We start from the raw sequence: 108,174 nt of genomic DNA, 5'->3' as shown, positions 1-108,174 counted from the left end.
CAGGCCGTATCCAGTGATATCGTCCTGGAGAAGTTGATCGATATGATCATGCGCACAGCCATCGAACAGGCAGGGGCTGAACGGGGTCTTCTGATCCTGTTGGATCATGGCGAGGCTCGGGTGGTTGCAGAGGCCGCAACCGAAACGGGATCTACGCAACTGCGTCTGACCAGTACGGAGTTGAACGCGACCCTTGCACCGGAGTCGGTCCTCAACCATGTTCTGCGCTCTGGCGAGAGTGTTGTGCTCGACAATGCGGCGATACATATGGCTTTCGCTGCAGACCCTTATGTCCAGCATCACCGCGTCCGGTCAGTGCTTTGCCTGCCATTGATGAATCAAGCCAGACTCACTGGCGCGCTTTATCTTGAAAACAATCTCGCGGTTAAGGTCTTCAATTCCGCTCGCATCACCGTTCTCAAACTACTTGCTTCGCAGGCCTCTATTTCTCTCGAAAATGCTCGGCTGTATCGCGAGATAGCCGATCGTGAAGCGAGAATTCGTCGCTTGGTGGACGCAAACATAATTGGCATTGTCGTTTGGACCACGGGTGGCGACTTCATAGATGCCAACGACGCGTTTCTTCATATGGTGGGTTATCAGAGAGAGGACATTGTGTCGCGTCGTCTGCGATGGAGAGATTTGACTCCGCCGGAGTTTCGGGAAATCAGCGAGCGATCCATGTTGGAGGCAGTCAATCATGGTCGGGCAGTCCCCTTCGAAAAGGAATACTTCAGAAAGGATGGTAGCCGTCTGCCCGTCATTGTGGGGCTGGCAATGTTTGAATCAAATCTTCAACAAGGCGTCGCCTTCGTGCTCGACCTGACCGAGCGCAAACAGGCGGAGAAAAAAGTCAGTGAAGGAGAGCGGCGCTACCGCCAGGTGCTTACGGAGTTGGCCCATGCCAATCGCGTGGCGACGATGGGCCAACTAGCGGCTTCCGTTGCCCATGAAGTGAGCCAGCCAGTCGCTGCCACGTTGAATAATGCGCATGCGGCATTACGTTGGTTGGAAGCCCAGCCTGCCGATCTCGAAGAGGTCAGGCAGGCACTTCACGGTATTACCAGGGACGGGAAACGTGCGGCGGATGTCCTGGGCCGTATTCGTGGGCTTATTCGCAAGGCACCGCCGCAGAGGGAATCTGTGAGCATAAACCTGGCTATCCAGGAAATGGTCGAATTGACCGGCAATCAGGCCGCTGCATGTGGGGTCGTTACCCAAACGCTATTAATGGACGACTTGCCATCGGTCCACGGAGATCGGATCGAACTGCAACAGGTATTTCTCAACCTCATCATTAACGCCTTCGAGGCGATGAGCGATGTGAGTGATGGGGGGCGAGAGTTGAGAATCAGCACATCGCTCAACGATTCCGGCGATGTAGTGGTCGCCGTTGCCGACTCTGGCCCGGGATTTGACTCGAAATCATCCGGGCAGGTTTTTAGCCCTTTTTACAGCACTAAAGCCAACGGCCTAGGGATGGGGCTTTCGATATGCCGCACGATTATCGAGGCGCATGGAGGACAGATGCTAGCCTGTTCTAACAGTCCGCGCGGCGCTATCGTTCAGTTTACTGTTCCCTTGAAGTATCAGGTTGATGCGGACCACTGCGCGACGCCAAGCCCCCGTGGCGCCTTGCCTGAAGCCCCTTTTTCTGGAGGGCGCTGACCCATGGCGAGCGTGGATCGCCTGATCGCGCCTACATCGTCAGCTCAATGCCGGGTCTGCCCGTTTTAACGTTCAGCAGTGCATCAAATAAACAAATGGGTCTGGGACGTGATGAACAAGCTGCAAATATTGTGGAACGACGGTGAGCGCGTCTTGTGTCGGACTCTAGAGGCTACCGGTGGTCCAGCTAACCATTTGGTTGTGAGGGCTGCCGCGGAACAGCCACTTCCCGTCAGTCTGGAGCGATTCAGTCACGAGTTCGCCTTACAGGGGGAGCTGAACAGTTCCTGGGCAGCAAGACCGCTGGAGTTCGTACGGGACGGCAGCCGCACTCACTTGGTGTTGGAGGACGCTGGCGGCGAACCGCTCGCTCGATTGCTGGCCGGACCCATGGAGACCGGTCAATTTTTACGTCTATCCGTGACGATATCGGCAGCGCTGGGCATGCTGCACCGACGGGGCCTTGTGCACAAAGATCTCAAGCCGTCTCACATTCTCGTCAACTGCTCGGATGGGGGAGCACGACTCACGGGGTTTGGCCTGACATCACAGTTGCCACGCGAGCGGCAAGCACCTGAGCCGCCTGAGACGATCGCGGGCACCTTCGCGTATATGTCGCCGGAGCAAACGGGCAGGATGAACCGTTCGATCGACTCGCGTAGTGACCTGTATGCTTTTGGCGTGATCCTGTACGAAATGCTGACTGGCTCGTTGCCTTTCAAAGCAACTGATCCGATGGAGTGGGTTCATTGTCATATCGCCAAAAACCCGGTAGCACCCAGCACGTATCTGAGCACCATTCCCGAGGCTATTTCGCAGATCGTCATGAAGCTGCTCGCGAAGACCGCCGAGGATCGTTATCAAAGCGCCGTCGGTGTCGAATCTGACCTGCGCCGCTGCCTTTCAGAATGGCAGCAGGGGCAGCGCATCGGGCATTTTACGCTTGACGAGCACGGCTCCTTCGATCACCTGCTGATTCCCGAAAAGCTCTATGGTCGTGAATCCGAAGTGCAAACGCTGGTGGCGGCTTTCGGTCGAATCGTCAACGGCGGTGCACCCGAGCTCGTGTTGGTAACCGGGTACTCGGGTATTGGCAAATCCTCAGTCGTCTACGAGCTACAAAAGGTGCTGGTGCCATCCAAGGGACTGTTTGCTTCCGGCAAATTCGACCAGTACAAGCGCAATATCCCCTATTCGACCCTGGTACAGGCTTTTCAGGGAGTTGTGCGTACGCTCCTGGGCAAAAGTGACGCTGAGTTAGCAGACTGGCGCGATTTGATCTCCGCGGCACTGGGTGCTAATGCGGCGCTCATTGCGGACTTGATCCCGGAACTGAAACTGATTATTGGCGAGCCAATCCCTGTTCCAGAGCTGGATGCTCAGCAGTCGAAGCGCCGTTTCATGACGGTTTTTCAGCGTTTTATCGGGGTGTTTGCACAAGCGCAGCACCCGCTGGCGTTGTTTCTCGACGATCTACAGTGGCTCGACGCAGCTACCCTCGATTTGCTTGAACATCTGCTGGCAAGCGCGGAATTGCGGCATTTGTTGATCATCGGAGCCTATCGCAACAATGAGGTAGGTTCGGACCATCCATTGAGCAGCAAGCTCCATTCCATCCGCAATGCTGGCGTCAGAGTCGACGAAATCGTTATTTCGGCTCTTGGCCGAACCGAGATTGTCCCGTTGATCAGCGAAGCGCTGCATTGCGCATCAGAACGTATCGAACCTTTGGCTCAACTGGTGCAAGAAAGGACTGCCGGCAATCCATTCTTCGTGATTCAGTTTCTCCAGACGCTTGTGGATGAAGAGCTACTGACCTTCGATCATGGTGCACGGCAATGGCAATGGGACGCCCACCGAATCAATGCCAAAGGCTACACCGATAATGTTGTGGACCTGATGGTGGGCAAAATTTCACGACTGCCTATGGGAACTCAACAGGCGTTGCAGCAGATGGCTTGTCTTGGAAGTGTTGCCGACATCGCCACACTTTCCACAGTCCTCGACATTTCGCCGACGCAGGTTCACGCGGTGTTATGGGAGTCGATTCGTCAGGAGTTAGTCACCTGCGTTGAAGGTACTTACACCTTTAGCCACGATCGCATTCATGAAGCCGCTTATTTGCTTACACCCGAAGTTGGACGGGCTGAGGCGCATCTGCGGATTGGACGGCTGCTCGTTGCGCAGACCGAGTCGAAGCCCCGCGAGGCGACGATCTTCGAGATTGTCGGGCAGCTCAATCGCGGTATTGAGTTGATTGCTGATCAGGATGAGCGTGAGCAGTTGGCCCAATTGAACTTGATGGCCGGCCAACGCGCGAAGGCATCGACTGCCTTTGACTCGGCGCTTTCGTATTTCACCATCGGTGCTCAGCTTCTCGACGAAGAGGCATGGGCAGGCCAGGAGGAGCTAAAGTTTGCATTGGAGTTATCTCGAGCCGAATGCGAACTTTTGACCGGAAAATCGATAGCGGCTGAAGAGCGGCTGGCGATGTTATCCACCCGAGCGTTGACGGTCGCCAAGCGCGCTTCGGTTACCTGCGTGCAGGTAGCGGTTTATCTGATCCTCAACAAGAACGAAAAGGCGGTCACTGTTTGCCTGGACTTCCTCCGTCATGTGGGCATTGATTGGTGCTCCTCCCCGAGTGATGAACAGGTCCATGATGAGTACGAAAGAATCTGGTCACTGCTGGGAGACCGGACCATCAAGGAGCTCATCGACTTGCCCCCCATGGAGGGCACCGTTGCTCTATCGACCGTTCAGGCCTTGACCACACTGTTTCCGGCCGCTCTCAACTCTGACAGGAATCTCGCGTGTCTGACGGTCATCAAGGTAATAACTCTGAGCCTCGAGCACGGAAATGGTGACGCCTCTTGCTTGGGGTACGCTAACTTCCCCAGGGTTGCAGGACGCTTATTTGGAAATTACAGGGCCGGGTTGGAGTTCGCCCAGCTAGGGTGTGATCTGGTCCAGCGTCGCGGTTTGGAACGCTATCAAGCGAGCACGCTGCTATCTTTTTCCATCTTCGTATCACGTTGGGTTCAGCCGGTGCGGACCGGTGCTGAGCAATTACATGAGGCATTCGACGCTGCAAATCGAAGTGGTGATTTTGCCTATGGAGGTTTCGCGTGCAATAGCCTCATTTCCAACATGCTTTTCGTTGGCGAGCCGCTGACTGAAACCCAGCTTGCAGCAGAACGTGGTCTGGCATACGCGCAAAAGGTGCGCTTCGGCCTGGTTATCGGTTTCCTTGAAAACCAGATTGCGTTAATCCGCATGCTTCGTGGTTTGACGCCGGTGTTTGGCTGTCTTGATGGAGAGCTGTTTTCCGAACATCAGACTGAGCGACGTCTGGCCCAAAATTCCAGGCTGCTCGTATGTTGGTACTGGATACGGAAGCTGCAGGCACGCTATCTCGCCGGTGACTATGCAGCTGCCTTGGATGCTGCCTTGAAAGCTCAGCCATTCTTATGGGCCTCGCACTCTTTCCTTGAGGAGGTTGAATATTACTTCTATGCCGCCCTGACAATGACGGCGCTTTACGATTCTGCTTCCGACGTTGAAAAACGGCATTACTTGGACACGTTAGCTACGCATCACCGAGAGCTTCAGGTCTGGGCTGATCTATGCCCACAAAATTTCGCGAGCCACTGCGTCTTTGTGACTGCGGAAATCGCCCGATTGGAAGGACGAATACATGACGCGGAGCAGCTCTATGAACAGGCCATAGAGGCAGCCCAGCATTACGAGTTGATCCACCTGGAGGCCCTGGGGAACGAACTTGCTTCACGTTTTTACGCCGCACGTGGTCTTGACAAAGTGTCGCGTCTGTTTCTCGTGGAGGCGCGCTATCGGTATCAGGTCTGGGGAGCTGACGGCAAAGTTCGACAGCTTGAGGAGTGGTTCCCCTCTTTGAGAGCGGAAGCGGCTGCGTTTGCGCCTACCACGACGATCACCGCTCAGGTTGAGCACCTCGACCTTGCAACCGTACTCAAGGTGTCTCAGGCCGTATCGGGTGACCTTGTCCTGGAAAAGCTGATCGACATGGTCATGCGCACCGCCCTTGAACAGGCTGGTGCCGAGCGCGGCCTTCTGATTCTTTCGCGAGGTGGCGAACATCGGGTGGTCGCACAAACGATCGTCGGAGAGGCGTTCACGCACATGAGTGATGCCCCGGTGGGTGCGGATTTTTTACCTGAATCGGTGCTCAATCATGTTTTGCGGACCCGAGAGGCCGTCTCAATTGCCGATGCGGCCGCGGATCCGTCTTTTGCCCATGATCCCTATACGCGTAAAGTGCGGGCCCGATCGATTCTCTGTTTACCCTTGATGGTCCAGGCCAATCTCACAGGAGCGCTTTATCTGGAGAACAATCTGGCGGCGCGGGTGTTCAGCTCTGCACGAATAGCCGTGCTCAAACTGGTTGCGTCGCAAGCCGCTGTCTCGCTGGAAAACGCGCGTTTATACAGAGACGTCGCTGAACGCGAAGCGAAAATTCGACGCCTTGTTGATGCCAACATCATCGGAATAGTTTTCTGGAATATCAATGGCACCATCATCGATGCCAATGAGGCGTTCCTGCGGATGGTTGGATATGAGCGAGAGGAGCTCTCTTTGGGGGAAATTCGCTGGAGAGATCTTACCGCCCCTGATTTTCGTGATGCCGCTGAGCAAGCGCTGGTTGAAGCGTTAACACATGGGAGTGCGCCTCCCTATGAGAAAGAGTACGTCAGGAAAGATGGGACTCGCCTCCCTGTGATCGTAGGTTTGGCAATGTTCGGTGCGAAGAGCGAGGAAGGTGTCGCTTTTGTGCTGGATCTGACTGAGCGAAGAAAGGCGGACCTGAGAATTCGCGAAAGCGAGCGACGGTACCGTGAAGTTCAGACAGAACTTGCTCATGCCAATCGCGTCGCAACCATGGGTGAGCTTGCCGCCTCGATTGCTCACGAAGTCAGTCAACCCATTGCCGGAACGCTAAACAATGCGGCGGCCGCTCAGCGTTGGCTGAATATTCAACCACCGGACCTCCAAGAGGTCGGCTGGGCACTGGAACGTATACTCAAGGATGGTGAGCGTGCAGCCGCCGTACTCAATCGCATTCGCGGCCTGATACGCAAAGCTCCGCCTCAAACGAGCGCAGTGGACATCAATGCCTGCATACGTGAGATGGTGGATCTTACCCGCAGCCAGGCCAACAAGAACGGCACCTTGATGCACGTCCAGCTGGCCGATGACCTGCCGTGTATTCAGGGGGACCGGATCGAGCTTCAACAAGTCCTGCTCAACTTGATCGTCAACGCTCTTGAGGCAATGAATCAGGTGGGTGAAGATGACCGTCAATTACTCGTTGGTTCTGCCCTTGAGGCCAGTGGCTTGGTGGTTGTCAGTGTGACCGATTCGGGGCCGGGGTTTGCGGCTTCGAGCATCGAGCAAATATTCGCCCCTTTTTACACCACCAAACCGACAGGTCTGGGGATGGGCTTGTCGATCTGTCGCTCCATCGTTCAGGAGCATGGGGGGCAACTCTGGGCAAGCGCCAAACAACCCCATGGGGCGATTATTCAATTTTCTCTCCAGCCCTGCACCGACGATCAATGACGATATTCCTGGGCGTCGCGGTGCAGAACTCCAGTTGCATGTGTACCTACAGGCCAGGAGGCTCGCCAAGGCAACGGTGTCGGTGCTAACCACGGGTATCGGAAGTTCAAACCAAAGGATAGTAGAACGCGCTGCCTTGGGCGGCTCACAATTTGGCTTTTCAGGTAGCGTCCGCCATGACCCGTTCTGCTCTTGCTGCTCCGCTCAATCGTCCACGTACCGTATTGTTCATCGCGTACCCGGAAATGGGCCTGCTGGACCTGACCGGGGCGCAGACAGTCTTCTGGGCCGCTGACAAGGCCATGAACGAGCGTGGCCTGCCAGGATATCACCGCCCGACTGCCAGCATCGCTGGCCGCCTGACCAAAACAGCGGAGGGGGTCTCCGTCGCCACGGAGCGACTGTCTACGCTTGTGGGTGAACCTATCGACACGATCGTCGTCCCCGGTGCGCCAGAGATTCTTCGGGCATTGGACAAAAACGCTGAACTGATCGACTGGCTGTCATGCATGGCGCCCCAAGCGCGTCGTACCGCCTCAGTCTGCAGCGGGGCGTTTCTGTTGGCGCAAGCGGGGCTGCTCGACAGCAAAAGGGTGGCCACTCACTGGGCAATGTGCGACATGTTCACATCACGTTTCCCGACAGTGAATGTCGACAAGGATGCGATTTTCATTCAGCAGGACAGGGTCTGGACATCGGCGGGCGTTACTGCCGGTATCGATTTGGCGCTTGCCTTGGTCGAGGTCGATTGCGGGCGTGACGTCGCGATGCAGGTAGCCCGCGAGCTGGTGGTTTTCATGAAGCGTCCGGGAGGACAATCCCAGTTCAGCGAGATGCTCCAGTCGCAGATGCAAGACGGCGATACGTTCGCCGATTTTCATATTTGGTTAACCGAGAATTTAGTTCGTGAAGACCTGGATGTCGAAGCGATGGCACGCCACGCAAACATGAGCGCCCGTAATTTCAGTCGCGTCTACAAACAGAAAACCGGGCGCCCCCCGGCTAAGGCGCTTGAGTTTTTTCGCTTGGAAGCGGCTCGCCGCCTGCTAGAGGACTCTGACCGCAGTATCGGTCAAATAGCGTCTGCTTGCGGGTTCGGCGATGAAGAGCGCATGCGGGTCACCTTCCAGCGTCATCTGGCCATCTCCCCACGGGATTACCGCATCCGGTTTTCTCGCTGAAGAGTTTCTCTGACGGGCAAAAAAACGCCCGCCCAAAATATCAATGGCAGGCGTCTGGGAAGTGCCAGTACAGCAAGGAGGGCTCTGTACCGGTAAGGGATGGACAGATCAGGCATTAGCGGCGGAGCTGGATGCCAAGCGCAGACGATTGCAGCTCAACAAGCGCATGACGTAACCGAGTTTGATCGCCGTCGGCCCGAGGATCGTCAGTGCATGCGCGCCCACCAGTTGCGGAAGACGCAGATACGCATCGAGCCAGTAGGCGAGGATGATCCCGACGACGAGCATCACCAGCCCGCCGATCAGCAACACATGTGACAGCTTCAATACCCGCTGCGCATTGTCGAAAAAGCCATATAGGTCGATCATCGCCAACGGCTCATGCCATTCGAATCGATGGGGCGGCGGCCAGCGCTGTCGGCGCTCGGGGCGCTCCAGACTCCACCAAAGCCAGCGCCAATCACCAGGGCGTGCTGTTTCATCGGATCACTCCTGAAGAAAAAATGAATCGTTTAAGGGGGCTGTCGGTTCGAACACGGACCGTCGTGCGCACCCGTTAGATGCCCAGGCTGCAATCAACCATTGCTGTGCGCATGGCGGTTCGATTCGCTGAAGATGATGCTATCGGGGAAGGGGGCGCGTGACATTTCTACATAAGGTCAGCGGCGATATGCATAAGTGTGAGCCGGGTAGACCAAGGTATAGAAGCGGGTCGCGCGGGTCAGTCGAAGTGATGTTGGTTTGAGTACAAAAGGGCCTTCCGAGGGCCCTTTTTTCATCTCTCTCAAGAGTGGCGGTTAAAAATTTCGTCAGCTTGCCTACCCTGACAGGGTCCAGTCGTCACAACCATCCGCGAACCTCATTCCGAATAAAGTCTGTGAAGATTTTGACTCTGATTGGAGTGATGTTTCCGAACGCATGCACAGCATGCAAGGCAAGCTCAGGTAACGGGTGCTCGCGCAACAACTCCACCAACTTCCCAGTTTCCAGATCCTGTTGGACCATACACCTCATCACATAGGCCACGCCCATGCCTTCAAGGGCTGCCGCGCGAAGGCCGAAGCCTGAGTCCAGGCCGATCCGGCCACGAGGTAACAGCGTCTCGCCATTTTCAAAAAAAATGGGCAACGTGCGACCACTCAGTTGGTAGCGGGCGAACGGCGTGCGCCGCAGATCGTCAATCGAGGCTGGATGACCATGAGCACACAGGAAGCTGGGGGAAGCGACCAGAACCATGCTCATACGCGCCAAGGTGCGAGCCTTGAGCGTGCTGTCGACCAATGAACCCACTCTGAAGATCACGTCATAGCCTTCGCTGATGACCTCAACGTGATGATCAAGAAGCGTAAGGTCTAGATCCACATCGGGGTGTGCAGCGAGAAAAGTCGAGTGAATGGCTGGCATCAGCAGGCGCCCCAACTCGCTTGGCATGCTGACACGCAGGTGGCCTCGTGCGTCCCCGACAGGCCTCACTGCGTCCGCAGAATCGTCGATCGCACGCAGTAATGGCGCAACACGATCAAAAAACGCCTGCCCCTCAGGCGTCAGGCTCAGGCTCCTCGTAGAGCGACGAAATAGAGTGGCTTGAAGCTCTGTCTCCAAGCGGGCGATGCTCTTGGAAATGGCAGAGGGCGTGGTGCCACTGTTGCGCGCAGCGGCGCTAAACGAGCCAGTCTCCACGACCCGGACAAACGCAATCAGGCTGCTGGATTGGTTCAACAGGCTGGACATATTTTGACTCCGAAGCACAACAGTTGTGCTTTGCGCAGGACTGGTTGGGGAAATGCTGTGCTCGATAATACTTGGCCACGTCAATCAACGGAGTCAGGTTATGCAACGTCTTGCAGGAAAAGTCGCAGTCGTCACGGGGGGCAACAGCGGCATCGGATTGGCTGCCGCGTGCCTTTTTGCTCAGGAGGGGGCACACGTTATCGTCACCGCTCGGCGGAACGAAACCCTTGAAAAGGCCATCGCACAAATTGGTCATGGCGCCATCGGTATTCAGGGCGACGTATCCGATCTGGAACATCATGCCCACCTGGCTACTGAGGTCAGGCGACGGTTTGGCGGTTTGGATATCTACATGGCAAATGCTGGGGTAATTACGCTCACCTCATCCCATGAGGTGACACCCGAGGAATATGACCAGCAATTCAATATCAACACGCGAGGCATCTTCTTCGGCGTGCAGTCGATCACGCCACTTCTTCGAGATAAGGCGAGCATCATTCTGACCAGTTCGCTCGCGGCAACCAAGGTGCTGGACGGCCATGCTGTTTACGCTGGCTCCAAAGCGGCAATAGCCGCTTTTGCCCGTCATTGGGCCCTTGAGTTACGTGCACGGCGTATTCGGGTGAACATACTCAGCCCTGGACCGGTGGATACTCCAATCATCGGCAAACTGGGTATCACAGAGCAAATTCGACCGGAGTTTCTGGCGCAAATGTCTGCGCTGATCCCCGCAGGTCGGCTGGGCGACGTACAGGAGCTTGCGCTTGCCGCGCTTTATCTCGCCTCTGCCGACAGCAGTTTTGTCAATGGAATTGAACTGCACGTTGACGGGGGAATGTCATTGGTTTGAGTGCGTCGCTGCCCACAAAAAGACTCTTGCGAGTCTTTTTGTGGGCCAGGGCTGCACTGTCATTAAGCAATTAATGGGTCGATGAACACCAGGCCAAGAGGCCCGCTATCTTTGGCGGGCCCTTTCATTAGCAGAGGGCTCATCATTCCTCCTGCCAGTGCATAGAGAATCGAAACGTGTTGTTGGGAGCTTTCAGCCTAAAGCATTAAGCGCAGCTGACAGTTAGCAGTAAAGATTTATACGCAGGTATGGTTTCGAGGGGATAGAGCCCGGCGCAGACTCATTCCATGAGCGATTCAACGCTCTCGCGGCCACAGAGCCGCTTCGCCTGAGAGTCCGAGCCGAGTTATAGGAGAACGATCATGACAACGTTTTTGAATCATCCCACCCCGACTTCCAATAGCAGTGACACGTACCTCGATGAATTGGCCGGGGAGGAGTTGGTTCCTTCGCGCTATGCGCTGCGTATCGGCGAAATTGATGTGATGGTAGTTAGCGATGGTGTTCTGCCTCTGCCAACCCAGACGATGTCGACGAACGCCGACCCGGCCGCTCGCGCAGCCTGGTTCAAAGACATGTATTTGGGGCCGGACGCGTTCGACTGGGCACTGAACGTGTTGGTCGTACGCAGCGCCGACAAAGTCATCCTCGTCGATGCGGGATTGGGCGGCCAGTTCCCGGGTTTTCCGCGGGCAGGGCAATTTCCCAAGCGACTGAAGGCCGCTGGTATCGAACTGTCGTCTGTGACCGATGTGATCATTACCCATATGCACATGGATCACATTGGCGGGCTGCTCGTTGATGAGGTGAAGGCCCAGTTGCGTCCGGACCTGCGTATCCATGTCGCGGCCACTGAAGTGGAGTTCTGGAAAGCGCCCGATTTCTCTCTCACATCGATGCCAGAGCCGGTACCGGATGTGCTTCGGACCACCGCCCAACAGTTCGTGACCGAGTACGGCAGTAAATTGCACACGTTCGAGGACGAGTTTGAAGTGGCGCCAGGTGTGGTCGCTAAGCTCACGGGTGGCCACACCCCTGGGCACTGCGTGGTTTACGTAAACTCCGGGGGCCAGCGGCTGACGTTCGCAGGCGACGCTCTGTTCCCGGTCGCGTTCGAGCACCCTGACTGGCACAACGGCTTCGAACACGATCCTGATGAGGCGGTTCGCGTACGTGTTCGCCTGTTGCAAGAGGCAGCGGCAAGCGGCGAGTTGTTTGTCGCGACTCACCTGCCGTTCCCTTCCGTTGGGCGAGTGGCAATCGACGGTGACGCATTCCGCTGGGTAGCGAGCTTCTGGGACTACTGAACGCTCGTGGATGGGTGGAGGGGGTCAGGCCAAATGCCCATTGCGCGAAAGTCAAACGCAGTGGGCGTTCGCTAAACGTATCGCGGGGTGGCGCGACAACCAAAACATGCTTGGAAAAGTCTTACGCATAATTGGGTCGTCGCACATTTTTTCTTTGTTTCACTCTCATGACGCCAAGAGTAGGAGGTCCTGTGTCCGACATAAAAGATATGCCGTCCAGTTCGCGCCGGCAGGTGCTTAAAGTCGGTGCAACTGCGCTGGCAGCCGGTTCACTTTCGGCAATGGTAATGGGCGGCGACGGCGCTCAAGCGGCAACTGTTACGAAAACAAAAGTAGGGGGAGACGGAATGACAAGTTTCACAACCAGCGACGGTACTGAAATTTTCTACAAAGATTGGGGGAATGGGCAGCCCATTGTATTTCACCACGGCTGGCCGCTAAGTTCCGATGACTGGGATGCCCAGATGTTGTTCTTCGTCTCCAAGGGCTATCGGGTGATTGCCCATGACCGTCGCGGGCATGGCCGTTCCACTCAAACTTCCACCGGGAACGATATGGATACTTATGCAGCGGATGTCGCGGCATTGGTGGCTCACCTCAAGTTGAAGAATACGGTGCACATAGGACACTCGACAGGCGGCGGCGAAGTAGCACGTTATGTCGCTCAATATGGTGCGGGTAACGTTGCCAAAGCCGTGTTGATCGGCGCCGTTCCGCCCGTGATGGTGAAGTCGTCCAGCAATCCCGGCGGTCTGCCGCTGGCGGTGTTTGATGGTTTCCGCTCCGACCTGGCTGCCAATCGCGCACAATTTTATAAGGCGGTACCCATCCCGTTTTATGGCTATAACCGTGAGGGCGCGAAAGTCCTGGAGGGTGTGACAGACAATTGGTGGCGCCAAGGCATGATGGGTGGTGCTAAAGCACAATACGACTGCATCAAGGCATTCTCTGAAACGGATTTCACTGAGGACTTGAAAAAAATCAATGTGCCTGTTCTGGTCTTACATGGGGATGATGACCAGATTGTTCCGATTGCTGACTCAGCGCACCTTTCGATAAAGCTCCTAAAAAAGGGCACGCTCAAGGTATACAAAGGTTTCCCTCATGGCATGTGCACCACTCACTCTGAAGTTATAAACGAGGACCTGCTCGCGTTTATTGCACTCTGAATACCATAGCCCTTCTTTGTCAGCATTGAAGGGCGCTATCCCTAATAAAGTCGGAACGTTGCTGTTATCAACTTCTTCGGGAACAAGCTTGGTTATCAGCGCCAGAAAAACTTGTTTCTTGCTGAAAGTTGCGTCGGTAGCCAATGCTCAAACTCGTTCGCTCAGACGCGTTATTCGCGGATGTCCGTTTGAAAATTATATACAGCGCGTGGACGCACTGCCGGGTGTTGCTGTGTCGCTTACCACTACAAATCAGTGCAATGAGAAATGAGAGTTGCCTATAGGAGTTTTGATATGTACTCGAAGATGCTCGTTGCCATCGCGTTTGCTTTCCTGGCTACCGCAACCTTCGCTGCCGATGTGAAGTCCGTATCGCGGCTCGCATTTGGCCCCGACAACATTCTGTTCGTTGCCGACTGGAAAGGTGCCCAGGTGCATGCACTGGCGTTGTCTGCGCCTGTGCCCAGAAAGGGCGAAGGGACCTTCAACATCATGGACCTGGAGACATTGCTGTCCAATTCACTTGGTGCCGGCAAGGTTAAAGTCGAAGACATGGCCGCGCGCCCGGGCTCGGGGGAGGTGTACCTGGCCTTGAGCGTCGGAGCGAACAAGTCGCCGGCGATAGTTGCAGTCACTGCCGACCAGAAGGTTCGCAAGCTCAACCTTGCGAGCATGAAGTCGACGACGGTGACGCTGAAGAACTCAAACAAATCCAAGCTTGAGTTCTGGAATGAAACACCGGAACGCAGCTTCACTGTCACGGACATGAAATGGAATAACGGCGAGTTGTTCGTTGTAGGCCTGTCAAACCAGGACTTCGCGTCGACGCTGCGTCGAATTCTGTACCCGTTCACCGACAAGCAGACAATGACGTCGGTGGAGATCTACCACACCACGCACAATCAGATTGAAACGCGTGCCCCCATTCGCGCGCTGTCGTTCGCCACACTCGGCGGAAAGCCTTACGTCGTCGCCACCTATGTGTGCACGCCGCTCGTGACCATCCCGCTCGAGGACCTGAAGGACGGTGCGCACATCAAGGGCAAAACAATCGCAGAACTGGGTTACGGCAATACGCCCGCGGACATGATCTCGTACAGCGCCAAAGATGCGAGTGGCAAGCCGCAAGACATGCTGATGCTGCTGAACTACCACCGTTCGGGCAACATTATCCCGGTCAACGAAATCCAGGCTGCGAATGACAAGCCCGGAATCGACAAGCCCGTGCCTGCCGGTGAAATCCTTGGCATGCGGGAGACGCCGGCACCGTTGGTGGGGGCCACCCGTATCGACAATCTCGACGACCAGTTCTTCATCGTCGTGCGCCGAGCGTTGGAGACTGATGCCTTGCAGTTGGTTTCGTTCGACAAGGCCATGCTGTTCCGGCTGACCGATTTCGTCTCCGAGTACGACTTTGCGCAGTACCGCTACAACAACGACGAGTTCCAGCTCAAGTACTTCAAGCCGGCCCATGACGTCCTGATGAAGCAGGAAGGGTTCCCCGAGCTGATCGGCACGCATGAGTGAGGGCGGTATGACGAGCGCGTTGCGCGCAGTGTGCGCGTTGGCCCTGTGGATTGCGGTCGCAGCTCGGGCGGTCGCGGCTCAACCAGTACCTGTTGCCGTTCAACCGTCCGGACCGGAGGTGTCAGCGAACCTGCTGCGCATCTCACTGGTGTTCGCACAGCCGATTGGCGAGCAGATCCTGCCTCGGTTGGAACTTAGCCAGGTCAACGGCAATGTCATCAATATGCCTTTTTTTGAGCAGGAGCTCTGGTCCCCCAGTGGCAAGGTCCTGACGGTACTCCTGCATCCCGGGCGGGTGAAAACCGGGCTTATTGCTCATGACACCAACGGCCCTGTGCTCCACGTCGGCGATGTAGTTGTGCTGAGGTTGGACGGTCAGGAAATCAAGCGCTGGAAGGTGGGCGCCGACGACTACGATGGCCCGCGCCCTTCTGGCTGGAACATCGGTAGCGTACGAGCGGGTACGCGCGAACCGTTGGTGGTGGAGTTGGACGCTCCCATCGACGGTCGGGATGTCGACTATCTTGCGGTTGCAGGCTCGAGTAATCGCCGTATCCCGGGGCGAGCTCGGCTGGCGATTGGCGAAAAAAAATGGATCTTTACGCCCGATCGTTCCTGGGCTGATTCGCATTACACGCTGGCGGTTTTCGGCAACCTTGAGGATCCTTCCGGCAACCGGTTGAACGGACACTTCGAGTCGTCCGGCACTGCGTCTGAGCCGACGACGGCCGACGTCTACGTCCCTTTAGAGTTGCTGGGGCTTACGCGGAACAATCAGTCCGTTTTACACCGCTCCAAATAAGCTCCCCTCGCAGGGTGGGGCGCTAAAAAGACCTAGGATTTCCAAATAAGAACAGTTGGGCAACGAAAAAAGCGAAGCATTTATTTACCATTCTTCTCATTTTGTTGAATGCCTGCATCCGCCCCGAATTGGAATCCATTGCTTCCAGTTAATAGGAAGCATTACTATTCACGCCCCGTCTTCACAGCGCACCGCAATGACCCCCAAGCTGCCCCGCAGACACGGCTTTTTCGAGCATTACGAAGAGTTGGTTGGCACCTGGACCCGTCGCCTGAGAAATCGTCAGCAGGCCGAGGATCTGGCCCACGACACCTTCGTGCGGGTGCTTGAGTCCGATTCGGCGGCGGTGCAGCAACCCCGGGCGTATTTGCACCAGACCGCGCGCAACATCGCGGTGGATGGTTATCGGCGTGAGGATCGGCGGGGCGCCATGGAGTCAGAGGCGATTGATCACAGTGTGTCGTCGTCCGGCGACCCGGAGCATTTCATGCATGCGGTCCAGTTGGCTGATTCCATCGAACGGGCGCTCACCGAGCTGCCGGTCAATTGTCGCAAGGTGTTCGTCTGGCAGAAGATCGAAGGCCTGACCCAGGCGGAAATCGCCGAGCGCCTCGGGCTGTCCAAGAACATGGTGGAAAAGTATATGATCCGCACCCTGCGGCATCTGCGCGATCGCCTCGACGGACTGCAATCATGATCGGTCGCGCCTTCTCACCCCCAGCCAAACAGGAACTTCCATGATGGATACTCGTGATTGCGCGTGCGGGCAGACAACGGTTCGCGACGAGGCGGCGCGGTGGTTTGTGCGTCTGCAGGAACCGGCCATCGACGTTGCAGAACAGCAGCGCTTCGAGCATTGGCTGGCCGAGCACCCTCAGCATCGCGACGAATTTCAATGGCTTCAGGGCCTGTGGTCGGCCGCGGATCTGCTGCCCGCTGCGCGTCTGCGGGCCCTGTGTGAAATCCCGCCGGCCCTTAGCAAGCGGCGCCCATTTCTGCGTTATGCGGTGGCGGCCAGCGTCGTGGCGGTGGCACTCGGCCTGGGTCTGTTCAGCGGTTTGAATTCATCGTCGACTTACACTGCCGAGTTTTCCACGGCCTTGGGCGAACGCCGCCATGTGGCGCTGCCGGACGGTTCGGTGATCGACCTGAACAGCCGCAGCCACCTGCAGGTTCGCTACGAAAAAGGCCAGCGCGGCATCGAGTTGACCGAAGGTGAAGCGATGTTCAACGTCGCCCACGACAGCGATCGGCCCTTTGTGGTGGAGGCCGGCAGCGGCAAGGTCACGGTCACCGGCACCCGGTTCGATGTGCGTCGCGGCGCCCGTGACACCCGGGTCGCGGTGGAGCAGGGCACGGTCAAGGTTCAGGGGCGAGGTGCTGCCGACAACGCCTTCATCAGCCTCACCGCTGGCCTCGGTACGCGGGTCGATGCCCAGGGCAACGTCGCGGCGGCCTATGCCGTCAACCCGGCCGAGCTGACCGCCTGGCGCAGCGGCAAACTGGTGTTCAACAACGCCAGCCTCAGCGACGTCGCCGAGGAAGTGTCGCGCTATCGCGAGAAGCCTTTGACCGTCAGCAACGACAAAGTCGGGCAGTTGCGCCTGACCAGCGTGTTCAAGTCCGACAACACCGACGCGCTGCTCAAGGCCTTGCCGAACATCCTGCCGGTGGCCGTGCGCACCCTCGGGGACGGCAGTCAGGAAATAATTTCAAAATAAATTCAGGTTTTTTTCGAGTTCATCGTCTTCTTGTCCAACTGCAACTGGTTTGCATTAACAAACGCACACTCTTGCGATCCACAGGACTCTGTTCGACGTGAAAAAATCCGCCGCTAAAAACAACAAATCCCCATGGTTGCCGCTGGCCCTTGCGCTGGCGGTCAACGTTGCCGTGCCTCAGGCCTTCGCCGCCGATGCGATTCACATTGCGGCACAACCCTTGGGTCAGGCCCTGAGTGAACTGGGCCAGCAAACCTCGCTGCAGGTGTTTTTCAGCCCGGAGCTGGTGGCCGGCAAGCAAGCCCCGGCGGTGGATGGCAATCTCTCGCCGGAGCAGGCCTTGCGCCAGTTGCTGCAAGGCAGCGGCCTCGAATATCAAATCGATGAAGGGTCGGTGACCCTGACGCCGGCGCCAGCTTCCGCAGCCAATGGCCCGCTGGAACTGGGCGTGACCGACATCAAGGTGGTTGGCGACTGGCTCGGCGATGCCGATGCCGCCGTGGTGCAAAACCACCCGGGGGCGCGCACCGTTATTCGCCGTGAGGCCATGGTCGAACAAGGCGCGATGAACGTCGGTGACGTGCTCAAGCGAGTGCCCGGCGTGCAAGTGCAGGATGCCAACGGCACCGGCGGCAGTGACATTTCCCTGAACGTCGGCGTGCGCGGCCTGACGTCGCGCCTGTCGCCACGCTCCACCGTGCTGATCGACGGCGTGCCGGCGGCTTTCGCCCCGTACGGCCAGCCACAGCTGTCGATGGCGCCGATTTCCTCGGGCAACCTCGACAGCATTGACGTCGTGCGTGGCGCCGGTTCCGTGCGCTACGGGCCGCAGAACGTCGGTGGTGTGATCAACTTCGTGACCCGCGCCATCCCGGAAAAAGCCTCCGCGGAAATTGGTACCACCCTGGAAACGTCGAAGCACGGTGGCTGGAAACACATCGACACCGCGTTCGCCGGCGGCACCGCGGACAACGGCATCGGCGTCGCGCTGTTGTACTCGGGCGTGAACGGCAACGGCTATCGCGAGCGCAACAACGGCAACGACATCGACGACGTGCTGCTCAAGACCCACTGGGCACCGACCGATGTCGACGATTTCAGCCTCAACCTGCATTACTACGACGCCAGCGCCGACATGCCCGGCGGTTTGACCCAGGCGCAATACGACGCCAATCCGTTCCAGTCCGACCGCAACAACGACAATTTCAGCGGACGCCGCAAGGACATCTCGTTCAAGTGGGCGCGGCAGATCGATGACCGGACCCAGGCCGAAGTGCTGACGTACTACTCCGACAGCTTCCGTGGCAGCAACATTGCCGCCCGTGATCAGAAGACCCTCGGCTCGTTCCCGCGCACTTACTACACCTTCGGCATCGAGCCGCGGGTGTCCCACGTGTTCGATGTCGGCCCGACCACCCAGGAGGTCAGCGTCGGTTATCGCTACCTGAAGGAAGGCATGCACGAAGAAGCCAGCCGTCTGGCGCTGGTCAACAACGAGCCGGTGGTGCGTCCGGGGTCTGACGGGCATGTGTATCAGGATCGCACCGGGGGTACGGAAGCCAACTCGGTGTACGTCGACAACAAGATCGACGTTGGCAACTGGACCATCACGCCGGGTATCCGCTTTGAGCACATCAGCACTGACTGGCACGATCGCCCGGTGCTCGACACCGCGGGCAAGCGCGTACCGGAAAAGAATCGCAGCATCGAAAGCAACGAGCCGCTGCCGGCGCTGAGTGTGATGTATCACCTCTCCGATGCATGGAAACTGTTCGCCAACTACGAAACGTCGTTCGGCAGCCTGCAGTATTTCCAGCTCGGCCAGGGTGGCTCGGGTGACAGCACCGCCAACGGCCTGGAACCGGAAAAGGCCAAGACCTACGAGGTCGGTACGCGCTACAACGATGACGTGTGGGGCGGCGAAGTGACGCTGTTCTACATCGACTTCGATAAAGAGCTGCAGTACATCAGCAACGACGCCGGCTGGACCAACCTTGGCGCGACGACCCACCGGGGCATCGAGGCGTCGGTGCACTACGACCTGGCGGCACTCGACCCACGGCTCGACGGCCTGACCGCCAACGCCGGAATCACCTACACCCGCGCGGTGTATGAAGGCGAAATTCCGGGCTTCAAGGGCAAGGACCTGCCGTTCTACTCGCGCCAGGTCGCGACTGCCGGCCTGCGCTATGACATCGATCGCTGGACTTACAACGTCGACGCGTTTGCCCAGTCCAAACAGCGCTCGCCGGGTGTGGCGGTGAATGCCGATGGCAGTTTCACCAACAACTACATCACGGAAGGCACCGCTGACGGCCAGTACGGCGACATTCCGGGTTACGTCACCTGGAACGTGCGCGGTGGGTATGACTTCGGGGCGCAACTGTCGAACCTGAAGGTCGGCGCCGGGGTAAAAAACGTCTTCGACAAGCAGTACTTCACCCGCTCCAGCGACAACAACTCGGGCATGTACGTGGGTGCGCCACGTACGTTCTTCGTGCAGGCTAGTGTGGGGTTCTGACCGGTTGGCGGGCCTGATGCACCGCTATCGCTGGCAGGTCAGCTCCCACACTGGTTTTGTGTTCACAAACCCCTGTGGGAGCGGGCTTGCTCGCGAAGCTTTCAAACCTTCAACACTTTCCCGCCAATAGCGACGGCCACCAGCAACAACGCCATCAACCCAAACGCAAAATTCAGACTGCTGCCATGGGCGATAAATCCGATCAGCGCGGGCCCCGCGAGGATCCCTGCGTAACCCAGGGTGGTAATCGCCGGCACAGCGACACTTTCCGGCATGACAGTCTGTTTGCCCACGGCGGTGTACAGCACCGGCACGATGTTCGAGCAGCCCGCGCCCAGCAATGCATACCCGACCAGCGCCCATTCCCAGTTCGCGGCGAAGGTCGCGAGGAATAGACCCCCGGCCGCCGTCAGCCCACCGAACACGATCACCCGGGTCGCGCCGAGACGCCGGACAATCCCGTCGCCGGTCAAGCGCCCCACGGTCATGGTCAGCGCAAACGCGGCATAGCCCAGGCCGGCAAGCGCCGTGTCGATGCCGCGCTCCTGGATCAGGAACACCGCGCTCCAGTCCAGCGCCGCGCCCTCGGCGAGGAACACGATGCAACACATCCCGCCGATGAACAGGACGATGCCATGGGGCACGGCAAACGCCGGTCCGGAACGTTCACTGCCATAGGGCAACATGTGCGGTGCCGCTTTGCACAGGGCGACCAGCAGCAGCACGATCACCGCCAGCGTCGCCCCCAGCGGCGACACCCCGAAACCGAGCAAGGCGCTGACACCCGCCGCGCCGACAATCCCGCCCAGGCTGAACAGCCCGTGAAAACCCGACATCATGGTCTTGCCGCTCGCCCGCTCGACGATCACCGCCTGCAGGTTGACGGTCGAATCCACCGTGCCCAGCCCCGCGCCGAACATGAACAACGCCGCGATCAGCGCCGGAATCGACGACACCGTCGCCAGCAGCGGCAGGGCGGCACAGATCAGCAACGTCCCGCCGACCGCCACCCGCCGGCAACCGAAACGCGTGGCCAGCAGCCCGGCCAGCGGCATCGCCAGAATCGAACCAACCCCCAGGCACAACAACAGCAGGCCAAGGGTGCCTTCATCGAGCCCGGCCCGGGCCTTGGCGTAAGGCACCAGCGGCGCCCAGGCGGCAATCCCGAATCCGGCGATGAAAAAAGCCACGCGCGTGGACATCTGTTGCTGGCGTCCGGGCACGAAGGTGGCCCGGGTGTTGAGGTTGGTCATATCGATCCTTGGCAAAAAACGTCGCGTCCCCAAGGGACAGTGACTCACCGATGAGGTTCGATCAGCGTCCGGACGGTTTCGCGTTGAGGCACGGTGACATCCTTGCACAGCCCTTCGCTGTTTCGCGATATGTTGTTGCCTTCGATGTGTGGACAGGAGGCGCCATGACGCCGTTCTACGATGCCCGCGGCAATATCTACGCGGTGGTGGCGCCGGACGCGCTGCGCCACCAAGGAATCGATCTACCTGGACGGGCCAGCCTCGCGGCGCAAACCCGTGCGACCTGGACCTCGGCGGCCATCGAGGCCTTCTGTGCCTGGGCGCCGGGCACGCAACCGCCCGGCAGCAAGGCCCATCGCAGCGACGGGCTGCTGGTCGGTCCATTCCAATCCGCGCCACCGTTCGATCTGTTGATCGTCAACACCGACGGCAGCCTGGCCGAGCGCAGCGGCAACGGGCTGACGATTTTTTCCCAGGCGCTCAGCGATCAAGGACTGTTCCCGCGAAACCAGGCGTGTCTGCTCAGGGTTCATCATGACAAGGCCGATACGCGCTCACCGGGGGAAACGTCGGTGACCTCTGCGCGCGTCGAGGGCGTGCAGGGTTTCTGGCTGGACCTTGGCAAACCGGGGTTCGGCCCCGCGGCGGTCAGTGCTCAAGGGGTTGCCGGCGTGACGTTCAACGGTCGTGAACTCAGCCATGTGCAATCGTTGTCGGCATTGAATCCGGCCTGGTCTCGCAGCCAGTTCGTGCGGGTCGGCAATCCGCATTGCGTGACCCTGGTGGATGATGTCGCAGACTTGCCGGCCAATGAGCTGATGCGCGAAGCGGGATGGTTGGAAGGATTGACGCGGATTGCCTACGCGATGCCGACCGGCGCAGGCCGGCCGTGTCCGGCGGGGATCAATTTGCAGTGGGCGATGCGCGAGTCGCCGCAGCGAATTGCGGCGCGGGTGTTCGAGCGCGGGGAAGGGCCGACGGCGTCGTCCGGCACCAGCGCGACGGCGGTGGCGTGTGCGGCGTGGCGAGTGGGGTGGGTTAAGGCGGGGGAGGTGAAGGTGGTGATGCCCGGTGGTACGGCGCCGATTTTGTTGGAGGAAGTGGGTGGGGAGTTGAGCCGGGTCAGCCTGTTTGGTACGGCGCGGTTGATGGGGTGAACCCAGCATCGCCTTCGCGGGCAAGCCCGCTCCCACAGAGGATGTGCGTACACCTTGATCAGTGTGGGAGCGGGCTTGCTCGCGATGGCGTCAGTCCAGCAAACACAAAACTCAGCGTGGATCGCCGAAAAACTCCACCACCGGCATCTGCCGCTTCATCAACACCTTCCCACCGCGCACTGAATACAGCGGCAAACCCTGGCTGCGAATCACCTCGTAGTCACTGTCCGCCGACAGGATCAGCAAATTTGCCGGCCGTCCGCGTTCCAGTCCATAGCGATCCCCCAGGGCCAGCGCCTTGGCACTGTTGTCGGTAACCAGGTCCAGCGCACTTTGCAGGTTGCGATAGCCGAGCATGTGACAGATGTGCAGCCCTGCTTCAAGCACCCGCAGGATGTTGCCGTTGCCCAGTGGATACCACGGGTCGACGATCGAGTCCTGGCCGAAACACACGTTCATCCCCGCTTCGAGCAACTCGTTCACCCGGGTCACGCCACGGCGTTTCGGGAAGGTGTCGAAGCGCCCTTGCAGGTGAATGCTTTCGGTGGGGCAGGAGACAAAACTGATCCCCGAGTGCCCGAGCAGGCGGAACAGTTTGGCGCAGTAAGCGTTGTCGTAAGAGCCCATGGCGGTGGTGTGGCTGGCCGTGACCCGCGAGCCCATGTCGCGGCTGCGGGCTTCTTCGGCCAGCACCTCGAGAAAGCGCGAATGCGGGTCGTCGGTTTCATCGCAATGCACATCCACCAGGCAACCGGTGCGCTCGGCCAGGTCCATCAGGAACTTCACCGAACTCACGCCTTGATCGCGGGTGTACTCGAAATGCGGAATCCCGCCGACCACATCGGCGCCCATGCGGATCGCCTGTTCCATCAGCTCCCGGCCATTGCGGTACGACTCGATGCCTTCCTGGGGGAACGCGACGATCTGCATATCGACCAGATGCCGGGTTTCCTCGCGCACCTCGAGCATCGCCTTCAGCGCGGTGAGCTGCGGGTCGGTGACGTCGACGTGGGTGCGCACGTGCTGAATGCCGTGGGCGGCGAGGGTCTGGATGGTTTTCCTGGCGCGGGTCCTGGTGTCTTCCTCGGTGATCGTCACCTTGCGCTCGCCCCAGCATTCGATGCCTTCGAACAGCGTACCGCTCATGTTCCAGCGCGGTTCGCCGGCGGTCAGCGTGGCGTCGAGGTGAATGTGCGGCTCGACGAAAGGCGGCACCACCAGGTTGCCGCCGGCGTCCAGGTCATCGGGCCCGAGGCTCGGCGCTTCGGTCTGTCGGGCGATGCTGCTGATCAGGCCGTTTTCCAGGTGCAACTCATGCAGGCCTTCTTGGTTGCGCAGACGGGCGTTGATGATGTGCATCAGGCGAATCCTTCTATGAATCTGGTGCGTTGGCGGCGCGGGCTCGAGGATATTGACCACGATAGTCAAAGAAAATGTCCGCCTTGATCATGCCACCGATCGCTCCTACAGGGATTGGGTTTGTTCAGGCAGCGTTCTGCAAAGGCAGGAACCGCAGCAGGGCGGCGACGATGGCTTCCGGCGCATCCTCTTGAACCAGGTGCCCGGCATTGGGAACGGGATGAAACTGCGCCCTCGGAATCAGCTGCTGCAGCGCGCGGCCACGTTCGATCGGAATCCACTGGTCATCCTCACCCCAGAGAATCTGCACCGGACAGCGGATCGTCGGGTACAGCGGTTCAACCTCGCGGGTATAGCGCTCATCCATCTGCGCGATCTGTCGATAAAACCCCGCCTGCCCCGGCTCGCCGATCCACGGTTGCACGTACGGCGCGAGCTCCTGGTCCGGAATCTGGCGCTTGATCGCCCCACGAATGTACGCCGGCACGATCGCCCGTTGAATGTAATCCGGCACCCCGCCGAACGCGGCCTCGTGCTGACGCACATGCTGCACGAACGGCGAACCCCACGGTGACAGCGCCACCGGGTCGATCAGGGTCAGGCTGCGGTAATCCTTGCCGTTCAGCAGATGCGCGCGCAGCACCGTGGCGCCGCCGAAATCGTGGGCGACCACGTCCGGACATTCCAGGCCCCAATGCTCCAGCAGCTGCGCCAGCAAGTCGTTCTGCACGCCCAGGGAAACATCACCGTCGGGCTTTTCGGACAGCCCGTAACCCAGCAGGTCGAAGTAGTGCACCCGGTGCGAGGTGATGAAATGCGGGGCAATCCGGTGCCACACGTATGAAGAGAACGGCGTGCCATGCACGAACACCAGCGGTGGGCCATCGCCCCGTACGGCGTAGCGAACCGAGTGCCCGTTGAAGCGATAGGTCTGAGCGAGCGGCCAGTCAGTCATGGGTGCGTTCTCTTGGCGGGGGCGAGCCAAAAAGCATAGGCAAAAAAAACAGCCCTGAGGGCTGTTTTTGTGTCACTGACGAAACGCTTGTTTTACTGTAGGAGCGAGCTTGCTCGCGATGAACCTGAGGACACCGCGGGGCATCAGACGCCCCCAGCGTTATCGTTGACGTCCATCGCGAGCTCGCTCCTACAGTAGGAAAGAGGAGCCGGTTATTCGCCGCGGTAGATGCAGCCGCTGGTGCACGTCTCGTGAATGCGGATCGCGCTGAGTTCCGGCAACAACGGTTTCAGTTCACCCCAGATCCACTTGGCCAAGACTTCGCTGGTCGGATTCTCCAACCCCGGAATGTCGTTCAAATAGTTATGGTCCAGACGCTCGTACAGCGGCTTGAAAATCGCCTTGATCTCGGAAAAGTCGCGAATCCAGCCGGTGTGCGGATCGAGATCGCCACTCAGGTGAATCGCCACCTTGAACGAGTGACCGTGCAGGCGGCCGCATTTGTGGCCGTCCGGGACGTGGGGCAGGCGGTGGGCGGATTCGAAGGTAAATTCTTTGAAGATTTCCACGGTATGACCTGTAGGGATTGAATTTAGAGGGGTTGGAGCGAGGAGTAGTTTCTGGTGTACTGATCAATGTACTGATTGGTCGTTGCTGGGTGTCAAATCGATCATCCATTGAGCGATGGCCGACTGGCGCCAGGCAACCGAGTTTGGACCTATTCTAACCTGTTTTGGGAAAGTGCCTTCCCTGATGCGACGATAAACCGTGTTACGGCCCAGCCCGGTGGTGTGAAGCACCTCGTCGAGGCGCAGGAACCGATCAATGCTTTCGGCTTGCTTGTTCATCTCAACCCTCCTTGCTCATGGCTGCGAGTAGTTCGTCACACTTCTTGACGACTGAATCCAGATTGGCCTGGCGCAGCGGGCGATAGGTCGCCATGCACTGACGGTGTTCGTCGGCTTCGGTGTTGGCCGAGTCACGCAAGGTTTCGAACAGCTCCAGATCGCAAAGCACCTTGCCTTCACGCTCCCGGCGCAGCGCATCGTTCTCGGCGAGCAGAGCCTGAGCGATGGAGTGGAACTGACGGCGCGACAATTCGCTGCTCATCGCCAACTCAAACGGCATGCCGATGGCGCCTCTGGTGATCTCGCTCATACCATCTTCCTCCCAGCTTCACGCTTGGCCTTGTTCCAGCCATCAATCCATTTATTCTTGGAATAGGTCAGCGTGCCATCTGGTCGTTCATATGGGTTGCTAGTCAGAGGCTGGTTTTTGAGAAACGCCGCATAACCCTGTTCGAAACAGTTGATTTTCTGTCCGTGCAATTCAGCAGTTGCCATGGCGTTCCACCTCGATGCGTTTCTGAATGCCTGCCCGATAGCCTTCAGGCCTGAGCGCGGCAGTGCGCTGGATGTTCTCGATGACGCGCTCGACGCCGCCGAATCGCGGATCTACTTGGCGCCCGGCCTCGATCAACTGATCAGCCAGGTTCCAGCCTTCTCTTTCTTCAATGCGAGACATAGGGATGCTCCATGCCGCGCGTGGCGGCAGAAGGTGGTTACTGGGTGGCTTTGGCGATGGCTGCGTCGACGAGCTTCATCGCTTTCATGGCATTGCTGTTGCCGGGTGGCAGGTAGTCGCCCCAGAGATCGCGAGCGGCCTGAAGGGCGGCCAGCATCTCCGGCGCTGCCGAGATCAAGCGAGCATCTGCTGGGCTCTGGCAGGCGAAGTAGCCGTCGATGTTCTTAAGGAAAAGGTTTTCCTCACCGTGCCTGCCGCTGAAGGTTACGCAATCCTTCATCCGTCGATGGACACCCCAAGGACCAGGAGTAATTGGTTTTTCGGACATGGGAATTCCTCGCCCGCCGCACACCGGCAGGCTCTTGTGTGGGGTAGGGGTTAGGCTGTTGCGGCGTCGTGGAAGACGTCCATCTGCGCAGCACCGTCGAGCCAGGCAGTGTCGATCCGGCGTCGGGCCATGGCGGCGTACTCGGGGTTCAGTTCGCAGATGATCGAGCGGCGACCCTCCTGCATCGATACCAGCGACGTGGTACCGGCACCGCCGAACGGGTCGAGCACGACACCGCCGCGCGGGGCCCCCGCAAGAACGCAGGGCCTGATCAGGTCGGGCGGGAATGTTGCGAAGTGGGCGCCCTTGAAGCTGTGTGTGGCCACAGTCCAAACGCTACGTTTGTTCCGGGTGTGGCGAGGGCCTATTTTGTGAAGCGAGCCGCGTAGGTTCGAGTTTTCGGTAGTGCGCTCGCCAGGTAGCGACTCAATCGGCGACACGTTCCCAGGGCCTCGCGGCTCTACTGCTTCTTCGGCGATGGCGTCCTGATCGAAAAAATACTTCTTCGATTTGCTCAGCAGGAAGACGTACTCGTGCGACTTGGTGCACCGGTCCCGGACGCTTTCAGGCATCGGGTTCGGCTTGTTCCAGACGATGTCCTGACGCAGGTACCAGCCCTCATCCTGCAGGGCAAAGGCCAAGCGCCACGGCATGCCCATCAGGTCCTTCGACTTCATGCCCATCTCGCGGCCGCGCACGCCGGTACCGGATTTGAAGCGCGGGTGTTCGTTGATCTGGCGGGCCGATGTGACGCTGCGCCCGGACATCTGGCCGTCACCTTGAGGCCTGCCCTGGGCGCCCCAACTGCCGGCGTAGCTGTCGCCCATGTTCACCCAGGCCGTGCCATCGTCGCGGAGTACGCGGCGCACTTCCCGGAACACTTCGACCAGGCGGGCGATGAATTCGGCCGGCGTTTCCTCCAGGCCGATCTGCCCATCGACACCGTAATCGCGCAAGCCGAAGTAGGGCGGTGAGGTGACGCAGGTGTGAACTGACTTGTCCGGCAGGGTCCGCATCATGTCGATGCAGTCGCCGACCAGTATGCGGTGCTGTTCTGTCATCACCGCTTCCCCCTGTAGCAGTACACGTAGGCGAACCAGGCGAGGGCGATCATGGGGTCACCCGACGAAATGAGACCGCCCAGACCCACGGGTTGGCGTCCCAATTTTCCTGCCCGTTGATGCCCGCCCAGAGATCGTGGAAGGCCCAGACCGGCGTCTTAAATCCGAACTGATGCCAGTCATCAACGTTGGAGGGGTCGTGCGGGTGCCAGTGCCAGCCGCCTCGTACATGGGGAATGATGCCCTCGGCCAGCGCCTGCTCATCGCTGATGTCCTGCAGCCGCTCGACGCGCACGTCGGTGATCTCCAGCAGGATGCGGCTGGCCGCGCGAGGCGTGAAGATTGCCGGGCGCTTCCACCATGCCGGTGTGACGTCACCGCGCTGCCCAAGCTGGTAGTTCTGCGGCGGCTCGAACTGATACACCTTGTTCAGATCGAGTGTCATGTCCACGAAATGCCATTCATCACGACCCTTCTTCTGGCTGAACCGCATCTCCCACCGCCCGAATGCGTAGAACGTCTCGCGCACCCACAGCCGGTCGCCCGGTTTGCCGTAGGGACAAAGGTCAGCATTGCCTGGCAGTGTCAGAAACGCGGGTTCAAACCCGGCGGCCAGGCAATCCAGCGCCGGACGTTTCTTCACCTCGCGCCGCGTGACTGTCTTCCGGTCTTCCAGGGTGGCGCACACCATCGGGGCCGAGAACAGGATGGGGCGCTCTTTAATTGCGGTCATGCAGTGACCTCGCAGGCGGATGCTCTCGCGGTGATGATTTCGTCGATGAGCGATTGAGGGAGTCTTGCGGCGAACTCGCCTTCCGACCACGACAGAGGTTCGGACTGGCGGATCATCTCGTTCAGAAGTTCGAATGCCGCAAGCAACTGGTCGTCTCGGATCTCGCCGTCTTCCGGCAAGTCGTCGCAGAAGACGTCCGACGGATCGATCTCGCGAGGCATGTTGGGTTCGCAGATGCAGAGCTGCAGGTCTGCCAGATCAATGTCACTGTCGATGAGGTAGTCGCGCAGACTCTCTTCGTCGAAGAAATACTCGTCGCCGTCAAAGAGAACCAGCGGCTCGCCTGCCCACTCTTTGACCGGCATCGCCGTGAACTTCGCTTGCCGGCTTTCCTGGTGGCACGCCTCGCACCAGCTGCGTACCTGGTAGACAGGATGATCCGGATTCTTCTCACAGCGTCGATGAGTGGAGCCACACCAGCGAGCCATATGCTCATCGTTTCCCCAGAAGCGGCCGTCGGCGCCGACCCAGCCGGTGACTGTTTGAATACTGGCCGCCTCGGGTGATTCGTACATCACAACCTTTTCTTCAGGCATGACTGTTCCTTTGCCGCTATAGCGGCTGACTTTGAAGGGGGAGGGAGTTACTGGCTGTTGTGCATGAAGCAGCAGGCGAGCACAACAGTGAAAAGTGACAGCAGAGACAAGCTGGCGACGATGGTCATTGGTTAGCCCTCATAGACCGAAGCTGGCTGTGGAAGGTTGAGCGGTGGAAGCCGACGTGCCGCTCGACGTCGTACCAAGTCGATCCTTGAGCTCGCATGTCGAGCGCCAAGGCCATGTAGTCCGCCGTGCACTGCTTTGGCTTGCCCTTATTCCCCAGCACAACCCCTGCCTGGTTCAGATACCGCACAACGGTCGAATACGAGCATCCAGCCGCATCAGCAATCTCTTCGGCGCAATGCCCCGCTGCATTCATCGTGAAAATCAGCCCGATCGAGTCAGGCGATAGCTTGGCTGTCATGGTCATTCCTCCGAGCGTGTTCCAGTTGGCGGGCTTTCGAACAGCGTTCGTGGTTTCCGGCGCTGCGGGGCTTTCGGCACTGGTCACAGAAGAAATGGAGTTCCATGTAGCCGGCGTTCAGCTTTCCTTTGGATGACATAAGGCCTCCGGAGATTGGGCTATTTTTTCGGATAGGTTTTTGTCAGCGCGCCGTTGACTGCGTGTCCGCGCATCAGAACGACATTGGCCAGCTTTTCTCTGTCTTTCTCGCTGTGACTTGCCTGACTGAGCAGGCCGAAATAGCTGTTGGCGGTCTCCCGCAGATCCTCGGCGGACGCAGCAGCGGTCCGTTTCAGGGCCTGCGCCAGAGAGCGTTTCCGTGTCGTTCGCCGCCACGGCTTGATAACGTGGCCAACGAAGTCGACGCCCCGATCGACCGGCTGAAGGATGGTCTTCGTCGGGTTCAGCTTGGCGCCAAGGCTGGGTAGGAATGCTTCGACCTCAGCCTTCCAGACATTGAGCTGCTGCGGCGACTCATGCAGGAACACGAAATCATCGACGTAGCGGACGTAATGCTTGGCGCCGAGCTTGTGCTTGGCGAACTGGTCCAGCGCATCGAGGTAGACGTTCGCGAAGAACTGCGACGACAGGTTGCCGATCGGCAAGCCAAGATGTGCAGGCTGCGCGGTGAGGCGCTTGTGTTGCGGTACTCGATTGAACAGATGGGCCGGGCTGCGCACCTCGTAGTCTTCGCGTGGGTCGTGCATCAGGATCTGTTCGGCGAGTGCCAGCCACCACGGCTCAGTGATCTTGGCGGCCAGTTGCCGCCGCAGAACCTGCTTGTCGATCGCGACGAAGAAGTTGGCCAGGTCCAGCTTGAGATACCAGCATGGCTTCGACCAGTTCTGGCTGGCGCTGCGAATCTTCGCCTCAAGACGGGTAGCGGCGTACAGCGTGCCGCGCCCCGGAATGCAGGCGCAACTGTCCGCGATGAAGCTGGCGTAGAGGCGCGGGGCCACACGGTTGTACAGAAGGTGGTGGACGACGCGGTCCCGGAACGCTGCGGCCCATACCTCGCGGGCTTTGGGCCGGGTGACCACGAAACAGATGGAACGGCCCGGCCGGTAGGTGCCGGCGATCAAGTCGTCGTGTAGACCGATCAGGTTCTTTTCCAGATCCATCTCGAAAGCCAATGCACTGGCGCTGTTGCGCTTCGTGCGGCGGCAGTCGTAATAGGCCTGAACAAGCTCGCTGAACGGGTAGGGACCAACAGTCGAATCTGCGGACGGGGCGGACGCGGAGCTCGTTGTTCTTGTCGTTGTTGTTCTGATTGCCATCATCGAAGTTCATGTTGAATGCGTTGTTGGCGGAGCGCTGCGACCGATCGTGCTATCTACGTCGCCACGCCGAAGGCAGAGCCGATCAACGAGGAAACTGCGCGAGACCTGCACGGACGCTTTAGACCGTCGGTATCTCTGATGCGCATGGCGGTGACCCAGAGGCCAGCGGCACGACCAGATTCAATTCGCACAGACCTGGAAGCCGTGACTCTCAGGTGGCGGGCGCGGTTGGGGTAGAGCGTTTCCAGGCTGAAGCCTGCTTACCGATGGAGGATGTGACCTCTATCGCCGTCGCATGCTGCCCGACACTGATAAATCGGCTCTCCTTGAAGAGTCGCATCAGGAACTCGATCACCTGGACCTTCTCGACTAGCAAGGTCAGGTGTGGGCTCTTGTCCCGGGTCGAGTTGGCCCGGGCAATCAACATCAGCACGTCGATACACTCATCAATAACGCGCTTTCCGAGAGACTGCTTTAGGTCTCGGGGGATGTTGCGAGTTAGGTTGGTGGCCATGAGTAGCAGGCCGAGTGAGGACTTGTAGATCGATAATTCAGTGTGCATTCCCATTGCAGTGAATCTCCTTGAAGAGCAACCGGTCGCAAGCGACCGGATTGAATAAATGAATCAATCGAATAATTGGCTGCGGACGGGGCGGACGCGGAGCTCGTTGCCCTCGTCGTCGTAGCCCTGACCGCCATCATCGAAGAGCATGTAGAATGCGTGGTTGGCGGAGCGCTGCGAAGAAGACCAATACCATGCGTCGCGGAAGGCCTCGGCGCCACCTTCTCTGAAGGCTGACAGAGAGGTCTGGGTCGGCGAATCCGCGCTGTAAAGCAGGCCTACCGGCTCGCTGTTTGGGTTGTCGCCGTTGCGGCTGCTCGCCCAGTTCTCTTCGGTGGTAGGCTTGAAGTGGCGATACTGCAGCTCTTGCACGTCTCGGGCCGGGATTGCCCAGTCAGTGAAGCCGCCGATGTCCAGGCCCAGCACCTTTTGCGCCAGTTCACTTCCGCCCGACGCCATGGCTTCGGTGTTGGCCCGACTGTTGGTGAAGCTGTCAGCGCCTTCGATCTTCTCGCCATACTTTCCCCAGTCACCGACCAGTTCGTGCGCGGCGCCGGCGGTGATGTTCAGGTAGCGCTTGCCGGTGTCAGGATCGCGGGTGATGCCGGAGAAGAAGCCGCCGCCGAATGGCTGGCCGATTTCCGGGATGGTCACTGCGGGCACTGCTTTCTCAACTGCGGACATGGTCTTTCCTCTTTTCGAAGGCAACAAAAAAGGCGCTGCTGCGCCCGGTGCCGATCAAGAACGAATGAATGAAGGATTAAATAAAGAATCTGCGGACGGGGCGGACGCGGAGCTCGTCGTCCTCGTCGAGGCTGCCCTGATAGCCAACACCGAAGTACACGTAGAATGCGCTGTAGGCGGAGCGCTGCGTTGACGACCAGTAGTAGCAATCCTGCGCGAACACCTCAGGGCAGTTCAGCCAGCCCTGGTACAGCTCGGCGCAGGCTGGCAGGTAGAAATCATGATGACCATCGGCCTGGTACTCGGCGCAAGCATCAGCTGCTGGATGCTTTCTCTCGTCATCATTGCCTATCAGCACCTGGGTATTGGTGTAGCCGTCGGTCTTGCTGAGGCCTTTCAATTCAATGCCGCGGCCGCCCCATTCGTGATCACCGATATCCGCCTTCGCGACTATCAGGTAATGCGCCGGTACATCGCCGCGGGCCGCAACCAGCCCGCCGTTGTACCCGCCTTGGCCCGGCCATTCAGCGCCGAGTGAAGGAATAGTTGATGGCGCAATCGGTTGAACAGTTGCAGCTGGCGGCAGCACTTGGGTAAGCATCCCTGCGATCAGCATCTGCACCATGCGCTCCGGCGCACCTTTGATCTTGACGCCCTGCGCTTCGATAGAGATCGTTTCGGCTTTCATACTGATACCTCCTTGGGTTTAGAGAAGAAGGCCGGATGAGGCCCTGCCCTGCGTTTCGGATAGTTGATGTCGAACTTGTCCAGGATGCGGACGAAGGTCTTGAAGCCGACGCCGGCCTGCTGCATTGCTTGGTGGCGCGAGAGGCCGATCTCCATGAATGCCTTGATGCGCTCGGCATCGTTGGCGTCCTTGGCCTCGTCCGGAATGTGTCGCTTCAAGTTGTGGCTAGTGTTATTCGCGGCGGGTTGAAACTTGAATCCAGCGTCTACTGCGATCTTCTGCAACGTGCGCAGACAGAATCCAGTGGCTTCCACTGCCTGGGAGTAGGTCATTGTTTCGGCCAGCTTGCGGATTCTGGCGACCATCTCGATTCGCTCCCTTGCCCGAGCGGCGGCCCGCTCTTCGCGCTCCAGTTCGCGCAAGGTGATCTTGTCGAGTTTGCGGGGTGCAGGCTCGGGAGCTTTGGCCCTGACCGGCGATATCTTACGAGGCGGCTCATGCCTTACTGGTGGCGGAACAAAGCTCGGCCCCTGCAACACCTCAATAGTCCCTCCTTTATTCAAGAAGGCCTCCTGAAGCAGGGCCAGTTCGTGGCGTTGCGGATCGAGCATTTGGATCATGCTCAGTTCAGTACTGACATATGCGTTCATGCTGCGATCCCCAGAACCCGGTTCATTCGGTCATCGAGAAGTTCGTAGAAGGTCTTCACTCGCTCGCTGAGCTTGCGGATCAAAACCTCATCGCGGTACGCGCGCTTGATGAATAGCGGCATTCCCGGCCAGTAGCAGACAAAGTCGATCCACTCACGCTCAGAGACCCAAAGGCCTCCTTGGCACTGAGCAACGTGCTCTTTCGGGATCTCGTCCGAGAGAATCACTTCCACCTGAAACTTTGGGAGTTTGGTTTTTATCTCAGTGAGACCTGGCTCGCCGACCAGCGAATCCGGTGAGTAGCCGATACCGTGATTCAGGATGATCGCGACCTGCTGCGTCTTCACCTCGCAACGTTCCTGGTACAAGCCACGAGCAACAGCTTCAAGTTCGTGACCGCGCTCGGTGTGCCGGTTTCCCATGAAGGGATCGGCAGCCTCGCCGGTTATTCGCTCTCCGATCAGAGTGTTCATGTAGGTGAAGGCGCCGGTGCCGAAGCCCGCTTCGCCTTTGCCATTCACCAGCAGGCTGTCCAACTCGGAGCACGTCACGATGCCCAGCCGGAGATCCAGCCATTCCTGAGAACCCTGTTCGATATTGGTGATGATTTGCATGATCTACACCTGCTGGTTATTGGTTGCCGACTTGGTGAGGGCGGCAAGGACGCCGTCAAAGTTCGCCCTGGTGATGCTGGTCGGTTCCCCGTATAGGTCCGCGAACTTGCCCTGAGCTGTCTCGCTGCACTTCTTCAATAATGCGGAGAGTTGGGCGGCCTGACCTGCTGTGATGAGTAGCTCGGCAACAGGCGCTGGATCTCCGTTGCCATCGTTGTCTTCATTCACCATAACGACGTTAAAGATGTTCATCGTTAGGTAGCGACGGGCGTAGCTGTTGGTGGACCCGTGAGCATGCACTCCCGTCTTGTTCGTTTTTCCGCCAATGCCAGTAGCGTCCAGCGGTAGATCAATCTGGTATTGCTTCGTGTGTCCCTGGTCATGCATCACATCGCACACAACGCGGATGTGTCCGGCGAGAGGCGAGTCGCTTGTGCCAAAAGAAAGGGAAAAGCCTTGTGCGGTGTAGACAGGGCTGATTGCCTGATCAATGTCCTCAAGCTTGGCGTAGGAGCTATTGGTCTGGGTGTTCAAGGACCGTCGCACTACCGGGCGTATGTTCTGTTGAGCACATACCATTGCAGCGTTGAATGCGGCGGAGGCTTGGCGGTCGACGAAGCGCTCATGCATCTGCATCAAGCGCTCCATTTTGTCGACATCTACCGTGGGGTCGGCGGCGGCGCGCTGGATCATCTGAATCATCATTGCCGACTCGGTGGCCGGCGCTACGCTGGCCGGCGCCGAAACCCGCTGGACAGATTGGTCTTCGGCGAGAGCTACTTGGGACATAGGGACTCCATCGCGGCGTGGTGCCGGCTGATGATCAATAGGAAATGGTGATTGCGGGAATCTTACGCTGAGCGATAAGGGTTACTGCCTGCTTGGCGCAAGCCTCAGGCATCCCGCCAGCAATGAATGCTTCAAGAGCAGCTCTGTTGATTTTGGCTTTATGTGCTTTGTCGGCCTCGCGGGCTTGAGCCTGTTCCAGCTCAAAGGCAACTGCTGCGGCTTGGCGGGCCAGTTCATTCTGGCGGGCTTGTTCCACTGCCTGTTCTTGACGCTGAACCGCGGCGATTCGCTCTTGTTCCGCGCGCTGCTCGGCTGCTAACTGATCAGCCTTGGCCTGTGCTGCCTGGCGTTCGGCTTGCTCGGTCTGAAGCTGGAGTTGCAGGCGCTGACGCTCAGCCAGTGCTTCGGCATCGCGAGCTGCTTGCTCAGTTGCACGCTGTGCTGCAGCGGCCTGATCAATCAGCTCCTGCTCGCGTCGTGCGGCGGCGTCACGCTCCGCCTGTGCGCGCTGCTCTGCCTCGATACGGGCCTGCTCGGCGGCTACACGGGCGATCTCTGCTTCTCGGTCACGCTGGGCCTGTGCTTCGGCCTCAGCGCGCAGCCGGACTAGTTCGGCCTGCTCGGCTTCGTATTGCTGGCGGGTGACGAGCAGCGCCCTGAGAGTTGCCAGCGACTTGTCTTTGGCTTGCGCGGCTTCTGGCAAGTATTCTTCCCAGCTATCGTCGAGCGCGACCAGTTCTAGGTCTTCGATAACCTGCGCCACGAATGCGGCCGTAGGCGTCTCAGCAAACATCGCAAGATCCTTGATGCGCTGAATACCGTCGTTGTGAGCACCAACACGTTGATCTTCTGCCGCCTGCCAGTCATCCAGTGGCTTGCGGACTTCCTTCTGCCACGACTCCAGGATGTCCCACACGCGCTTGCGCTCGGCGTCGATCTTCTTCGGGATCTCCTTCTGCTGAGCTGAGATCTCTTTGCCGACGGCTTCCAGAGCTGTTTTGGACTTGGCGATCTGGTGCGCCATGGAGGCATAAGCATCGCGGCCTTTCTTCGTCTTGAGATCGGGGAGGATCTTCTGGAACTCGTCGACCTTCACGCGGACCTGCTGCAGCCATGGCTCAAGGCCGTTGGCGGTGCTGAAAACGGCTAGCGCTGTTTCCTTCGGCGGCACGACGGCCAGTTGAGTTTCTTCAGACATGACAGGTTCCTTCCGCCATGCAGGCGGCGTATGAGTTCGAGTTATTGGGTTAGCTGACCTGCGTAGGCGCTGGCCAGCATTACGAATATGGCGCCGAGGAGGACGACTGCGGATCCGCGCCAGAACCAATACCGCTTGGCTCGCTGGTATTGAGTCATGCTCAATCCCTCATGTACTGAACCGGAACGAAGGTGTACTGCTCCTGCCCGTGGTGATGGACAAGCCAGAACTCCATGTCGATTCGGTTCATCAGTTCCTGGAAGGTGTAGACGCGGGTTGCGAGGCGTTTCATGGCTATACCTCGATGAATCGGCCGCGGGGATCAATGGCCCAGTCGCCTTCCAGGAACACTGAATTGTCGCGATCTATGTGACCATCTGCTTCTTGCCTTGCTTTGATCGCACATTCGGCGTGCTGGGTCCGCCATTGGCCTTGGTGGCGCTCAAAGTGGCCAGCGCCGGCCGGAACATTGCCGTGGCACCGGTAGCAGACGCCAGCGTATTTATTCCTCATGGCGCCACCTTGCAGGTCCACCGACCCGCGCACTTGCATGGCTGGTCGATCCATTTCACGTCGGCCAGAAACACGAAGCCCCGATTTCTCAGGGCTTCAACGATTCCTACAAATGATCCTGCGATGATCGTCATGCCGCACTCCTTGGCCGATGCGCGATGGCGACATTCAGCCGTTTGCAGTAGTGGTCGAACTCTTCGAGAGTGATCCGATGGGTTTGCATGAAAGCGTTGATGTTGCGCTGCACAAGCACTTCGTAGCCTTCGGGGCAGCCGGCATGGCTCAGCTCATCGAGGTCTTGGTCGATCAAAATGTGGGGGCTCATGCTGCGTCATCCTCGGCCTGAGCCTTGAGTGCGTCGTCGGCCAGCGGTTCGAGCAGCGACTCGGCGATCTCGCCCAACTTACCCAAGGGGTGATCGGAGCGGCCAAGCAGTTCGGCAGTGGCAGTCTTGTCGGTCTGTCCACGCTCGGCGGCGATCAGCAGCCAGCCCAGCGCCGAAGTGCCGATTTCGCAGTCAGCGAGGCGTTTGTTAACGAATTCATCTACTGCCAGGGCGAACTGATCCGAAGTCACACCCTGAGGCTTACGCATACGGCGCTGGAAGGTCACACTGACGCCACGCAGCAAGTCTTCGGCGGCGTTATACAGCCACTCTGCCCGCGCTATCTCCTGCGGGCTCTCGCTAACTGGAGGCGGCTGACGATTTTCGTAGTTCAACTGAGCAATCAATGCTGCGTTCATGGTCGCCTCCAGAATTAGATGTAGTGTTCGTAGCCGCCGCCATCGCTGGCGCCAAAGTCCATGTCGGACATGCCGTCGAGGATTTCATCGCCGACGTATTCAGTGTCTCGGCGTTCTTCGCGGCGCTCATGAAAGACGGCGTTCTGACCGGTGCGCTTTTCCTGCTTTTTGGCCTTACACGACTTGGAGCAGAACTTTGCCCAGCCTCGTTTGCGGTCAGCGATTCGCGCACTGAAGGTGCCTTTGCACCATGCGCAACTCACTTCAACTGTTGCGACCATGGCGACCTCCAGTGTTCGGGCTAGGCGATATACCCGCCTGGCATAGTGGTAACGACCTTCTTGGCGACAGGGTCATGCATCCGACCTTTGGCGCAGTCGTGGACGTCTGGGCGGGGCTTGCGGGGTGAGGGGGTTGTGCGTTTCATGACGCCACCTGCTGAACCGCCTCGCGGAACCTCGACGGCGCCCAGTCGCACGACTCGTCTTCTGCGATGTGCCCGAACATCGCGATGCAGCGCTTTGCGTACACACAGTCGCCGCAGGTCTTTCCTTCCGGCAGGTTCATCTTGTCAGCGTCATCCGCAGAACGCGGATACGGAACTCGTTGTTCGCCCATCACACTCACCTCCAATCGCCTAATAAAAAGCCCGACCGAAGTCAGGCTCTACCTTCCCTATGTCACGATCGGGCGCATGAGGCGTCGGATCGATGGCTGTCTGTCACATGGCTGCAAATCCTCCGCGTTGAGTTGAAGTGTTAGGAAGCTGCATTGGAATGTCGGTCCAGACTCGTACGATGGCTGCGTCCGGGCAGTCGCATTGCTCACCATCTAAGAACTGCTTTTTTCATGGCCCGCCGACATTCCGATACAGCCTCTCCATCACCATGGAGATATCGGGCAGTTTTCGTCAGGCGGACGTGTACGGAGATCAAAAGCAATAAATGAAGAATCAAATAGGCAATCTGCGGACGGGGCGGACGCGGAGCTCGTCGCTCTTGACGGTGCCGTCCTGACTGCCATCACCGAAGTACACGTTGAATGCGTTGTCGGCGGAGCGCTGCGAACTCGACCACACCCAGCCAGAAAGTTTGCCGTTGAGGTTAAGCCATATCTCGTACAGCTCCGCTGCGGATGGCAAGTAGAAGTCAGAATGGCCTTCGGCTTTGTGCTCGTAGGCTGCAACTGCGGCTGGATATTCGCCATCGGAATTGACCAGGGCTTCGGTGTTCGCCATCCCGTCAATCAAACTGGTTGCTGGCGACTCATCGCCGTATTGACCCCATTCGAAACGGCCCAACTCGTCGCCGAGGATCAGGTGATAGGTTTCTTCGGTTCCACGGGCAGGCATGACGCCGGCGTAGATCCCGCCTTGGCCAAGCCAAACTTCACCAATGGCTGGCGGCTGAATGCTTTGTGCTGTGTTCATTTTGATTTCCTGTCGGGGTTGTTCGTGGCTTTCGAATGCCTCCCGGGGTGTGAGAGGCATTTGTAAAGCCAGATGGCCAGCCTGAAACAGCAGGAAGCCATCTGATATCCGGTCGCTCTCTACTGGAGGCAGCGACTGGGTGTTGCGTCAGTGGTGTTGATGCAGGGGGCCGCATTGCGCGGTGAAGAATCGTCCGCATCGGGGTGTGATCTACGCGAGGTCGTCACCTCTGGCTTTGCCTGCCGCCGCGCTTTGTCGACGGTGCTCAGTGGCTGGCCTGATTACGAGTCAGGTGCCTTGCTCTGCTGTAGATCACACCCCGATGCGCTCTCATAGAGAGGATCGGGTGGGTTCAAGGCAGCTTTCAGCGTGACCACCCACGCTCTCAACCATCGCTGCATAAGGGCAGTTTTCGTCAGGCTGACGGGGAACAGGCTCATGCATTCCGTTTCAATCGCTGAGTGAGCAGCTACGCGGTTTGCAGTGGGGCCTGGTCCTCTTGCAGCATCAGCCCATGCTCGCGGCAGAACTTGATCTCTGCGTCGTATCCGGCACGGCTCAGGACCTGCTGGCCGTGCCGGTCGTAGATGGCCCGGTGGTAGCCGACGCCACTCCTGCGCGGCGTTCGCTCGACCGTATAGCCGTGTCGCTCGAAGCAGCCGTTTGGGCTGTTTGGATATGGCATCGTCTTGCACTCCTGAGCGGTTTATTCCCCGTCTGGCCCTGTTGCCAAGGCCGGTTGGTGAAATCGTCATGCAACAGCTTTGCAGTCAGCCGCTGTCATGCGCTGGCCGTCTTCCAGCTCGACCACGCACACGCCGTTGGTATAGCCACGCTCCACGTTGAGCCGGTTGGCCTCGCGGATGCAGGCGTCCAGGTCTTCGTCGGCGAATAACTGCTGTTCACCGCGAAGAGTGATGCGAAGGACCTTGTTCATCGTGTTGCCCTCGGTGATTTTCCCAATGCACCCGTCACCAGGTGCATCAGTGAAAAGGCCCGTCATGCTGCAAACAGATCGTGCCGCTGCGGCAAACGATCAAGCCAGGCACACACCTTTTCAGCAGCTTCATGCTGGTTGGCGTTGCCTAACTCCTGGACGTACTCGCGAGCCTCCTGAGCGAAGCGATCCCGGTCAGAGATGACGCTCAACGAGTGCTTCAGCACGAAAACAATTCCTCCTGCCAGCCAATCGGCTTCGCTCATAGCGACGTACCGAGATCGGCAAATCCGCGCTAACCGAATGTGTTCTTGCACAACGTCTTTCACGCTCATGATCAATCTCTCTTTGGATTTCCAATGCCGCCTCATCGAAGCGGCATCAGTAAATCTGTGGGTCTTGCTCAGCAAACCTTGCGTGTCGAATCCCGATCACGGAAGCAGGCTGTCTTTCATAACTCCCCCAGACTTTTTGCCGGGCTGTTGCCGAGGCGTAGGGCGGAGTGTTGCTTGGCAGGTTTAAAGAGCGGCGGTCCCTTTCAGGCCCTGGCGCCTCGTTGTTCTGTGGCGTTGAACAGAATTTAGCTTGCTGCTAAAGATGCGTCAATAGCTCATCGCTAAATAGTTGCGAAAAATTTAGCAGGGGGATAAAAAGGAGGCGTACTAGGTCTTAGCCAATAGAGAAATAAGTCTCGGCTAGATAAAGAAAATTGCGGGAGGTCGTATGGCAGGCGTGAAGGTTCGAGCTTCGATAGAAGCGAAGTGGGATGACCAGGAGATAAAGATGAGCGTGTCTACTACCGGCGAACTTGCGGCCCTTGCGGTCAGACTTTTAGTTGAGGAGGTGGGTACTGATGCGGCCAGGCAATTGATCCGTGATGAGCTGGGCGTCTATCGAACGGATTATAAGGGCGCTGGGATTGACCAGCGCACCGCCAAGAAGGAAGGCTAGGGCGTTACAGAGTCCGACCGCGACCACGCGTCGATCGAATCGTTGACCACCAGAAAACGAAACCAATAATTCGAATGGATTCCGCAGCCTCGTCAGCCGAGTAGATTTCGTCTGGGTGTTCTTCTGTATTTTCGGACCGAAGACGCAGACCACCACCTGGCTGACGATAGAGGTACTTCACTCGTAGCATGCCGCCGTGCTCAATTGCATAGATCTCCCCGTCAATGACCTGAGTTGTTCCCCTGTCAATCCCAACCGTCGACCCCGGCAGTATTAGTCGCGACATGCTGTTGCCCGCGACCGTGGCCGCCATCGCGTTTGCTGGCTCAACGCCGGCATCTCTTAAGGTAGATCTTGAAAGCCTGATGCATCGCCCTGGCACTGGCTGCACTGCCATTGCACCGCTGCCCGCAGAAATTTCAACTTCCTTATAAAGGGGCACTTCTACCTCCTCTTCCTCGAGTGGCGTTTCACTATCCCAAGGGGAAATTTCCCCTATCAGATGCAAATCGCTCTCCCGCGCTATCGGCAATCGAACGACATTGTTTAGCTCCGGGTGATCGACGGCGTCGTGTACCTGGTCAAGCCATCCATGCGGAAGTAGCTCGGCCATCTCAACTCGACGGGCCATGACGTCACCCACGCTGCGAGTGGCGTTGTCCGACAGCATCTGGCTTAGATAGGACGCGGAGGTGCCCCACAGGTCGGCACACTCTGCTTTAGATCGCCCTTTGAGAAGCGCGGTCATGTTGGTTCGGCGAATCGATTTGATATCCATACCTTCAGGATTACAGCCCGGCGCTAACTTTGAAATATACATGCGGCTAAACCCCACTTGCCTTTAGTTTAGCGGTGCGCTAAATTCTCCTCGTATTCAAAGGAGAATCCCCATGTCCACCCAAGTCCGAGACTGGCTAAACAGCCACACAGACGATGAGCGAACCGCGTTAGCGGACTCCGCCGGCACGTCTGTTGGTTACCTCTGGCAGCTTGCCGGTGGCCATCGAAAAGCATCCGTAGAGCTAGCCGTCCGCCTAAACAAGAGCAGCGACGGCGTCCTAACCCTCGAAGGCATGCGTCCAGACCTCCACGAACTTCTTTCCCAACCTAGTACCGCCGATTTCGCGGCGTAACTGAATTCCAACCACGCAAGGAAACAGCAAATGGCCTACGACGACACACGCCACTTAAAGGACCGGGAAATCAAATCCCGCTACGACGATGAAACCTACGAAGCGCTGAAAGCCGTAGCGCGCCTGCACAAGCTTCAGCTCGCCGTGTTCGTTCGCATGTGCGTTGAGGAAAAACTGGAAAGCATTGTTGAGACGGATGCTACCGGTAAACACATGTCGGCCTGAAGGGCCTGAAGGAGGCTACGTGCCTGAAACCACGATCTGCCATGGGATCGAAGGGCGCCTCTACGAAAAGCTTGAACGGTTGGCGAAGGAAGCGGGCATGACGCCCGATGAGTACGCCGCAAAGCTTGGAGCAGAACGCTTTTTCGAAAAGACCAGGCCAAAAGGGGCCGGAAAGCTTCGGAACCTTCCAACACCCCGGCGTAATCACCCGCCGGACTTAAAAGGGCCTGAAGAAGGAGGGGCTGATGAATACCCCATGTAGCAAAACCCAACCAGCAGGCGAAAAAAAACCACCCGGCCAGGTGGTTTCTTCAGTTGCGCTTTTTACAACGTTCTGGAGCTGATTATGTCCGACTCAAAATCAAAAGTACAGGGCCTGAATAAGTCCACTTCGCGAGGTGTGAAGTGAGCGTTCAATCCATGAGTTGGGCGCTTGAGCAGAACGATATTGTCGACGCGACTGCGCGTTACGTTCTGCTGTGCCTGGCCAACTACGCCGACAAGAACGGGAAGGGTGCCTTCCCATCCGCCCAAAGCCTCAGCGAAGATTCCGGGCTCTCTGTTCGCACAGTCCGTTACAAGCTCGACCACCTGCTTGAAGTGGGGGCGATTCAACTGGGCAACCAGTCCATCGCCGCTGCGTATATCGACCGTCATGATCGTCGCCCAGTTGTCTACGACCTCTGCATTGAACGGGGTGCACCTCCTGCACCCGGTAAGGAACGGGGTGCAAATGACGACACAACGGGGTGCAGCTCAGAACACGACGGGGTGCAGCTCACGACAGAACGGGGTGCACCAGCTGCACCCAATCCATCATCTAACCATCAATTAACCATTACTAAACCGAAAGAGCAGGTCGCTAACGCTCCGGCGAAGGTTGGAAAGTTCGATCCTCTGACTGCTCGCCCGATCAATGTCAGCGAAAAAGCGTGGGCGGACTGGTGCCAACATCGCAAGGAAATCCGCAAGCCATTGACCGCCAAAAGCTGCGAGCAACAGGCGAAGTTGTTGGCGCGCCATGCAACTCCTGATGACGTTTTATCGAATTCGATTGCCAACGGCTGGACCGGAATATTCCCGGACAAGACCGCCAGCAATGTCCACCCATTCCCAACTCAATCGCGCCATACCGGCTTCGATGATCGCGACTACTCCGCTGGCCTGACCAAGCGGGAGGATGGCACCTATGCGTTCTGAAAACGTTGTCGCAATGTCTTCGGTCGCTGTCGTCGAGCCTCACGCCCAGCCAGCGATGTGCGAAGACCACGGGCCGTTCAGCCAAAAGATCAACGTGATCTTCGGCAAGGAGTTCAAGACTGGGTGCCCTGAGTGCAGCCGCATGCGTAACGAGGAGGAGGCGGCCCGTAAGCAGGCGCAGGAGGCGCTTGAGTCTCGTCTCAGGATGGCCGAAAAACTCGGGGCGGCACTGATCCCGAAGCGTTTCACAGGCAAGACGTTCGATGCGTACAAGGCCGCCACGCCAGAGCAGAAGGAAGCTCTTCGTATCTGTCGCAAGTACGCCGACGTGTTCCCTGAGATCTTCGAGACTGGCCGCTGCCTTTTGCTGCTGGGCAAGCCCGGTACCGGCAAGACCCATCTTGCCGTGTCGATTGCCAACCAAATCATGAGCGTCTCCAACGCCACGGCTGTGTATCGCACCGTGGGCGGTTTGCTCCAGGCGATTCGCGGCACTTACGACAACACCAGCGAGCAGAGTGAAAGCCAGATTTTCGCCAGCATGATTCGACCTTCGCTTCTGATCCTCGATGAAATCGGTGCCACGAAGGAAAAGCCGAGCGACTTCGAGCTGGCCACCTTGTTCACCATCATCAACGGCCGCTACGAGCAGCAGCGCCCGACCATCATCGTTTCAAACCTGAAGGCCGAAGAGTTGCCCGGCGCGTTGGGTGAACGCTGTGTCGATCGCCTGCGCGAAGGTGGCGGCATCGCGGTGAAATTCGACTGGGAATCACAACGCGGCAAGGAGGGCTTTTGACATGGCTGACCACAGTGAATTGAAACGTCTGGCAGAGGCGTTCCCGGCTGATCTGGATTGGGACAGCAACACCGACCCGTTCTTCAACGGCCCATCAGGCGAATCGCTTGGCGGCGAGGCGACTGGTTTTTACTCCGTCTACGGCAAGCCATTCCGTCTGGAAGGGGAGGATTACGACTACGACGGGCCAATATATGTCGAGGCATGCACAGCTGACTTCGCCAAGTTCATGGTTGCGGCGCGTGAAGGCGTCTTGGCCCTGTTTAAAGATCTCGAATCGCACAAACGGATGCTCCTGGCGGCTGCTTGCGACATTGGCAGCCTCGGCGAAGCCTTAGGCGCCGAGATGGATGATGACGCCAGCGAGCTTGAGGGCTTGGCCGTTGAGCTTCGCAAGGATGCCGAGCGCCTGAAAAAAGCTACCGCTTTCGTCAAGAAACTGTGCGATTCCGCAGGTAAACAGCCAAGCGTGGCGACAGGTTATCTACACGACATCCTGTCAGCACTGAGCAAGGAGGCTACCAATGGTTGATATCGCCGATCTTGCCGACGAGGCAATCGAAGAGTCCCTGAATCGGTCCATTGCCCAGATCCCCCGTTACACCGGCATCAGCGCCAAAGAGTGCGAAGAGTGCTCTGAGGAGATCCCGGAAGGCCGTCGCAATGCGGTCAAGGGCGTGAAGCTGTGCGTGGGTTGTGCTGAGCGGGTGGCGCTGGTGAAGGGAGGTGTTCGCCGTGGCTGACCTCATGCTCCGCAACGAGTCCGACCGAACTCGCCTGATCGGCTACCTGACTGCATTGGACCTGACCAAACCCCGCAAGCTGACTATCGTCGAGGTCCGCAGCAAGCGCAGTGACGCGCAGAACAAAATGCTGTGGATGTGGAACGGTCTGATCCAGACCCACCTGCGCGAATCCTTCGGCCAGCTCGCCAGTTCTGAAGAGTGGCACGAGATCCTGGTATCGAAGCTGTGGCCAGCCGAGGTTCATCCGGTCCAGCTTCCGGACGGAACGAAGTACCGCGTCGGCCGAGCCAAGACCCGCAAGTTCACCATCGCCGAGATGACCCAGTATCTGGAGTTGCTGGACGCCTACTGCGCCGAGCACCTGCATCTGTTACTCCCGCATCCCGACGATCTGATGTACGCCATCTACGGCGAGAGGAGGGCTGCATGAGTCAAGTGAAGCGATTCGCCGCAAACACTGCTGGCCGGGATTTCGCGGTTGGCGACATCCACGGCCATTTCACCCGGCTGCAGGCGGCACTAGATGCGATTGGATTTGATCCCGCCGTTGACCGGTTGTTCAGCGTCGGCGATCTGGTTGACCGCGGTCCGGAATCGATCGATGTCGATGAGTGGATTCTGCGTAAGCCTTGGTTTCATGCGGTCCGTGGCAATCATGAGCAGATGACCATTGATTCGCACACTGCCGGGCGCGCCAGCGATCAATGCGGGATGCACTTCATCAACGGCGGAGCATGGTTCTACGGCCTTTCCAGTGTTGAGCAAGACTGCTACGCGAGCATCCTCGAAGACTTGCCCCTGGTGATCGAGGTAGAGACAACGCAGGGCCTCATTGGGATCGTTCACGCCGATGTGCCGCGTGGTAGCTGGGAAGAGATGCTGAAAGCGCTTGGTGGTCCAGTTGCGGAAGCTGAGCACACTGCCGCGATGCTCCAGTGGTCGCGCAAGCGCATCACTGATGAAAACCACGGTGGTGTCACTGGGGTGCGCGCCGTAATCGTCGGCCATACGCCTCTGCGTCAGCCAGCGGTCCTCGGCAACGTCTATCACATCGACACTGCCGGGTGGATGGACGGCCACTTCACGCTGGTGAATCTCACGACGCTGGAGTGCACCCCGCAACCGAATCCGAAACTCCATTGGGATTGGGAGGCGCGCGCATGAGCCTACCAGCCAAACAACCGCGCCAAAAGACCTGCATCAACGGAGAGTGCAGGGCCTTATTCAGTCCGCAGCGCCTTGGTCAGAAGGTCTGCAGCCCTGCCTGTGGGCTGGCAACCAAGGACGTTAACGCTGACAAGGCGCGCAAGGCCCTTGCCGATGTAGGCCGCAAGGAACTCATAGCGGCCAAAGAGAAGATCAAGACTCGTGCCGAGCACATGAAGGACGCCCAGACCGCTTTCAACGCTTGGGTGCGCGAGCGTGACGCCAAGCTGCCATGCATCAGCTGCGGCCGGCACCACCAGGGTAAGTACGACGCCGGACATTACCGCACCGTCGGGAGTAATCCCGCGCTTCGCTTCGAGCCGCTGAACTGCCATCGCCAGTGCTCGCCCTGCAATACGCACAAGTCCGGCGACATCGTGAACTACCGCATCGAGCTGGTGAAGCGCATCGGCGCCGAGCTGGTCGAGTGGCTGGAAGGCCCGCATGAGGCCAAGCGCTACGCCATCGAAGATCTGAAAGCCATCACCGCCGAATACCGCGCCAAAACCCGTGAACTGAAGAGGGCTGCAGCATGAACGGAACAATGCGCATCACCGCCGACCGCCATCCGTGGAGCCTGCTCATCGAGTTGCGGGCCGGGGTTGAGTCCCGAGCCGGCGGATTCGCGGTAGCTCAACCAGTTTTGATGGTGGAGCTGCCAGACGGGGAGGTTGCCGATCCGTTCATGAAGCTGATGCCGGCCGATGCTCAGCAGTTACTGGATGAACTTTGGCGCATCGGTATCCGGCCTTCGCAAGAGCAGGGCAGCGTCGGGCAGTCGGCAGCCATGCAGAAGCACCTCGACGACATGCGCACCATCGCGTTTCACACCCTGAAGGTGAAGCCATGATCATTCACTTGTACTTCGGATTCATGTTGTTCCTCAGCGGTGGCTGCCTTGAGGTGTGCCGCCGGTTGATTCGCCGGGATCGAATTGCGCGGGGTATGCGGACATGAACTGGAAAGGCATCAGCAACAACTGCCTATCAAGCGTCGAAGGCTATCTGGTGAGTCGGTACCGGATGCAGAACGGAAACGCCTTTATTGCCCGCACGCCAACGCCAGCCTCGAAAATTTTGTACTCAGGAGAGAGCGAGAAAAGCGCCAAGGCGGCATGCATCAATCACTTTGAATCGACACAGGGGAAGGCAGCATGAGCGAATACCATCCAGAGATGAAACAGTCGAACCCCAAGGATCTCATTGGCTGCGGGAAAATCCCCATGCACCTCTGGCCGGCAACTGCCACTGCGCTGGGCAGCCTTGGCTTGCTGGATGGCATGCTTAAGTACGGGCGTTCGAACTTTCGCGAGACAGGCATTCGTGCCTCGATCTACTACGATGCAGCGAGTCGCCATCTGAATGCATGGTTCGAAGGTGAGGCTTCCGACCCCGACAGTGGACTTCCTCACCTAGCCCACGCGCTCGCCTGCCTTGCAATCATTGTCGACGCAGAGGCTGCTGGCAAGCTCAATGACGACCGCCAAGCCCCGGGTGGCTACCGTGCGCTGATCAATTCGCTTACGCCTCATGTGGCGCGCCTAAAGGCCGTACACGAAGACAAATCCCCGACGCACTACACAATCGAAGGGGCTCAGTAATGGCTGAACGTAAAGTCACCGACGAGCAGGTACTGGAAGCGCTCAAGACCATGAGCGTGGCCGAAACCGCCCGGCACTTCGACATGAATGTGCGCAGCATCGAGCGGCGCAAGGCCACATTGGTGCGTAAGGGCTGGAGCCCAGAGCACGACATGGTTCACATCGTGCCGGACGGGTTCCGTCTGAAAGGGACGTCAAGTCTGTACAAGGAGGGGGTGAAGGCGCCTGTACTCCAGTGGGTGAAGACCGATGTCGATGCCGAGCGTCAGCGGGCCATCAACGAAGCCTTTGCCAATGCCTTCATGGAGGATGTTAACCCTCTGCCTGAAATTACAGGGCCTATTGAGGTGCTAGATACCGACATCATCCCCTGGTTTCAAATCGGGGATGCCCATGTCGGAATGCTCGCCCACTCCCATGAGGTCGGCCACAACTTCGACTTGAAGATTGCCGAGCGCGAATTGATCGTCGCCATGCACAAGCTGATTGACCGGGCGCCGAGCTGCGAGCGCTGCGTGATTCAGGATCTGGGGGACATGTCGCACTACCAGGACTTCACCGCCAAGAGTGAATCCGGCCACGATTTCGATTTCGATAGCCGTTACCCGAAGATGATCGAGGTCTGCGCGCGGATCATGCGGTCGATCGTCGACAAGGCTCTGGCTAAGTTCCAGTTTGTGGACGTGATCGTCAATCAGGGCAACCACTCTCGATCGAATGACGTGTGGATGCGGATATTCCTGAATCACGTTTATCAGGATAACCCGCGCCTCCACGTCCTCGACAACTCCAGCGTGTTCATCCCGTACCGCATGGGTAACACCTTCGTCATGTGCCACCACAGCGACAAGTGCAAGCCGGATCGCCTCATTGATGTGATGGCCACCGACTTCTCCGTGGACTGGGGCGAGTCGACCTACCGCTACATCGACATCGGCCATATCCACCATCGCATGCAGTCGAAGGAATCAGCCGGCGTGACGGTCGAGTCATGGAACCAGCTCGCCCCGGGCGACAAGTATGCTCATGACGGTGGCTGGCGGTCCCGTGCTTGCCTCACCGCGGTGCTTCGCTCAAAAACATACGGCGAGAAGGGTCGCATCACCATCAGCGCCGAAGAGGTCAAGGACATCATCGCCAAAGCCGTACCAGGTGCTGAAGCCTCGAAACGTCGTACTGTGTATTCGGTTTAAGGGGGAGTTGGACATGACCTACAGAAACGTCGTATCAGCAGTCGTGCGCGCTCTCGCCGCCGAAACCATCAACTCGGCCGGGGGGTGTGACTTCGAGCCGAAGGTCCAGTGCGCCAAGCAGAAGGGGGAGATCGTCGGGAAAGAGGCGGCATTCCTCGTCGACTGCATGGTCTTCAGCCGGCTGCGCAAGAGCCTTGCTGCGGCGCACTGGCTCGCACTGCTGGCCCAGTACTCCACGCACGCCCAACGCAAGCACGACGCGATCGTGACTATCGCCAAGGCCATCAAGTCACCAGCGCCTGAGCGGTTCCGTCATGCAGCGGTCGTCACCTGGGCAATGCCGAAGCTGCCAGGGCAGGAAGGCAAGCGCTCGACCAACGTCCTGCCGTCCGGGTGGTACTGCATGGACAATTGGCTCGACGAGCCGACCGCTGAGCGCACCCAATACCGCTGGAAGTCGGCCATCTGCAAGGAGCTGAAGAGTATGGTTGATGCGGCTTTGGCCGAGGCTCAGGGCATTTTAGATGCAGAGGGCCTAATTGGTGATATTGCCGCTTGACGAAAGTGGCAGACTGGCATAGATTAATCACTATCTTGTCCTTCTTGCGTGTTAAAGAATGACAATACAAAACCCGGCCACTGCGTCGGGTTTTTTATTGCCCAGAATTTGCGTGGTAGAGCAGCCCGGTAGCTCGTCAGGCTCATAAGGTGGTGAGAATGCCGTACGCATGTAAGAAAGATCAGGCGGAAGCGGCAAAGAGACACTATCAGGCCAACAAAAGCATATACATAGCCAGGGCTATCTTGGGAAAGGAAAAGGCGAAGGCCGCGGCCAAGGAGTTCGTTCTGGCATACCTTTTGGAAAATCCATGCGTGGATTGTGGTGAGCAAGACCCGATTGTTCTCGAATTCGATCATCGTCCGGGCGTCGAAAAGAAATATGAAATTGGCGATGTCTTCCGGCGCTGTTTGTCGATCGAGACAATAGCCAGAGAGATAGAAAAATGCGATGTCAGATGTGCGAATTGCCATCGGCGTCGAACTTATGCAAGTCGTGGCTTTAGCCACAGGGGCTAGTTGGTTCAAATCCAGCCCTCGCATCCATTTTCCCGCTCTCCAGCGGTTTGGCCGCCACCTGACGGCCCTTTTATTCCACACATGCAACTGAGAGGTCGAGCGCATGGAATTCATTCATCGCTTGGTCGATTGGCTCAGCTGGGCATTTGCAGGGCTACTCGGCGCAATCGCCGCAAGCTTCTGGCACAGAGAGGACCTGGTAGACCGAAAGGCCTGGGCGATCTTCATTTTCTCGGGTGCGGTCTGCGCCCATTACCTAACTGGCTTGGTCAGCTCCTACTTCGGAGTGGTCGAGCCGCGCAGTGTTGCTGGTGTCGGATTCCTGCTTGGTACGTTTGGCGGATCGCTTATCGCCGCAGTTACCCGGGCCATCAAGGCTGCCGACCTATGGGCGTTCATTCGCCAGCGGTTCGGCGGAGGAAATCCATGAGCACTCAAACCCTGAGCACCACGTTCATCGCCATTGTTGCGCTGCATGCGCTTTGGTGCGTGCTGGCCAGACAAGTGAGTGACGGCATCGTCGGGAAAGTCATTTACATCACGATCGCCATTTCAGGCTTTGCCATCGTCACCCGTGCCGAGGCCGTGTACATCACGCCGACGGTTGCCGGCGTCACCTTTCACGGAGCTCTCGCATTGGCTGGACTGAGACACTGGTTCGTCGCCAACCACTGGCCCATCGTTAAGGGCTGGCTATGCCGATACCTGCACTGCGAGCAATGCCTGAACAACACCAAAGAGGCGGACAAGACATGAACCTGATTCCCCAATGGCAGCAGCTCTGGAAGATGTACAGCGTTCAACTGTCCGCGCTGCTGGTGGCGCTGAACCTTGTCGCGACTTACTGGCCCGCCTTCCAAGGTGTGCTGCCTGATGGCGTGTTCACTGCGGTGAACTCCTTCCTCGGCCTGGCGGTGATCATCTCCCGCATCATCAAGCAGCCAGAGCTGTCCGCCGACAAGCCTACCGTTTAAACCAAAGGGTGCCTGGCTTCGTGCGGGCGCCACTCTCTACATCCATGGTGACGATATGGCCCGGAAAGTATTCCTGACCGCCTATCACCCATGGTGGTTCCGCCTGTACGTGGTAGCGGTGCATACCTTTGCCTACCTGATTGGTATGGAGGCCGACACCGAAAAGCTTGAGGCCCAAGGGCGGAAGGCGACCCGGTACCGCGAGATCATCCCTGCTGACGAGGCGAGCCAATGACCACGATCGCCTACAAGGACGGGATCATCGCTTGCGATGCGAGAATCACCAATGGCACGACCATCACCTACGACGACTATGAAAAGTTCGTTGAGCGTGACGGCATCAGTTTCGCGCTGTGCGGTTACCTCTGCGACTACAACAAGCTGATTGGCGCTTGGTTCGGCGAGACATTCACCGTTGCTGTTGAGGCGTCCGCGCTTGTGTTCGATGGCGAATCACTTTGCTATGCCGCCTACGACGTGACCGAAGGACTGTGTAAGACGCCAATCCTAATGGAGCGGCCTTATGCGATCGGCTCCGGTTCAAGTCACGCCCTCACCGCAATGGACATGGGCGCATCTGCCTACCAAGCCGTAGAGATGGCCATGAAGCGTGACAGCTGCACTGGCGGCAAGATCAGAACGCTTACCGTGAAGGTTGAGTTGTGAAGCGCCCAATGCCTCCTGCGTCGATCCTTGAGCTTTCGGAGTTCGCTGAGCTCGGCCTGAGGCTTACCCCGGCGCAGGAAGTACTTGAGTGGCTCAAGGCTCAGGTGTTCTCCATTGACGGGGAGATGCACAACGAGGATCACGCACACCTGATCGATGCTGATATCTGCTTCCTCTGGGCCTCGTCAGGGTTCGGTAAGCAAGGTCGATTCGTCCTCGGTCAAGCCGAGCAGGTAGCGTTCCGCGCAGGTGGCTGGCAGAAAGCCCGGATGGAGCAGCAGATGTTCGATTGGTTTGGCCGACTGCCGACCTTCATCATCACGCTTGCCGCCGACTACTGCGCCGAGTGTTCGGATATCGACTTCTGTGCCCTGGTTGAGCATGAGTGCTACCACATCGCCCAGGCGAAGGATGGATACGGCGCTCCTAAGTTCACCCAAGAAGGCCTACCCAAGCTTGAGATGCGCGGCCACGACGTTGAAGAGTTCGTCGGAGTGGTTCGCCGCTACGGTGCGAGCGAAGACGTTCAGGTGTTGGTGGATGCTGCAAACAAACCTGCTGAGGTGGGGAAATTGAACATTGCAAGGGCCTGCGGAACCTGTCTGCTCAAGTCGGCCTGATTTTTAGACAGGCTTAGACGGATGATCACCTATGGCAGCTCTTAGAAGTGAGGTGAAAGCCTTCATTGTTCAGGCATTGGCGTGCTTTGACACGCCCTCACAGGTGGTAGAGGCCGTCTTAAAAGAATTCAACGTGGTTGTCACCCGCCAGCAATGCGAATCACATGACCCGACCAAGGCTGCTGGCAAAGCGCTCGGCGATAAGTGGGCAACCATGTTCCGCGATGCCCGCAAGCGATTCCGGGAAGAGACTGGAGACATTCCAATCGCCAACCGTGCCTACCGACTGCGCACACTTGGGCGTATGGCCGAGAAGGCCGAGAGCATGAAGAACATGGCGTTAACTGCTCAGTTGCTGGAGCAGGCCGCTAAAGAAGCCGGCGACATGTACGTCAACCGGCACCGTAGAGACGAGCCAGACGACGAGCCAGCAATCCCGACCCGCATCCAGGTCGATGTAATCGATGCGAGGAAGCCCAATGCCGAGCCTTAACGTTCCGCAGGCTCACTTCCTAACGCTGCCACACAAGTTCCGCGCATTCGTTGCAGGGTTCGGCTCAGGGAAGACTTGGGTCGGATGCTCGGCGCTGAGCAAGCACTTCATGGAGTGGCCTGGCGTCAACGCTGGGTACTTCGCACCGACTTACCCGCAGATCCGAGACATCTTCTATCCGACCATGGATGAGGTGGCGTTTGACTGGGGGCTGAAGACCAAGATCAATCAGGCGAACCATGAGGTTCACATCTACAGCGGCCGGCAGTACCGGGGCACTGTGATTTGTCGGTCGATGGAGAAGCCGCAGACGATCGTCGGTTTCAAGATCGGCCATGCCCTAGTGGATGAGCTGGACGTGCTGACGTCGATCAAGGCTCAGCAGGCTTGGCGCAAGATCATTGCCCGGATGCGTTATAACCTGCCAGGGCTGAAGAACGGCGTGGACGTAACGACGACCCCTGAGGGTTTCAAGTTCGTCTATCTCCAGTTCGTGAAGCAGCTGCGCGACAAGCCAGCTCTGAATGAGATGTACGGTCTGGTGCAGGCCAGCACGTTCGACAACGAACTGAATCTGCCGGACGACTACATCGAGTCGCTGCTGGAGTCATATCCGGAACAACTGATTCAGGCCTACCTCAGAGGCCAGTTCGTCAACCTGACGTCCGGATCGATCTACCACACCTACGACCGCAAGCTGAACGAGTGCTTCGACACCGTTCAGCCCGGCGAGCAGCTGTTCATCGGCATGGACTTCAACGTTGGCAAGATGGCGGCGATCACCCACGTCAAACGCGACAACGGTATGCCGCGGGCGGTGGATGAACTGATGGATGGCTACGACACGCCGGACATGGTGCGTCGCATCAAGGAAAAGTACTGGCGCCACGACGGTGACAAGTTCGTGAAGACCTGCGAGATCCGGATCTACCCGGACGCCTCTGGCGACTCCCGTAAGTCGGTAAACGCTAGCGAAACGGACATCGCGATCCTAAAGCAGGCTGGGTTCGTGGTCATCGCGCCATCGGCCAACCCGCCGGTGAAGGACCGCATCAACGCCATGAACGCCATGTTCTGTAATGCGGCCGGCGAGCGCCGGTACCGGGTCAACCCATTCACCTGCCCACAATACGCTGACTCGCTTGAGCAGCAGGTATGGGGGCCGAATGGCGAGCCGGATAAGACCCAGGGCAAGGACCACCCGAACGACGCGGGCGGTTACTTCATCCACAAAGAATTCCCGATCGTCAAACGCACCGCCACCAGCGAACCTCTGAGAATGTGATTATGAGTGATGACCCGAGTAAAACGCTGCCGGCAGTGGAAGCTATGCGCGAAGACTGGGCCATCGTCGATCCTTTGATGGGTGGCACCAGGGCGATGCGCGAGGCTGGCGAGGCGTTGCTGCCGAAGTGGCCAAAGGAGGAGGGCAAGACCTATCAAGACCGCTTGAAGCTCTCGACGCTGTTTCCCGCGTACAGCGAGACGGTTAAGAACAGCACCGGCCGTGTCTTCGCCGAGCCAATCGTTCTGGGCAAGGACGTTCCTGTGCCGATTCAGGACCTCACAGAGGACTTCGACCGCCAAGGGAACAACCTCCAGGTCTGGGCCAAGTCCTACTTCAGTCAAGCGCTGTCGCACGGTCTGTGCCATGCCCTGGCTGAATACCCAAACATCAAGCCGAGTGGAGACACTGAGCAACTGGTGACCCAGGCTGATGCTCAAGCCGTGAAGGCTCGCCCGTACGCCATCATGATCCGCCCGCAACAGGTGCTCGGCTGGCGCGCGACCAACGAAGGCGGCGAACACGTCTTGACGCAGTTTCGTTACATCGAGTCGGTTGAGGAGGACGACGGCCTGTTTGGCGCAAAGTGCGTTACTCAGATTCGCGTGCTAGTGCCTGGTGCATGGGCGACTTACCGCGAACAGATCGACTCAAATGGAGCGAAGGCTTGGGTGATGCACGACCAGGGCAGCACGTCTCTCTCGCATATCCCGCTGAGCACGCTCTACACCGACCGCACCGGGTACATGACGGCTAAGCCGCCGTTGCTGGAACTTGCTCACCTTAATGTCAAGCATTGGCAGTCTCAAAGCGATCAGGACAACATCCTTCATATTGCTCGGGTGCCGATGCTTGCGGTGATCGGCCTCGATGAAACCGAGGTCATCGTTGTAGGTGCTGGCTCTGCCACTAGGTTGCCGAAAGACTGCGACATGAAGTGGGTCGAGCACACTGGGAAGTCGATCGATGCTGGCCGCACCTCTCTGCAAGACCTCGAAGACCAGATGCGTGTTGCCGGGGCCAAGCTGCTCCAGCGCGACAAGCAGGCAGTCAAGACCGCAACGCAGGCGGAAGACGAAGCTGCTCAGGAAATGAGCCCGCTCCAGACCATGGCCGGCAACCTTGAGGACTCGCTTGATCAGTTACTTCAGTTCTTTGCTGAGTTGTCAGGCGTACCAGAAGGTGGCCACGTTGAGGTCAATGGCAACTTCGACATCGACTTTGCCCCAGAAACTACCTTGCCCCTCCTGCTCAACATGGCAGTGGCCGGCAAGCTCTCCGATGAAACCCTCTTCACTGAATTCCAGCGCCGCAACGTGGTGTCTGGCGACAGGAAGTGGGAGGAGGAGAAGGACAAGATCGCAGCCCAGCCTAAGGCGCAGGTTGCGACGCTGACTGAAAAATGATTCACACGGCCTTGTCAATGACGGGGCTTTTTACTGCCGCTAGGCGGCCAACAAACCCAAGGGGTTAGCAGATGTTTATTTTCGGCAGATGGTATCCGCTGATGGCGGAAGAGAACGGCGGTGAAGGTGGTAATGGCGGTGGTGGTGGCGGGTCAGGCCCGGAAATCACTCCAGAGCTTCAGGCGATCATCGACGCTCGCGTTGGTGAGGCTGTAACCGGCCTGAAGACCAAAAACTCCGAGCTGCTGGGCAAGTTCAAAGAGACGAGCGACAAGCTCAAGACCTTTGATGGCATCGACCCTGAAGCAGTACGTGGGATTCTCTCTAAGTTTGCGAACGACGAGGAAGCCCAACTGATTGCCAAGGGCGACATCGACACGGTTCTGGCCAAGCGTGCTGACCGCATGAAGGCTGGTTTCGAAAAAGACCTGAAGGCCGCACAAGACGCTGCAACCCATGCATCGAGCCGCACCGAGAAGTTCGCCTCCCGCGTGCTGAAGGGAGAAGTGGTAGGAGCTGCATCCGAGGCTGGCGTGCACAAGTACGCCATGGAAGACGCGATGCTCGCCGCTGCCCGTGACTTTGAACTGGACGACGATGGCAACCCCATCGCTCGCGAGGGCAAGTACGGCAAAGACGGCAAACCGCTGACGCTCAAGGAGTGGTTTGCGGAAATGAAAGACTCCCGTCCCCACTGGTTCCCCGCTTCCGGCAACGGTGGCGGCGCGGGCCATGGTGGCGGTAGTGGCTCGAAAGTGATGACTCAGGCTGATTTCGATGCGCTCCCTGCCAAGCAGCGGGCTGCAGCGATGGATAGCGGCGTCACCATCAAAGGCTGATTCACACAACCCAATCCCCGGCCCGCCATGTGCGGGTTTTTTATTGTCTTAAGGAAACCGCCACATGGCCAACATCTTCACCGCTCTCCAGCCGGTTCTGTACAGCGCCGCTCAGGAAGTTTCGAACGAACCGTTTGGCGTGATCTCTGCGATCACCGCTGACTTTGATGACAAAGGCGTTGCCGTTGGCGACGCGGTCAAGGTCCCGGTCGCACCGATCCGCGCCGTCAAATCCTTCACCCCGTCGATGGCGATGCCAACCGGCGACGACGCGACCGCTGATGGCGTGTCCGTTCAGATCACCAACACTGACTACGTCGACTGGAACCTGACCGGCGAGCAGATCAAGTCGCTGGAAAACGCCGGCTCTGACAAAGAGTGGGTGCGCCAGATGATTGCCCAGGGCATGCGTGCTCTGCGTAACAAGGCTGAAGTCGCCGCCTGCACCGCGATCAAGGTCGGCGCCACCCGCGCAGTCGGCACCGCGGGCACTAACCCGTTCGCCTCGGATATCAACATCATCCCTGACGTGCGCAAGGTGCTGTTCGACAACGGCGCACCGATGGCTGACCTGCAGCTCTGCATCGATTCGAGCGCTGGCACCTCTGCCCGCAAGCTCGGCATCATCCAGCAGGCGTACCAGGCTGGTAACGACCAAGAGCGTCGCTCTGGCGATCTGCTGCGTCAGTTCGGCTTCTCGATCCGCGAGTCTGCCGGTATCACCGCGCACACCAAAGGCACCGGCACCGCTTACGTCACCTCCGGCTCGACCGGTATCGACGTACCGAGCGTTGCACTGGTGACTGGTTCCGGCACCGTGCTGGCTGGTGACGTAGTGACCTTCGCTGCCGACACTGGCAACAAGTACGTCGTGAACACTGGCGTAGCAGCTCCGGGCACCATCACTCTGGGTCGCCCTGGCGCTCAGATCGTGATCCCGACCGCTAACGCCATGACCATCGGCAACAACTACGTGCCGAACCTCGCGTTCGAGCGCTCGGCTGTTGTGGGCGTGATGCGCGCACCGATCATCCCGGCTAACCCGATCATCACCCAGACCATGATCAGCGACAAATTCGGCATGACTTACCTCCTGCTGCAAATCGCTGGTTACGGCATGACCACCTGGCAGCTGCACATCGCCTACGGCTTCAAAGTCGTTCAGGGCGAACATGTTGCGGTCGTCATGGGCTAAGGCCTGTACCTAGTTGGGGGCTTCGGCCCCCGGCTACTCAAGAGGAAGTGAATCATGGCTGGTTTGACTAAAGAGCAAAAAATAGCAAAGGCCCTGCTGGAAAAGGCCGTTGAACTGAGCGGCCTGAAGGCCGAAGAATTCAATCAGCTGTCTGCTGAAGAGCAGGCTGCATACACCACCAAGGCGCAAGAGGCACTGGATGCTGAGGCTTTGAACAAGGCTGACGCTTCCAAGAAGCCTGTCGATGAAGTGGTGGACAACTCCCACTTGATCACGGTCATCAAGGGCGGCGAGACCCTGGACGTACATCCGACTGCACTCGCCGACCACAAGCGCATGGGCTGGAAAGAAGCCTAACCAGAAGGATCGCTATGATGTCCAGAACCGCCGACAGTCCAGCGTCTTCCGCATACGCTGTAACCCCGAGCGACACTACTGTTCTCTCTCCTTTGCCTCGTTCTCTCTATATCGGTGCCGCTGGCAACGTTGCGGTTGTGCCTGAAGATGGCGCTACCTCGGTCGTGTTCGTGGCGGTATCGGCCGGGCAGATCTTGCCAATTCGCGCTAAAAAGGTCATGTCGGCCGGCACGACTGCCACCAGCATCGTGGCGATGTACTGATGATCGGCCTGGGCGCAAGTATCTGGCGCGGGGTCAAGGGCGTTGGCACCGTCGGCGGATCTGTCGCCTTGCCGGCGCCTACAACGGTCAACTTTACAGCCGCCCAGGTGTCACCCGGCTTTACCGGCTCCGTCAGCACCGCCAAGAACGCCGCCCGCATCTATGCCCGCGGCGCACTGACTCTGTGGTCTGGCTGGATCACCGGGACCGAGGCGAAACTGACAAACCCAAGTGACTTTGGCGATAACCCTGGGTCGATGGAAGTAGCGATCGATGGCGGCGCATTCTCTGCTGCGCCTAACGTGGCCTCGCTTTACACCCTGTTTACTGGCCTTCCTCATGCGACTCGATTCGTCGAAGTGCGCTGGGTCGAGGCGATGGGGGATGCGCCGTACATTGCGTCATCCGGCAACGTGCTCGCCGTCACTGGCCAGCCCCCAGCGTTGGCGACACTGTCCAACAAAATTCAAGTCGGCGCAGATTCATCGATCGGCTTGTACAGCGCAGCAGCACTGGCCAACAGCGCCACGTATACGCCCGCACTTCAGGCGCCGAAAGGCGAGACATACGGCTCCAACGTGGGCTCGGTCAAGATCAAGGGCGCCTTCACCAAGCTTGTGCTGACCCTTAACGGTAACCGAAAGGTCGGCGTCAGCAAGAACGGTGCCGCTCCGATCTTCTACGCCGTGGCAGATGAAGCCGGCGCTCCGCCGCGCGCACTCATCATCCCGTGCGATGGTTCGACCTCGACCTATAACGTGTGGGATGACGGTAACTTCAAAAACGGCGGATCCTTTGCCGTGGCGGTCGACTCGACGTTTCTGGATATAGGCACCCGCCGGCGCTTGGATCAATATGGCGACTCGATCACCTATGGCTCTGGCCCTGGGGCGACTTCGTCCGATACCGAAACGATGCGTGTTGCAGCGGCCATGGGGTTTGTTGGCAGCACGAACGGGATCAGCGGCCTAACGGTAGGCGCAGGCAAGACCATGCTCGACGCCGTGCTGCCACTGCGGACGGTCAACTCAACGGACGCGGCCATTCTTGCGCTGGGCGGCAACAACGCCGCCGATGGCATTGACGCGACGGAGCAGGCCGACTACGGGCTGTGCATCGACAAGCTGCTGGCCAAGGGTTATGGAAAGGTGCTTTGTCGTGGAATTTTGCCTTCGACTGATGGCTCCTCGACCCTGTCCATCCCGGCCAACGCCGCGCTCAAGGCGGTAGTGGATGCCAAAGCCAACCCGAACGTCATCTGGATCGAAACGGCCACTTGGTCGGGATACGAAGTCCTCGACGGCACTCACCCAACAGCGGCGGGATACGCCACTGTGGCCGGATACGCGCTCCCTGCCTACACGGCCGCGCTTGGCCTATAACCGAACTGAAAGAGGGCTGAAACATGCTTACCGATCTGCAGCTCTCTGATGTTCGGCGGTTTGCCGGCTACCCAATGCGAGGCGATGTGGCGCTCAGCAAGGATAACGACCTCGCTTGGGGCCAGGTGGCGCCGATTACATGGCAGGCACTGAATTACCGTCTCGCTACCCTTCGGCCAGAAGAAGAGGCGCGGGTGGTGACGTTCATCACCACACTTTCCGGCCTGGAAACTGATCTGCTGTCGTCCACTGATAACCTAGATACCGATCAAGCCGCTGTTTGGGTGCACAACAAGAACGAAGTCGCCGACCGGAACAAGCTTTACCGGATGTGGCGCCGTGAGATGTGTGCCTTTATTGGCGTCGAGCCTGGACCATCGCTCGGCACGGGCGGAATCAGCTTGGTAAGGGGCTGATATGGACGGTACAAAGCTTCAGGACAAGATTTACAAAGGTTATGGACAGGCAGCCAAGCGGATTGGCTTCGACTATCAGCAATTTCGCGCTACAAGCGCCAGTAACCCGCTGTCGTCAACCGCATTGCAGACGCTGCCTGCATCTTTCACTACCAAGTTCACGTACAGCGCCCCGAACAAATACGGCGAGGCGACGTGGTTGGGCCTGTTCGATGCACGCCAGTTCGTCGTCGGTGACTACCTGGTGGGCCGGCAGGGGACGTTCTTCATCGCCGCCATGCAGGACACGCTGCCGATCTACTGCGTGCAGACGAATCGCACCGTGAGCGTTCGCCGCGATGTGCAGGACCAAAGCATTGGACTTGGCTCCTACTCAGGCGGTACCCGGGCGACTGAAGTTGTCCTGATGGATGGCTGGCCCTCCAGCATTGTGCAGGGGACCAAAGGTGAGACAAACGACGTCAAGCTGCCATTGGACGTGAAAACACCGTGGTGGGCGATCCTCATGCCGGCTTACCCGGGCATCATCCTGCGCACCAGCGACGTAATTAGGTGCGAATTGGGACGTAAATACGTGATCTCGAGCGCTGAACTGACCGATATGGGCTGGCGCATCACCGCAATGCAGGCGCAGGTGTGATATGGCGAGCCTTACCGACGTACTGAAGCAGGTCGCCGCCCAGGTCGCCGCGGTGGTCTATCCAAGCGGCACAGGCCAGCCGAGTGTTGCCGGCATCCCGCTGAGGGTTTACCCGGGCTGGCCTGTGCCGAACCAGCTTGAGACGGATCTTTCCAATGGCTGGGCCCACATCAGCATCTTCCCGCACGGCAAGGATCGCAAAACTACCAGATACCTGGGCCGGACGTGGACTCCACTGACGGCGCCGGTGCACACGCTGGTGATGACGGTGGCAGCGTCTGTTGTGACGCTGTCGGGCACTATCTCGCCCCAGAACATCCTGATCAACCTGAACGGCTTCAGCTACGTGTACGCCGTTCAGCAGTCAGACACGCTAACGACTGCGGCCACCGCGTTAGCCTCGATGATCCCCGGCGCCTCTAGCGCTGGCCCGGTCATCACGCTCACAGGTGCCCATGGAGTCTTTGCCAGGGTCGGCGGCTTCGGTACTGCCTACAAGGAGACGAAGCGCCAGGAACAGCCGGTGCAGATAACCGTATGGGGCAACAGCCCGCAGGCGCGTGATGCAGTGGCAAGCCCGCTCGACTCCGCGCTGTCAGACAACAACAACATCTCGTTCATTGACGGCTCGTTCGGTGTGATCACCGGCAACGGCCAGTTGATGACCGATCAGCTCCAGAAAGCCGACCTGTACCGGATCGATCTGTTCTACATCATCGATTACGCAACAACGCAAACGATGCAAGCGGCCGAGGCCATTGCGCCGGTGCTGGAAATCGACAACGCCCAGACCGGGCTTCCTGAAATCATTCGAAACCCTTGAGGCCCACCATGAGCGATACCCCAGACGTCCCGTCCGTAAAGACCAAGTCGGCACCGTACAAGCTGGTCGTAAAGTTTGCCTTCGCTGACTACCAAGTCGGCCAAGAAATCTCCGATGCCGCTGAAGTTGCTGCCGTCCTGGCCGGTGACTGCGACGGTAAGGTCCTGAAAGTCGCCAACGCCTAACAAGCGAAACCCACACACAAGAAGCCGCCCACTGAGGCGGCTTTTTCATTAGGAGGACGCCATGCCCATTTACCCGGCAGGCAGCTTGAACACGGCGGCACTTCAGGCCCCGGACCTTTACATTCAAATCGTTCCGCCGAAGACCCGTTTCATCAACGGCGTGGCCACTGACATCCTGGGCATCGTCGGCATTGCTGACTGGGGCCCGGTGAACAGCGCGACCTTGATCGGCTCGCCGGGTGATGCCTCGCAGAAGTTCGGCACCCAGACCGTGCGCAAGTACGACCTGTGCACCGCGATCGCTGTGTCGATCCAGGGCGGCGCCTCGAACATCCGCGCCGTTCGGGTCACCGATGGCACTGATACCGCAGCGACCGGCACCCTGAAGGATACGGCGGCTGCAACCGGCGCAACCCTGACCGCGTTCTACACTGGCACCCTGGGCAACTCGCTCAGCGCGACCCTGGCCACTGGCTCGGCTGCATCGAGTTGGAAACTGACAATCTCGTTGCCTGGCGTATCACCTGAAGTGTTCGACAACATCACAGGCTCCGGCCTGGCGCTGTGGCAGAACATTGTCAGTGCGGTCAACAACGGTCAATCCGGCGTCCGTGGACCTTCGCAGCTGGTGGTGGCCGCCGTTGGCTCTACTGCGCTGGCCCCTGTTGCGCTGACCCAGACCATCGCCTTCACGACCGGCACCTCTGGCAACACCACGCTGACCGATGCGGTTCTGGTGGGTGTTGACGGCGTCATCGGATCGGCTCGCAAGGGCATGTACTCGCTGCGCGGCACCGGTGCCCAAGTCGCCAACCTGGTGGATGTCACCGACAGTACCCAGTGGCCAACCATGCTGACCTACGGCTTGTCCGAAGGTTGCTACATGGTTACCCAAGGCGTTGCAGGTGCTTCGTACACCACCGTCGCCACCGCGCTGACCACTGCGGGCTGTGACAGCTACGCGCTGAAAGTGCTGTCGGGCGATTGGGTCTACTGGCAGGATCAGGTGAACGGTCAGCAGCGCATGATTGCGCCGGCTACCTTCTCCGCTGCCAAGATTGCCTCGCTCGCTCCGCACCAGAACGCCCTGAACAAAGCGATCACCAACGCGGTGTCGACTCAGCGCAACCTGGCACAGCAACCGTACAGCATTGCCGAGATCGGCGCGATCAACGCTGCGCGTCTGGACGTCATCACCAACCCGTGCCCGGGCGGCAGTTACTTCGGCCATCGTTCTGGCCTGAACTGCTCCAGCAACTCGGCGGTGAACGGCGACAACTACACCCGGATGACCAACTTCATCTCGCTGACCATTGCCGCCTCGTTCGGCGGGACTATCGGGCGACTTCAAACGCCTGATGTTCGCCGAGAAACGAAGTCAACGATGGAAAGCTTCCTCGAGACATTGCGTCTCCAAGGCATGATTGGTGACGCCAACGGCGGCCCTGCGTTCTCGGTGCAGATCGACGCAGCCAACAACCCTGACGCACGCGTTGCCCTGGGCTACATGCAGGCCGACGTGCAGGTCAAGTACCTGTCGGTAATCCGCTACTTCCTCGTCAACCTCGAAGCCGGCCAGTCTGTCTCGATCGTTGCATCCGCCACCCCGCGCACCTAAGCGCTCAAACCACCGTCCAGCCCGGTTTAGCGCCGGGTTTTTCATTTGGAGAACGCCATGCAAGGTGGATACAACACGGGTAAGGATGTCTCGATCGACATCAACACCCCGAACGGGCCAATCCGGCTCAGCAAGCTGATGAACTTCGACTCCAAGCCGAAGGTGACCAACCAGGAAATCACCCCGCTCAACGGCCAGACCGACGAGCTGATGATCCCGAAAGGCTGGACCGGCACCTTTGAAGCTGAGCGCGTCGATTCGACCCTCGACGATTGGTGGGCGCAGTTCGAAAGCGACTACTACAACGGCGTCAACCAGAACCCGGCAACCATCACCGAAACCATTCAGGAAGTCGGCGGCGGCGTGACCACCTGGCGCTACACGAACGTGATTCTGAAGCTTGAGGATGCCGGTAAGAAGGAGGGCGACAAGACGATTCACCAGTCCATGTCCTTCACCGCTCGCCGTCGGATCAAGGTTTAACCCGTTATGCATGGCAGCCCGGCAGGGCGCGGGACTCGTCACCCCGCACGCCATGCACCTTTGACGACTCGCTGACCAGAGGAAGTACCAATGGCTACCGTAAACGTTACCGAATCCGCTGCACCTGTTCATGTTGACCAGAAGCCGAAGTTTGTTTCGATTCAGGACAGCCGTGGCCGCACTATCCAATTGCGCAACCTCGACCCGCTGCAGAAGTCACGAATCGTGATGGCTGTGGGAGGTGATCTGGCGTCGAACCAGGTCTACATGGGCGCCTTTGCGCTGCCCGCCGCTTCAGTGGTCTACATCGATGACGTTGGTTTTGGCCTGCCTCAGACCCTCAAACAGGTCGATGCAGTGCTGGCCGAGCTGGGCGTTGAAGGTATGGAAGCCATCGAGAACCACATGATGGCTGAATACAAGGCCGCTCAAGAAAAGCAAGAGGCTGAATCCGCTGCCCAGGCGCTTAGCGCTGAGCAGGTCGCCGCAAAAAACTGACAGAGGACCCCGATTTTCGCAGCCGCTGCTGGCTGGTGAAGAACGGGGTTCCTTTCGATCGGATTTTTGACTGCGGGCTTCTGGCTGATTACGAGCGAATGGCCTTCTCAATCATGTTTTCCGAGTTCGAGGGCGCCGGAGTCTGGAACTGGTCCAGCATGCAGTTCGACAAGAAGGATTGACCATGGAATTCAAGAGTTTGGGCAGCCTTGCGCTGCACATGGCCGCCCAGGAAGTCGCGTTGCTGGCCAGCCTGCATGAAGGGCTTGAGAAGTGCGCGGTGCGGGTTGAGACGACAGCCAAGGATGAGATCGGCCATTACCAGTCAGGCATCGGACCGTTCCCGGCGTGGGCAGACCTTGCGGATTCGACCGAAGAGCACAAGGCAAAGATGGGCTACCCCTCCGATGCCCCGCTGCTTGCCAGTGGCGATATGCAGAGAAGCATCAGCCACGCTACGCACATGCTTGAGGCGGTGATTGGCTCCACTGACGAGAAGATGGTCTATCACGAATTCGGAACGCCAAAGATGTCGGCGCGCCCAGTGATGGGGCCCGCGGTGCTGCGCAACAAGGAGTACATCCGGCGAGTGCTGGGGATGGCCACCGTTTCCGGTTTGGTCGGCGGCTCAGTGATTCACAAGTCGCTGGGCTACGACTCTACTCCGTGACCCACATCGGGCCGTTCTCGGTCTTGACTTGCGTGTACACGCCTTCTCGCTTCAGCACCTTGTACTGGCCGGCGAGCGGCTTGCACATGTAAGTCGACAGGTTGACCAGCGATTCGCGCATCTCGGCACGCTGCGCAACGTAGTGCGGGTTGTCGGACAGGATGTTCTGCATCAGCACCTGGCGCGACTGTTGGGTGCCTTGGTCCTCGCAGCCATATTCACCGTCCAGCTTCAGTTCGGCTGCCATTGCTGCAGACGATAGTGCGGCCACCGCCAGGAAGATCAGTGTTTTTTTCATGCGTTCACCGAATGAAGATTGCATACAGCGCAAAACCGATGGCGCCAAGCGCGCCGCCGGCGAAGACCAGCCCAAGGCTGCATAGCGTGAACAGCAACAGACCGTTCTGGATGCCGAGGGCGGCCCTCACCGGCTCGCCAACCTCGGCGATGCGTCTGCCGCGCCATTCGTATGTTCGAAATCCATTTGCCATGTGATGCACCCACAGAATAGGAATTGTCATTATGGCTTTTGAGGCGTACTCGGTAGCCGTCAAGTTGTCGCTGATCAACCACGTCAGTGCCGGCATGCTTATGATCAGCAAAAGCCTCGCCACGACTGGCCAGGATGTCGACAAGCTCAATGCTAAGCTCGCATCGATCGGTAAGCAAGGCGCCATCGGGGGCCTCATGGTGGCCGGCGGGCTTGGGATTGCCGCGATGTTCAAGGCTCCGCTCGACGAGGCGAAGAAATTCCAGAACGAGGTTGAGCGCTTCCGCTCACTTGGCCTGGGCGACAAGGTGACCACTGACGCGGTGAAGTTCGCTAGCGGCATGGACACCTACGGCACCAGCATCCGCGAGAACCTCGGTCTTCTGCGGGATGCGCAAACCGTTTTCGGGGACTTCCAAGAAGCCAAGATGGTGGTTCCCCTGCTGTCCAAGATGAAGTTTGCCAACGCCGCACTGTATGGCGACGAAGGCGGCGCGATGAAAGATCGTGCCTTCATGGACATGCTAAAAGTCATCGAAATGCGTGGTGGTCTGGCCAGCCAAGAGGCCTTCACCAAGCAGGCTAACATGGTTCAGCAGGTTCAGACCGCAACAGGTGGCCGCGTCGGCGCCAATGAGTTCCTGAACTTCATCAAGACCGGTGGCGTGGCAGCCAAGGGAATCAAGGATGAGAACTTCTACTACGGCATGGAGCCGCTGATTCAGGAGATGGGCGGCTCACGGGTCGGTACAGGACTGATGTCGGCCTACCAGAACCTGGTGCAAGGACGTACTACGCAACGCGCGGCCAATGAGTTGATGCGCATCGGCATGCTTGACCCAGGGAAAGTCGATTACGACAAGGTCGGGAACATCAAGCAAATCAAGCCCGGCGCCGTTAGCGGCTCCGACATGATGGTGGCTGACCCGTTCAAATGGATGCAGTCGGTGATGCTGCCAGCCTTCGCCGCCAAGGGGATTACCGACAAGCAGGCGATCCTCAATGAAATCGGTGCGATCTTTACCAACCGCACGGCTTCTCAGCTCTATTCGACGATGTTCCTGCAGCAGGCCAACATCGAGAAGAACATGAAGCTGAACGCCGGCGCCGCGGGCATCGACGAGCTGACGAAAAACGCCAAGACTACGCTGGCCGGCAAGGAAATTGAGTTCGGCGCCAAGTGGAGAGACCTGATGCTCAACCTCGGCGCCGTGGTGTTGCCCCTGGCGATCAAAGCGCTCGACAAGCTGAACCCTGCTTTGAAAGATCTGGCTGGGTGGATGGACAAGAATCAGGGCGCAGTTAAAGGGATCACGTACGCGCTCCTGGGCCTTTCTGCAGCGCTCATCACTGGCGGCCTTATCAACCTGGTGCTGGCCGCTGGCCGCGGATTCTTGCTGCTCGGCAAAGCCTTGCTGTTCGTGTCTTCCGGCGCGCTTGCACCGCTGGTGCCGTGGATCGCGCGCATGGGGACTTACCTTGTGGTGTTCATCATGAACATCGGCAAGGCAGTAGCGTTCCTCGGTCGCGCACTGTTGATGAGCCCGATCGGCTTGGTCGTAACGGCTATTGCTCTGGCCGCGTTCCTCCTCTGGAACAACTGGAAGGAGATCAGTGCCTCGCTGAAGCTGATGTGGAATGACATGAAGACCGGATTCGTCAAGCTGTTCAATGGTGATATCGGCGGGGCCTTCAAGTCCTTCGCGCTCGTGTTCCTGACTGGCTGGCAGACGATCTTCAACACGCTGATCGCCGGCGCCAACCTGATCCTTCCCGCATCGATGCAGATCTCGAAGACGACCTTCGCCGATGATTTCAGGGGAAAGTCTCAGGCGCGCGAACCTTGGTCGCCTTTGGTGGCTCCGGTTCCGGGCAAGTCCGCCGGCAAGGAAGACCAGAACATCAATCTGTACCTGGACGGCAAGAAGCTGACGGACGTCGTGATTCAGCGTGCGGCCAAGGAAGCGGCCAAGCCACGGACCGGAACGCAGGGCTTCGACCCTACCCGCAGCATGCTGATGCCAGGAACTCCGAGCACAGCCTACCCGAGGTGATCAACGATGGGCTTTACGAGCTTCCTGGACAACTTCGCTCCGGGCGGGGATCCGTTTGCCACCCGATTGATCGTCGGCGATGTCGAGTTCACAGGCCTGGAGGTTCCAGAGGCGGTGACGATCGGCGCCAAACAGCGGTTGGTCGTACATAAGCTGGTGGGTGGCAAGCGCGTCGTCGATGTTTTGGGGCTGGATTACAAAAACATCAACTGGTCCGGCTGGATGACGGGCGCAACGGCCGGCGATCGAGTCACGGAGCTGGAAACGCTGCGCGATCTCGGCCAGCCGCTCACATTCAACATGGACGGCTATTACTTCAGCGTCCTGATTGAAGACTTCGAGGCGCGCTTCGAGCATGTCTACCGTCGCTACTACAGCATTGATTTGCTGGTCGTGGCGCGCCTGGATGCGCCGGTTACCGAAAACGCGCTGGCCGGCACGCTCGACGCGCTGATCAACAGCGACGTCGGAGAATCGCTTGGCCTGGCCAGCATCATCAATTCTGATGCGGTCACCAGCACGATTAATACCGTTAAGGACGCCGTTTCGCAGGTGCAAGGGTTCGCCAATGCCACCATCGACACCATCCAGACGGTGATTCGTCCGCTGGTGGCCGCTCAGGCCGTGGTGCAGTCGGTCATTGCTCAAGTGGGCGCGTCGGTCAACGACATCACCACGCTGGGCGGCCTGGTGCCGGGCAACCCGGTAGCGACCGCAGCCAGGAACGTACTGCGCCAAGGCGCTGCGCTGACCCAGCTGGCGCCGCTGTATCAGATGCAGAGCGTACTGGAGCGGATGCAGAAAAACGTTCTGGCCGGCCCGCTGGCTAACGGCACCTCCAGCGTCACCACCAGCAATTCCACGCTCCAGAAGGTGGCTGCCGACAGTTACGGCGACCAGTCACGCTGGACCGAGATCGCCGCCGCCAACAGCATCGTCGACCCTCAACTCGACGGCATCCAGACGATCAAAATCCCAGTAGGTGAATAAGTGGACCTGAATACAGCCGAGACAGAGCAAATCGTCCGGCAGGTAGCCGGCCGCCTGCTTCTCAATGGGGTTGAGGTGCCGTTTGTGTCCTGCGATATCGACAGTAACGCCTTCTACTCGGCGGACACCTTCGCGGTGCAGTTTGCGCGCGATGACATGCCGCCACCCTATAACACGGTGCAATGGTGGGGCGCGCAGACATCGATCGAGGTGTCCATTTCCATTGGGCTTATCGACAGCAATATCGAGGACTGGCGGACGCTGATTGTTGGCACGGTGGACCGCCTGAGCGTTCCGATGAGCCGTTTTGAGGTCAACCTTGACGGCCGCGACTACACCAGCAAGTTCATCGACACGAAGACCAACGAGAAATTCGCCAACATGACCACCAGCGAGGTCGCCACCCTGTTGGCGAACCGCCGCGGCCTGAAGCCTGTAGTGACGGCCACCGCCACGCAGGTGGGCGGGATCACCAAGTGGGATCACGCGCACTGCACGGATGAGCGCACCGAGTGGGACTTGCTGGCCTACTTCGCCGGGTTGGACGGATTTCAGGTCTACGTGATGGGCGACGAGCTGCACTACGAGCCGGCGCTTGATCCAGACACCACTGACCAATACCTGATTCGCTGGGTTGAGCCCGGCGAACTGGCTTACCCGCAGTGCAACACGTCCGACGACCTTACGTTTGAGCGCGACCTTACCCTGGCTCGCGGCGTGACGGTGCAGGTCCTGTCCTACAAGGACGGGAAAACCTACAAGGCGACCTACCCGAACAACTCGGCCAAGGGGATCTCACCAGGGCAGGCTGTTGCCAGGCGCCAGGTCTACGAGATCAAGCGCAACGGGCTCGACCAGTATGCCGCGCAGCAACTGGCGCAGAAGATTCACAAGCAGATCACCAATCACGAGATGCGCATGTACGGCTCTTTGCCGGGCGACAACTCGCTGATGCCGAACACCATCGTTCGCGTCGAAGGGACGGGCTCGGGCTTCGACCAGCTGTATTACGTCGATTCGGTTCGTCGCTCACTGAGCTTTGAATCGGGCTACACCATGAGCCTTTCGGCCAAGAACCATAACCCTAACTCAATGGTGCAGCCGTGATTGCAGACCTTGCCAATGCTATGCGGCAGCAGCAGTCGGATGACCTGACTGGCCCGCGCACCGGGACGATCACCAGCTATGACCCTGCAAACGGGGTGGTGAAGGTCGCCATTCAACCCGAAGGTCGAGAGACCAACTGGATGCCGCTCGACTGCCCTGGGGTCGGCAATGGCTGGGGGGTGCAGATCGGCCCGCAGATCGGCGACGAGGTGACCGTATCGTTCGACTCCTCAGACGCAAACCTCGGGAAAGTGATCTGCAGACACACAAATAGCCAGAGCCTGCCGATGCCCGTTCCCTCCGGTGAAATCTGGATGGTCCATCAGTCTGGGGCGTTGCTCAAGTTCAACACGGACGGCACCGTGTCGCTCCATTCGGAGGTTGCCATCAACTATGACGCCCCGGCGCACCACTTTACTGGTGGCCCCGTAACGATGGACCACACCCTCACCGTGACGGACAGCACAGGGATAGTGGTCACTGGAGGCGACGTCAAGGCCGACACGATCAGTTTGAAACTGCACAAAACCAGCCAAGTGCAATTTGGCACCGGGACATCAGGAGTGCCTGTGCCATGAAAGATTTGAATCACTACGTCGGCGACGACCTTTCGTTGTCGCCGACCGGCAGCCTCTCACCTGTCGAGGGCATGGAGCGCGGCAAGCAGCGCATCCTTCGGCGACTGATCACCAACCCGGGCGACTACATTTTTCACCCGGAATATGGCGCAGGCCTGGGCCGATACGTTGGCGCGCTGACGAACATTCCCGAGATCATCTCCCTGATCCGCGGCCAGATCCTGCTGGAAGACTGCGTGATGAAAAAGCCCGCCCCGGTCATTTCTGTCACACCGTCGAATGAAACCCTCTCCGTCAATATCAGCTACACCGACTCTGCCTCAGGCGAGCCGGTGACGCTCTCGTTTGAGGTAAATCGCTGATATGGCATCGCTAAATATCAAGGACTTCACCACGCTGGTTCGGGACCAGGTGACGGCCATCCAAGGCCGCGCCGCCGGGCTCGTCGATTTCACCATTGGCTCTTTGTTGCGGGCTATTACAGAAAGCAACGCCAGTATTCTCCAGTGGCTGCAGCAGCTGATCGTCACGCTGCTGGCTACCACCAGAGCATCTACGTCTTCTGGCGCTGATCTTGACAGATGGATGGCTGACTTCGGCTTTTACCGGCTCTCGGCAAGCTTTGCGACAGGCAGCGTCACCTACTCTCGGTTTACCCCGACCAATCCGGCGCTGATTCCTATCGGCGCCCTGGTCGGCTCGACTGATGGCTCGCAGCAGTTTTCGGTAACGATAGACACCACCAACGTGCTGTACAACGCCACGCTGGGCGGCTATCTGATCCCGGGCGGAACGGCATCGGCGACGGTGCCCGTAATCGCCAGCACTGCAGGCGCTGCGGGTAACGCGCTGGTCGGGACTGTCACGGTGATCGTCGGCAGCATCCCGGGCATCGACACTGTCACAAACACGACCGTGTTCGCCAATGGCGTTGATCCTGAGACGGATGAAGCCTTCCGCGCACGCTTTGTGTTGTGGGTTCAGTCCTTGTCGAAGGCCACCAAGGCCGCCATCGGCTTTGCGCTGTCCTCGATGCAGCAGGGCGTCTCCTACACCTTGACTGAGAACCAGGATTACAGCGGTAACACGCTGTACGGTTACTTCTACGCCGTGGTTGACGATGGCAGCGGGGCGCCTTCCGGGGCGTTTCTGGTGTCCGCTGCGGCCGCCATCGAATCGGTTCGCGGGTTCACTACCCGATACGGTGTGTTCGCCCCCGTTCTGGTGACGGCCAACGTTGCGATGACCATCACCACCGACCCATCGGTGACGCACAGCGTTGTCGTGGCGCAGGTTACCACGGCGATCCAGGCTTACATTTCCAGCCTCAAGCTGGGCCAGATCCTGCCCTATACGCAACTTGCGGCCATTGCATACGCGGTGACGCCTGCCATCACCAACGTTTCCGGTGTTCTGCTCAATGGCGGCATCGCGGATGTCGGTGCAACCAATAAACAGGTCATCCGACCCGGCACAGTAGCGGTGGCTTAAATGAGCGTTGGCGACCAAACGGACATGTTCGGCCGGCTGAAGAGCCTTTTGCCTCCAGGCTGGTTCGGCGACAACAACCCCGTCAGAGACGCGCTGCTGTGGGGCTATGCCCAAGCGCTCTCCTGGGGTTTCACCCTCTACCTGTACGCCAAGAACCAGACGCGGATCAAGACGGCTACCGACGGCTGGCTTGATTTGATCGGGCTGGATTTCTTCGGAAACAACCTGTTGCGCTACGCCACGCAGCTCGACCAGAGCTATCGAAACCGGATTCTGATCAACATTTTCCGTGAGCGGGCAACACGCCGAAGCATCGACCAAGTCCTGTTCGATCTGACCGGGCGGCACCCATTGATTATTGAGCCGGCCAAGCCAGACGACTGCGGTTGTCTTGGCATCACGCTCGGGCTCGGTGTGGCGGGGCCTGTCGGCTCTATCAGCTGTCCCTATCAGGCGTTTGTCACTGCCTACAGGCCAAGCGGCAGCGGCGCGGCGAACTGGCCGGGGCTAGCCACCAATTGGTTCGGGCTCTCGCAGACCAGCGCCCTGGTCCCGGCCTCACAACTGTTCGCCGATGTATCCGACGCCGATATCGTCGCCGCCATTGAAGCCACCAAGATGTATGGCTCCACGGTCTGGTATCGAATCACCAGCTGATTTCACTCATTCAACTCTATGCCCGCCTTGAGCGGGCTTTTTATTGGGGATTCCATGGACAGACAGATCGTTTACCCGGGCCAGATTCTGCCGGAAACCAGCCTGCTCCAGATGGCAAAAGACGCCATGATCGGTGTGGCAAAACTTTCCGCGGCAGTTCTCGGCACCAGCACCATGGCCAACGGGTTCGCCGTTACGCCCACTGGTCCGGCTTCGCTGCAAGTGATTTGTGCTCCTGGCGAGATTTACAGCCTGACCAGCATTGACGCACTGGCGTTCTCTACGCTCCCCGCGGACACCACACACTCGATCATGAAGCAGGGTATCCTGCTCGATGGCGTGACGCTGAGCTGCCCAGCCCCGGGCACCACTGGCCAATCCATCAACTATCTGGTGCAAGTGACCTATCAGGACACCGACTCCACGCCAGTGCTCTTGCCGTATTACAACAGCGCCAACCCTGCCATGCCTTATAGCGGTATGGGTAACAATGGCCTGACGCAGAACACCAACCGGAAGGGCGCAGCAGTTGTGGCAGTGAAGGCTGGTGCCTCGGCCGTCACTGGCAGCCAAGTTACCCCGGCTCCTGACGCTGGCTACATTGGCCTCTATGTCGTGACTGTGGCCTTTGGCCAAACGACCATCACTGCGGGCAACATCGCCCAGTACAGTGGCGCACCGCTGCTGCCCGCGGGCCTGCTGCAGTCGATGCAGTCCGGTCAGACGCTGAACGCCAATGACATTGGCACCGCCAACACCTACGCCGCCAACTTCACGCCGGCTATCACCTCGCTCACTGACAAGATGCGTGTTTGCATCAAGGTCGCAAACGCCAACACTGCGGCCAGCACCTTCACGCCGGCCCCTGGCGTAATTGCCGCCGCTCCGATTGTCGGCGCTGCTCATGCTGCGCTTCAAGGCGGGGAGATGGTTGCGACTGGCGATGCATGGCTGCAGTGGAATAGCTCGGTCGGCGCCGGCTCCTGGGTGTTGACTGATGCCACTGGCGGTGGCGCTCAAGTGGCAACTGCCACGAAAAGCCAGCACGCCGTACCGCTTGGCCAGGCCCAAACCTTGGTGGCGGCCGGGCCGACTCTGCAGGGTCTCTTCAAGAACTTGGTGCTGTCTACCACAGGTCTCAGCGCCGTAGTCACCGTCTCTGCCGACGAGCTGGTGGTCGAGAACAGCTCGAACCAATATCAAACGCTGCGCGGCATCAGCATTGCCCCAAGCTTCGCCAATGCCGGCGCAAACGGCCTTGACGTCGGCGCGGGCAGCTCTCAGACCGTACTGACGTGGTACTACGTCTGGGTCATCTGGAACGGCACTACAACGGCAGGGCTGCTCTCGCTGTCGTCAACTGCTCCTACGCTTCCTTCTGGCTACACGCATAAAGCCAGGGTTGGCGCAGTGCGCACGGACAACACCGGTAGCAAGTTCCCGTTCAGCATCATTCAGTACGGCCGCCGCGCGCGGTACAAGGTGGCGCCGGGGTCGAACACCACTATATTGCCTGTCGTGGCCGCCGGCGTTCAGGGGACGATCGGTGTTACGGCTGTAATTGTTAACAGTGTAGCTCTCCCCGTACCCCCGACAGCAGCGAGCATCACTGTTTCTATGTTTGTACTTAGTGGAACCATACAGATTTCGCCAAACTCAAATGTTTCCGTTGGCGCTGGTTCTCCGGCAGTTACATCAAGTTCTTCGGGTGGGAACGTGGTGTTGCTTGCTGACATCATGTTCGAAACACCGGCAATTTATTACGCTGGCAACGTAGCGGCGGCTAGCTGTACCGCAAGTTGCGCAGGATGGGAGGACACTATATGAGTGCGCCAGGATATGCCGTAAGAAAGGACAAGCTTGGTTTCCGATGCGTTGAAAATGAAAGTGGAGTTAGTGATAACGAGGTTTTTTCGAAAGAACCGCCAGATTTTGCAACCGTACAAACTAAAGGTGAGGTACAAGCCAGGCGCAGGGCAGCATATTCTCTCGAATCGGACCCGATAAAAAACGAAGCCGATTATGATGCCCAGGCTGCAGGCCTGGAACCAGACTACGCAGAATGGATATTGGCAGTGTCCGCAATCAAGGCCAGATACCCACTCCCTGCGTGACCTATGTGGCCAAGGATGGCGTAATTTATGTGGCGGGCGCGGGGTATTTTCCAGATTTCAAGTGCCTGCCAAGACTCATAACCGGCGCCTCGACAAACTTGAAGAAAAAGTATGTAAACAAAATAAGCGCAGGAAGTGTAACCAAGAGCAGCAAGGCTAACTGTTTGCTTTGTGTTGTTATTCCAAGGCGCGGCGCAATTACTTGAAGTGAGAAGTCCGCAAAAATGCCATGGAACATATACAGAGAATAAGACAGAACTCCAGCTGTATATAAGATTTTTTTGGAAAACTCGTTTATTTTAAATTCAGTGTTCAGCACTGCAAAACAACACGCTGCACACGCGGCGGTGAACGCTAGCCGAGTCCAGCCATAAATAATATTTATTTGGTTTCCCGATGCTGGGTAAAAACAGAAGACCGCTATTGATGCAAAAAGTATTAGTGTATTAGATCTGTTACCCATTAGTTTATGGGTTGTGCTCACCCATGCGATTGCCACCCCCGCGAAAAACAGAAATGCCTGATTCATCGGATCAATGTACGTATACCACTGATCACCAAAATCTAACGATGGGGTTAACTTGATAAATGCGAAATACCAATAGATAGAAAAGCTCAACAATAAAGATATGATCATTAGTGTCGGTCTGAACCTTGGTAACATCATGACTAATGGGAAAAATGCATAAAAAACCATCTCATTTCCGATTGACCATCCGCCTGTAGTTAAATAGTCTCCAGGCTTGGTGAATCCGAAACTTAGAGTGAAGTTCGAGATGATTTTGTCATCAGTGATCTCGAAGGATGGAGACATAACAGATACCATCCAAATCAACAGCGTACAGGCTACCCAGAAGGCTGGGATAAGTCGAAGGTAGCGCTTTGCCACAAAGTAAAAAATGTCGATAACGCCCCATGTTGAACTTTTGTATGCGATAAAAAGCGACATCCCGCTAACGATGTAAAATGTCGACACCCCATATATACCAAGTCTCCCAATTACAGAAGAAGGGTCGGGAACACCAATAGTCCAACTCATAAAATGATAAAGCAAAACGGAAAGCGCCATTAATCCGCGCAGGTAATCGATAGAGTGGATTCGATGCATATTCACATCCTTGTTCAGCCAGGGTTATTTATGACGCTGGTCTTATGTGGCTGGCAATAAAACGTATGATACCTGATTGACGTTTGCTCTTCCTTCCTAAATACGAACCAACATTCGCGCCTCGCTATCCGCGTAATGCGAATTTATCACGCCCGGAGAAAATCATGCTCGACATCTGCAAGGCGCTCGTCCAGTGGGTCTTCCTGCTGGTGTCGAACCTGATTCTTGATCTGCTGGGGTTGTTTGTGGTGGCTGCGGCGATCCCGTTCCGCGTGCCTGGCGTCAGTGGCAGCGATGGGCGCCCGATAGTCAACCTGCCAAATTGGGTATGGCTGTTCGGCAACGACTACGACGGCCTGCTAGGCGACAAGCGCGGCTGGTGGGCGGCCAATACGCCCTTCGGCTGGCCGGTCGACTCGTTCAAGGCGATGTGGTGGTGGGCTGCCGTGCGCAACCCGGTCAACAACATGCGCTTCGTCAAGTTGTGGCAGGCGCCGATCAAGGGCAGCACGATCACTTACCGCGGCGACTACACCGTCGAGGACAGCCCGGGCCAAGCCGGTTGGCAGTTCGTCAACGTCGAGAACGGCGGAAAGCACTGGTACGGCTTCTATTGGGTTCACCAGTGGAGCGCGGAACACGCTTTCGTTGTGCGCTTCGGCTTCAAGGTCAAGCCAAGCCATGCGGGAACGACCGAAGAGCCCAAGGGCATGACCACCAAAATCAATTTCTACAAGGCGATCTGACATGCCAATCACCGCTCAGCAGTTGCTGCAGATCCTCCCGAACGCCGGCAAACAAGCCGGCGTTTTTGCGTCTGCGCTGAATTTGGCCATGGATCGCTTCCAGATCAACACCCGTTTGCGTATGGCGGCGTTCATTGCCCAAGTGGGTCATGAGTCTGGCCAGTTCCGCTATGTACGTGAGCTCGGCGGCGACCAGTACCTGAGCAAGTACGACATCGGCCCATTGGCCAAGCGCTTGGGCAACACGCCCGAGGCGGACGGGGACGGGCAGAAGTACCGTGGCAGGGGCCTGATTCAGATTACCGGGCACGACAACTATCTGGCATGCAGCAAGGCACTTTTCGGCGACGACCGTCTGTTGCGCACGCCTGAACTCCTCGAACAGGCGGAGTGGGCGTGTAAGTCTGCGGCGTGGTTCTGGAACTCGCGCAATCTGAATGCTTTGGCTGACTCCGGATCCTTCGAGATGATCACCCGGCGCATCAACGGTGGGGTCAATGGTCTGGCTGAGCGATTGGCCTTCTATAACGTAGCTCTGAAGGTACTGGCATGAACGCACTCCTGCTGAAGATCCTTCCTTATATAGCTGCGGTGCTGTTGGTTCTGGGCGCTCTGTATGGGGCCTACCGCCACGGCGTGAGCGTCACAAGCGCGACATGGCAGTCGCAATGGAGCGCACGCGATACGCGGGACGCACAAGCCAGGGAGGTAAACGAGGCCGCCGAGCGCACAAAGGAGCAGGCCTATCAACAGTCAATCAACAAGGCGATCCAGAATGGCCAACAGATCATTGATCAAGTCACTGCCGATGCTGTCACTGCTCGCGCTTCTGCTGACAGCCTGCGCGGGACAGCCGACGCCCTTGCCGCTCGACTCGCAGCCAGTCAGGCCAGCGGCCATTCCTGCACTGCCGCCACAAGCGCAGCAGCTACTCGTGCCATCATGGTGTTTGCCGACGTGTTCAAGCGCGCTGATGAAAGAGCGGGAGATTTGGCGATCTATGCTGATCAAAGCCACGGACGCGGAGTGACCTGTGAACAGGCCTTCGACGGGCTCGGGCACTAGGTGTTTTTTGGCGTCACTAGATCGGCCCATTCCTGCATCATCTCTCTGCGCTGCTCCAGATAGGTGGCGTGGTTGTAGACGTCGCGAATGAAGCTGCTGTCGGCGTGGGCCAGTTGCCGTTCGATCCAATCGCGGTTGTGACCGCGCCCGTTCATTTCTGTGGAGAATAGGTGCCGAAACCCGTGAGGTGACTGTTTTCCTGTGAGTCCGCATGCGTCCATTACGTTATTCGCGTAGTTGGTGCCGATCGGCGATGTTGAGTCGCTGCGATTAGTAAAGACGTAGCGCAAGTGCCCCGTGATGGGCAGCATACTTTTGAGCAGGTCCACAGCTTGGCGCGACAGAGGAACTGAATGGTCCCTGCGCATTTTCATCTTAGCGGCCGGCGTGGTCCACGTTGCGGCATCAAGATCGATCTCCGACCACTCAGCATGCCTGACTTCACCTGGTCGCGAAGCGGTGTAGATCATCAGCATCAGAGCCGCACGTAACTGTATGCCTGATGAGCACGCCTGGATGGCGGCCATGGTCTTGGGCATCTCGCTGAAGGGTAAGAACGGGTGCGGCTTGTGCTGCCCCATCTTTTCCGTAACGGCGTGCATCTCGGCGGTCGGGTTGACGTCGAGCAGTCCGATGGCGATGGCGTAGCTGAACACTTGTCCGGTCCGTTGCCGGGCTTTGACGGCTGTGGCGACCGATCCGCGTTTCTCAATGCGCCGGATCAAGGTGATCACGTCAGCGCGCTTGATGGAGTCAATCTGCCTTGTGCCGAACGCTGGCAACACGTCCAGTTCCATCAGGTTGCTGATGATCCGGTATGTCCCGGGCGAGATACTCCCCTTTCTGAATGCCAGCCACTCGTCATACACACGACGGAAGGTTCGCCCTCCGGCCTCGATCATCTCGGCCTTCTTTTCCCTTCTTGAATTGCGCGGGTCTATCCCTGTTGCGATGTCCTCCCTTGCCGCGTCTCTACGAGCGCGCGCTTCCTTTAGGCCGGTGTCCGGGTATGTCCCGAACGAAATACGCGCCTGCTTCCCTAACCAAGTAAAACGAAAATGCCAACTCTTAATGCCGCTTGTCGCTATGTAGAGGGAAAGCCCAAGTGAGTCTGGAAGCGTGTAAGCCTTGCCCTTTGGCTTTGCCTGCCTGGCTGCGGTGTCCGAGATCGCCACTAGTACATCCTCTGATTTTTGTTCTCAATGTACTGGATGATGTACTAAGTCGCAGGCGCTGTGAAGGTTCGGCACGGTACGCGGTGATACTGGAACGCTGCTGTATACGGGGATTTTAGAGGGTTTGAGATACGGTGGGGTTTTCGGCGGGAATCTACCGTGGAATCTTTGAAGATTTCCACAGGTGTTTTCAGCTCTGTCAGGTGGCGATCGCCGCGGCGATGTGGGCAGGCGGCGAGTTTAACAGCTTGTCCTGACTAAAGGGTCAGCAAGCGCTCGCCGAGGCGACCGTTGGCGGCCAGTTCAAGGAACTCGTCCCCCAGCCGGCGGCTTTCATCCATTGCGGCGCGCCAGTATCGCTGCCGGCTCGGCGCATCGCCCATGAAGCGCTTGAAGTCGTTTCGGTCCGGCAGTTTGCCGAAGGGCAGGCGGGCGAGGTATTCCTTCGACGGCGCCAGCAGCAGGACATCCTGCAAGCGCGTGGTGCAGGCGCGGCGCCAGGGCAGGGTCTTGTCGAACCAGCCGGGGATGACCCGGTCGGTGAAATGCGGGTAGAGCACAATGTCATCGCCGCTGTAGGGCAGGTCGAGGTGATAATCCAGCAGACCGCCGTCGCGGAAGGTCCCGGCACCGGCGCCCGGCAGATCGCGCACGCCTTCCATCACCATCGGGATCGAGCCTGAGGCGAGCAGGGCCTGGCGCAGGTTGCCGGCGCTCAGTGCGACGAAGCGCGACGGAAAATCATCCAGCGCATTGAGCGGCGGCGCCAGGCGCGGGTCGTGGATGATCAGCCGTTCGAAGTGCCGTGACAGCCGCGCGCGGCCACGCAGGTTATCGGCGATCACTGACGACAGACCCAAGCCGAGACGCCCGCGATGATCGTCGGCGAGCAGGCCGTGGCTTTTGACTACCATGATGTTCAGTCGGTAATGCGCGTTGTCGAGGATCGAGGCGTCGCGGCCATCGAGCAGTTCGTCGAGCATGCGCCGGGAGCTTTGGCTGATCTGCGCCATGGTCACGCCTTTGGCGAAATCCTGCTCGGTGTAGAGATGGCCGAGGCGGCGGAGGCCTTCGGCGGCGTCCGGCAGGCAGGCGCTGGCGAAGCGCCAGGAACCCACCGAGGCGCCGATCAGCGAACGCTCGCGGGGCGCGGCGGGCAGCCACTCACCGAACAGCGCCAGGTCCAGACCTTGAATCCCCAACGCTTTCGGCCCACCGGCGGCACCCGGCAGCGTGCCGACGTCGGCGGCGTTCAGGCCGTTGTCACGGATGCGTGCAAACGCCCGCGGGCCGGCCTTGAGGGTCAGGGAGGGGAACTTGATGTGGATGGCGGTCATACCGGTCTCGATGTCTGGCAGGCGGGCGGATTATAAACAGACGGGGCAGCGTCACAAATCTCCTGTGGGAGCGGGTGGTTCACTGCAATGATGGCAATTCAGTTTCAGTTAAGTTCGAATCGCTAAGGTGCTCCTCGTATGCAACACATAAAAATACGGAGACACCCCATGCAAACGCTGACTGCCCTGTTCATCGCCTCGATCCTCACCCTGACCGCCAGCCTGGCCCACGCCCGCGACCTGGGCCCCGACGAAGCCCTGCGGCTGCGTGACGCTGGTACCATTGTGTCTTTCGAGAAACTCAACGCCACCGCGCTGGCCAAACACCCCGGCTCAAAGATCACTGAAACCGAGCTGGAAGAAGAGTACGGCAAGTACATCTATCAGGTGGAGCTGCGCGACCCACAGGGCATTGAGTGGGATCTCGAACTGGACGCTGTCAGCGGACAGGTTCTCAAGGATCATCAGGATACGTAATGAAGGTGTTTTCATGTTCACGCCTGGCGCTGGTGCTCCTGGCATTCTGCTCGGTGGTGCTGGCCCGCGATCTCGATCAGGACGAAGCCCTGCGCCTGCGCCAGCAAGGGGTGATCCTGCCGCTCGAACAGCTGCTGAAACAGGCCATGGACCGCTACCCTGGCTCGAAACTGCTGGAAGCCGAGCTTGAAGAGAAACACGACGTCTACATTTATGAAGTCGAGTTGCTGACCACCGAAGGCGTGGTCCGCGAGCTGGACGTGAATGCCTCCACTGGCCAGTTACTGAAAGACAAGGAAGATTGACCGATGCGTTTGCTCTTGGTGGAAGATCACGTGCCCCTGGCCGACGAACTCATGGCCGGCCTTAACCGCCAGGGCTATGCGGTGGACTGGCTGGCCGACGGTCGCGACGCGGTTTATCAGGGCAGCAGCGAACCCTACGACCTGATCATCCTCGACCTCGGCTTGCCGGGTGTCCCGGGCCTCGACGTGCTGGCACAGTGGCGCGCGGGCGGGCTGGCGACGCCGGTGTTGATCCTCACGGCCCGCGGTTCCTGGGCTGAGCGGATCGAAGGCCTCAAGGCCGGTGCCGACGATTACTTGACCAAACCGTTCCACCCTGAAGAACTGCATCTGCGCATTCAGGCGTTGCTGCGCCGCTCCCATGGCCAGGTCAATCAACCGACGTTGCAGGCGGCGGGCCTGCACCTTGACGAGGGCCGCCAATGCGTGACCCGCGACGGCGCCGACATTCAGCTCACGGCCGCGGAATTCCGCCTGCTGCGCTATTTCATGCTGCACCCCGAGCAGATCCTCTCGAAAAGCCACCTCGCCGAGCACCTCTACGACGGTGAAACCGAGCGCGATTCCAACGTGCTGGAAGTCCACGTCAACCACCTGCGGCGCAAACTCGGGCGCAGCGTGATCGAAACCCGGCGTGGCCAGGGTTATCTGTTCGGCGGCCAAACGCAGTGAGGTCGATCCAGCGCCGCTTGAGCCTGGGGCTGATCAGCGTGATGGTGATCGTCGGCCTGGTGCTGGCGCAAACCAGCCTGTGGCTGTTCGAAGTGGGTTTGCAGCGCTACCTCGAAGCCGGGCTGCGCAACGACAGCGAGAACCTGCTGGTGGCATTGGTGCGCGGTCCCCAGGGTTTGCAGCTGGATGAACGGCATCTGTCACCGGCCTACCAGCGGCCGTTTTCCGGACATTATTTCCGTATCGATTTCGCCGACAACCACTGGCGCTCCCGTTCGCTGTGGGACCAGGAATTGCCACGCCTCGAACAACCCGGTCTTGAGAGCAACCTGCAACTGGGCCCGGAAGGGCAACAGTTGCTGGTGTTGCGCTCGGACTACCGTCGCTTGGGTCAGTCGATCTCCATCAGCGTCGCCCAGGACTACACCCCGGTGCGCGAGAGTTTCAAGCGCATGCAACAAGTAGGGCTGGGATTGGGCCTGGCGGGCTTGCTGCTGATTTTGCTGTTGCAGCGCATTACCGTGCGCCGCGCCTTGCGTCCACTGGAACGGGCGCGCGAGCAGATCGCCCAGTTGCAGCAGGGCCAGCGTTCGCAACTGGACGACCAGGTGCCGGTGGAACTTGAACCGCTGGTGGCGCAGATCAACCATTTGCTCGCCCACACCGAAGACAGCCTCAAGCGTTCGCGCAACGCGTTGGGCAACCTCGGCCACGCCTTGAAAACCCCACTGGCGGTGTTGTTGAGCCTGGCCTCCAGCGCAAAACTCGACGCCCATCCCGAGCTGCGGCAGATCCTCAAGGCGCAGCTGGAACAGGTCCAGCAGCGCCTCAATCGCGAGCTCAATCGCGCGCGGCTGTCCGGTGATGCGTTGCCGGGCGCGCTGTTTGATTGCGACGGGGAACTGCCGGGCTTGCTCGCCACGTTGAACATGATTCACGGCGAACACCTTGCGCTGAGCTATCGCGCGCCGACAGGTTTGCAGTTGCCGTGGGACCGCGAGGATTTACTGGAACTGCTGGGCAACCTGCTGGACAACGCCTGCAAATGGGCGGACGCCGAGGTGCGCTTGAGCGTGGTCGAAACGGCTGCAGGGTTTGAGCTGAGCGTGGAAGACGATGGGCCGGGAATTCCCGAAGACCAGCGCGATCAGGTGTTCAGCCGGGGCGCGCGCCTGGATGAGCAGACGGATGGGCACGGATTGGGGCTGGGCATCGTGCGCGATATCGTCGATACCTGGGGCGGGGTGTTGCGACTGGACGAGAGCGAGTGGGGCGGCCTGAAGGTCATCATCGACCTGCCCAAACGCTGAGTTAACCCTGTAGGAGCCAGCAAGCTGGCCTCTGCAGTGGATCGGAGAACCTCAGATTGTCACCCTTCAAAAATGTGGGAGCGGGCTTGCTCGCGAAGGCCGTATGCCAATCGACATCTTTGTTACCTGACACACCGCCTTCGCGAGCGAGCCCGCTCCCACATTGGAACTGAGGTGAGCGTCAGACGCGAAACTGGTCCATCAGGCTCTGCTGCTGATTCGCCAGACTGTTAAGCGACTGGCTCACTCGCGCCGACTCGTTCGCTTGCCCGGACAGCGACTCGGTCACATCGCGGATCGTCGCGACGTTGTTATTGATCTCTTCCGCCACCGCGCTTTGCTCTTCCGCCGCTGATGCGATCTGCAGGTTCATGTCGCTGATCACGGTCACCGCGTCGCCAATCTGGCGCAAGGCCGTGACCGCCTGGCTGACCTGCTCGACGCTGCCCTGGGCCTGACGGTGGCTGTTGTTCATCGACCCCACCACCTCCTGGGTGCCGCTTTGCAACTGCTCGATGACCACGCGGGTTTCCTCTACCGAATCCTGCGTGCGCCGCGCGAGGTTGCGCACTTCGTCGGCGACCACGGCAAACCCGCGTCCGGCTTCACCGGCTCGGGCGGCTTCGATTGCGGCGTTGAGGGCCAGCAGGTTGGTCTGCTCGGCGATGGCGCGAATCACTTCCAGCACTGAGCCGATTTTCTCGCTGTTCGCCGCCAGGCCTTCGACCTGCACCATGGCCGCGCTCATGTCGGCAGCAAGGTCGTCGATGCTGCTGGTGGTCTGGTCGATCACCGTCAAGCCGCGACGGGTTGCCTGATCGGCGTCCTTGGCCGCCTGTGCCGCTTGCGCGGCGCTGCGGGCGACGTCCTGGGCGGTGGCGCTCATTTCGTGGGAAGCGGTCGCCACCTGATCGACCTGGCGGTATTGCTGCTCCATGCCGGCACTGGTTTGCGTGGCGATCGCGGAGGACTGGTCCGCGGTGCTGCGGGCGTCCTGCACCGAGCGTTTTACCTCGGCGATGATCGGTTGCAGCTTGTCGAGGAAGCGGTTGAACCAGCCGGCCAACTGACCCAGTTCGTCCTGCTTGTCATAGGCCAGCCGCCGGGTCAGATCACCTTCGCCGCTGGCGATGTCTTCGAGCATGTGCGCCACGCCAAGGATCGGCCGGGTCACGCTGCGCGCCATCAACCACACCAGCAACAGACCGATCAATGCCGCCAGCACGCCGAGGCTGAGTTCAATCAGGGAGCCCGTCGTGTTGCTCTCGTCGAGTTGTTTTTTCAGCGCTTGCGCCGGGCCGACCAGGACTTTTTTCGGTACATCGAGCAACACGCCCCACGGCTTGCCACCGGGAATCGGCAGGAACGGCGCCAGCACCTTCAACTGATGCTCGCTGTGCAGGCTTTCGGTTTGACTGCTGGCGGCGAGCAGACGGACCAGCTCCGCGCCGCTGGTCTTGTCCACGGCATCCAGGCGCTGGCTGAGTTTGCTGGCGTCCGGGCTGTAACCGGCGAGCAAGCCGGCCGGGCTGATGATGCTGACGCTGGTCTGGCCGTCATAGAGCTTTTTGCTCGCGCCCTGACTGAGTGCTTGCAGGCTGTTGAGGTTGATGTCCACCGACAGCGAAGCGATGACTTTGCCGTTGAGCATCAGCGGGAAGGCGATGCTGGTCATCAGCACGTTCTGGCCGTCGATCGCATAGAAGTAGGGTTCGATCACGCAAGGCTTGAGAGTCGTGTGCGGGCAGGTGAACCAGGCGTTGGCCGGTTCGCCGCTGGGGCCGGTGCGGGTGTCGGCGATGTCGGCTTCCGGCAGCGCCATCGACGTCACCTTGCCCGGCGTCGGTTGCGACCAGTACAGGGCGAAACGGCCCTTGTCGTTGCTGCCCAGTTCCGCCTGGCCAGCGAACAGTTCGTCCTTGCCGTCCAAAGCGTTGGGTTCGAACACCAAGGACAGGCCGAGCAGTTCCGGGTTGGCCTGCAACGCCGACTTGACCTGGCGGGTCAGGTCTTCACGCAGGTCGAAGGCGTCGAGGAAGCGCTTTTCCGCCTGATCGCGCAGGAACAGCACCTGACGCGAAAAGCCGTGGCCATACTGATAGGCGTCCATGAACTGCTGACGAATGTTCAGCGCCTGGTTTTCGCCCTGTGACTCGATCCGCGCCTGGGCGGCTTCGTTCAACATCTCCATGCTCGAGGCTTTCACCAGCGCGGAGCTGTGCTCCATGCGATACAGCGAAAGACCCACCAGCAGGGTCACGATGCCCGCCAGGCAGAGCCCGGCGAGCAGGGTGATTTTCCATTGAATGGAAAGGTGTCTGATCGACATGGAGATGTCCTTATTCGATAAATATCTGAGACTTTGCACTGTAACGGCTGTCATTCCCCTTTCTTTATGCCGCGGCTGCAATTCAGATCAAGCGCACAAAACCCCAAGGACCGTGTGACTCCGGTGAGGGCGCCGGCTTTGACAAGGCGGTAGCGGTCCGGCACAGTGCGCGCCCTCTAATAAAACCCATTCCCTGATCCGCTGGCGCCTCTTCGCAGACTGCCGGACGGACTCCTTTCGCTTGCCTTGAGGTAACGATGATTAATGCTGTAATTGCCGCGGTCGGCGTCATGCTGGTGCTCAGCCTGTCCCGCGTGCACGTTGTGATCGCGCTGATTGTCGGCGCGCTGGTGGGTGGCCTGACCGGCGGCCTGGGCATCGACGCCACCCTGAAAGCGTTCAACAGCGGCCTCGGCGGCGGTGCCACGGTGGCCTTGTCGTATGCCTTGCTCGGCGCGTTCGCGGTGGCGATCGCCAAGTCCGGCCTGGCCCATGCGCTGGCGGACAAGGCCTTGGCCATGGTCGATCGTCAGCACGCCAGCGGCGGCGGTTCGGTCAAGTGGCTGTTGATCGGTTTGTTGTGGGTGGTAGCCATCGCTTCACAGAACATTCTGCCGATACATATTGCGTTCATTCCGCTGCTGGTGCCGCCGCTGTTGTATGTGCTGACCAAGCTGCAGCTGGACCGGCGCCTGATCGCCTGCGTCATGACGTTCGGCCTGATCACCCCGTACATGTTCCTGCCCGTGGGGTTCGGCAACATCTTCCTCAATGAAATCCTCCTGGCCAACGTCGCCCGCAGCGGCGTGGACATCAGCGGCATCAACGTCACCCATGCCATGGGCATTCCGGCGCTCGGGATGGTGGTGGGGCTGGCGATCGCTTTCATCAGTTACCGCAAGAAGCGCGTCTATGACCTGGAAAAAATCGAGCAGGTCGAGCAGGTCGCCGTGCAGTACAACCCGCTGAGCCTGATGGTCGCCGGTGTGGCCATCGCCGCGGCGTTCATCGTTCAGCTGCTGCTGGATTCGATGATCATCGGTGCGCTGGTGGGCTTTTTGATCTTCTCGGTGTCGGGCATCGTCAAATGGCGCGACACCGACGACCTGTTCACCGAAGGCATGAAGATGATGGCGATGATCGGCTTCATCATGATCGCCGCCTCGGGGTTTGCTGAAGTGATGAAGGCCACCGGCCAGGTGCAGACGCTGGTGGAAGCGTCGGCGGCGTGGATCGGGCACAGCCAGGGCATCGGCGCGTTGTTGATGTTGCTGGTGGGCCTGCTGGTGACCATGGGCATCGGCTCGTCGTTTTCCACCGTGCCGATCCTGGCGGCGATTTTCGTGCCGTTGTGCGTGCAGCTGGGGTTCAGCCCGATTGCGATCGTGTGCATCGTCGGCACTGCCGGTGCGTTGGGCGACGCTGGCTCGCCGGCCTCGGATTCGACCCTCGGCCCGACCTCCGGTCTGAATATCGATGGCCAGCATCACCACATCTGGGACACCGTGGTCCCGACCTTCCTGCATTACAACCTGCCGCTGCTGGCGTTCGGCTGGGTGGCCGCGATGGTCCTCTAACCGCCCAAACCCTTGTGGGGGCGGGCTTGCTCGCGAAAGCGGTGGCTCAGTCGACATAGCCGTTGCCTGACACACCGCGTTCGCGAGCAAGCCCGCTCCCACCCCGAGCGCATTCAACTTTTGGTCTTGCGTGCCGTTAAAGCCTTTAACCACGCCAATAAAATCAAAAGAGTGAACCGTCATGCGCATGAGCCTGAAGGCTAAAGTCCTGTCCCTTGCCGTCCTCCCGGTGTTGCTCTTTGCGCTGATCATCAGTCTGACCACGTTGTTTGTCCTGCAGGAGCAAGCCCACAAGGAAGTCGACGAGACGCGCCAACGCCTGCTCAACGATGCCAAGGCGACCCTGCAAAGTTATGTGGCCGTGGCCATGACCGCGATCAAGCCGCTGTACGACGCCGCCACTCCCGGCGACGACGCGGCGCGGGCCCAGGTGATCAAGTTGCTGTCGAGCATCAGCTATGGCAAGGAAGGTTACTTTTTCGGCTACGACTCCAACACCGTGCGCCTGTTCAAGGCCAACAGCCCCGAAGGCGTGGGCCAGAGTTTCAAGGACAACCGTGATCCGAACGGCGTCTACGTCAACCGCGACCTGGTGAAAGTCGCCAAGGACGGCACTCACTACCTGCAATACAGCTCGCCGTTGCCCGGCAACAGCCAGGTGCTGGTGCCGAAGCTCGGCTACACCGAGTACCTGCCGAAGTGGGACATGGCCGTTGGCACCTCGGTCAACCTCGACGGTATCGAAGCACAAGTGGCGGTGGTCGAAGCCAAGGTCCAGGAGCGCATGGAAGGCGTGCTGCTGAGCATCATCGGCATCGCCGTCGTGGTGCTGCTGGTGATCGCGGCCGTCGGGATGCTGCTGGCCAATACAATCCTGCGTCCGCTGAACCAGATGAAAGCCAACCTGGATGACATCGCGGCGGGCGAGGGCGACCTGACCCGGCGCCTGAGCATCACCAGCCAGGACGAACTCGGCCAGCTCGCCGGGTCGTTCAACCGGTTTGTCGATAAAATCCACGGCCTGGTGCGCCAGATCACCGAGATGACCTCGCAACTGACCGGGCTGGTGAATCAGGTCTCCGATCAGGCGCAGCGCTCGGATCAGGCGATGGAGCGTCAGCGTCACGAAACCGATCAGGTGGCGACGGCGATCAACCAGATGTCGGCAGCGGCACAGGAAGTGGCGAAAAGTGCACAAAATGCTGCCGTCGCTGCGCAGCAGACCGACGCCGAAGGCCAGGCCGCCAAGCGGGTGGTGGCCGGCAGCATCGTCAAGATTCATGCGCTGGTCGACGATATTCGCAGCAGCGGCGTGTCCCTCGACAGCCTGCAAAAGGACGTGTCGTCGATTGTCAGTGTGCTCGGGGTGATCCGTTCGATTGCCGAGCAGACCAACCTGTTGGCGCTCAACGCCGCGATCGAAGCCGCCCGCGCCGGTGAGGCGGGACGTGGTTTTGCCGTGGTGGCCGATGAGGTTCGTGCGCTGGCCAGTCGCACGCAGATCAGCACCCAGGAAATCCAGGGCATGATCGACCGCTTGCAGGCGGGTACGCAATCGGCGGTGGAAGCGATGCGCCGTTCCAGCGAGGCCGGTGACGGCACCTCTGCCCAGGCCAACGAAGCGGGGGCGTCGCTCGACACCATGGCCCAGTTGATCGGCACCATCAACTCGATGAACGCGCAGATCGCCAGCGCTGCCGAAGAGCAGACCGCCGTGGCGGAAGAGATCAATCGCAGCGTGCATCAGATTGCGGTGGCCGTGGACAACGTGGCCGACGAAACCCAGCTCGGCGCCCAGACGTCCCGCAGCCTGGCCGATCTCGGTCAGCGCCTCGGCGGCCTGGTCGGCCAGTTCCGCATCTAGGGTTCAAACACAGACCTGTGGGAGCGGGCTTGCTCGCGAAGGCGGCGTGTCAAGCAACGGGGATGTCGACTGATACACCGCTTCGCGAGCAAGCCCGATCCCACAGGGATTGGCGGTGCCTAGGGTCTGTCCCAATACGGCACCGGCCCAAAACACTCGACAAAGAAATCAATCACCGTCCGCACTTTTACCGACAAGCGCCGGCTCCCGGGCCAGAGCACGGCGATCTGTTGCGGCTCGAGGCTGTTGGACACTTGATATTCCCCCAGCACCGGCACCAGCGTGCCGTTGCGCACCGCTTCGCCGATCAGCCATGACGGAAACATCACCAGCCCCAGCCCCTGTTCGGCGGCCTGGGTGAGGGTGTCGGCGTGGTTGCCGGTGATCGGTCCCTTGACCGAGTAGGGCGTCCAGTCCTGCTGGTCCTGGCGGAAAAACCAGCGTTGCTGGCCGGTCACGCCTTTGTAGGCCAGGCATTGATGGGTCGCCAGGTCGTGGGGGCGTTGCGGAGTGCCGTGGCGTTTGAGGTAGGCCGGGCTCGCGGCCACCTGAAAGCGATGGGGCGCGAGGATGCGTGCCTGCATGCTCGAATCGTGCAGTGGACCGATGCGAAACAGCAGGTCGGCGCCTTCCTGCAATGGGTCGACATAGCTGTCGGTCTGCTGAATATCCAGTTGCAGTTTCGGATACCGTTCGCATAAACGCCCAAGCCAGGGCGTCAGGTGCCGTTGCCCGAATACCACCGGGGCATTGATGCGCACCAGGCCGCTGGGTTCGCTTTGCTGTTCCTGCAACGCTTGCTCGGCTTCTTCCAGTTGCACCAGCACCAGTCGCGCATGATGACCGAGCATGCGCCCGGCCTCGGTGGGCGTCACGGCGCGGGTGTGGCGATAGAGCAATTGCTGGCTCAGCGCTTGTTCCATCAACTGGATCTGCCGGGAAATCGACGACGGCGCCAGGCCTTCGCGACGCGCGACTTCGGAAAAGCTGCCGTGGTCGAGCACTGCGACAAATAGCCGAAGTGCCTTGAATCCCAATTCGTGGAGGCCGTGCATAACCCATCCTGCTGTGCGAGATGCGCAAAAGTGTTGTCAGGATGCTCCCATTTATCGCAAAGCAACACCAGCCGATAATGCGCGCACTTTCCACGCGGAACCCTGTAGGCGCGAGCTTGCTCGCGATGGCTTGTCATTAAACGCAGCGGTGCCTGACACACCTTCGCGAGCAAGCTCGCTCCTGCAGGGGTCGTGTTCAATCCCTTATATTCAGGAGTTCCAGATGCCATCCTCTTCAATCGACATCGCGGCCGCACCCGCGGCCAAACCGGGGATGCGGCTTTTACTGCTGCCCCTGGTCATCCTCGCCGGCATGGGCCTGTCCGTGGAGGCCGGCCTGCTCGGGCCGCTTGGGGTCCAGGTCGGACACTTGTGGGCCACCCTGAGCATCTTCGGCGTTGGCTCGGCGATTCTGTTCCTGCTGCTGTTGTTCAGCGGCCCGCAAAAGGGCCCGGCGTTCAGCGACTTGCCGCGCTGGCAGTTGATCGGCGGCTTTCTCGGGCCGATGTACGTGGTGGTGCTGACCCTGGCCACGCCGCACATCGGCATTGCGATGACGATGATCGCGATTCTTTCCGGGCAGGTCGGCAAAAGCGTGCTGATCGACCACTTCGGCTGGTTCGGCGCCACCCGCAAAAAGGTCAACGGTGAACGTTGGCTGGCGTTGCTGCTGATTGTTGCGGCACTTGTTCTGATTGCTCGGGGTTGATGATGAATCTGATTATTTTGTTGCTCGTGGTGGTCGCCGCGGGTGCGGTATTGAGCGTGCAGGCGGCGATCAACGGACGTCTGGGCGAAACCGTCGGGGTGTTGCGCAGCAGTTTGCTGACGTTCGTGGTCGGCGCGGTGAGCACCGGGTTGCTGATCCTGTTTTTCGAGCCGGCCCATGCCGTGAGCCTGCTGGAGGTGCCGAAATGGCAGCTCAGCGGTGCGCTGTTCGGCGTGGTGTACATGATGGTGATGGTCGGCGCGGTGCCGCGGGTGGGGACCGCGGTGGCGACCGTAGCGGTGATCGTCGGGCAGTTGGGCATGGGCATGCTGATCGATAACTTCGGCTGGCTGGGTAACCCGCAGATCGAGCTGTCCAACAGCCGGATCCTGGCGATGGTGTTGCTGGGGTTGGCGCTGGTGTTCATGTACCGCAGCAATACCCGAAAGGCCTGACGGCTTTTGATTGTGTAGGAGCGAGCTTGCTCGCGATGAACGATAACGTGGTCTAGCTAAAGAATCGCGGCGCCTGCATCGCGAGCAAGCTCGCTCCTACAGAAGCAGAGGCGATGTGCGTCGGGCAGTGGTTTTCGCGTTACCCATGACAACTCCTACACTGGTGAGACGGGTCGATCAGACCCCGACGACCACCACCCCAGGAGTCAGACTCATGATCGATAGCGAAAGTACCTGCGACTGCCCGAAATGCTCCTGCAAACTGGGCCAGCACCCGATTGCGCGCCACGGCAAGCACTACTGCTGCGAAGCCTGCGCCAAGCACCACGAACACGGTGAAGCATGCACGAGCAAGGGCTGCAAGTGCGCCCATGGCTGAGTTCGGGCGCGGGCAAAAAAGTGGAGCCTATTCGGGCTCCACTTCCAGCTTCAAACTTTCATCGTCCTGCCGTTCGGTATGGCGGACGATGCCTGTAAGTCGTCGCCCCTCGACCCGCACCAACACGGTTTTAGCCTGTTCCAGATCCGGCGGTAACGGCGACTGCACACGCAGCGCGAAGCGGGCCGGATCATGCTCGACCTGCTCCAGGGCGACCTGACACTCCGCGCTTTTAGTGACCCGACCGAACAGCGTATCGAGGCCGTAGTCGAGGTGCGCCTTGCTGGTGGGTTGCGTGCTGGTCATGTACCGGTCCCTCCCAATCATTGCCTTCAGTCAGTTCGCCGGGCGCCACTTGACGTTTTCCACCCCGAATTTCTCCGCCATCGGCTTGCTGGTCTTTTGCACCTTTTCCCGGCCGAAGCGCGGGATCCGACCCACGCCGGCGTCACAGCTTGCCCAATGCCAGGCCTCGGCATTGTCCATCTTGTCCAGACGGATAATGAAAGACTTGGGGGCGCCATGAAGGGTGTACTCAATGACGAAAAGTTTTGCGTTGTTCATAAAACCCGTAATCCTCCCTGTGGTAATAGAGGGATCGTCGGGGGGGCGGAAAATTCAGTCGGATTGTCAGACGGCGGGCGCCAGTGGCGACGGGGCTTGCGGCTGGTTACCATGCAGTCTCCGAAAACCCCAATGATTACTGCCCATGGCCCTTGCCGCACCGCCTGACCTGAGTGACACCGATGTGCCTGTGCAACCGCTGGCCCGTACGTACCCGCGCGGGTTGTATATCGAGCCGCACGAACATGTCTGGGGCCAGTTGTTGTACGCCATGAGCGGGGTGATGTGGGTCGAAACGCCTCATGAAGCGCTGGTGGTGCCGCCGCAACGGGCGGTGTGGCTGCCGCCGGGCGTGCCCCACGGGATTCGTGTGGTCTCGGACTTGCAGATGCGCAACATCTACCTGCGACCTTCGTTGGCGGCGACACTGGACGCCACGGTGCAGGTGATCGAAGTGGGCGGGTTGCTGCGTGAGTTGATCGTCGGGTTGGTGGAGCAGGGGGACGATGGCGCGCCGGAGTATTACGAGGCGCTGGTCGGCCTGGCGCTGCTGGAGCTCAAACGGGCCCGGCGCTCGCTGCTGAAAATCCCGCTGCCGGATGATTCAGATCGACGCCTGATGAACCTGTGCCAAGCGGTCATGGCCGCGCCGTCGCTGGAAATCCCGTTCGAACAACACGCGGAAAATGCCGGCGCCAGCGTGCGCACCCTGGCGCGGCTGTTCAAGGACGGCCTGGGCATGGGCTTCGCCGAATGGCGACGTCAGGTGCAATTGGCCACCGCGGCGGCCGAGTTGATCCAGGGCGTGGCTGTCAGCACCATCGCCCGGGAGCTGGGCTATTCGCCGAGCAGCTTCAGCGACATGTTCCGCCGTGAACTGGGTGTCGCGCCTTCACAGTTCTGCGCTGCCCAGTCCTGACACAAATCTCCTGAACCCCACCATTCCCCTGTGGGAGCGAGCCTGCTCGCGAAGAGGCCATCGCATCCAACCTCGATGTTGAGCTTTGGCCGAAATTCAGAAGCACTTGGCCGATGCTCGTCGTGGCCGAGCTCTAGACTCCGCACATACCTCAATTGCCCACGGAGTCTGCCATGAGCTACCTCGTTTCGCTGGTCATCGGTCTGGGCGTCGGTTTGCTCTACGGCGCGCTGGATTTTCGTTCTCCCGCACCACCGGCCATCGCGCTGGTGGGCCTGCTGGGCATGCTCGCCGGTGAAAAGCTGTGGCCGATGGGCCGGCAACTGGTGGCTGGCTGGATCTCCTGAATTTTCTTTCCCTGTTCGATGGACACTCCCCATGAAAGCATTGCAGTTCGATAAAACCGGCGACCTCGCAGCCCTGCGCTATGTCGAAGTGCCGACCCCCGTTCCTGGCGCCGATGAGGTGCTGGTGCAGATCAAGGCCGCCGGTCTCAACCCCAGCGATGTGAAGAACGTGCTGGGGCGTTTTCCCTACACCACGTTGCCGCGCATTCCTGGACGCGATTTCGCTGGCGTCGTCGTAGAAGGTCCGCAGGCAATGATTGGCCAAGAGGTCTGGGGCACCGGCCGGGAGCTGGGGTTTTTCGCCGACGGTTCCCATGCGCAATACGTCAAGTTGCCGGCCAACGGTGTGGCACTCAAACCGACACACCTGAGCTTCGCCCAGGCCGCCAGCCTCGGCGTGCCCTACACCACGGCGTGGGATGCGCTGGAGCGCAGCGGGGTGACGGCGCACACACGTTTGCTGGTCATCGGCGGCGGGGCGGTGGGCAGTGCAGCGCTGGCGCTGGCCAAGGTGCGTGGCGCCCAAGTGCTGGCGGCAGCGCGGCGGCCGGAGCAGGTCAAGGACTTGCAGGCCCAGGGCTATCAGACCCTGCAACTGGATAAACCCGACGACCTCGGTGCACAGGTAAACGCTGTCTACAGCGGTGGCGCCGATGTGATTTTCGACACCACTGGGTTCTGGCTACCGGCCTCCGTCGCAGCCTTGGCGGCGTTCGGCCGAATCGCGATCATCGCCGCGCCGGTGGACGGCCATGTGCAATTGCCGGCGCTGGCGCTGTACCGCAAGGGCGGTTCGGTGGTGGGCATCAACTCGCTGCTGTACGGCGTACAGGCCTGCGCAGCGATGCTCGATCAGTTCGGTCAATTCTTCGATCAGGACCTGCTGCCGCTGCCGAAAGGGTTGTTCGAATCGCCGTTGGCCGAAGGGCTGGAGCGTTATGCCGAGGTGAATCAGGGCAGCGGCGACAAGGTCATTCTGCTGCCCTGACCTTCCACGGGCGAAGGCGCCGTTTCAGTCACGGCTTCTGATCGCAGTCGAAACACCTTAGCCGCCCGAAAGGGCGGTTTTTTTTGCTTGAAACCGATTTCGAAGGCTGCGCGCGACCTCTGTAGGAGCCGGCTTGCCGGCGATGGTCGTCAACGATAACGCTTGCTGCCGGCTTCACCGTGGCGCCTTTTGGTCCATCGCCAGCGAGCTGGCTCCTACACCTTCCCGCGATTTTGTGAAGGTCATTTTTTTTGCCACCGCAGGCGCTCTGTTAGAATCGGCCCATTGATCCTATGAGGTGCCCCCATGAGCGAGCCGATCCGTCTGACCCAATACAGCCACGGCGCAGGGTGTGGCTGCAAGATTTCACCCCAGGTGCTGGAAGTGATCCTGGCCGGCGGCGGGGCGCAGAACCTCGATCCCAGGCTCTGGGTCGGTAACGCCTCGCGGGATGACGCGGCGGTGTATGCGATCGATGAAGAGCGCGGCGTGGTCTCGACCACCGACTTCTTCATGCCGATCGTCGACGACCCGTTCGATTTCGGCCGCATCGCCGCCACCAATGCCATCAGCGACATCTACGCCATGGGCGGCGATCCGTTGATGGCCATCGCGATCCTCGGCTGGCCGGTCAATGTGCTGGCGCCGGAGATTGCCCGGGAAGTGATTCGCGGCGGGCGTGCCGTGTGCGATGAAGCCGGGATCCCGCTGGCCGGTGGCCACTCCATCGACGCGCCGGAGCCGATCTTCGGCCTGGCCGTCACCGGCCTCGTGCAAAAGCGCCACATGAAACGCAACGACACCGCCACCGCCGGTTGCCTGCTCTATCTCACCAAACCCCTGGGCATCGGCATCCTGACCACCGCCGAGAAGAAAGGTAAGTTGCGCCACGCCGACATCGGCTTGGCTCGCGACTGGATGTGCACCCTGAACAAGCCCGGCAGCCGCTTCGGCAAGCTCGACGGCGTGACCGCGATGACCGACGTCACCGGTTTTGGCCTGCTCGGGCATCTGGTGGAAATGGCCGACGGCAGCCACCTGACCGCGCTGATCGAGTACGACCGTGTGCCCCGCCTGCCAGGCGTCGAGTATTACCTCGATCAGGGCTGCGTGCCGGGCGGGACGTTGCGCAATTTCGACAGCTACGCCAGCAAGCTCGGGCGCTTGCAGGAAATGCACAAGCGCGTGCTGTGCGACCCGCAGACCAGCGGTGGTCTGCTGGTGGCGGTCACCCCCGAGGGCAACGAACAATTCCTCACGGTCGCCGCCGAACTGGGCTTGAGCCTTGAACCAATCGGTGAGCTGGTGGAGCGACAGACGAACGCGGTCGAGGTGTCTTGATGTCCATCGACTGCGCCGATTACCGCGACATCTTCCTCAACGAACGGCCGATGATGGACGCTCGTGCGCCGGTCGAATTCATCAAGGGGTCATTCCCCGGTGTGATCAATCTGCCGCTGATGAACGACAACGAGCGGCAGCGGATCGGCACCTGCTACAAGCAGCACGGTCAGCAAGCGGCCATTACCTTGGGGCATCAGCTGGTGTCCGGCGAGATCAAGGCCGCGCGCATCCAGGCCTGGGCCGAGTTTGCCCAGGCTCATCCTGACGGTTATTTGTATTGTTTTCGCGGCGGCTTGCGCTCGCAGATCGTCCAGCAATGGCTCAAGGACGAGGCGGGCATCGATTATCCGCGGGTCGCCGGCGGTTACAAGGCGATGCGCACCTTTCTGCTGGAGACCCTCGATCAGGCGGTGACCGAGTGTGATTTCGTCCTGCTGGGCGGCATGACCGGCACCGGCAAGACCGACGTGCTCACGCAATTGCGCAACGGCCTGGACCTGGAAGGCCACGCCAATCATCGCGGCTCCAGTTTCGGCAAGCGTGCCACGGGGCAACCGTCCAACATCGATTTCGAGAACCGCCTGGCCGTGGACGTGCTGAAGAAGCGCAGCCGCGGCATCGAGCAGTTTGTCCTCGAAGACGAGAGCCGCATGGTCGGCAGCTGTGCGCTGCCGTTGCCACTGTTTCAGGGTATGCAGCAATTTCCGATGGTCTGGCTGGAAGACAGCCTGGAAGGGCGGGTTGAGCGCATCCTGCGCGATTACGTGGTCGACTTGTGTGCCGAGTTCATCGACGTGCATGGCGATGAAGGCTTCGCGCTGTTTTCCGAGCGCTTGCTGGCGAGCCTGAACAACGTGCAGAAACGCCTGGGCGGCGAGCGTCATCGGCGTATGTTGGTGCTGATGGAGGATGCGCTGGCGCAGCAGGCGCGGAGCGGGGCGGTGGAGGCGCACCGGAGCTGGATCGAGGGGTTGTTGCGCGAGTATTACGACCCGATGTATGCGTTTCAGCGGGAAAAGAAGGGCGCGCGGATTGAGTTTGCCGGAAGGAAGGAAGCGGTTTTCGAGTACCTGCGAGCGCGTGGCGGTCGCCAGGGATAATCTATGGGTTGCCGGCCCCTTCGCGAGCAAGCCCGCTCCCACATTGATCCTGTGAACACCACAGATCCCATGTGGGAGCGGGCTTGCTCGCGAAGAGGCCCTGCCAGACACCATAAACCCTAAAGCAAAGCCGCCCCGATCAACCCGCTGACCACTCCGATCCCCATGGTCATCAGCGCCACACTGACCAGCACCCGCGCATCAAAATCCTTGCGCAGCATCAACAGCGACGGCAGGCTGATACTTGGCAACGTCATCAGCAACGCCACCGCCGGGGCGGTGCCCATGCCCAGGGTCATCATGGTCTGCACGATAGGGATTTCCGCCGCGGTGGGAATCACGAACAGTGTGCCGATGATCGCCAGCGGCACCAGCCACAGCAGGCTGTTGGCCATGGCCCCGTCAATGTGCGGAAACACCCAGACCCGCACCGCACCCAGGACCAGCACGGCCAGAATGTAGATCGGGATGGTGCTCCAGAACAGCTGCCATAGGGTTTTCGCCCAACGGGTCAGAAACGGTTGTGTGTCCTTTTCGCTGACGTCGGCCACCGCTTCGACCGCCGCTTCCGGCAGCGCTTCGGGGCCGGAGATGCGCTGGGCGATCATCGACACGCCGAACACCAGCACAACCCCGGCAATCAGCCGGATCACCGTGAAGCCCCAGCCCAGCACGAAGCCCATGAACACCAGAGTGGCCGGGTTGAGCACCGGGTTGCCGATCCAGAACGCCAGCGCCGCACCGACCGAGACGTTCGAACGGCGCATGCCGGCGGCCACCGGCGCCGCGCAGCACGAGCACATCATTCCCGGCAGGGCGAACAGGCCGCCGCGTACCGTCGAGGCGAACCCGGCACGGCCGAACAGGCGCAGCAGCCAGTCGCGCGGGATCAGCACTTGCAGCAGGGAACCGAGAATCACCGCCAGCACCGCGGCTTTCCAGATCGCCAGGAAATACACCTTGGCGTAGGTCAGCGCCGCGGCCAGTGGCGCGGTCTGTGAGTCGTTGAGAATGGAGGCACCGATGCTGTGGTTGTCAGCCGCGACGAAGGCTTTCACGTAATAGGGCGACCATTTGACGTAGTAGAGGCCGATGCAGGCAACCAGGACGAACAGGGCGGGTTTCCACCAGAACGACCAGCCCCGGGCGGGGACAGCAGTGGTTGAGAGTGACATGGCAATGTTCCGGGCAATGAGGAGATGGGTACAGGATAGCCCAGCCCCTCAAAATCCGTGCCTGCCAACGTGCGCGATGCCGCCGCTTTTTTACGTTGGGCAGGTTTCCCGGCCGTTATCCAGCCCTTGCTTGTAGCTGTGGCTCTGCAGGCTGGCCTTGCCGTTGTGCCAGGTCAGGGTCAGCACGAACAACGAGTCGTAGTCGCTGGACGCCCAGTCGTTGGTGATGTTCTGTTTCTTGCCGACGGCTTCGCCGGCGACCTTGTTGATCAGCTCGGGCAGGTAACCGTGGGACCAGGCGGTATAGATGACCGAGTTGTGGTACTTGTCGTGGAGCAATTCATCGGCCAGGTCGCTGGTGTCGTTGGCCGAGAACTCGATGTTCACCGGCAGGCCGAGCTTGATCGCGCTGGGGCTGATGGTCATCAGCGGGCGAATGTAGCTGTAGGAATTATCCAGTTCGCCTTCCTCGACATTGCGCGTCGGGTTGGCAGCGAATACATAGTCGGCTTTGCCGAATTTTTCCGGGAGCAGGGTTGCCAGGTCGATGGCGCGGTTCAGTCCCTGGCAATTGAGCTGGCCGAGGCCGCCGGCGGGTTTTTCCGCGTGGCGCAGGAACACCAGCGTCTGAGTGCCGTCGGCTGGTTGGGCGCGGCTTTCTCTGGCTTCGAGTGACAGCAGCAAAGCACTCGCGGCCAACAGTGTGGGAAGAAAGACGTACGCGCAATGTTTGAAGCGTCGGGCGAATTTCAAAAAGTTCGTCATTTTGATAGAGATTCTTCAGCACATTCGATTAAGGCTGACAAACCTTTACACCGCGAGCTCCCAGCTGCGGGTGTTTTCCATGTCATTGAAGCCGGTCCGTTTCCGAAGGGCAAAACTCAGAGTCCTCTGAAGCCCGTTTGGTTCGATTCCGGCGGTGTGCGCAGCAATGTACCGGCAACCTCGAACGGGTTGCAGCAGAGGTTATCGACAGGATGTTGCGGATTTATGGACAGAGTACACAGGCAGGCACCGGGTCACCGCCGCCTGCCTTTTGATCTTGATGATCAATCAAATTGATAGCGGCAAAAGATCGCGGCCCGCTGCGGCTCGCACTATGATCGTCACTCTCAATTCTCTACGTGGATCCTTGCGATGACCGATTTGTCTGCGTTCCCCATCACTCAAAAGTGGCCGGCCCAATACCCTGACTGGATTCAGCTCTACTCGCTGCCGACCCCCAACGGCGTCAAGGTGTCGATCATGCTGGAAGAGATCGGACTGCCTTACGAACCGCACCGTGTGGGCTTCGACACCCATGACCAGCTGTCCGCGGAATTCCTGTCGCTGAACCCCAACAACAAGATCCCGGCGATCCTCGACCCCCATGGTCCGGGCGACCAGCCGCTGCCGTTGTTCGAGTCCGGCGCGATCCTGATTTACCTTGCCGACAAAAGCGGCCAGTTGCTCGCCCAGGAGTCCGCCGCACGTTACGAGACGATCCAGTGGCTGATGTTTCAAATGGGGGGTATCGGCCCGATGTTTGGCCAGGTCGGGTTCTTCAACAAGTTCGCCGGCAAGGACTACGAAGACAAACGGCCCCGTGACCGCTACGTCGAGGAAAGCAAGCGCCTGTTGAAAGTGCTCGACGGACGCCTGGAAGGGCGCGACTGGATGATGGGCGATCGCTACACCATCGCCGACATCGCCACGTTCCCATGGGTGCGCAATCTGATCGGTTTCTACGAAGCGGGCGACCTGGTGGGCATCAACGACTTCAAGAACGTCACGCGGGTGCTGGCGCGTTTCCTCGCGCGGCCGGCGGTGGTGCGCGGGCTGGAAATTCCCAAGCCTCTCTCCAGCTGACGCAGAGTCCGCTTCCACAGAGGGGAATTGTTGCTGATGCAGTAAGGGTTTTTCGTCCGGCCGGGTTTGTAACGGATGGGGCGCAGGGCATAAGCTTTCGCCCCCTGCGACTTTCGCCTCACCCGCCGATTTCAGGAATGCCCATGACCAGTCAGTTCCCCGAAGCACGTCCACGCCGTCTGCGCCGCAATGCGAGCCTGCGCAGCCTGTTCCAGGAAACCGAATTCAGCCTGAACGACCTGGTGTTGCCAATTTTCGTCGAGGAAGAAATCGACGACTTCGTGCCGATCAAGAGCATGCCCGGAGTCATGCGGATTCCGGAGTCGAAACTGGCCGGCGAGATCGAGCGATACGCCCGGGCCGGGATCAAGTCGGTGATGACCTTCGGTGTGTCGCACCATCTGGACAGCAACGGCAGCGACACCTGGAACGACAATGGCCTGGTGTCGCGCATGTCGCGCATCGCCAAGGATGCGGTGCCGGAGATGATCGTCATGTCCGACACCTGCTTCTGTGAATACACCGACCACGGTCATTGCGGCGTGCTGCACGGTCACGAAGTGGACAACGACCAGACCCTGATCAACCTCGGCAAACAAGCGGTGGCCGCTGCGCGGGCCGGTGCCGATGTGATTGCGCCGTCGGCGGCCATGGACGGGCAGGTCCAGGCGATTCGCCGGGCGCTGGACGCCGCTGGTTTCACCCAGATTCCGATCATGGCCTACTCGACCAAATTCGCCTCGGCGCTCTACGGCCCGTTTCGTGAAGCCGGCGGCAGCGCGCTCAAGGGCGACCGCAAGAGCTACCAGATGAACCCGATGAACCGCCGCGAAGCGGTGCGTGAATCGCTGATGGACGAGCAGGAGGGCGCCGACGCGATCATGGTCAAGCCGGCTGGCGCGTACCTGGACATCATCCGCGACATCCGCGAGGTGTCACGTCTGCCGCTGTCGGCGTATCAGGTGAGCGGCGAGTACGCGATGATCAAGTTCGGCGCCCAGGCCGGGGCGATCGATGAAGATCGCGTGGTGCGTGAGAGCCTCGGGGCGATCAAGCGGGCGGGGGCGGATTTGATCTTTACTTACTTCGCGATGGACCTGGCCCTGGCCGGGATCTGATCAACGCCTAAAATCCACGTGGGAGCGAGCCTGCTCGCGAAAGCGGTGAGTCAGCCAACAGTGATTCGTCTGATACACCGCCTTCGCGAGCAGGCTCGCTCCCACATTTTGAATGCGTTGAGTCAGTGAGCCGTAAAAAATGGCCGAATCCCGTGATCGCGGAAATACCGCTCGATCACCTTGGGATCGGAACACGTCTCGGCAATCGCCACGTAGGTATCCGGGCGCAGCAGATAAAACCCGTTGCGCCCCAAACCTGCCGTATCAAACGCCGGCCGCCAGTCGAACACATGCAGCGGCAAATGATGTTCGTTGCACCAGGCGATCATTTCATCGCTGGTGTCACCGTACACATGCACCTGCCAGGTCGGGCATTTCAGTGATTCGAAATTATCCCCTTCACCGTCGTGCGCCCAGGGTAGCCGGTCGCCGCCGTGCACGTGTCCGGCCATGCCGCTGCTCAACGGCATCCCGCGATAATTGACGGTGATCTGGGACACCGTGCGAAACAGGAACTCGCGGGGCGTTTCGAACGCGGTGACTTTCGGCAGCAGGAACGGCGCCAGCCGCGTGCGCAGCAGATCGGCCACGCGGCCTTCGGCAGTGACAAAACTGAACACCCGGTCGGTGGTGGCAACCAGTTTGCGGGCGAAGGCGATGCGCTCGGTCTCATAGGTGTCGAGCAGTTGCACCTCGGCGCCACCGCTCAAGACCGCAGCCAGCTTCCAGGCGAGGTTGATCGCATCGCCTATCCCGGTGTTCATGCCCTGGCCGCCCACCGGGCTGTGGACGTGGGCGGCGTCGCCCAACAGAAACGCGCGTCCGCCACGAAAATGATCGGCCACCCGGTGATGCACGCGGTAGGTTGAGAACCAGTTCACCTGCTCGACCTTCACCTTCAAATGTTCGATGGCCTGGCGGCTGACGTCTGCAAATTGCAGGGCGTCGGCCTGTTGGGCACGTTCATCGCGCACCGTCCCGATCAGGCGTGCGCGACCTTCGTGGGCCATCGGAAACACGGCGAGAAAATCCGCCTCATCCAGGTCCACGTGCAACTCGCCATTGAGTGCCGGCCCGCTGGCCAGTACATCGGCGACGTAGAAAATCTGCTGATAGGTGCCACCGGGAAATCCGCTGTCGAGGGTTTTGCGCACAATCGAGCGAGCGCCGTCGCAACCAGCGAGGTAGCAGGCCTGGCAGATTTCCTCTTGCCCGTCGGGCAGGCGCAACCGTGCGCTGATGCCGTCGCTAGTTTCCTCGAAGCTTTCCAGCGCGGTATTGCGTTCGACCAGGATGCCAAAGGTCTCCAGGCGTTCGATGAGCAACCGCTCGTGCTCATCCTGGGGAAACATTTCAAGGAACGCATACGGCGTCAGACCCTCACCGACCCGGTTCAGCGGCAGGTGCACCACGGGTTCGCCCTTGACCCAGAAGTTGGCCGCCGCCACGCGATGACCGCTGTGGATCACGGCGTCGGCGAGGTCGAGCTGGCGATAAAGCTCCAGCGTCCGCGCCTGCACGGCCAGTGCCCGGGACGTGGTGCCCGGGGCCGCGGTCTTGTCGAGAATCCGCACGCGAATCCCCAGTTTGCTCAGCCATAAGGCCAGCACCAGCCCGGTGGGGCCGGCGCCGATGATCAGTACATCGCTTCGGTTCATGCGCCTGTCCTCTCTGGCGTCTGGCTCAAGTATGGTCCAGGCGAGGAGGGGCGGCAGGCGGGCCGCCCAACGGGAAAAACCTGTAGGAGCGAGCCTGCTCGCGATGGACTCAAGACCGCCGCGTTTCGCCAGCAAGCATGCGTTATCGTTAACGACCCTCGCGAGCAGGCTCGCTCCCACCGGTAGGTATTCTCAGCGGGAACAGCGAAGTGTCTGCACAGTCATAGCCTGCACCCTGCCATTGATCGTATGGTGATCCCGGCTCAACGGATTTGATGGAGCAGCATGCAAGCCAATCGATTGATCATGAGCGTCGCGACGCTGTTGGCACTGGCCGGTTGCGCGAGTCAGCGCAGCCAGGAACCGCTCGTCCGGGCACCCGCCGAGGTCAAGGCCGAGATCGTGCGCCTGCTGCCGGCAAAAACCGTGGATCGCCAGGGCTGGGCCACAGACATTTACGCCGCGTTTGCCGCGCAGAACATTGACCCCTCCACGCAAAACCTCTGTTCCGTGCTGGCAGTCACGGAGCAGGAATCGACGTTTCAGGTGGATCCACCGGTGCCGGGCCTGGGCAAGATCGCCCGGGATGAAATCGACCGCCGTGCCGCCAAGGTGCACATTCCCGGGCTGCTGGTCAGTGCTGCGCTGCAGGTGCGTTCGAGCACCGGCAAAAGCTACAGCGACCGGCTGAATGCCGCGCGCAGTGAAAAGGAACTCAGCGCCATTTTCGATGACTTCATTGGCATGGTGCCCATGGGGCGGACGCTGTTCGGCGGTTTCAACCCGGTGCACACCGGCGGTCCGATGCAAGTCAGCATCGACTTCGCCGAGCAGCAGTCGCGCAATTATCCCTACCCGGTGGACGGCACGATTCGGCATGAAGTGTTCAGCCGCCGCGGCGGCATGTATTTCGGCATCGCCCACTTGCTCGGGTATCCGGTGAGCTATCAGCAGCCGCTGTACCGCTTTGCCGATTTCAACGCCGGCTGGTACGCAAGCCGCAATGCTGCGTTTCAGAATGCGCTGAGCCGCGCCTCGGGGATTCCATTGGCGCTGGATGGTGATCTGGTGCGCTACGGCTCGATCATGCCCGGCACCACCGAGCTGGCCGTGCGCGCCCTCGGTAAGCGCCTGGACATGCGCAACCCGACGATTCGCGATCAGCTGGAAAAAGGCCAAAGCCTCGAGTTTGAAGACACGACGCTGTATCAGCGGGTATTCGAACTGGCCGAACAGGCCGAAGGCCGCGCATTGCCGCGCGCGGTATTACCGGGGATCGTGCTGCAGAGCCCGAAAATCACCCGCAAACTCACGACGGCGTGGTTTGCCAAGCGGGTTGACGAACGTTATCAGCGCTGCATGGCGCGGGCGGGGAAGTGAGGTCGCCGGTGTAGGAGCCAGCTTGCTGGCGATGGTCGCTAACGATGACGTGTGCTGTCTGGATGGGCGCGGCGCTCTTTCGTCCATCGCCGGCAGGCCGGCTCCCACAGGGACCGTGGCTGAACTGAACATCTTCAAAAACAGTGGACATAAAAAAACCCGGCGGGTCAGGCCGGGTTTTTTGTCGAGTCCTGCGGTCAAGCCGTGACTCATACTGCGCGGCTTTCGATCAGGCGGTCGGAACCACCTTCGGCCACACGGCGATCGATCAGGCGATCGGAACCACCTTCAGCAACGCGGCGATCGATCAGACGATCGGAACCACCTTCAGCAACGCGGCGATCGATCAGACGGTCGGAACCACCTTCGGCCACACGGCGATCGATCAGGCGGTCGGAACCACCTTCGGCCACACGGCGATCGATCAGACGATCGGAACCACCTTCGGCCACACGGCGATCGATCAGGCGGTCGGAACCACCTTCGGCCACACGGCGATCGATCAGGCGGTCGGAACCACCTTCGGCCACACGGCGATCGATCAGGCGATCGGAACCACCTTCAGCCACACGACTTTCAATCAGACGATCCGAGCCGCCTTCGGCGATCATGGTGCGGGCGGGGGCGGCAAAAGCGTTCACTGCAAGAATCGAAAAAGCGATGCTGAGGATGATTTGGCGTTTCATGATGGTGTGCTCCGGGGTGTTATTGGTTGGTATGGATGCGATGTTACGCCCCGGAATTTTTATGAGAACTTCATTGGCGTGATGGTGAACATCGACGGCAATGATGGATCGGCTGAATCGTCGTGTGTGAGGCTGATGGTTCAATTGAGGGGAGGGGGCTCAGATCACCTTCACCGCACGACCGATGAACTGGATCGGCCCGGTAGGCTTGCCGATCGGCGAGCCGGTGCGGTTTTCCAGGGTCAGTTCGAACAACTGGTCCGGTTGCAGCGGCGGCAGTTTGTCCAGCGGCACCGACAGGGTCTGCCCCGGCTTGACCAGCCCCAGGGACACCGGCCCTTGCCAGCCGTCAGCCTTGGTCCAGAACTCCAGCGCCTTGTCCTCCGGAATCTGCGCGACGCCGAGCGGAATCAGCTGGATTTCCCTCGGGTTGCTGGCCTGAATCACCCAGCCTGGCGCCTTGTCTTGCGGCGCGACCAGCACCACCAGATAGGTTGGCTTGACCGTGGCTTGCGTCAGCAGCAACGCGCCGAGCAACAGCGTGGCCGCCAGCCCGGCCCCGGCCAGTCCGCGCCACAGCGGCAGCCGATTCCACCAGGAGGACGGCGCGAGCGTCGGCGTTGTGGAGGGTCGGCCCAAAGCGTTGACGCTGCGCTCAATGCGAGGCCACAGCCGGGGCGATGGCGTTTTGGGTTCGGCGAAGTCGGTCAGGTCCAGCAGGCGCCGTTCCCAAGTGTCGACCGCCGTGCGCAACTCGGCATCGTCGTGCAGGCGCTGTTGAACCTCGGCGCGTTGTTCGGCCGAGAGCGTGCCCAGCACGTACTCGCTGGCCAGTTCGTCGCGTTGGTCCGGGGTTTCATCCACAGGTCGGGTGGTCATCCCATGCACTCCCGCAAGGCCGTCAGGCTCCGTTTGATCCAGGCTTTGACCGTGCCCAGCGGGGTGCCGAGCTTGTGTGAAATTTCTGCGTGGGAATAACCGTCGACGTAGGCATGCAGGATGCAATCGCGCCGCACCGGTTCCAGTTGCTCCAGGCAACGGTGAATACGTGACGAGTGGGCCTGGGCATCGAAGGATTCCGCGTCGTCGTGGCCCTCGATATCGCTCTGGATCTCGCGACTGTGGTCACGGATGAAATTGAGCGCCAGATGCCGGGTCACGCTGAACATCCAGCCCCGTGCCGAGCCGCGCCTCGGGTCGAAACCTGCTGCACCGCTCCAGATCTTCAGAAACGCATCGTGGACGATGTCTTCGGCCAGCGCCGTGTCCCGCACCAGACGCCTGGCCACGCCGAGCAGCCGCGGGCTTTCCTGTACATACAAATCCCGCAGGGCCTGACGCTCGCCCCGGGCACAGGCGGCGAGGCGCGCTTCATAGTCGAAAAAAGGTTCAGGCAAGGACACAGAGCTCAGCCGTTATGTGGGGCATCCGCATGCAATCTAGCAAACAAACCAGATCCCTGTAGGCCCCAGCAAGCCGGGGCCTACAGGTGATGGTATTGGCCGAAGGATTAACGGGCGGCCCAGAAAATATAATCCGCCTGATACTTCACCACCTCTTGCTTGCCCTTGTTCGCAACCGTGCATTCGGCGCTCGGGGCGACACCCCCCTTCAAGGCCACGCGCTGGATGTAACTCACACCGCTCATCGCACCTTTGCCCTCGGCCGGGTTGGCCTTGACCAATTGATACGGCAGGTTGCCCGGGCTCGACGGGGCAACGGCCAGCTGGGTGCCGGTAACTTTCGAGCCGTCCTTCGCCTGCCAGGTGGCCGGCGGGCCGAAGTAGGTGCCGACCTGCTTGCCGCTGCGATCACTGAGCACCGCTTTGGGCCCGACGAACACCCATTCGACCTGCCCGGCGGCATTGGCCTTGTCGCGGCATTCGTACGTAATCTCGCCGACCCCGGTGGTTTCCAGGGCGACCTTGTGGCCATCCGGCACCTTGATGCTGTCGGGCAACCCGGTCTGGGCAAACGCGGCAGGCGTCGCGGTGAGCAGAGCGGCAAGGCAAATCAGCTGTTTGGCGTTCATGAAAGTCTCTCCGTAATGAGTGATCCGCTGCGCAGCAACAGGGGCTGCTACAGGGACTACCCGTCGGAAAGCGATTTGGATGCAGGGCGGAAAAAAGAAATTTTCAGGCATCGTCAGAGTCAGCTGCTACAAAGAGAACACCGTAATGGAGGTGTGTATGTACCAACTCTATGGACACCAGAACTCCGGCGCCGCCGCCATCGAAGCCGCGCTGGAACTCTGTGAGATTGCCTACCGCTTCATCGACGTCGAGTTATCCACCGAGGCGGCCCACGCCCTGGAGAAGCTCAACCCGCTCAAGCAGATCCCGACCTTGCAATTGCCCGACGGCAGTCTCCTCACGGAAAGCGCGGCGATCTTGATTCACCTGGGGCTGACCTTCCCCGAATCGAACCTGTTGCCGAAAGACCCTGGCGAGCGCGACCAGGCCATTCGTGGCATGGCGTTCATTGTCAGCAATTGTTACGCGGCCATTGGCATCATCGATTACCCGGAACGCTGGCTGGCGGTGGCGGATCAGGCCACCCAGGAAAACCTCATGGCCGGCGCGCGAGCGCGACTGCACTGGAGCTGGGAAGTGTTTGCCGATCAGTTCTCGGGGGAGTTGTATCTGGGGGACGAGACGCCGGGGGCGCTGGATGTGCTGGCGGCGGTGATCACCCGTTGGGCGGGGAGTCGGGAGCATTTGCGCAGCGCCCGGCCCGGGTTTTTCGCCTGGCTGGAGCGAATCGACCGGCACCCGACGCTGGCACCGGTGTTTGCGCGGCATTGGCCGTCCTGAAAACACAAATCCCCTGTAGGAGCGAGTTTACTCGCGATGGTGTGTCAGGCACTGATGAGTCGTCAGATACACCATCGCGAGCAAGCTCGCTCCTACAGGGGGGCGTGGGGTTTGGGGTCAGTCGCCGCGGATGTACTGCTCCAGCTGGCGAATCAATTCCGCCTGCTCGGCAATCGCTTCCTTGACCAAGTCGCCGATGGACAGCAAGCCGATCAACCGGCCGTTCTCCACCACCGGCAAGTGGCGCAGGCGTTTGTCGGACATGATGCTCAAGCAGGTATCGACGGTCTGGTGGGTGTCCACGGTGATCACCGGCGACACCATGATGTCGCGCACCGGCGTGCCCACCGAAGAACGGCCATGCAGCACCAGTTTGCGCGCGTAGTCGCGTTCACTGATGATGCCCAGCACTTCGTCGTTCTCCACCACCAGCAAGGCCCCGACGTTTTTCTCGGCCATTTTCATCAGCGCTTCGAGCACCATGTGATCCGGCTTGATCTGATGCACTTCCTGATTTTTCTGATCTTTCAACTTGAGCAGTTGGGCGACGGTTTTCATGGTGGCTTCTCGGGTGTTGTCGTTGTTCTTGAAGGATCGTAGACGCAGGCGCCGAGGGCAAGGTGGAAAGCGGCAGATAACGCGCAAAAAACGTCATTCGCCGGTTTTTCTTCAGTAAACCTCACGAATAAGGTCGATAAACGCGCGCAACCCGGCGGGAACGTGTCGGTTGGCCGGGTAGTAAAGGCAGATGCCGGGGTAGGGCGGTGTCCAGTCCTGCAACACGCGGATCAACTGCCCGTCGGCGATTTCCCGGGCAATCGAGTATTCGCTGGTACAGGCAAGACCAACCCCCTGAAGCGCGGCCTCGACGATCAGTTGATGGCTGTCGAGAGTCAGCGGGCCGTTGACGTCGATGATCTGCTGCTGACCGTGCTTCTCGAACTCCCAACGATAGATCGAGCCGCTGGCGAACCTCGTGCGGATGCAGCTGTGGCGGGCCAGGTCTGACGGCGACTCAGGTTTGGGATGACGGGCGAAGTACGCCGGTGAGCCGACCACCGCGAATGCCAGCGGCGGGCTGCAAGGCACCGCGATCATGTCCAGCGGCACGCTGTCGGCGAGGCGAATGCCGGCGTCGAAACCGTCGGCGACAATGTCCACCAGCGCCGTGTCGGTAACGATGTCCAGGCGCATGTCCGGGTAGCGTTTGAGAAATTCCACCACCACGGGGCTCATGATCATCAGCATCGAACCTTCGGTGGCATTTATGCGCAAGGTGCCGCTGGGGGTGTCGCGGAACTGGTTGACCGCCTCCATTGCCGCCGAGATTTCGTGCAATGCCGGTCGCACCCGGGCCAGAAACTGCTCGCCCGCCTCGGACAGCGACACGCTGCGGGTGGTGCGATTGAACAAACGCACGCCCATGCGTTGTTCCAGTGCGGCGATGGCGTGGCTCATCGCCGAGGGCGACATGCCCAGTTCATCGGCGGCGCGACGGAAACTGCGGTGGGTCGACACGGCGACCATGGCATTGAGTTCGAACAATCCCATCTTTTGCATTGTGCTGGTTCCTGCATCAGTTCATCCCATATTAGCCCGATTGTTTCAACGATGGTGGGCGCCTACCGTGGACACAGATTCACCACGGACCC

Annotated in this window: 129 protein-coding genes and 4 pseudogenes (1 of these 133 only partly in view); 80 read left to right on the top strand and 53 right to left on the bottom strand. The window is 59.5% G+C overall.

The window, feature by feature from the left end; translation table 11 throughout:
- From NTD84_RS03515 to NTD84_RS03505, 3 genes are all read left to right on the top strand, one after another.
- Positions 1-1,668: the final stretch of a trifunctional serine/threonine-protein kinase/ATP-binding protein/sensor histidine kinase gene (locus NTD84_RS03515; RefSeq protein WP_262163659.1), read on the top strand. The gene continues 3,882 nt to the left of window position 1, outside the view; 1,668 of the gene's 5,550 nt are visible here — the last part of the coding sequence; its start codon lies beyond the left edge, outside the window; it ends in the stop codon at positions 1,666-1,668.
- Positions 1,669-1,788: 120 nt separating this feature from the next.
- Positions 1,789-7,266, top strand: a complete 5,478-nt coding sequence (locus NTD84_RS03510; RefSeq protein ID WP_262163658.1) for an AAA family ATPase — start codon at positions 1,789-1,791, stop codon at positions 7,264-7,266.
- Between the two features lie 176 nt (positions 7,267-7,442).
- Positions 7,443-8,447, top strand: a complete 1,005-nt coding sequence (locus NTD84_RS03505; RefSeq protein ID WP_262163604.1) for a GlxA family transcriptional regulator — start codon at positions 7,443-7,445, stop codon at positions 8,445-8,447.
- 108 nt (positions 8,448-8,555) lie between these two features.
- Here the strand turns inward: NTD84_RS03505 and NTD84_RS03500 are convergent, their stop codons facing one another.
- Together NTD84_RS03500 and NTD84_RS03495 are read right to left on the bottom strand one after the other, a co-directional pair.
- Positions 8,556-8,816, bottom strand: coding sequence for a transmembrane sensor/regulator PpyR (locus NTD84_RS03500; RefSeq protein ID WP_262163601.1), 261 nt, complete (start codon positions 8,814-8,816; stop codon positions 8,556-8,558).
- 471 nt (positions 8,817-9,287) lie between these two features.
- Positions 9,288-10,178, bottom strand: coding sequence for a LysR family transcriptional regulator (locus NTD84_RS03495; RefSeq protein WP_262163600.1), 891 nt, complete (start codon positions 10,176-10,178; stop codon positions 9,288-9,290).
- Positions 10,179-10,278: 100 nt separating this feature from the next.
- On the opposite strand from NTD84_RS03495, the gene NTD84_RS03490 reads away from it, so the two are divergent.
- From NTD84_RS03490 to NTD84_RS03455, 8 genes are all read left to right on the top strand, one after another.
- The gene (locus tag NTD84_RS03490; RefSeq protein WP_262163599.1) at positions 10,279-11,028 is read left to right on the top strand and encodes an SDR family oxidoreductase; all 750 of its coding nucleotides are present in this window, start codon (positions 10,279-10,281) and stop codon (positions 11,026-11,028) included.
- A gap of 362 nt (positions 11,029-11,390) precedes the next feature.
- A complete protein-coding gene (locus NTD84_RS03485; RefSeq protein ID WP_262163598.1) occupies positions 11,391-12,335 on the top strand; it encodes an MBL fold metallo-hydrolase in 945 nt (314 codons plus the stop codon).
- Between the two features lie 347 nt (positions 12,336-12,682).
- Entirely contained in the window at positions 12,683-13,504 is an 822-nt protein-coding gene (locus NTD84_RS03480; protein WP_262163657.1) for an alpha/beta fold hydrolase, read from the top strand.
- 294 nt (positions 13,505-13,798) lie between these two features.
- Positions 13,799-15,031 carry a hypothetical protein gene (locus NTD84_RS03475; protein WP_262163597.1) on the top strand — a complete coding sequence of 411 codons (1,233 nt, stop codon included), beginning with the start codon at positions 13,799-13,801 and terminating at the stop codon, positions 15,029-15,031.
- Positions 15,032-15,038: 7 nt separating this feature from the next.
- Complete coding sequence (locus tag NTD84_RS03470) at positions 15,039-15,833, top strand: hypothetical protein (protein ID WP_262163596.1); 795 nt, start codon at positions 15,039-15,041, stop codon at positions 15,831-15,833.
- 196 nt (positions 15,834-16,029) lie between these two features.
- Positions 16,030-16,530, top strand: a complete 501-nt coding sequence (locus NTD84_RS03465) for a sigma-70 family RNA polymerase sigma factor (RefSeq protein WP_262163595.1) — start codon at positions 16,030-16,032, stop codon at positions 16,528-16,530.
- Positions 16,531-16,570: 40 nt separating this feature from the next.
- Positions 16,571-17,554, top strand: a complete 984-nt coding sequence (locus NTD84_RS03460) for a FecR family protein (RefSeq protein ID WP_262163594.1) — start codon at positions 16,571-16,573, stop codon at positions 17,552-17,554.
- Positions 17,555-17,651: 97 nt separating this feature from the next.
- The gene (locus NTD84_RS03455; RefSeq protein ID WP_262163593.1) at positions 17,652-20,075 is read left to right on the top strand and encodes a TonB-dependent siderophore receptor; all 2,424 of its coding nucleotides are present in this window, start codon (positions 17,652-17,654) and stop codon (positions 20,073-20,075) included.
- Between the two features lie 101 nt (positions 20,076-20,176).
- Here the strand turns inward: NTD84_RS03455 and NTD84_RS03450 are convergent, their stop codons facing one another.
- Positions 20,177-21,328 carry an MFS transporter gene (locus NTD84_RS03450; protein WP_262163592.1) on the bottom strand — a complete coding sequence of 384 codons (1,152 nt, stop codon included), beginning with the start codon at positions 21,326-21,328 and terminating at the stop codon, positions 20,177-20,179.
- 164 nt (positions 21,329-21,492) lie between these two features.
- Here NTD84_RS03450 and NTD84_RS03445 point away from each other — a divergent pair, with 164 nt between their 5' ends.
- A complete protein-coding gene (locus NTD84_RS03445; RefSeq protein WP_262163591.1) occupies positions 21,493-22,485 on the top strand; it encodes a diaminopimelate epimerase in 993 nt (330 codons plus the stop codon).
- 111 nt (positions 22,486-22,596) lie between these two features.
- Here the strand turns inward: NTD84_RS03445 and codA are convergent, their stop codons facing one another.
- The 29 genes from codA to NTD84_RS03300 all read right to left on the bottom strand — a co-directional run bounded on the left by codA (position 22,597) and on the right by NTD84_RS03300 (position 39,930).
- The gene (gene codA, locus NTD84_RS03440) at positions 22,597-23,844 is read right to left on the bottom strand and encodes a cytosine deaminase (RefSeq protein WP_262163590.1); all 1,248 of its coding nucleotides are present in this window, start codon (positions 23,842-23,844) and stop codon (positions 22,597-22,599) included.
- A gap of 124 nt (positions 23,845-23,968) precedes the next feature.
- Positions 23,969-24,799 (bottom strand): alpha/beta fold hydrolase, encoded by an 831-nt coding sequence (locus NTD84_RS03435; RefSeq protein ID WP_262163588.1) that lies wholly within the window; start codon positions 24,797-24,799, stop codon positions 23,969-23,971.
- A gap of 212 nt (positions 24,800-25,011) precedes the next feature.
- Positions 25,012-25,368 (bottom strand): 6-carboxytetrahydropterin synthase QueD, encoded by a 357-nt coding sequence (gene queD / locus NTD84_RS03430; protein ID WP_028621713.1) that lies wholly within the window; start codon positions 25,366-25,368, stop codon positions 25,012-25,014.
- A 63-nt stretch (positions 25,369-25,431) separates the two neighbouring features.
- On the bottom strand, positions 25,432-25,647 hold the full coding sequence (locus tag NTD84_RS03425; RefSeq protein ID WP_262163586.1) for a helix-turn-helix transcriptional regulator: 216 nt from the start codon (positions 25,645-25,647) through the stop codon (positions 25,432-25,434).
- 1 nt (position 25,648) lies between these two features.
- Positions 25,649-25,957 (bottom strand): hypothetical protein, encoded by a 309-nt coding sequence (locus tag NTD84_RS03420; RefSeq protein WP_262163584.1) that lies wholly within the window; start codon positions 25,955-25,957, stop codon positions 25,649-25,651.
- Positions 25,954-26,142, bottom strand: a complete 189-nt coding sequence (locus NTD84_RS03415; protein WP_262163581.1) for a hypothetical protein — start codon at positions 26,140-26,142, stop codon at positions 25,954-25,956. The genes NTD84_RS03420 and NTD84_RS03415 overlap by 4 nt, the downstream gene beginning before the upstream one ends.
- Positions 26,129-26,323 (bottom strand): hypothetical protein, encoded by a 195-nt coding sequence (locus NTD84_RS03410; RefSeq protein WP_262163580.1) that lies wholly within the window; start codon positions 26,321-26,323, stop codon positions 26,129-26,131. The genes NTD84_RS03415 and NTD84_RS03410 overlap by 14 nt, the downstream gene beginning before the upstream one ends.
- Before the next feature lie 37 nt (positions 26,324-26,360).
- Complete coding sequence (locus tag NTD84_RS03405; protein ID WP_262163579.1) at positions 26,361-26,651, bottom strand: hypothetical protein; 291 nt, start codon at positions 26,649-26,651, stop codon at positions 26,361-26,363.
- A gap of 50 nt (positions 26,652-26,701) precedes the next feature.
- The gene (locus NTD84_RS03400; RefSeq protein ID WP_262163578.1) at positions 26,702-27,712 is read right to left on the bottom strand and encodes a DNA-methyltransferase; all 1,011 of its coding nucleotides are present in this window, start codon (positions 27,710-27,712) and stop codon (positions 26,702-26,704) included.
- Between the two features lie 49 nt (positions 27,713-27,761).
- Positions 27,762-28,445 (bottom strand): hypothetical protein, encoded by a 684-nt coding sequence (locus tag NTD84_RS03395; protein ID WP_262163577.1) that lies wholly within the window; start codon positions 28,443-28,445, stop codon positions 27,762-27,764.
- Positions 28,442-29,041: a hypothetical protein gene (locus tag NTD84_RS03390; RefSeq protein ID WP_262163576.1), complete on the bottom strand. Its 600-nt coding sequence runs from the start codon at positions 29,039-29,041 to the stop codon at positions 28,442-28,444. Before NTD84_RS03390 ends, NTD84_RS03395 begins: the two co-directional genes overlap by 4 nt.
- Before the next feature lie 124 nt (positions 29,042-29,165).
- A complete protein-coding gene (locus tag NTD84_RS03385) occupies positions 29,166-29,468 on the bottom strand; it encodes a helix-turn-helix domain-containing protein (RefSeq protein WP_262163575.1) in 303 nt (100 codons plus the stop codon).
- Between the two features lie 158 nt (positions 29,469-29,626).
- Positions 29,627-30,787: an RNA-directed DNA polymerase gene (locus NTD84_RS03380; RefSeq protein WP_262163574.1), complete on the bottom strand. Its 1,161-nt coding sequence runs from the start codon at positions 30,785-30,787 to the stop codon at positions 29,627-29,629.
- Between the two features lie 211 nt (positions 30,788-30,998).
- Positions 30,999-31,355, bottom strand: coding sequence for a four helix bundle protein (locus NTD84_RS03375; protein WP_262163573.1), 357 nt, complete (start codon positions 31,353-31,355; stop codon positions 30,999-31,001).
- Positions 31,356-31,412: 57 nt separating this feature from the next.
- A complete protein-coding gene (locus tag NTD84_RS03370; RefSeq protein ID WP_262163572.1) occupies positions 31,413-32,033 on the bottom strand; it encodes a DUF1566 domain-containing protein in 621 nt (206 codons plus the stop codon).
- Positions 32,034-32,109: 76 nt separating this feature from the next.
- The gene (locus tag NTD84_RS03365; RefSeq protein WP_262163571.1) at positions 32,110-32,721 is read right to left on the bottom strand and encodes a DUF1566 domain-containing protein; all 612 of its coding nucleotides are present in this window, start codon (positions 32,719-32,721) and stop codon (positions 32,110-32,112) included.
- Positions 32,718-33,371, bottom strand: a complete 654-nt coding sequence (locus NTD84_RS03360) for a hypothetical protein (RefSeq protein ID WP_262163570.1) — start codon at positions 33,369-33,371, stop codon at positions 32,718-32,720. The genes NTD84_RS03365 and NTD84_RS03360 overlap by 4 nt, the downstream gene beginning before the upstream one ends.
- Entirely contained in the window at positions 33,368-33,985 is a 618-nt protein-coding gene (locus NTD84_RS03355) for a YqaJ viral recombinase family protein (protein ID WP_262163568.1), read from the bottom strand. Before NTD84_RS03355 ends, NTD84_RS03360 begins: the two co-directional genes overlap by 4 nt.
- 3 nt (positions 33,986-33,988) lie before the next feature.
- The gene (locus tag NTD84_RS03350) at positions 33,989-34,774 is read right to left on the bottom strand and encodes an ERF family protein (protein WP_262163566.1); all 786 of its coding nucleotides are present in this window, start codon (positions 34,772-34,774) and stop codon (positions 33,989-33,991) included.
- 34 nt (positions 34,775-34,808) lie between these two features.
- Complete coding sequence (locus NTD84_RS03345; protein WP_262163565.1) at positions 34,809-35,972, bottom strand: hypothetical protein; 1,164 nt, start codon at positions 35,970-35,972, stop codon at positions 34,809-34,811.
- 160 nt (positions 35,973-36,132) lie between these two features.
- On the bottom strand, positions 36,133-36,264 hold the full coding sequence (locus NTD84_RS03340) for a hypothetical protein (protein WP_262163564.1): 132 nt from the start codon (positions 36,262-36,264) through the stop codon (positions 36,133-36,135).
- Positions 36,265-36,615: 351 nt separating this feature from the next.
- The gene (locus NTD84_RS03335) at positions 36,616-36,810 is read right to left on the bottom strand and encodes a hypothetical protein (RefSeq protein WP_262163562.1); all 195 of its coding nucleotides are present in this window, start codon (positions 36,808-36,810) and stop codon (positions 36,616-36,618) included.
- On the bottom strand, positions 36,807-37,229 hold the full coding sequence (locus NTD84_RS03330; RefSeq protein WP_262163561.1) for a hypothetical protein: 423 nt from the start codon (positions 37,227-37,229) through the stop codon (positions 36,807-36,809). The genes NTD84_RS03335 and NTD84_RS03330 overlap by 4 nt, the downstream gene beginning before the upstream one ends.
- A gap of 14 nt (positions 37,230-37,243) precedes the next feature.
- A complete protein-coding gene (locus tag NTD84_RS03325; protein ID WP_262163559.1) occupies positions 37,244-37,510 on the bottom strand; it encodes a hypothetical protein in 267 nt (88 codons plus the stop codon).
- Positions 37,511-37,652: 142 nt separating this feature from the next.
- Positions 37,653-37,847, bottom strand: a complete 195-nt coding sequence (locus NTD84_RS03320) for a hypothetical protein (protein WP_262163558.1) — start codon at positions 37,845-37,847, stop codon at positions 37,653-37,655.
- 334 nt (positions 37,848-38,181) lie between these two features.
- A complete protein-coding gene (locus tag NTD84_RS03315; RefSeq protein WP_262163557.1) occupies positions 38,182-38,658 on the bottom strand; it encodes a DUF1566 domain-containing protein in 477 nt (158 codons plus the stop codon).
- A 469-nt stretch (positions 38,659-39,127) separates the two neighbouring features.
- A complete protein-coding gene (locus NTD84_RS03310) occupies positions 39,128-39,343 on the bottom strand; it encodes a hypothetical protein (protein ID WP_262163556.1) in 216 nt (71 codons plus the stop codon).
- A 66-nt stretch (positions 39,344-39,409) separates the two neighbouring features.
- The gene (locus tag NTD84_RS03305) at positions 39,410-39,595 is read right to left on the bottom strand and encodes a hypothetical protein (RefSeq protein ID WP_262163555.1); all 186 of its coding nucleotides are present in this window, start codon (positions 39,593-39,595) and stop codon (positions 39,410-39,412) included.
- Between the two features lie 62 nt (positions 39,596-39,657).
- A complete protein-coding gene (locus NTD84_RS03300) occupies positions 39,658-39,930 on the bottom strand; it encodes a hypothetical protein (RefSeq protein WP_262163554.1) in 273 nt (90 codons plus the stop codon).
- A 388-nt stretch (positions 39,931-40,318) separates the two neighbouring features.
- On the opposite strand from NTD84_RS03300, the gene NTD84_RS03295 reads away from it, so the two are divergent.
- A complete protein-coding gene (locus NTD84_RS03295) occupies positions 40,319-40,546 on the top strand; it encodes a hypothetical protein (protein ID WP_262163552.1) in 228 nt (75 codons plus the stop codon).
- 4 nt (positions 40,547-40,550) lie between these two features.
- Here the strand turns inward: NTD84_RS03295 and NTD84_RS03290 are convergent, their stop codons facing one another.
- Positions 40,551-41,366 carry a helix-turn-helix transcriptional regulator gene (locus NTD84_RS03290; RefSeq protein ID WP_262163550.1) on the bottom strand — a complete coding sequence of 272 codons (816 nt, stop codon included), beginning with the start codon at positions 41,364-41,366 and terminating at the stop codon, positions 40,551-40,553.
- 343 nt (positions 41,367-41,709) lie between these two features.
- Between NTD84_RS03290 and NTD84_RS03285 the strand changes: the two genes are divergently transcribed.
- The 14 genes from NTD84_RS03285 to NTD84_RS03220 all read left to right on the top strand — a co-directional run bounded on the left by NTD84_RS03285 (position 41,710) and on the right by NTD84_RS03220 (position 49,207).
- Positions 41,710-41,904, top strand: a complete 195-nt coding sequence (locus tag NTD84_RS03285; RefSeq protein ID WP_027921524.1) for a hypothetical protein — start codon at positions 41,710-41,712, stop codon at positions 41,902-41,904.
- A 19-nt stretch (positions 41,905-41,923) separates the two neighbouring features.
- Positions 41,924-42,166: a hypothetical protein gene (locus tag NTD84_RS03280; RefSeq protein ID WP_262163547.1), complete on the top strand. Its 243-nt coding sequence runs from the start codon at positions 41,924-41,926 to the stop codon at positions 42,164-42,166.
- A gap of 143 nt (positions 42,167-42,309) precedes the next feature.
- The gene (locus NTD84_RS03275) at positions 42,310-43,104 is read left to right on the top strand and encodes a helix-turn-helix domain-containing protein (RefSeq protein ID WP_262163546.1); all 795 of its coding nucleotides are present in this window, start codon (positions 42,310-42,312) and stop codon (positions 43,102-43,104) included.
- Positions 43,094-43,903 carry an ATP-binding protein gene (locus NTD84_RS03270; RefSeq protein WP_262163545.1) on the top strand — a complete coding sequence of 270 codons (810 nt, stop codon included), beginning with the start codon at positions 43,094-43,096 and terminating at the stop codon, positions 43,901-43,903. Before NTD84_RS03275 ends, NTD84_RS03270 begins: the two co-directional genes overlap by 11 nt.
- A gap of 1 nt (position 43,904) precedes the next feature.
- Positions 43,905-44,435 carry a hypothetical protein gene (locus NTD84_RS03265; RefSeq protein WP_262163544.1) on the top strand — a complete coding sequence of 177 codons (531 nt, stop codon included), beginning with the start codon at positions 43,905-43,907 and terminating at the stop codon, positions 44,433-44,435.
- Positions 44,428-44,646: a TraR/DksA C4-type zinc finger protein gene (locus NTD84_RS03260; protein WP_262163542.1), complete on the top strand. Its 219-nt coding sequence runs from the start codon at positions 44,428-44,430 to the stop codon at positions 44,644-44,646. Before NTD84_RS03265 ends, NTD84_RS03260 begins: the two co-directional genes overlap by 8 nt.
- Positions 44,639-45,079 (top strand): recombination protein NinB, encoded by a 441-nt coding sequence (locus tag NTD84_RS03255; protein ID WP_262163541.1) that lies wholly within the window; start codon positions 44,639-44,641, stop codon positions 45,077-45,079. The genes NTD84_RS03260 and NTD84_RS03255 overlap by 8 nt, the downstream gene beginning before the upstream one ends.
- Positions 45,076-45,813, top strand: coding sequence for a metallophosphoesterase (locus NTD84_RS03250; protein ID WP_262163539.1), 738 nt, complete (start codon positions 45,076-45,078; stop codon positions 45,811-45,813). Before NTD84_RS03255 ends, NTD84_RS03250 begins: the two co-directional genes overlap by 4 nt.
- The gene (locus tag NTD84_RS03245) at positions 45,810-46,391 is read left to right on the top strand and encodes a recombination protein NinG (RefSeq protein WP_262163537.1); all 582 of its coding nucleotides are present in this window, start codon (positions 45,810-45,812) and stop codon (positions 46,389-46,391) included. The genes NTD84_RS03250 and NTD84_RS03245 overlap by 4 nt, the downstream gene beginning before the upstream one ends.
- Positions 46,392-46,399: 8 nt before the next feature.
- Entirely contained in the window at positions 46,400-46,705 is a 306-nt protein-coding gene (locus NTD84_RS03240) for a hypothetical protein (RefSeq protein WP_262163536.1), read from the top strand.
- A gap of 103 nt (positions 46,706-46,808) precedes the next feature.
- The gene (locus NTD84_RS03235; RefSeq protein ID WP_262163535.1) at positions 46,809-47,012 is read left to right on the top strand and encodes a hypothetical protein; all 204 of its coding nucleotides are present in this window, start codon (positions 46,809-46,811) and stop codon (positions 47,010-47,012) included.
- Positions 47,009-47,455 (top strand): dATP/dGTP diphosphohydrolase domain-containing protein, encoded by a 447-nt coding sequence (locus NTD84_RS03230; protein WP_262163534.1) that lies wholly within the window; start codon positions 47,009-47,011, stop codon positions 47,453-47,455. Before NTD84_RS03235 ends, NTD84_RS03230 begins: the two co-directional genes overlap by 4 nt.
- Positions 47,455-48,648, top strand: coding sequence for an oxidoreductase (locus NTD84_RS03225; RefSeq protein WP_262163533.1), 1,194 nt, complete (start codon positions 47,455-47,457; stop codon positions 48,646-48,648). The genes NTD84_RS03230 and NTD84_RS03225 overlap by 1 nt, the downstream gene beginning before the upstream one ends.
- Positions 48,649-48,661: 13 nt before the next feature.
- Positions 48,662-49,207, top strand: coding sequence for a hypothetical protein (locus NTD84_RS03220; RefSeq protein WP_262163532.1), 546 nt, complete (start codon positions 48,662-48,664; stop codon positions 49,205-49,207).
- 23 nt (positions 49,208-49,230) lie between these two features.
- Here NTD84_RS03220 and NTD84_RS03215 read toward each other — a convergent pair whose 3' ends face one another.
- Positions 49,231-49,830: a hypothetical protein gene (locus NTD84_RS03215; RefSeq protein WP_262163531.1), complete on the bottom strand. Its 600-nt coding sequence runs from the start codon at positions 49,828-49,830 to the stop codon at positions 49,231-49,233.
- Between NTD84_RS03215 and NTD84_RS03210 the strand changes: the two genes are divergently transcribed.
- The 22 genes from NTD84_RS03210 (at position 49,829) to NTD84_RS03105 (ending at position 64,538) form a co-directional block, all read left to right on the top strand.
- Positions 49,829-50,155, top strand: a complete 327-nt coding sequence (locus tag NTD84_RS03210) for an MFS transporter (RefSeq protein ID WP_262163530.1) — start codon at positions 49,829-49,831, stop codon at positions 50,153-50,155. The two genes, NTD84_RS03215 and NTD84_RS03210, sit on opposite strands and share 2 nt — an antisense overlap.
- Positions 50,152-50,481: a hypothetical protein gene (locus tag NTD84_RS03205; protein ID WP_262163529.1), complete on the top strand. Its 330-nt coding sequence runs from the start codon at positions 50,152-50,154 to the stop codon at positions 50,479-50,481. Before NTD84_RS03210 ends, NTD84_RS03205 begins: the two co-directional genes overlap by 4 nt.
- The gene (locus NTD84_RS03200; protein ID WP_262163527.1) at positions 50,478-50,699 is read left to right on the top strand and encodes a hypothetical protein; all 222 of its coding nucleotides are present in this window, start codon (positions 50,478-50,480) and stop codon (positions 50,697-50,699) included. Before NTD84_RS03205 ends, NTD84_RS03200 begins: the two co-directional genes overlap by 4 nt.
- Before the next feature lie 55 nt (positions 50,700-50,754).
- A complete protein-coding gene (locus NTD84_RS03195; protein WP_262163526.1) occupies positions 50,755-50,934 on the top strand; it encodes a hypothetical protein in 180 nt (59 codons plus the stop codon).
- Positions 50,931-51,365 carry a proteasome subunit beta gene (locus NTD84_RS03190; RefSeq protein WP_262163524.1) on the top strand — a complete coding sequence of 145 codons (435 nt, stop codon included), beginning with the start codon at positions 50,931-50,933 and terminating at the stop codon, positions 51,363-51,365. Before NTD84_RS03195 ends, NTD84_RS03190 begins: the two co-directional genes overlap by 4 nt.
- A complete protein-coding gene (locus NTD84_RS03185; protein ID WP_262163523.1) occupies positions 51,362-51,985 on the top strand; it encodes a putative metallopeptidase in 624 nt (207 codons plus the stop codon). The genes NTD84_RS03190 and NTD84_RS03185 overlap by 4 nt, the downstream gene beginning before the upstream one ends.
- Positions 51,986-52,016: 31 nt before the next feature.
- The gene (locus NTD84_RS03180; protein ID WP_262163522.1) at positions 52,017-52,478 is read left to right on the top strand and encodes a DUF2280 domain-containing protein; all 462 of its coding nucleotides are present in this window, start codon (positions 52,017-52,019) and stop codon (positions 52,476-52,478) included.
- Complete coding sequence (locus tag NTD84_RS03175) at positions 52,465-53,763, top strand: terminase large subunit (RefSeq protein ID WP_262163521.1); 1,299 nt, start codon at positions 52,465-52,467, stop codon at positions 53,761-53,763. Before NTD84_RS03180 ends, NTD84_RS03175 begins: the two co-directional genes overlap by 14 nt.
- A gap of 2 nt (positions 53,764-53,765) precedes the next feature.
- A complete protein-coding gene (locus NTD84_RS03170; protein WP_262163520.1) occupies positions 53,766-55,169 on the top strand; it encodes a DUF4055 domain-containing protein in 1,404 nt (467 codons plus the stop codon).
- A 71-nt stretch (positions 55,170-55,240) separates the two neighbouring features.
- The gene (locus NTD84_RS03165; RefSeq protein WP_262163519.1) at positions 55,241-56,008 is read left to right on the top strand and encodes a hypothetical protein; all 768 of its coding nucleotides are present in this window, start codon (positions 55,241-55,243) and stop codon (positions 56,006-56,008) included.
- Between the two features lie 64 nt (positions 56,009-56,072).
- Positions 56,073-57,203 (top strand): P22 coat - protein 5 family protein, encoded by a 1,131-nt coding sequence (locus NTD84_RS03160; RefSeq protein WP_262163518.1) that lies wholly within the window; start codon positions 56,073-56,075, stop codon positions 57,201-57,203.
- A gap of 54 nt (positions 57,204-57,257) precedes the next feature.
- Positions 57,258-57,560 (top strand): hypothetical protein, encoded by a 303-nt coding sequence (locus tag NTD84_RS03155; protein WP_262163516.1) that lies wholly within the window; start codon positions 57,258-57,260, stop codon positions 57,558-57,560.
- Positions 57,561-57,577: 17 nt separating this feature from the next.
- Positions 57,578-57,823 (top strand): hypothetical protein, encoded by a 246-nt coding sequence (locus NTD84_RS03150; RefSeq protein WP_262163514.1) that lies wholly within the window; start codon positions 57,578-57,580, stop codon positions 57,821-57,823.
- A complete protein-coding gene (locus NTD84_RS03145) occupies positions 57,823-59,205 on the top strand; it encodes an SGNH/GDSL hydrolase family protein (protein WP_262163513.1) in 1,383 nt (460 codons plus the stop codon). Before NTD84_RS03150 ends, NTD84_RS03145 begins: the two co-directional genes overlap by 1 nt.
- Positions 59,206-59,228: 23 nt before the next feature.
- Positions 59,229-59,621 carry a hypothetical protein gene (locus tag NTD84_RS03140; protein WP_262163512.1) on the top strand — a complete coding sequence of 131 codons (393 nt, stop codon included), beginning with the start codon at positions 59,229-59,231 and terminating at the stop codon, positions 59,619-59,621.
- A gap of 1 nt (position 59,622) precedes the next feature.
- Positions 59,623-60,261 (top strand): hypothetical protein, encoded by a 639-nt coding sequence (locus tag NTD84_RS03135; protein ID WP_262163511.1) that lies wholly within the window; start codon positions 59,623-59,625, stop codon positions 60,259-60,261.
- Position 60,262: 1 nt separating this feature from the next.
- The gene (locus NTD84_RS03130; RefSeq protein ID WP_262163509.1) at positions 60,263-61,084 is read left to right on the top strand and encodes a hypothetical protein; all 822 of its coding nucleotides are present in this window, start codon (positions 60,263-60,265) and stop codon (positions 61,082-61,084) included.
- 8 nt (positions 61,085-61,092) lie between these two features.
- On the top strand, positions 61,093-61,269 hold the full coding sequence (locus tag NTD84_RS03125; RefSeq protein ID WP_262163508.1) for a hypothetical protein: 177 nt from the start codon (positions 61,093-61,095) through the stop codon (positions 61,267-61,269).
- A gap of 61 nt (positions 61,270-61,330) precedes the next feature.
- Positions 61,331-62,887 carry a phage tail protein gene (locus NTD84_RS03120; RefSeq protein WP_262163507.1) on the top strand — a complete coding sequence of 519 codons (1,557 nt, stop codon included), beginning with the start codon at positions 61,331-61,333 and terminating at the stop codon, positions 62,885-62,887.
- 57 nt (positions 62,888-62,944) lie between these two features.
- Entirely contained in the window at positions 62,945-63,370 is a 426-nt protein-coding gene (locus NTD84_RS03115; RefSeq protein WP_262163505.1) for a hypothetical protein, read from the top strand.
- A 90-nt stretch (positions 63,371-63,460) separates the two neighbouring features.
- Positions 63,461-63,868, top strand: a complete 408-nt coding sequence (locus tag NTD84_RS03110) for a hypothetical protein (protein WP_262163503.1) — start codon at positions 63,461-63,463, stop codon at positions 63,866-63,868.
- 184 nt (positions 63,869-64,052) lie between these two features.
- Entirely contained in the window at positions 64,053-64,538 is a 486-nt protein-coding gene (locus NTD84_RS03105; RefSeq protein ID WP_262163501.1) for a hypothetical protein, read from the top strand.
- Here the strand turns inward: NTD84_RS03105 and NTD84_RS03100 are convergent.
- Both NTD84_RS03100 and NTD84_RS03095 read right to left on the bottom strand, forming a co-directional pair.
- A complete protein-coding gene (locus NTD84_RS03100; RefSeq protein WP_262163500.1) occupies positions 64,528-64,836 on the bottom strand; it encodes a hypothetical protein in 309 nt (102 codons plus the stop codon). The genes NTD84_RS03105 and NTD84_RS03100 overlap by 11 nt on opposite strands.
- Positions 64,837-64,840: 4 nt before the next feature.
- Entirely contained in the window at positions 64,841-65,029 is a 189-nt protein-coding gene (locus tag NTD84_RS03095; RefSeq protein WP_262163498.1) for a hypothetical protein, read from the bottom strand.
- Between the two features lie 31 nt (positions 65,030-65,060).
- Here NTD84_RS03095 and NTD84_RS03090 point away from each other — a divergent pair, with 31 nt between their 5' ends.
- The 9 genes from NTD84_RS03090 to NTD84_RS03050 are packed head-to-tail and all read left to right on the top strand — an operon-like array spanning position 65,061 to position 74,019.
- On the top strand, positions 65,061-67,082 hold the full coding sequence (locus tag NTD84_RS03090; RefSeq protein ID WP_262163496.1) for a hypothetical protein: 2,022 nt from the start codon (positions 65,061-65,063) through the stop codon (positions 67,080-67,082).
- A 6-nt stretch (positions 67,083-67,088) separates the two neighbouring features.
- Positions 67,089-68,072 (top strand): hypothetical protein, encoded by a 984-nt coding sequence (locus NTD84_RS03085; RefSeq protein ID WP_262163494.1) that lies wholly within the window; start codon positions 67,089-67,091, stop codon positions 68,070-68,072.
- Positions 68,073-69,179 (top strand): rhs element Vgr protein, encoded by a 1,107-nt coding sequence (locus tag NTD84_RS03080; protein WP_262163493.1) that lies wholly within the window; start codon positions 68,073-68,075, stop codon positions 69,177-69,179. It abuts the gene before it with no gap.
- On the top strand, positions 69,176-69,757 hold the full coding sequence (locus tag NTD84_RS03075; RefSeq protein ID WP_262163492.1) for a phage baseplate assembly protein V: 582 nt from the start codon (positions 69,176-69,178) through the stop codon (positions 69,755-69,757). The genes NTD84_RS03080 and NTD84_RS03075 overlap by 4 nt, the downstream gene beginning before the upstream one ends.
- Positions 69,754-70,119 (top strand): phage tail protein, encoded by a 366-nt coding sequence (locus tag NTD84_RS03070; protein WP_262163490.1) that lies wholly within the window; start codon positions 69,754-69,756, stop codon positions 70,117-70,119. The genes NTD84_RS03075 and NTD84_RS03070 overlap by 4 nt, the downstream gene beginning before the upstream one ends.
- A 1-nt stretch (position 70,120) precedes the next feature.
- A complete protein-coding gene (locus tag NTD84_RS03065) occupies positions 70,121-71,248 on the top strand; it encodes a baseplate J/gp47 family protein (RefSeq protein WP_262163488.1) in 1,128 nt (375 codons plus the stop codon).
- Entirely contained in the window at positions 71,249-71,905 is a 657-nt protein-coding gene (locus NTD84_RS03060; protein WP_262163485.1) for a hypothetical protein, read from the top strand.
- A gap of 54 nt (positions 71,906-71,959) precedes the next feature.
- Positions 71,960-73,732: a hypothetical protein gene (locus NTD84_RS03055; RefSeq protein ID WP_262163484.1), complete on the top strand. Its 1,773-nt coding sequence runs from the start codon at positions 71,960-71,962 to the stop codon at positions 73,730-73,732.
- The gene (locus tag NTD84_RS03050; RefSeq protein ID WP_262163483.1) at positions 73,729-74,019 is read left to right on the top strand and encodes a hypothetical protein; all 291 of its coding nucleotides are present in this window, start codon (positions 73,729-73,731) and stop codon (positions 74,017-74,019) included. Before NTD84_RS03055 ends, NTD84_RS03050 begins: the two co-directional genes overlap by 4 nt.
- A 25-nt stretch (positions 74,020-74,044) precedes the next feature.
- On the opposite strand, the gene NTD84_RS03045 is transcribed toward NTD84_RS03050, so the two are convergent.
- The gene (locus NTD84_RS03045; RefSeq protein ID WP_262163482.1) at positions 74,045-75,127 is read right to left on the bottom strand and encodes an acyltransferase family protein; all 1,083 of its coding nucleotides are present in this window, start codon (positions 75,125-75,127) and stop codon (positions 74,045-74,047) included.
- Positions 75,128-75,291: 164 nt separating this feature from the next.
- Here NTD84_RS03045 and NTD84_RS03040 point away from each other — a divergent pair, with 164 nt between their 5' ends.
- Genes NTD84_RS03040 through NTD84_RS03030 form a run of 3 tightly spaced genes read left to right on the top strand, consistent with a single transcriptional unit; the run spans position 75,292 to position 76,938 of the window.
- Positions 75,292-75,873, top strand: coding sequence for a hypothetical protein (locus tag NTD84_RS03040; RefSeq protein ID WP_262163481.1), 582 nt, complete (start codon positions 75,292-75,294; stop codon positions 75,871-75,873).
- 1 nt (position 75,874) lies between these two features.
- Entirely contained in the window at positions 75,875-76,426 is a 552-nt protein-coding gene (locus tag NTD84_RS03035) for a glycoside hydrolase family 19 protein (RefSeq protein WP_262163480.1), read from the top strand.
- Positions 76,423-76,938 carry a DUF2514 domain-containing protein gene (locus NTD84_RS03030; RefSeq protein WP_262163478.1) on the top strand — a complete coding sequence of 172 codons (516 nt, stop codon included), beginning with the start codon at positions 76,423-76,425 and terminating at the stop codon, positions 76,936-76,938. The genes NTD84_RS03035 and NTD84_RS03030 overlap by 4 nt, the downstream gene beginning before the upstream one ends.
- Here NTD84_RS03030 and NTD84_RS03025 read toward each other — a convergent pair.
- Positions 76,935-78,113: a tyrosine-type recombinase/integrase gene (locus tag NTD84_RS03025; protein WP_262163477.1), complete on the bottom strand. Its 1,179-nt coding sequence runs from the start codon at positions 78,111-78,113 to the stop codon at positions 76,935-76,937. The genes NTD84_RS03030 and NTD84_RS03025 overlap by 4 nt on opposite strands.
- A gap of 257 nt (positions 78,114-78,370) precedes the next feature.
- A complete protein-coding gene (locus NTD84_RS03020; protein WP_262163475.1) occupies positions 78,371-79,450 on the bottom strand; it encodes a patatin-like phospholipase family protein in 1,080 nt (359 codons plus the stop codon).
- A 168-nt stretch (positions 79,451-79,618) separates the two neighbouring features.
- On the opposite strand from NTD84_RS03020, the gene NTD84_RS03015 reads away from it, so the two are divergent.
- The 4 genes from NTD84_RS03015 to NTD84_RS03000 are packed head-to-tail and all read left to right on the top strand — an operon-like array spanning position 79,619 to position 82,214.
- Entirely contained in the window at positions 79,619-79,927 is a 309-nt protein-coding gene (locus NTD84_RS03015; RefSeq protein WP_262163474.1) for a PepSY domain-containing protein, read from the top strand.
- On the top strand, positions 79,927-80,232 hold the full coding sequence (locus NTD84_RS03010; protein ID WP_262163473.1) for a PepSY domain-containing protein: 306 nt from the start codon (positions 79,927-79,929) through the stop codon (positions 80,230-80,232). The genes NTD84_RS03015 and NTD84_RS03010 overlap by 1 nt, the downstream gene beginning before the upstream one ends.
- Before the next feature lie 3 nt (positions 80,233-80,235).
- On the top strand, positions 80,236-80,904 hold the full coding sequence (locus NTD84_RS03005) for a response regulator transcription factor (protein ID WP_262163471.1): 669 nt from the start codon (positions 80,236-80,238) through the stop codon (positions 80,902-80,904).
- Positions 80,901-82,214, top strand: a complete 1,314-nt coding sequence (locus NTD84_RS03000; RefSeq protein ID WP_262163469.1) for a sensor histidine kinase — start codon at positions 80,901-80,903, stop codon at positions 82,212-82,214. The genes NTD84_RS03005 and NTD84_RS03000 overlap by 4 nt, the downstream gene beginning before the upstream one ends.
- Positions 82,215-82,395: 181 nt before the next feature.
- Here the strand turns inward: NTD84_RS03000 and NTD84_RS29965 are convergent.
- Together NTD84_RS29965 and NTD84_RS29960 are read right to left on the bottom strand one after the other, a co-directional pair.
- Positions 82,396-82,983, bottom strand: a pseudogene (locus NTD84_RS29965) (methyl-accepting chemotaxis protein); the annotation flags it as partial.
- Between the two features lie 270 nt (positions 82,984-83,253).
- Positions 83,254-84,324, bottom strand: a pseudogene (locus NTD84_RS29960) (HAMP domain-containing protein); the annotation flags it as partial.
- Between the two features lie 479 nt (positions 84,325-84,803).
- On the opposite strand from NTD84_RS29960, the gene NTD84_RS02990 reads away from it, so the two are divergent.
- The 3 genes and pseudogenes from NTD84_RS02990 to NTD84_RS29950 all read left to right on the top strand — a co-directional run.
- Entirely contained in the window at positions 84,804-86,120 is a 1,317-nt protein-coding gene (locus tag NTD84_RS02990; protein WP_262163656.1) for a Na+/H+ antiporter family protein, read from the top strand.
- Between the two features lie 181 nt (positions 86,121-86,301).
- Positions 86,302-87,078 (top strand): annotated as a pseudogene (locus tag NTD84_RS29955) (cache domain-containing protein); the annotation flags it as partial.
- 393 nt (positions 87,079-87,471) lie between these two features.
- Positions 87,472-87,984: pseudogene (locus NTD84_RS29950) on the top strand (methyl-accepting chemotaxis protein); the annotation flags it as partial.
- A gap of 119 nt (positions 87,985-88,103) precedes the next feature.
- On the opposite strand, the gene NTD84_RS02980 reads toward NTD84_RS29950, so the two are convergent.
- Positions 88,104-89,039 carry a LysR family transcriptional regulator gene (locus NTD84_RS02980; RefSeq protein WP_262163464.1) on the bottom strand — a complete coding sequence of 312 codons (936 nt, stop codon included), beginning with the start codon at positions 89,037-89,039 and terminating at the stop codon, positions 88,104-88,106.
- 223 nt (positions 89,040-89,262) lie between these two features.
- On the opposite strand from NTD84_RS02980, the gene NTD84_RS02975 reads away from it, so the two are divergent.
- From NTD84_RS02975 to NTD84_RS02965, 3 genes are all read left to right on the top strand, one after another.
- Positions 89,263-89,748: a DMT family transporter gene (locus tag NTD84_RS02975; protein WP_262163463.1), complete on the top strand. Its 486-nt coding sequence runs from the start codon at positions 89,263-89,265 to the stop codon at positions 89,746-89,748.
- Positions 89,749-89,750: 2 nt separating this feature from the next.
- Positions 89,751-90,203: a DMT family transporter gene (locus NTD84_RS02970; RefSeq protein WP_262163462.1), complete on the top strand. Its 453-nt coding sequence runs from the start codon at positions 89,751-89,753 to the stop codon at positions 90,201-90,203.
- 214 nt (positions 90,204-90,417) lie between these two features.
- Positions 90,418-90,582 carry a metallothionein gene (locus NTD84_RS02965; protein WP_262163459.1) on the top strand — a complete coding sequence of 55 codons (165 nt, stop codon included), beginning with the start codon at positions 90,418-90,420 and terminating at the stop codon, positions 90,580-90,582.
- A gap of 27 nt (positions 90,583-90,609) precedes the next feature.
- Here the strand turns inward: NTD84_RS02965 and NTD84_RS02960 are convergent, their stop codons facing one another.
- Both NTD84_RS02960 and NTD84_RS02955 read right to left on the bottom strand, forming a co-directional pair.
- Positions 90,610-90,888 (bottom strand): hypothetical protein, encoded by a 279-nt coding sequence (locus NTD84_RS02960; RefSeq protein ID WP_262163458.1) that lies wholly within the window; start codon positions 90,886-90,888, stop codon positions 90,610-90,612.
- A 30-nt stretch (positions 90,889-90,918) separates the two neighbouring features.
- On the bottom strand, positions 90,919-91,146 hold the full coding sequence (locus NTD84_RS02955; RefSeq protein ID WP_008152143.1) for a DUF6555 family protein: 228 nt from the start codon (positions 91,144-91,146) through the stop codon (positions 90,919-90,921).
- A gap of 145 nt (positions 91,147-91,291) precedes the next feature.
- Between NTD84_RS02955 and NTD84_RS02950 the strand changes: the two genes are divergently transcribed.
- The 5 genes from NTD84_RS02950 to mnmH all read left to right on the top strand — a co-directional run bounded on the left by NTD84_RS02950 (position 91,292) and on the right by mnmH (position 95,844).
- Entirely contained in the window at positions 91,292-92,065 is a 774-nt protein-coding gene (locus NTD84_RS02950; RefSeq protein WP_262163457.1) for an AraC family transcriptional regulator, read from the top strand.
- Between the two features lie 173 nt (positions 92,066-92,238).
- The gene (locus NTD84_RS02945) at positions 92,239-92,412 is read left to right on the top strand and encodes a XapX domain-containing protein (RefSeq protein ID WP_262163456.1); all 174 of its coding nucleotides are present in this window, start codon (positions 92,239-92,241) and stop codon (positions 92,410-92,412) included.
- A gap of 31 nt (positions 92,413-92,443) precedes the next feature.
- The gene (locus NTD84_RS02940) at positions 92,444-93,400 is read left to right on the top strand and encodes a zinc-binding alcohol dehydrogenase family protein (protein WP_262163454.1); all 957 of its coding nucleotides are present in this window, start codon (positions 92,444-92,446) and stop codon (positions 93,398-93,400) included.
- Between the two features lie 306 nt (positions 93,401-93,706).
- Positions 93,707-94,741 (top strand): selenide, water dikinase SelD, encoded by a 1,035-nt coding sequence (gene selD / locus NTD84_RS02935; protein WP_262163452.1) that lies wholly within the window; start codon positions 93,707-93,709, stop codon positions 94,739-94,741.
- Positions 94,741-95,844 (top strand): tRNA 2-selenouridine(34) synthase MnmH, encoded by a 1,104-nt coding sequence (gene mnmH / locus NTD84_RS02930; RefSeq protein WP_262163451.1) that lies wholly within the window; start codon positions 94,741-94,743, stop codon positions 95,842-95,844. The genes selD and mnmH overlap by 1 nt, the downstream gene beginning before the upstream one ends.
- Positions 95,845-95,963: 119 nt before the next feature.
- On the opposite strand, the gene NTD84_RS02925 is transcribed toward mnmH, so the two are convergent.
- Together NTD84_RS02925 and NTD84_RS02920 are read right to left on the bottom strand one after the other, a co-directional pair.
- Positions 95,964-97,019 (bottom strand): permease, encoded by a 1,056-nt coding sequence (locus tag NTD84_RS02925; protein WP_262163449.1) that lies wholly within the window; start codon positions 97,017-97,019, stop codon positions 95,964-95,966.
- A 90-nt stretch (positions 97,020-97,109) separates the two neighbouring features.
- Positions 97,110-97,784 (bottom strand): histidine phosphatase family protein, encoded by a 675-nt coding sequence (locus NTD84_RS02920; protein ID WP_262163448.1) that lies wholly within the window; start codon positions 97,782-97,784, stop codon positions 97,110-97,112.
- A 372-nt stretch (positions 97,785-98,156) separates the two neighbouring features.
- On the opposite strand from NTD84_RS02920, the gene NTD84_RS02915 reads away from it, so the two are divergent.
- Together NTD84_RS02915 and hemB are read left to right on the top strand one after the other, a co-directional pair.
- Positions 98,157-98,867, top strand: a complete 711-nt coding sequence (locus tag NTD84_RS02915; RefSeq protein ID WP_262163446.1) for a glutathione binding-like protein — start codon at positions 98,157-98,159, stop codon at positions 98,865-98,867.
- A gap of 143 nt (positions 98,868-99,010) precedes the next feature.
- Positions 99,011-99,985, top strand: a complete 975-nt coding sequence (gene hemB / locus NTD84_RS02910; RefSeq protein ID WP_262163444.1) for a porphobilinogen synthase — start codon at positions 99,011-99,013, stop codon at positions 99,983-99,985.
- A 122-nt stretch (positions 99,986-100,107) separates the two neighbouring features.
- On the opposite strand, the gene NTD84_RS02905 is transcribed toward hemB, so the two are convergent.
- A complete protein-coding gene (locus tag NTD84_RS02905) occupies positions 100,108-101,643 on the bottom strand; it encodes an FAD-dependent oxidoreductase (RefSeq protein WP_262163441.1) in 1,536 nt (511 codons plus the stop codon).
- A 285-nt stretch (positions 101,644-101,928) separates the two neighbouring features.
- On the opposite strand from NTD84_RS02905, the gene NTD84_RS02900 reads away from it, so the two are divergent.
- The gene (locus tag NTD84_RS02900) at positions 101,929-103,023 is read left to right on the top strand and encodes a DUF1615 domain-containing protein (protein ID WP_262163440.1); all 1,095 of its coding nucleotides are present in this window, start codon (positions 101,929-101,931) and stop codon (positions 103,021-103,023) included.
- A 209-nt stretch (positions 103,024-103,232) separates the two neighbouring features.
- On the opposite strand, the gene NTD84_RS02895 is transcribed toward NTD84_RS02900, so the two are convergent.
- From NTD84_RS02895 to NTD84_RS02880, 4 genes are all read right to left on the bottom strand, one after another.
- Positions 103,233-103,709 (bottom strand): phage infection protein, encoded by a 477-nt coding sequence (locus NTD84_RS02895; protein ID WP_262163439.1) that lies wholly within the window; start codon positions 103,707-103,709, stop codon positions 103,233-103,235.
- A 159-nt stretch (positions 103,710-103,868) separates the two neighbouring features.
- Positions 103,869-104,588 carry an anti-sigma factor domain-containing protein gene (locus NTD84_RS02890; RefSeq protein WP_262163438.1) on the bottom strand — a complete coding sequence of 240 codons (720 nt, stop codon included), beginning with the start codon at positions 104,586-104,588 and terminating at the stop codon, positions 103,869-103,871.
- Positions 104,585-105,106, bottom strand: coding sequence for a sigma-70 family RNA polymerase sigma factor (locus NTD84_RS02885; protein ID WP_262163437.1), 522 nt, complete (start codon positions 105,104-105,106; stop codon positions 104,585-104,587). Before NTD84_RS02885 ends, NTD84_RS02890 begins: the two co-directional genes overlap by 4 nt.
- A gap of 113 nt (positions 105,107-105,219) precedes the next feature.
- Positions 105,220-105,741, bottom strand: a complete 522-nt coding sequence (locus tag NTD84_RS02880) for a DUF3455 domain-containing protein (protein ID WP_262163435.1) — start codon at positions 105,739-105,741, stop codon at positions 105,220-105,222.
- Between the two features lie 157 nt (positions 105,742-105,898).
- On the opposite strand from NTD84_RS02880, the gene NTD84_RS02875 reads away from it, so the two are divergent.
- Complete coding sequence (locus NTD84_RS02875; protein ID WP_262163433.1) at positions 105,899-106,522, top strand: glutathione S-transferase; 624 nt, start codon at positions 105,899-105,901, stop codon at positions 106,520-106,522.
- A gap of 117 nt (positions 106,523-106,639) precedes the next feature.
- Here the strand turns inward: NTD84_RS02875 and NTD84_RS02870 are convergent, their stop codons facing one another.
- Both NTD84_RS02870 and NTD84_RS02865 read right to left on the bottom strand, forming a co-directional pair.
- Positions 106,640-107,080 carry a CBS domain-containing protein gene (locus NTD84_RS02870; protein ID WP_262163432.1) on the bottom strand — a complete coding sequence of 147 codons (441 nt, stop codon included), beginning with the start codon at positions 107,078-107,080 and terminating at the stop codon, positions 106,640-106,642.
- 111 nt (positions 107,081-107,191) lie between these two features.
- On the bottom strand, positions 107,192-108,082 hold the full coding sequence (locus NTD84_RS02865; RefSeq protein ID WP_262163430.1) for a LysR family transcriptional regulator: 891 nt from the start codon (positions 108,080-108,082) through the stop codon (positions 107,192-107,194).
- Positions 108,083-108,174: the final 92 nt, after the last annotated feature.

Origin of the sequence: Pseudomonas sp. 14P_8.1_Bac3, assembly GCF_025466085.1 — a bacterium.
Lineage (GTDB): Bacteria > Pseudomonadota > Gammaproteobacteria > Pseudomonadales > Pseudomonadaceae > Aquipseudomonas.
Note: the sequence above shows the minus strand (reverse complement) of the source record. Positions and strands in the feature narration are given on the sequence as shown.

What these genes read in the sequence shown, in the direction of transcription:
- NTD84_RS03180 (WP_262163522.1), top strand. Translation starts at nt 52,017, where the DNA reads ATGGCAGCTCTTAGAAGTGAGGTGAAAGCCTTCATTGTTCAGGCATTG.
- codA (WP_262163590.1), bottom strand. Translation starts at nt 23,844, where the DNA reads ATGCACATCATCAACGCCCGTCTGCGCAACCAAGAAGGCCTGCATGAG.
- NTD84_RS03415 (WP_262163581.1), bottom strand. Translation starts at nt 26,142, where the DNA reads ATGGCAACTGCTGAATTGCACGGACAGAAAATCAACTGTTTCGAACAG.
- NTD84_RS03130 (WP_262163509.1), top strand. Translation starts at nt 60,263, where the DNA reads ATGGCGAGCCTTACCGACGTACTGAAGCAGGTCGCCGCCCAGGTCGCC.
- NTD84_RS03445 (WP_262163591.1), top strand. Translation starts at nt 21,493, where the DNA reads ATGACGCCGTTCTACGATGCCCGCGGCAATATCTACGCGGTGGTGGCG.
- NTD84_RS03190 (WP_262163524.1), top strand. Translation starts at nt 50,931, where the DNA reads ATGACCACGATCGCCTACAAGGACGGGATCATCGCTTGCGATGCGAGA.
- NTD84_RS03050 (WP_262163483.1), top strand. Translation starts at nt 73,729, where the DNA reads ATGAGTGCGCCAGGATATGCCGTAAGAAAGGACAAGCTTGGTTTCCGA.
- NTD84_RS03480 (WP_262163657.1), top strand. Translation starts at nt 12,683, where the DNA reads ATGACAAGTTTCACAACCAGCGACGGTACTGAAATTTTCTACAAAGAT.
- NTD84_RS03350 (WP_262163566.1), bottom strand. Translation starts at nt 34,774, where the DNA reads ATGTCCCAAGTAGCTCTCGCCGAAGACCAATCTGTCCAGCGGGTTTCG.
- NTD84_RS03245 (WP_262163537.1), top strand. Translation starts at nt 45,810, where the DNA reads ATGAGCCTACCAGCCAAACAACCGCGCCAAAAGACCTGCATCAACGGA.
- NTD84_RS03095 (WP_262163498.1), bottom strand. Translation starts at nt 65,029, where the DNA reads ATGGCAAATGGATTTCGAACATACGAATGGCGCGGCAGACGCATCGCC.
- NTD84_RS03045 (WP_262163482.1), bottom strand. Translation starts at nt 75,127, where the DNA reads ATGCATCGAATCCACTCTATCGATTACCTGCGCGGATTAATGGCGCTT.
- NTD84_RS03200 (WP_262163527.1), top strand. Translation starts at nt 50,478, where the DNA reads ATGAACCTGATTCCCCAATGGCAGCAGCTCTGGAAGATGTACAGCGTT.
- NTD84_RS03015 (WP_262163474.1), top strand. Translation starts at nt 79,619, where the DNA reads ATGCAAACGCTGACTGCCCTGTTCATCGCCTCGATCCTCACCCTGACC.
- NTD84_RS03195 (WP_262163526.1), top strand. Translation starts at nt 50,755, where the DNA reads ATGGCCCGGAAAGTATTCCTGACCGCCTATCACCCATGGTGGTTCCGC.
- NTD84_RS03235 (WP_262163535.1), top strand. Translation starts at nt 46,809, where the DNA reads ATGAACTGGAAAGGCATCAGCAACAACTGCCTATCAAGCGTCGAAGGC.
- NTD84_RS03435 (WP_262163588.1), bottom strand. Translation starts at nt 24,799, where the DNA reads ATGACTGACTGGCCGCTCGCTCAGACCTATCGCTTCAACGGGCACTCG.
- NTD84_RS03315 (WP_262163557.1), bottom strand. Translation starts at nt 38,658, where the DNA reads ATGAACACAGCACAAAGCATTCAGCCGCCAGCCATTGGTGAAGTTTGG.
- NTD84_RS03505 (WP_262163604.1), top strand. Translation starts at nt 7,443, where the DNA reads ATGACCCGTTCTGCTCTTGCTGCTCCGCTCAATCGTCCACGTACCGTA.
- NTD84_RS03385 (WP_262163575.1), bottom strand. Translation starts at nt 29,468, where the DNA reads ATGACAGCCAAGCTATCGCCTGACTCGATCGGGCTGATTTTCACGATG.
- NTD84_RS03500 (WP_262163601.1), bottom strand. Translation starts at nt 8,816, where the DNA reads ATGATCGACCTATATGGCTTTTTCGACAATGCGCAGCGGGTATTGAAG.
- NTD84_RS03010 (WP_262163473.1), top strand. Translation starts at nt 79,927, where the DNA reads ATGAAGGTGTTTTCATGTTCACGCCTGGCGCTGGTGCTCCTGGCATTC.
- NTD84_RS03340 (WP_262163564.1), bottom strand. Translation starts at nt 36,264, where the DNA reads ATGAAACGCCTCGCAACCCGCGTCTACACCTTCCAGGAACTGATGAAC.
- NTD84_RS03020 (WP_262163475.1), bottom strand. Translation starts at nt 79,450, where the DNA reads ATGACCGCCATCCACATCAAGTTCCCCTCCCTGACCCTCAAGGCCGGC.
- NTD84_RS03135 (WP_262163511.1), top strand. Translation starts at nt 59,623, where the DNA reads ATGGACGGTACAAAGCTTCAGGACAAGATTTACAAAGGTTATGGACAG.
- NTD84_RS03450 (WP_262163592.1), bottom strand. Translation starts at nt 21,328, where the DNA reads ATGACCAACCTCAACACCCGGGCCACCTTCGTGCCCGGACGCCAGCAA.
- NTD84_RS03205 (WP_262163529.1), top strand. Translation starts at nt 50,152, where the DNA reads ATGAGCACTCAAACCCTGAGCACCACGTTCATCGCCATTGTTGCGCTG.
- NTD84_RS03380 (WP_262163574.1), bottom strand. Translation starts at nt 30,787, where the DNA reads ATGATGGCAATCAGAACAACAACGACAAGAACAACGAGCTCCGCGTCC.
- NTD84_RS03090 (WP_262163496.1), top strand. Translation starts at nt 65,061, where the DNA reads ATGGCTTTTGAGGCGTACTCGGTAGCCGTCAAGTTGTCGCTGATCAAC.
- NTD84_RS03110 (WP_262163503.1), top strand. Translation starts at nt 63,461, where the DNA reads ATGGCTACCGTAAACGTTACCGAATCCGCTGCACCTGTTCATGTTGAC.
- NTD84_RS03055 (WP_262163484.1), top strand. Translation starts at nt 71,960, where the DNA reads ATGGACAGACAGATCGTTTACCCGGGCCAGATTCTGCCGGAAACCAGC.
- NTD84_RS03305 (WP_262163555.1), bottom strand. Translation starts at nt 39,595, where the DNA reads ATGAACAAGGTCCTTCGCATCACTCTTCGCGGTGAACAGCAGTTATTC.
- NTD84_RS03355 (WP_262163568.1), bottom strand. Translation starts at nt 33,985, where the DNA reads ATGCAAATCATCACCAATATCGAACAGGGTTCTCAGGAATGGCTGGAT.
- NTD84_RS03225 (WP_262163533.1), top strand. Translation starts at nt 47,455, where the DNA reads ATGGCTGAACGTAAAGTCACCGACGAGCAGGTACTGGAAGCGCTCAAG.
- NTD84_RS02965 (WP_262163459.1), top strand. Translation starts at nt 90,418, where the DNA reads ATGATCGATAGCGAAAGTACCTGCGACTGCCCGAAATGCTCCTGCAAA.
- NTD84_RS03175 (WP_262163521.1), top strand. Translation starts at nt 52,465, where the DNA reads ATGCCGAGCCTTAACGTTCCGCAGGCTCACTTCCTAACGCTGCCACAC.
- NTD84_RS02960 (WP_262163458.1), bottom strand. Translation starts at nt 90,888, where the DNA reads ATGACCAGCACGCAACCCACCAGCAAGGCGCACCTCGACTACGGCCTC.
- NTD84_RS03330 (WP_262163561.1), bottom strand. Translation starts at nt 37,229, where the DNA reads ATGAACGCAGCATTGATTGCTCAGTTGAACTACGAAAATCGTCAGCCG.
- NTD84_RS03465 (WP_262163595.1), top strand. Translation starts at nt 16,030, where the DNA reads ATGACCCCCAAGCTGCCCCGCAGACACGGCTTTTTCGAGCATTACGAA.
- NTD84_RS03230 (WP_262163534.1), top strand. Translation starts at nt 47,009, where the DNA reads ATGAGCGAATACCATCCAGAGATGAAACAGTCGAACCCCAAGGATCTC.
- NTD84_RS03240 (WP_262163536.1), top strand. Translation starts at nt 46,400, where the DNA reads ATGCGCATCACCGCCGACCGCCATCCGTGGAGCCTGCTCATCGAGTTG.
- NTD84_RS03485 (WP_262163598.1), top strand. Translation starts at nt 11,391, where the DNA reads ATGACAACGTTTTTGAATCATCCCACCCCGACTTCCAATAGCAGTGAC.
- NTD84_RS03495 (WP_262163600.1), bottom strand. Translation starts at nt 10,178, where the DNA reads ATGTCCAGCCTGTTGAACCAATCCAGCAGCCTGATTGCGTTTGTCCGG.
- NTD84_RS03150 (WP_262163514.1), top strand. Translation starts at nt 57,578, where the DNA reads ATGTCCAGAACCGCCGACAGTCCAGCGTCTTCCGCATACGCTGTAACC.
- NTD84_RS03370 (WP_262163572.1), bottom strand. Translation starts at nt 32,033, where the DNA reads ATGTCCGCAGTTGAGAAAGCAGTGCCCGCAGTGACCATCCCGGAAATC.
- NTD84_RS03040 (WP_262163481.1), top strand. Translation starts at nt 75,292, where the DNA reads ATGCTCGACATCTGCAAGGCGCTCGTCCAGTGGGTCTTCCTGCTGGTG.
- NTD84_RS03395 (WP_262163577.1), bottom strand. Translation starts at nt 28,445, where the DNA reads ATGACCGCAATTAAAGAGCGCCCCATCCTGTTCTCGGCCCCGATGGTG.
- NTD84_RS02895 (WP_262163439.1), bottom strand. Translation starts at nt 103,709, where the DNA reads ATGAAACGCCAAATCATCCTCAGCATCGCTTTTTCGATTCTTGCAGTG.
- NTD84_RS03375 (WP_262163573.1), bottom strand. Translation starts at nt 31,355, where the DNA reads ATGGGAATGCACACTGAATTATCGATCTACAAGTCCTCACTCGGCCTG.
- NTD84_RS02925 (WP_262163449.1), bottom strand. Translation starts at nt 97,019, where the DNA reads ATGTCACTCTCAACCACTGCTGTCCCCGCCCGGGGCTGGTCGTTCTGG.
- NTD84_RS02905 (WP_262163441.1), bottom strand. Translation starts at nt 101,643, where the DNA reads ATGAACCGAAGCGATGTACTGATCATCGGCGCCGGCCCCACCGGGCTG.
- NTD84_RS03265 (WP_262163544.1), top strand. Translation starts at nt 43,905, where the DNA reads ATGGCTGACCACAGTGAATTGAAACGTCTGGCAGAGGCGTTCCCGGCT.
- hemB (WP_262163444.1), top strand. Translation starts at nt 99,011, where the DNA reads ATGACCAGTCAGTTCCCCGAAGCACGTCCACGCCGTCTGCGCCGCAAT.
- NTD84_RS03030 (WP_262163478.1), top strand. Translation starts at nt 76,423, where the DNA reads ATGAACGCACTCCTGCTGAAGATCCTTCCTTATATAGCTGCGGTGCTG.
- NTD84_RS03325 (WP_262163559.1), bottom strand. Translation starts at nt 37,510, where the DNA reads ATGGTCGCAACAGTTGAAGTGAGTTGCGCATGGTGCAAAGGCACCTTC.
- NTD84_RS02940 (WP_262163454.1), top strand. Translation starts at nt 92,444, where the DNA reads ATGAAAGCATTGCAGTTCGATAAAACCGGCGACCTCGCAGCCCTGCGC.
- NTD84_RS03285 (WP_027921524.1), top strand. Translation starts at nt 41,710, where the DNA reads ATGGCCTACGACGACACACGCCACTTAAAGGACCGGGAAATCAAATCC.
- NTD84_RS03470 (WP_262163596.1), top strand. Translation starts at nt 15,039, where the DNA reads ATGACGAGCGCGTTGCGCGCAGTGTGCGCGTTGGCCCTGTGGATTGCG.
- NTD84_RS03065 (WP_262163488.1), top strand. Translation starts at nt 70,121, where the DNA reads ATGGCATCGCTAAATATCAAGGACTTCACCACGCTGGTTCGGGACCAG.
- NTD84_RS03310 (WP_262163556.1), bottom strand. Translation starts at nt 39,343, where the DNA reads ATGCCATATCCAAACAGCCCAAACGGCTGCTTCGAGCGACACGGCTAT.
- NTD84_RS03060 (WP_262163485.1), top strand. Translation starts at nt 71,249, where the DNA reads ATGAGCGTTGGCGACCAAACGGACATGTTCGGCCGGCTGAAGAGCCTT.
- NTD84_RS03170 (WP_262163520.1), top strand. Translation starts at nt 53,766, where the DNA reads ATGAGTGATGACCCGAGTAAAACGCTGCCGGCAGTGGAAGCTATGCGC.
- NTD84_RS02950 (WP_262163457.1), top strand. Translation starts at nt 91,292, where the DNA reads ATGGCCCTTGCCGCACCGCCTGACCTGAGTGACACCGATGTGCCTGTG.
- NTD84_RS03365 (WP_262163571.1), bottom strand. Translation starts at nt 32,721, where the DNA reads ATGAAAGCCGAAACGATCTCTATCGAAGCGCAGGGCGTCAAGATCAAA.
- NTD84_RS03405 (WP_262163579.1), bottom strand. Translation starts at nt 26,651, where the DNA reads ATGTCCGAAAAACCAATTACTCCTGGTCCTTGGGGTGTCCATCGACGG.
- NTD84_RS03215 (WP_262163531.1), bottom strand. Translation starts at nt 49,830, where the DNA reads ATGCGCTCGACCTCTCAGTTGCATGTGTGGAATAAAAGGGCCGTCAGG.
- NTD84_RS03345 (WP_262163565.1), bottom strand. Translation starts at nt 35,972, where the DNA reads ATGTCTGAAGAAACTCAACTGGCCGTCGTGCCGCCGAAGGAAACAGCG.
- NTD84_RS03120 (WP_262163507.1), top strand. Translation starts at nt 61,331, where the DNA reads ATGCCCATTTACCCGGCAGGCAGCTTGAACACGGCGGCACTTCAGGCC.
- NTD84_RS02870 (WP_262163432.1), bottom strand. Translation starts at nt 107,080, where the DNA reads ATGAAAACCGTCGCCCAACTGCTCAAGTTGAAAGATCAGAAAAATCAG.
- NTD84_RS03250 (WP_262163539.1), top strand. Translation starts at nt 45,076, where the DNA reads ATGAGTCAAGTGAAGCGATTCGCCGCAAACACTGCTGGCCGGGATTTC.
- mnmH (WP_262163451.1), top strand. Translation starts at nt 94,741, where the DNA reads ATGTCCATCGACTGCGCCGATTACCGCGACATCTTCCTCAACGAACGG.
- selD (WP_262163452.1), top strand. Translation starts at nt 93,707, where the DNA reads ATGAGCGAGCCGATCCGTCTGACCCAATACAGCCACGGCGCAGGGTGT.
- NTD84_RS02865 (WP_262163430.1), bottom strand. Translation starts at nt 108,082, where the DNA reads ATGCAAAAGATGGGATTGTTCGAACTCAATGCCATGGTCGCCGTGTCG.
- NTD84_RS02980 (WP_262163464.1), bottom strand. Translation starts at nt 89,039, where the DNA reads ATGCACGGCCTCCACGAATTGGGATTCAAGGCACTTCGGCTATTTGTC.
- NTD84_RS03335 (WP_262163562.1), bottom strand. Translation starts at nt 36,810, where the DNA reads ATGAGCCCCCACATTTTGATCGACCAAGACCTCGATGAGCTGAGCCAT.
- NTD84_RS03145 (WP_262163513.1), top strand. Translation starts at nt 57,823, where the DNA reads ATGATCGGCCTGGGCGCAAGTATCTGGCGCGGGGTCAAGGGCGTTGGC.
- NTD84_RS03160 (WP_262163518.1), top strand. Translation starts at nt 56,073, where the DNA reads ATGGCCAACATCTTCACCGCTCTCCAGCCGGTTCTGTACAGCGCCGCT.
- NTD84_RS03115 (WP_262163505.1), top strand. Translation starts at nt 62,945, where the DNA reads ATGCAAGGTGGATACAACACGGGTAAGGATGTCTCGATCGACATCAAC.
- NTD84_RS03300 (WP_262163554.1), bottom strand. Translation starts at nt 39,930, where the DNA reads ATGAGCGTGAAAGACGTTGTGCAAGAACACATTCGGTTAGCGCGGATT.
- NTD84_RS03475 (WP_262163597.1), top strand. Translation starts at nt 13,799, where the DNA reads ATGTACTCGAAGATGCTCGTTGCCATCGCGTTTGCTTTCCTGGCTACC.
- NTD84_RS03410 (WP_262163580.1), bottom strand. Translation starts at nt 26,323, where the DNA reads ATGTCTCGCATTGAAGAAAGAGAAGGCTGGAACCTGGCTGATCAGTTG.
- NTD84_RS02945 (WP_262163456.1), top strand. Translation starts at nt 92,239, where the DNA reads ATGAGCTACCTCGTTTCGCTGGTCATCGGTCTGGGCGTCGGTTTGCTC.
- NTD84_RS03460 (WP_262163594.1), top strand. Translation starts at nt 16,571, where the DNA reads ATGATGGATACTCGTGATTGCGCGTGCGGGCAGACAACGGTTCGCGAC.
- NTD84_RS03155 (WP_262163516.1), top strand. Translation starts at nt 57,258, where the DNA reads ATGGCTGGTTTGACTAAAGAGCAAAAAATAGCAAAGGCCCTGCTGGAA.
- NTD84_RS03360 (WP_262163570.1), bottom strand. Translation starts at nt 33,371, where the DNA reads ATGAACGCATATGTCAGTACTGAACTGAGCATGATCCAAATGCTCGAT.
- NTD84_RS02920 (WP_262163448.1), bottom strand. Translation starts at nt 97,784, where the DNA reads ATGACGAACTTTTTGAAATTCGCCCGACGCTTCAAACATTGCGCGTAC.
- NTD84_RS02875 (WP_262163433.1), top strand. Translation starts at nt 105,899, where the DNA reads ATGTACCAACTCTATGGACACCAGAACTCCGGCGCCGCCGCCATCGAA.
- NTD84_RS03220 (WP_262163532.1), top strand. Translation starts at nt 48,662, where the DNA reads ATGACCTACAGAAACGTCGTATCAGCAGTCGTGCGCGCTCTCGCCGCC.
- NTD84_RS03320 (WP_262163558.1), bottom strand. Translation starts at nt 37,847, where the DNA reads ATGGGCGAACAACGAGTTCCGTATCCGCGTTCTGCGGATGACGCTGAC.
- NTD84_RS03425 (WP_262163586.1), bottom strand. Translation starts at nt 25,647, where the DNA reads ATGAACAAGCAAGCCGAAAGCATTGATCGGTTCCTGCGCCTCGACGAG.
- NTD84_RS03105 (WP_262163501.1), top strand. Translation starts at nt 64,053, where the DNA reads ATGGAATTCAAGAGTTTGGGCAGCCTTGCGCTGCACATGGCCGCCCAG.
- NTD84_RS02880 (WP_262163435.1), bottom strand. Translation starts at nt 105,741, where the DNA reads ATGAACGCCAAACAGCTGATTTGCCTTGCCGCTCTGCTCACCGCGACG.
- NTD84_RS03125 (WP_262163508.1), top strand. Translation starts at nt 61,093, where the DNA reads ATGAGCGATACCCCAGACGTCCCGTCCGTAAAGACCAAGTCGGCACCG.
- NTD84_RS02900 (WP_262163440.1), top strand. Translation starts at nt 101,929, where the DNA reads ATGCAAGCCAATCGATTGATCATGAGCGTCGCGACGCTGTTGGCACTG.
- NTD84_RS03260 (WP_262163542.1), top strand. Translation starts at nt 44,428, where the DNA reads ATGGTTGATATCGCCGATCTTGCCGACGAGGCAATCGAAGAGTCCCTG.
- NTD84_RS03290 (WP_262163550.1), bottom strand. Translation starts at nt 41,366, where the DNA reads ATGTATATTTCAAAGTTAGCGCCGGGCTGTAATCCTGAAGGTATGGAT.
- NTD84_RS03210 (WP_262163530.1), top strand. Translation starts at nt 49,829, where the DNA reads ATGGAATTCATTCATCGCTTGGTCGATTGGCTCAGCTGGGCATTTGCA.
- NTD84_RS03420 (WP_262163584.1), bottom strand. Translation starts at nt 25,957, where the DNA reads ATGAGCGAGATCACCAGAGGCGCCATCGGCATGCCGTTTGAGTTGGCG.
- NTD84_RS02890 (WP_262163438.1), bottom strand. Translation starts at nt 104,588, where the DNA reads ATGACCACCCGACCTGTGGATGAAACCCCGGACCAACGCGACGAACTG.
- NTD84_RS03070 (WP_262163490.1), top strand. Translation starts at nt 69,754, where the DNA reads ATGAAAGATTTGAATCACTACGTCGGCGACGACCTTTCGTTGTCGCCG.
- NTD84_RS03100 (WP_262163500.1), bottom strand. Translation starts at nt 64,836, where the DNA reads ATGAAAAAAACACTGATCTTCCTGGCGGTGGCCGCACTATCGTCTGCA.
- NTD84_RS02955 (WP_008152143.1), bottom strand. Translation starts at nt 91,146, where the DNA reads ATGAACAACGCAAAACTTTTCGTCATTGAGTACACCCTTCATGGCGCC.
- NTD84_RS03005 (WP_262163471.1), top strand. Translation starts at nt 80,236, where the DNA reads ATGCGTTTGCTCTTGGTGGAAGATCACGTGCCCCTGGCCGACGAACTC.
- NTD84_RS03490 (WP_262163599.1), top strand. Translation starts at nt 10,279, where the DNA reads ATGCAACGTCTTGCAGGAAAAGTCGCAGTCGTCACGGGGGGCAACAGC.
- NTD84_RS03295 (WP_262163552.1), top strand. Translation starts at nt 40,319, where the DNA reads ATGGCAGGCGTGAAGGTTCGAGCTTCGATAGAAGCGAAGTGGGATGAC.
- NTD84_RS02915 (WP_262163446.1), top strand. Translation starts at nt 98,157, where the DNA reads ATGACCGATTTGTCTGCGTTCCCCATCACTCAAAAGTGGCCGGCCCAA.
- NTD84_RS03270 (WP_262163545.1), top strand. Translation starts at nt 43,094, where the DNA reads ATGCGTTCTGAAAACGTTGTCGCAATGTCTTCGGTCGCTGTCGTCGAG.
- NTD84_RS03035 (WP_262163480.1), top strand. Translation starts at nt 75,875, where the DNA reads ATGCCAATCACCGCTCAGCAGTTGCTGCAGATCCTCCCGAACGCCGGC.
- NTD84_RS03085 (WP_262163494.1), top strand. Translation starts at nt 67,089, where the DNA reads ATGGGCTTTACGAGCTTCCTGGACAACTTCGCTCCGGGCGGGGATCCG.
- NTD84_RS02975 (WP_262163463.1), top strand. Translation starts at nt 89,263, where the DNA reads ATGCCATCCTCTTCAATCGACATCGCGGCCGCACCCGCGGCCAAACCG.
- NTD84_RS02970 (WP_262163462.1), top strand. Translation starts at nt 89,751, where the DNA reads ATGAATCTGATTATTTTGTTGCTCGTGGTGGTCGCCGCGGGTGCGGTA.
- NTD84_RS03165 (WP_262163519.1), top strand. Translation starts at nt 55,241, where the DNA reads ATGTTTATTTTCGGCAGATGGTATCCGCTGATGGCGGAAGAGAACGGC.
- NTD84_RS03390 (WP_262163576.1), bottom strand. Translation starts at nt 29,041, where the DNA reads ATGCCTGAAGAAAAGGTTGTGATGTACGAATCACCCGAGGCGGCCAGT.
- NTD84_RS03400 (WP_262163578.1), bottom strand. Translation starts at nt 27,712, where the DNA reads ATGACAGAACAGCACCGCATACTGGTCGGCGACTGCATCGACATGATG.
- NTD84_RS03140 (WP_262163512.1), top strand. Translation starts at nt 59,229, where the DNA reads ATGCTTACCGATCTGCAGCTCTCTGATGTTCGGCGGTTTGCCGGCTAC.